We start from the raw sequence: 104,354 nt of genomic DNA on the forward strand, positions 1-104,354 counted from the left end.
GCCAGGAGGGCTACACCTCCAGCCTGGCGGCCGCCGCGCTCCAGGACCTCGGCATCCACCGCGCCACCGACGTCATCGGGGGGTATGCCGCGTGGCGGGCGTGGCACGCCTCCGCCGAGTAGGCCAGGACCGAGGACGGTCGAGGGCGCAGCAGTCGTTCAGTGGCCCGGGCCGCTGACCATCTTGGCTCGCTCCGACTCGTGTGCCGCACCCTTCGCCGCCAGCGTCGTGCAGGCCTCCTCGATGTCGCGGGCCAGGGTGTCGACGTGCTCGCGGCTCATCGTCTCCTTGACCAGCGCGCGCATGATGGTGACGTCCTGGGCGTCGGGTGGCAGCGTGTAGGCGGGCACCATCCAACCGCGCTCGGCAGACAGCTGCCAGGCGATGTCGAACTCGTCGTACCCGTGGTCACCGGACAGCATGAAGGCGACGAGCGGGAGCTGCTCCTCCTCCCGGCCGATCAGCTCGAAGCGGCCCATCGCCTCGAGCTTGTCGCCGAGCATCCGAGCATTCGCCTGCATGTTGCGCATGATGTAGGTGTAGCCCTCACGTCCGTAGCGCACGAGGTTGTAGTACTGCGCCAGGACCATCGCCGACCCCGTCGAGAAGTTCAGGGTGAAGGTCGAGTCGGTCTTGCCGAGGTAGTTCTCCTTGAAGACCAGGTCGGGCGCCAGGTCGGCGACCTCCCGGAAGATCAACCAGCCGATGCCCGGATAGACCAGGCCGAACTTGTGCCCCGAGACGTTGATCGAGCGCACCTGCTCGAGCCGGAAGTCCCAGGGCGAGTCCGGGTAGAGGAACGGCCACACGAAGCCACCACTGGCCCCGTCGATGTGTAACGGCACGTCGAGGTCACGCTCCTGCTTCATCTGCACGAGCAGGTCGTTGATGCCGACGATGTCGTCCTTGTGGCCGGTGAAGGTCGTGCCGAGGACGGCCGCGACTCCGATGGTGTTCTCGTCCACGTGCGGGGCGACGTCCTCCGGGCCGATGGTGTACTTCCCGCGCTGAAGCGGGACGATCCGCGCCTCGACGTCGAAATAGCGACAGAACTTCTCCCACACGACGTGCACGTCGCCGCCGAAGACCAGGTTCGGACGCTCCGTCGAGCTGCCCGCGGCCTGGCGACGGGTGCGCCAGTTCCACTTCAGCGACAGACCGCCGAGCATGATCGCCTCGGACGAGCCCTGCGTCCGCGCTCCCGTGGTCTCGCCCGGGGCGTGGAACAGGTCGGCGAGCATCCGGATGCAGCGCTGCTCGATCTCGGCCGTGCGCGGGTACTCCGCGTGGTCGATGAAGTTGCGGTGCAGGTTCTCCGCGATGATCTGCTGCGCCTCCGGCTCCATCCACGTGGTGACGAAGGTCGCGAGGTTGCGCCCCGGATCCCCTTCGAGGGCGAGGTCTTCGGCCACCAGGCGCCTGGCGTCGACCGCGCTCATCCCCGTGACCGGGAACTCGCGGCTGGGCACCTCCTCGGTGACGAAGCGGTTGCCGTAGAGCGCTGCTATGGCGTTGATCTCGGACGGTGTGGACATGCGCTTCTCCTTGAGTCGGACGGAGGGGTGGTGTCTAGGGACTCGCGGGCGTGGCGGTCGCGACGGCACGCCGCCAGGCCGGGAGCAGGAGTGCGGCGCCGACGAGGAAGCACACGGCGCCCCAGAAGGTCCCGGCCACGGCGATCCGCGTGCTCAGCACCTGGTCCGTGCTCGGAACGACGAAGCTGGCGATCGCGGAGGCCATGAAGAACACCGAGCCGAGCATGTTGAGCCATGCGATCCGCCACGGGAACGACCGGGGCTGGACGCTGAGGAAGCGGCTCGAGACCGCGAGCACGGCGCAGGCGCTCGCCACGAGGAAGAGCACCGACCCGTAGAGGTCCGGCCGCCACACGTAGCGATCGGACTCGGCGGCCGTCGCGTTGTGGGTCACGGCGGCGACGGTGCTGACGTTGAAGAACAGCGTGCCGGGGAGCTGCACGGCCGCGGCCAGCCAGTTGAGGTCGTGCGGCAGCCAGCACCACAGACGCGCCTGGACCGGCTGGTGCTGGGTGACCTCGTCGACGGCGGTCGTCGAGGGGTTCTGCGCCTGCACGAGCTGGCAGGACGAAGCGCTGGTGAAGAAGACCGAGCCGACGACGTAGGTGACGCCATCGACCCATCCCCCGACGGCATTCAGGTAGGCAGGCACCGAGCCCAGCACGAAGCACGCCGAGCCGGCCATGAAGAGCCAGGCGATCGCCGCGTTCAGGCGTTCTGGTCGTACCCTCATCCTCGGCTCGCTCCCGTCGACGGGTCGATCACTCCACTATCGAGCGGCCCTGGTCGCCGCGGCTCACCCCTTGCGGGTGACTGCCGCCATCCGGATGGATCCCGCCACGCGCCGACTCGCGTCGGACCGTGTCGCTCAGCCGGTCGAGGTGCGCCGAGGGCAGCCGCCACCGCTGCCAGTAGAGCTGGACGTCGACGTGGTCGCGCGACCCGAGTCGCACGAGCTCACCAGCGTCGAGCAACGGCCCGAGCTGCGTTGTCAGGAGCGCACCCCAGCCGAGCCCGGAGCGGACCGCCGTCACGAAGCCACCACCGTCGGGCACCTCGTGCGTCGGCGGCGCGACGTCCACGCCGCGCCGGTCGAGGATGCGCTGCTGGATGTCGTCCTTGTCGTTGAAACGCACGAGCGGCATTGCGGCCCAGTCGATCCCACGGCCGACCCGATGACGGTCCACGAGCTGTGGCGCTGCCGCTGGCAGGTAGCGCATCGTGACGAGAGGCTCGGTCGAGCAGCCCTGGACCGGCGTCGGGTCGGACGTCACGGCGCCGAGCACCTCACCCGACCGGAGCAGCCGAGCCGAGTGGTCCTGGTCCTCGACCCTCAGGCGCAGCACGACGTCGTCCCAGGCGGCAGCCTCGGTCAGCACCGCACCGAACCACGTCGACATCGAGTCCGCGTTGACGACGATCGGCAGGTCGACCCTGGACCGGCCGTCGGCGACAAGTCCCGCAAGCGCCTCCGACTCGAGCAGTCCCTGCTGCCGGGCGAGCCGGACGAGCGCCTCGCCCGCGCTCGTGGCGCGACACGGGGTGCTGCGCACGACCACGACCTGGCCGACCTCGGCCTCGAGCGCCTTGACCCGCTGGCTCACGGCCGACGGTGTCACGTGGAGCCGTCGGGCCGCCGCGTCGAAGGTGCCGGTGTCGATGATGGCGAGCAGGGTCGCGAGGTGCTCGGGCTGGAGCCGCATGAAGCCATGCTAATGATGCTGAAGAAACCTTCGCTTCACTGAAGGTCGCGATCCCTCTACGGTCGAGGGCGTGACCTCCCTCGTGCCCGGCTTCCTCACCATGGCCTCGCTCATCGTGGCCATCGGCGCGCAGAACGCCTACGTGCTCCGCACCGGCCTCGCGCGTCACCACGTCGGGCTCGTCGTCGCCGTCTGCGCTGTGAGCGACGCCGTCCTCGTCCTCGCCGGCGTGCTCGGCGTGGGCGGTCTGGTCACGGCCCACCCGGGACTGCTGACGGTCGTGCGGTGGGTCGGGGCGGCATACCTCGTCGGCTACGGCCTGCTGTGCCTGCGCAACGCGCGCCACCCCAAGGGCCTCGAGGCCGGCGGCACCCAGCGGTCGCGCAGCGGCGTGCTCGCGACGGTCCTCGCTCTCACCTGGCTCAACCCGCACGTCTACCTCGACACCGTGCTGCTCGTCGGGTCGCTCGCCAACCAGCACGGTCCGGACGGACGGTGGTGGTTCGCCGGTGGGGCCGCGCTCGCCAGCGTCGCGTGGTTCACCTCGCTCGGCTACGGCGCGCGCCTGCTCGCGCCGCTCTTCGCGCGGCCGGCCACGTGGCGCGTCCTCGACGTCGCGATCGCCGTCGTCATGTTCACCATCGCCGCCACCCTCCTCCTCGGCTGAACGCCCGATTCGCTCGTTGGCCTGCGCGACGGAAGGACTCGACCTAACCTCTGCTGCGTGAGCACGGGGGACGTCGCCGACGTCGGCGACGACAAACGCATGAGGCTTCGGTATGCCGGCACGTGCCGACGGTGCGCCGCCCCGCTCCCAGCAGGGACCCGTGCCGTCTACGAACGGTCGAGCCGGACCGTGCGCTGCCTCGAGTGCCCGGGTGAGTCGGCCAAGACGGTCACCCCGGAGTGCGACGACGTCGGCGTGGCCGTCGTCCCCGACGAACCACGGGCCCAGCCGTCCCTCCAGCCCGAGCCGGCCCGGGAAACCAGCGGCCAGGCCGGCGGGTCGGCGCGGCGCGAGTTCGAACGGCGGCGCGACGCCCGGGAGCGACGCGTCCGCGAGCGCCACCCACGCATCGGCGGATTCCTCCTCGCCATCACCGAGGAGCCGCAGAGCACCCGGGCGTGGGACACCGGCGCGGAGGGCGAGCAGTTCGTGGGCGGCCGTCTCGACGCCCTCGTGGGTGACGACCTCGCCGTGCTGCACGATCGGCGCATTCCGAGGACGCGGGCCAACATCGACCACGTCGTCGTCTCGCGCCACGGCATCTTCGTCGTCGACGCGAAGAAGTACAAGGGCAGGCCCGCCCTCCGCGTCGAGGGCGGCCTCTTTCGCCCCCGCACCGAGAAGCTCGTCGTCGGTGGACGGGACTGCACGAAGCTCGTCGACGGGGTGCTGGGGCAGGTCGACCTCGTCCGCACGGCCGTCGACGACCCGACCGTCCCCGTGACGGGCGTGCTGTGCTTCGTCGCCGCTGACTGGCCGCTCATCGGTGGTGCCTTCGTGACCTGCGGAGTTCACGTGCTGTGGTCCAAGCGCCTCGTGCAGCTCGTCACGGCGACGCCGCCCACCCGCGACACGGCGCCGCTCGCGACCGTGGACGTCGCAGCCGTGCGCGATCGGCTGACGGCTGCCTTCCCGCCCGCCTGAAGCGCCACCGGGCGACTACCTCAGACGGGTCCACCCGGCATACGCCATCGGATCTGAGGTAGTCGGCGGGCAGGGATAGGGCGGTCGTCCGATGTGGGGGTCTACCTCAGCAACCGAGTCTGGAGAAGTCCAGAACGGCACGAGCAGAGGAAAGACCATGACCACCCAGTACATCGACTTCCGCACCGTCCAGGTCGAGATCGAGTCCCGCTACCCGCAGCGTCGCCGCGTCCGCCGCGACTCGTCGCTCGAGATCATGCGCCGCACCATGGCGCGGGTCTCCCGAGAGGAGAACAACCCGGGCCGCGCGCGGTGACGACGGCGACGCGACCCGTGTCGCCGACCGTCCCGCTCCTGTCGGCGGAGTACGCGATGATTCCGCGTATGCCGCTCAGCACGGGCCCCCTCATCGGGCGGGACACCGACCTGTCCCGTCTCGCCGACGCCATCGGACTGCGCCCCACCCCGGGTGCCCGGCCCGGTGGCGTCGTCGTGCTGTCCGGCGACGCCGGCATCGGCAAGTCCCGCATCGTGGGGCACCTCGTCGCCGAGGCCACCGCGTCCGACTGGTTCACCGCCGTCGGTCACTGCGTCGGCCAGGCCGGCAGCAGCCTCGCCTACCTGCCCTTCGTCGAGCTCGTCGGCACCATCGACGCAGGCCATCCCGACGTCGTCGAGCGCGTGCTCGAGACCCACCCGAGCCTCGGCCACCTGCTGCCGGGGCGCACCGACGCACCCGACCGGGACCGTTCCGGACGCAGCACCGACCCCGGCCAGGTCGCCGAGGCCGTGCACGCGCTGCTGTCCGCGCTCGGCGATGCCCAGCCGTCCCTCCTCGTCGTCGAGGACGTCCACTGGGCCGACCACTCCTCGCGCGACCTCATCACCCTCCTGCTGACCCGTGGCTTCACGCACGCGGTCGGCCTCGTCGTGACCTACCGCTCCGACGACCTCTACCGCCGCCACCCCCTGCACGAGACGCTCGCCGTGTGGGCGCGCATCGCGGGGCTCGAGCACGTCGAGCTCGCCCCGCTCCCCGACGACGCCGTGCGAGAGCTCGTCTCCGGCATCGAGGGCGCCCCGACCGACGCCGCGACGAACGCCGAGATCGCCCGCCGCTCCGAGGGCAACCCGTTCTTCGCCGAGGAGCTCGTCGCGAGCGCCGCGGCCGGCCAGGGCCTGACCGGCGGCCTGAGCCGCGTGCTCCGCGCCCGCGTCGAGCAGCTCGACGACACCGCCCAGCGCGTGCTCCGGGCCATCGCCCTCAAGGGCGGGCAGTTCATCGGCCACGACCTCCTCTCCCGCGTCGTCGACCTCCCCGACGAGACGCTCGAGGCCGCGCTGGCCGCCGCGGTGGAGCACCACGTCCTCGAGGCCCGCTGGCCGCCGGCCTACACCTTCCGCCACGCCCTCCTCGGTGAGGCCGTGGCCGACAGCCTCCTGCCCGGCGAGCGCCTACGGCTCCACCGGGCGTATGCCGCCGTGCTGGCCGAGCGTCCCGAGCTCGCCCCCGCGTCCGAGCTGGCCCGCCACGCCGCCGCCGTGGGCGACCTGCCGACGGCGGTCCGCGCGAGTCGAGCCGCAGCCGAGGCCGCCATGGCCGTCGGTGGTCCGCAGGAGGCGCTGCTGCTCCTCGAGCGCGCGCTCTCGTGGCTCGACGAGGACGACCCCGAACGCGACGAGGTGACCCTCCGGGCCTCGCGCGCGGCGATGGTCGCCGGTGAGCCGATCCGAGCCATGGACCTGCTGCGCGACCGGCTGGACCATCCCGGCACCGCGCAGGACCCGGGCGCGCGCGCCGACCTGCTCTCGACGCTCGTCATCCGCTCGCGCATCCTCGACCTGCCGATCGACTCCATCGCCCTGACCGACGAGGCCCTGTCGCTCATCGGCGAGGAGGCCGACGAGCGCCGGGTCCGGGTGCTCGTCGCCCGAGTGCAGGCGCTCGTGGACAACGGCTCGTTCGTCGAGGCCGCCGTCGTCGGCAACGAGGTGTCCCTGCTCGCCGAGCGTCTCGGACTCGGCGGCGCGCTCGCCGAGGTGCGCACCATCATGGCCCGCATCCTCGAGGCGCAGGAGGACCTCGACTCGGTCGAGACGCACCTTCGCTCGATCGTCGCCGACATCGACCCAGACGACCCCCTCCTCCTTCGCGCCCTGCACCAGCTCGCGTCCCTCGCGCACCGCCGCGGTGACCTTCCCGGGTCGCTCGAGCTCTACGACCGCGGGGCCGCCGTCGCCCGGCGGATGCACCGAGAGTGGGCACCCTGGGGGCAGGAGTGCCGCCTGCTCGGCGGACTCACGGCCTACGAGCTCGGCGACTGGGACGGCGCGGCTCGACGCCTCGACCTCGCGGGGCGACCGGCCCCGCAGCCTGGGCGCACGATCTTCACCGGCGCCGCCCTGCTCGTGCACGCCGGTCGCGGAGACCCCGTCGACCCCGACCTCATCGGGGCGATGCGGGAGTGGTGGCCCGTCGACGGCCTGTGCGTCGTGCTGACGACCATGCCCGCCGTCGACGTGCTCGGCCAGACGGGCGACCTCGGAGGGATGCTCGACCTCACCGAGGAGGCCGTCCGCGTCCTCGACGCCACCTGGGGCGAGTACCACGCCGTCGTGCGGCTCGCCGCGCTCGTGGCCGGGCAGGCTGCAGCGCTCGTACCGCGGGCCGACCCGGCGCTCCGGGCCCGCGCCGTCGCCGTCGTCGAGGAGCTCGCCGATCGCGGCCGCCGCATCAGCGAGCTGCGGCCCGCCGTCGAGAAGGCGAGCCGTCCGAAGTTCGAGCGCGCGGCCGCCGAGTCGCTCGAGGACACGAGCCGCGAGACGTGGGCGTGGACCGCGCGGCTCGAGGCCGAGGTGCTGCGGCTTCAGCGGGTCGCCGGGGTCGAGGAGCCGCCGCCGGTGACCGAGCTCGTCGACGCGTGGCGCGAGAGCGTCGCGGCGTTCGAGCGCTACGGCCACGTCTTCGAGACCGCCCGCTCGCGGTCGCGGCTCGCCGAGGCCCTGCGGGCCGCGGGCGAGGACGTCGAGTCCCGCACGGTCGCCGAACTGGCCCGCGAGGAGGCCGTCAGGCTCGAGGCGAAGCCGCTCCTCGCCGAGCTCGACGCGGTGCGCCCCGGCGGCGTGACGGTCGACCTCACCCCGCGTGAGCTCGAGGTGCTCGCGCTGCTGGCGCAGGGCCTGACCAACGGTCAGATCGGCAAGCAGCTCTACATCAGCACCAAGACCGTGAGCGTCCACGTCTCCAACCTCCTGGCCAAGCTCGGCGCCTCCGGTCGCACCGAGGCGGCCGCCATCGCGCGGCGACGTGGGCTCGTGACCGGCTGAGGGCGATCAGGCCGCGGCGGCCTCGAGGACCTCGGTCGCCGGCCGCGACCGGCGCAGACCGGGGGTGAGGGCGACCGACACGACCACAGAGGCGACGGCCATGACGCCCATCGCCTGCGCGGCCGCGGCCGGCCCCATCCCCTGGGAGCTCGCGACGACGCCGCCGAGCAGCGCCCCGAGCGCCTGACCCACCATGAGGCCCGTGCCCTGCAGCCCGAAGACCTGGCCTCGCGCCTGCGCGTCCGTGTGCGTCACCAGCCGCTCCTGCAGGGGCAGGCTCGCCGAGTAGCCCACGGACGCCACGAAGGCCAGCGCGGCGGCATACGGAAGCGACGGGACGGCGAAGAAGGCGAGGTAGGGGATCGCGAGCAGGAGCCGCAGCGGGCCGATGAGCCGGTCGCGCACGGCCACGGCGAGGAAGCGCCCGACGACGACGTCGCCGAGCAGCATGCCGGCGGCGGTGACGGCGAAGAGGTAGCCCGCGCGCTCGCCCGCGAACGGCACGAAGAGTGCCTCGCACCCGACGATGAGCCCGTTGGGCACCCACAACGTCAGGTAGATCGGACGGATGACGCGCGACCCGAGCAGGGCTCGGTTGACCTCGCGGGTGCGGCGCACGAGGGAGGTGGCCGCGTGCCGCGGCGGGTGGTCCGAGAGGCCGAGGCGGAGCAGCACGACCGCGACGAGGAGGGCGACACCCGAACCGAGGAAGAGCTCGGTCGTCGTGAAGGTGATGAGGAGCAGGCCCGCGATGCCGTAGCCGACGATCTGCATGCCGCCGACCGCGATGTTCATCGTCGCCCGGCCGAGGATGAAGCCGTCGGGCGGGAGGATGTCGGAGACGAGCGCCATCATGCTGCCGCCGAGCGCCGAGGTGATGAGCGGGCCGACCGCGAGCAGGGCGAAACGCCAGCCCCAGGCCAGGCCCGGGATCGCCTGCAGCAGGTCGGTGACCATCGTCGTCGTGAAGACGAGCAGCAGCGCGGTGCGCGGGCGGACCAGGTCGGAGCCGGAGCCGAAGAGGGTCTGGCCGACGATGCGCATGAGCGGCGCGCCGAACATCGCGAGGGCCGTCAGGACCGGCGACCCCGTGGCGGCGAAGGTGATGGTGCCGAGCGCGAGGGACGCGACGGCATACGACCCGATGTTGATGCACTGGACGAGGAAGAGGACCCGGAACTCACGGATGGCGAACAGCTGGCGGTAGGTCTTCACTCGCTCCACCCTGACGAGTCGCGACCCGGGCCGCTAATCTTTCGGACGGAGGCGAAACATGGGGACGTGGCGGATCTCGGCCGACCTGCTGGCGCGGAGCCGCTTCGTGGTGTCACCGCGCATCGAGACGGTGGCCGCCCTCAACGACCTCGTGCGGCCCAGCGACGCCGCGGGGCGGGCCTTCGCCGCCGCGCACCGCGAGTCGTTCGAGGCGATGCTCGCCGAGCACCCCGTGCGGCGTGCCGTCCTCGACCACAGCTGGCGCACGGGATGGATCTCCGACTGGCTCGCACTCCCGCCAGACGGTCCGGGTCGCAGCTTCGCCGACGAGGTCGATGACGTGCGAGCCTTGGGGGACAAGCGAATTCGCGCCTACCTGCGCGAGAGCACCCCCGAGGCGTCGCTGCCGCGCATCCTCAGCCGACCGGGCACGGCCGAGCAGGCGGCCCAGCTGCTCGAGTGGGTGTGGACGCACGCCCTCGCCAGCGACTGGGGCCGCCGCGAGCGCATCCTGCGTGCCGACATCGTGTCGCGGACGGCGCGCCTCGCGACCCACGGCTGGGCCGCCGTGCTGCGCGACCTCGGCCGCGACCGCGAGTGGCTCGGCGACGGCCAGCTCCGGATCAACCGCTACGACCTGCCCTCGCGCGTCCTCGACGACGACGCCGACCTCTACTTCGTGCCCGCCCACGGGACCGCCACGTGGGTCGGCTGGGACCTCCCCCGTCGCTACGCCATCTACTACCCCGTGACCGGAGCCCTCGCCGAGGTCGACGGCCAGGCACACGACGGGCTCGAGCGCCTCGTCGGCAGCGCTCGGGCACGGCTGCTGCGCGCCCTCGACGGACCGTCGAGCACGAGCGCACTCGTCGCCCGCACGGGTATGCCGCTGGGCTCGGCCGGCGACCACCTCAAGGTGCTGCTCGCCTCGGGCACCGTGCTGCGCCGACGGTCGGGACGCGAGGTGCTCTACTGGCGCACCGCCCTGGGCGACGCCCTCGTGGCCTCTGGTCGGGGAGTTCTCCCCATGTACCGCAACGCCGCTCGCCCCTAGCGTCGGCGCTGCGGACGCGCCCGCGTCCAGCCACCGACACACGCTCAGGGGTAGTCATGTGTGAGCTCCACGAAACCACCAGTCCCGCCGTCGGGCGCCGCACACTGATCCGCGGCGCGGGCGGCCTCCTCATCGGCGGCGGACTCGTCGCCGCCACGGCCACCGCCGCCCAGGCCGCCACGTCGCAGAACGGCTGGCCGGCCGGCTCAACGTCGACCGTCCCGCTCGCCACCCTGGCCGTCGGCGCCGCGACCTTCCCGGCCGGCGTCCGCCGTGGTGACGTCCACATCGTCCTCGGCTACGTCGCCCGCCGCTTCAACAGCGAGGTCGAGGCGCTCGTCAAGGGCTGGTGCTGGGGCCACAGCTACCGTCCGATCTCGGGCAGCACCACCCTGTCGAACCACTCGAGCGGCACGGCCATCGACCTCAACGCCCCGCGCCACCCGCTCGGCACGTCGGGCACCTTCACGGCGACGCAGCGCTCGCACATCCGCTCGATCCTGAACTCCTGCAACGGAGTCGTGCGCTGGGGCGGGGACTACTCGGGCCGCAAGGACGAGATGCACTTCGAGATCAACGTCCGCCCCGGGGATGCTCGCCTCGCGGCCCTCGCCCAGCGGATCGGCGGCGGTGGCGGCACCCCGACGCCCGCCCCGATCGCCTGGACCACGGTCAAGCGCGGGGCGAGCGGCTTCCGCGTCACGGCCATCCAGCACCTGCTGCGCCAGCGCGGGTTCAGCCTCACCGTCGACGGCTCGTTCGGACCGACGACCCAGAGCCGCGTCATCTCGTTCCAGCGCTCCAAGGGCCTCGCGGTCGACGGTGTCGTCGGACCGAAGACCTGGTCGGCGCTCGTCGTCTCCGTCAAGCGCGGCTCGAGCGGCCAGGCCGTCGTCGCCGCGCAGAAGCTGCTGACCCACCGGGGCTACAGCCTCACGGCCGACGGCGTCTTCGGCGCGATGACCGCGACGAAGACGCAGGCCTTCCAGCAGTCCCGGGGGCTCGTGGCCGACGGCGTCGTGGGCGCCCGAACCTGGGCGATGCTCACCGTCTGACGAGCGAACGGTTCTCCCCGGAACTTCCCAGCGAGGACCCCTCTCCGGCGGGGGTTTCAGGTCTAGCGTCTGTGGTGTTCACGCCATTCAACGAAGTGGGGCACGGCACATGGCAGAAGACTGGGCAGCAGACGTCAAGAAGTACTCCCCCGACGCCGACGACGCCGCGATCAAGGGCGTCGTCCGGCACTGCGGCATCGCGCTGCAGAAGCGCGACTCGGCACTGGTGTCGTTCAGCGACAAGAGCGAGACCGACCGCGTGCGTGACGGATTCATGAAGAAGAAGCTCGGCCTCACCGACTCCGACGCCGATCTCGACGCCTCCCTGGCTGAGGTCGGGCAGATGCTCAAGGGCGACCGCACGAAGAACCGCGTCACCGTCTACTACCTGCTGGCCGAGAAGCACGGGAAGCTCGACCTCTTCCGCTGACCTCCGCTGCTGACCGCGTCCCTCCGGACGCGGACGACCGTATGCCGCCTGGCCGGGCCAGGCGGCACACGGTCTGTTTCCGGGGCGGTGGCCCGGGTGCAACGACACACCCGGGTCAAAGGTTCACCGGCCGCCCCTCGATTTCCGGTCGGCCGTCCGCTCACCATGGAGGATGGACAACCACAACGCCGTGCACCATGGCACTCCCTCGCGTCGCCTCGTCCTCGGCTCGGCTGCTGCCGTCGCCGTCACCGCCCTGACCGCTCCCGTCGCCTCCGCCGAGCAGGGCCTTCGCCGCGGCCACCTCCCCTCGCGCATCGACCTCCCGGTCGGGACCCGCCCCGAGGGCATCACGTCCGGGCCGGGGCCGACCTTCTACGTCGGCTCCGTCGCCGACGGCCGCATCGTGACGGGCGACCTCCGCACCGGAGCCGTCCGCACCCTTCTCGCCCCCGAGGCCGGACGGTCGCTGCGCGGCCTCTACTTCGACGCCCGCACCGGGCTCGTCTGGGCCGTGGGCTCGCTCGGCACCGTCGGACACGTCTGGGCCGTGGACGCCCGGTCGGGAGCCGTCGTCGGCGACACCGTGGTCCCCGGGGCGGGTTTCCTCAACGACCTCGTCGTCACCCGTCGCGCCGTGTGGGCCACCGACTCGAACGTCGACCGCCTCACGATCGTGCCACTCACCCGCCACGGCCGCCCGTCCCGGGCCCCGGCCGAGTTCGTGAACCTCATCGGCGACTGGCCGACGAGTCCCCCGAACACCTTCAACGCCAACGGGATCCGCACCCTCCCACACGGACCGATCGTCCTCAACCACAGCCGCGTGGGCGGTCTCTGGCAGGTCGACCCGGCATCCGGCGTCGCCCGCCGGATCGCCGTCACCGGTGGACCGCCGATCACGAGCGGCGACGGTCTGGAGCTCGTGGGCCGGACCCTCTACAACGTGCGCGGGAGCGGCCCCCAGGACGTCAGCGTCGTGCGGCTCCGGACTCACGCCGGCGAGCTGCGCGGCCGGTGGGTCGCCACGCTCACCGACGCCGGACTCGACGTGCCGTCGACCGCCACGGCCGCGCTCGGGTCGCTCTGGGTCGTCAACGCCCGCTTCGGGATCCCCTCACCAGACACGGCACCCTTCTGGGTCACCCGCCTCCCGGCCGGATGACGAGGACGTATGCCGTCGGGTCCCCCATGGACCCGGCGGCCGGACGGGCGCACACTGGACAGATGGACACGCGCCGCAGCAGGTTGACCCGTCGCAGCGCCCTGACCGCCGTCGCGGGCTCGGCACTCGTCGCCCTCACGGCCCTGGCCGGATCGTCGGCCGTCGCCGCACCCCGGACGGTGGCTCCGGTCGCCCCCGTCGTCACGACCTCGCTCGCCGACGTGCGCCTGCCGTCGGCGCCGACGCCGCACCACGTGCCCACACGGGCCGGGTCGTGCTCCGTCTCGATGATGAGCGACCTCTAGCGCCACCCGTCGAGCCTGCTCGCAGGGGTGGTCCGGCGCCCCGGGCCACGATTCGGTCACGGCCGGTGGGGACAACGGCCCGACTGGGTACGTCGCGTCAGTTCGGACCCGGGTGACGTCCCGGGTCCCCGTCCCACCCGCGAGGATCCCGCCATGCCGACGCCGCGCCGCACCACGCCCCGCGAGTGGATGGACCACCTCGAGCAGACGCTCGAGGCGTTCGACGAGACCGGCGGGCACCGCATCCTCACCCAGGTCTTCGACGGGCTCGGCGTCGAGGACGCCCTCTCGCTCGTCGTGCTCCCCTACCTCCACGGGCTCGGTGAACGGTGGTCGGCCGGGTCGATCGGCGTGGCCCAGGAGCACTTCGCGAGCAACGTCCTGCGCTCGCGGCTCTCGGTGCTCATGGGGGCCGACGAACGACCCGAGGGCCCCCTCGCCGTGCTCGCCTGCATGCCCGGCGAGCAGCACGAGTTCGGGCTCATGGCCACCTCGATCGTGCTCTCGCGCCTCGGCTGGCGCACCTGCTACCTCGGTGCCGACACGCCCGCCGCCGAGCTCGCCCTCACCTGCCGGACGCTCCAGCCCGCGGTCGTCGTCGTCGCGGCACGCCGGGCCACCGCCTTCGCCGCCCACGCGCCGGCGCTGCGCCGCGTCGCCAAGTCCACGCCGGTACACCTCGCCGCGGCTGGCGCCACCGACGAGGTCGCCCAGCTGTGCCACGCGACCCGCCTCGACGGCGATCCCGTCCGCGGCGCCCGCACCCTCCACGAGGCCCTCGGCGAGTCCGCCACGCAGATCGACGAGTCCACGGCTGTCTGACGACAGGCCGGCCTGCCCACCGCGCGCGTGACCTGTTCGGCGATAGGCTCGTTTGCCGTGCCCAGGCACCGTGACCCGCAGGACCCGACCGATGGAGCTCCCATGAACGCAGGACCGAACGGCCCGCAGCACCTCGTCGACCAGGTCGGGTCGGAGCCCGTGGAGGGACCCGGTCGCACGGGGCGCGACCAGCGGATCGGGCTCGTCTTCGCGGGCATCGCCGCCGCCGCCCTCCTCGTCGCCGGGCTGATCACCGTCGTGGTCAGGATGGCCGGCTGAGCGCGGCGAGCGCCACCGGCCGCCCCGACCGGCCCACGAACTCCTCGAAGGCGGCGATCGTCGGGTCGTGCGCGGGGTTGCGCACCATCGCGCCGATGGTCCGTTGCGCCTGCGGGTGGTCGAGCCGGACGGGCACCACGTCGCCCTCCGGGGCGAAGTCCGGGAGGATCGCGACGCCGAGGCCTGCACCGACGAGTCCCCTTGCGGTGTGGACGTCCTCGGCCTCGAAGGCCACGCGCAGCGGCACCCCGGCGTCGGCGTAGATCTCCTCGACGCGGCCACGCAGGCCGAAGCCGGTCTTGAGGACGATGAGCTCGTCGCCCCCGTCGGCGGCCAGACGCTCGACGGAGACCGAGCCCGCTCCGGCGGCCGGGTGCGACCGGTGCACGGCGACGACGAGGGGCTCGTCGTAGAGCACCGTGGTCGACGCACCGGGCAGTGACGGTGGCGACGCGACGAGCGCGACGGAGCAGCGGCCGGCCGCGAAGTCGTCGAGGGCCTTCTGCCGTGAGCCCTGGGCCAGCTCGAACCGCACGCCCGGGAAGCGGTCGCGGAATCGGCGGATCAGGGCCGGCACGACCGCCTCCCCGAGCAGGGTCTGGAACGACAGACCGACCGTGCCGTGCCCGACGACGCTCGACCCGGTCACGACGTCGACACCGCGCTCGAGCGCACCCACCCCCTCCTGCGCGAAGGGCAGCAGCGCCCGGCCGGCCGCGGTCAGGGCGATCCCGCGCCCGTCCCGCTCGACGACGGGGGTGCCGAGCAGCTCCCCGAGGCGGGCCAGGGCCCGACTGACGGTCGGCTGCGGCATGCCGAGGACGGCGGCCGCGGTCGTCACCTGGCCGACCTCCGCGACGACGACGAAGACGGGCAGCAACCGCACGACGGCCCGGAAATCGGCAGGTCTCATGCTCTGATCGTATGGGTCGGGCCTCTGGTATGCATTGGTGCGCACGACCTGACCGACCTAGCGTCGAGCGCATGACCTGGGCCGGACACCTCCCCGCGAGCCGCGAGTACCGCCGCATCCTCGTCGGGCTCGGTGCCGCCGGCATCGCGACGTTCGCGCAGCTCTACTCACCGCAGGGGCTGCTGCCCACCCTCGCGCGCGGCCTCGAGGTCAGCCCCGCCGACGCGGCCCTGTCGGTCTCGCTCGCGACCCTCGGCGTCGCCGTCGCGGTGCTGCCGTGGTCGTGGATCGCCGACCGCGTCGGTCGGCTGCGCGCCATGCAGGTGGCCATCGTCGCCTCGACCGTGCTCGGCGTCGCCGTCGCGCTCGCGCTCGGGATCGAGGCCCTGCTCGCCCTGCGCCTCGTCGAGGGGATGGCCCTCGGTGGGCTGCCCGCGCTCGCCGTCACCTACCTCCACGACGAGGTGCACGCCCGCCACACGGCAGCGGCTGCGGCTGCCTACATCTCCGGCACGACGATCGGTGGTGCAGCCGGGCGGCTCATCGCCGGACCGCTCGCGGGCGTCGTCGGCTGGCGCCCGGCCCTGCTCACGGTGGCCGCCGTGTGTGCCGTCGCGTCGGTCGTCTTCCTGCGGCTCATGCCGCGGGCGCGTGGCTACCGACCGACGACCGCAGCCACCGCGCGGACCGTCGTGGACGGCATACGCACGAGCCTGCGGGACCCGGCGCTGCTGGCGCTCTACGGTCAGGGGGCCCTCCTCATGGGCGGCTTCGTCGCGGTCTACAACTACCTCGCCTTCCGGCTCGAGGGCCCGGAGTTCGCGCTGCCCGCGACGGTCGGGTCGCTGATCTTCGCCGCGTATGCCGCCGGGACCGTCAGCTCGCGCCTCACCGGCCGCTGGGTGCCGCGTCTCGGGCGGCGGCGCGTGCTCGCCTCGGGCACCGTGACCATGGCCGTCGGCGCCCTGCTCACGCTGTCGGGCGCGCTGCCCGTCGTCGTCGTCGGCCTCCTCGTCCTCACGGCCGGCTTCTTCGCCGCCCACGCGACGGCCTCCGCCTGGGTCGGCGCCCGGGCGACGACCGGGCGCGCCCAGGCGACCGCGCTCTACAACGTCGCCTACTACAGCGGGTCCGCCCTCGTCGGCTGGCTGCTCGGCTACGCGTGGTCGGGACCCGGCTGGCGCGCCGTCGTGGGCGCCGTGGTCGTGCTCGCCGCGGTCGCCCTGGCGCTCGCCCTGACCGCGCTGCCCGGCCGCGATCGGATCGGCACCGGCGTTACGGTCTCCCCGGAGGCTCGCGCGGTGCATGCTGTCCCGCATGAGCGACGGTCCGGTGGGGGGACCGCGTAGGGCGGACATCCAGGGCCTCCGGGCCGTGGCCGTGACCGCCGTCATCGCCTTCCACCTCTTCGGCTGGCCGAGCGGCGGCTACCTCGGGGTCGACGCCTTCTTCGTCGTGTCAGGCTTCGTCATCACGGGGGTGCTCGTCCGCGAGCGCGACCGCAGGGGACGGATCTCGTTGCGCGCCTTCTGGATCCGTCGGGCCCGACGGATCCTGCCGCTCGCGCTGCTCGTCATCGCCGCCGTCGTCGCCATCGCGCCGTGGGCGTGGGCGGGCGCCAAGGTCGCCTCGATCCACACGGACGCCCTGTGGGCGATGCTCTTCGCCGCGAACTGGCACTACGCCGCCCGCGCCGACACGTACTTCGATACCGGCTCGGCGCCCTCGCCGCTCCTGCACTACTGGTCGCTGGGGGTCGAGGAGCAGTTCTACCTCGTGTGGCCGCTGCTCGTCGTGCTCGTCGTCGCCGTCGTGGGAGGTGTGCGCCGACACCGGGTGGCGATCGGCAGCCTCGCGGCGGCCGTCGGCGTCGCGTCCCTCGTCTGGGCAGCCGCCTCGACCTCCTCCGACCCGACGACCGCCTACTTCTCGACGCTGACCCGCGCGTGGGAGCTCGCGCTCGGCGCCGCGCTCGCCACCGTGCCCCGGTATGCCGTCCGGCTGGCTCCCGCAGCCCGCACCGCGCTGTCCTGGGCGGGCCTCGCGACGGTCGTGACGGCATACGTCCTCGTCACGCCGGGCACGGGCATCCCCTGGCCGGCGGCGCTCGGGGTCGCCGTCGGCACCGTGCTCGTGCTCGTCGCCGGGATCGGTGCGCCGGCACCGGGAGCGGTGCTGCTGACGAACCCGGTGAGCGGCTACGTCGGCAACATCTCCTACGGGCTCTACCTCTGGCACTTCCCGCTCGTCGTGCTCGCCCCGGTCGTGCTCACGACCACGGGCGCGACGAGCGCGGCGATCGTCCTCACGGCGACGCTCGCGCTGGCCGTCATCTCGCACCACCTCGTCGAGCGACCGGTTCTCGACGCGCCACGGGTGCGGCGTCGCAGCATGGTGGCCGCCGCCCTGGCGCTCGTGCTCCTCGTCGTCGGGGTCGGCGGGGCGGCGTCGGCCCGACCCGACCTCTTCGCGGGTGGCACCGTCGTCGCGGCCGACGACCCCGATGGCGCTGTTCCACCACCTCCGGAGGGCGAGGTGCCCGCGCCCACGGCGCAGACCCTCGAGCCGACGCCCACGGCGACGACGACCAGCCCACCGACCCGGACCACGCCCCCCGTGCCGCCCCCCACGCCGACCCCCACGCCGACGCCCACGTCCACGAGCTGGACGCCGATCCCACTGGGCGCCAGCGGAACCCGCATCCAGGACGGGCTCCGAGGCGCCCTCGCGTCGGGGTCGTGGCCGACCGACCTCAACCCCTCACCCGACCAGTGGCAGACGACCGCCGACCAGCGCGCCGCGATGAGCGCCTGCACGGCGACCGACGCCGAGGACCCCGAGTCGTGCACCTTCGGCAACCGCGCCGGGCCCGAGATCATCGTCTACGGCGACTCCATCGGCTTCCCGCTCCTCGCGACGGTCGAGAAGGCCTACGGCAGGACCTACAAGGTGCGCGGCATGACGAAGATCGCCTGTGCCGTCAACGGCGTCGACGCAAACTACGGCAAGGACGAGTGGGCGCTCCCCTGCGTCGACCACCGGAAGATGGTGCTCGACTACGTGCGGAAGGTGAAGCCGAAGGTCCTCATCATGACCGAGACGTACTCGTGGGCCGTCCGCCTCACGTCCCACGCGAAGGGCGCGGCCTCGGCGAAGGAGTGGCTGGCCGCCGACCAGGCGTTCGTCGACGCGGTGCGCGGGAGCGTCGGCACCGTCGTCATCGTCGCGCCGTCGATGCCGGGCGTCGCGTTCCTCGACTGCTACCGGCCGGGTGGGTCGCCGGGACGGTGCGTCACCGGCATCCCGACGTGGTGGGCGCGCACCCGCGACGTCGAGAAGAAGGTGCAGCACGCCGTCTTCGTCGACACGACCCACTGGTACTGCGTCGACGGACGGTGCCCCATCTTCACGACGACGACCGGGACGGTGCTCAAGGGCGACTACCTCCACACGTCGGTGCAGTACGCCCGCCAGCTCGCCCCCGACCTCGCCCATCTCCTCAGGGCCTCCGGCGTCAGGCTGTGAAGGCCGTCGACGGGAGGTCGCGCTCCTCGTCGGCGAGGGCCCGCACGACGCGCTCGGCGACGGCGTCGGGGTCGAGCCCCTGCGGCAGCCTCGGCGCCTCGCCGGCGACCGGTCGGGTCGCCAGACCCGTCTCGGTGTGCGGCGGACGGACGTCGAGGACCCGGATGCGTCGCCGCCGCAGCTCGGTCGCGAGAGCCGCGTCGAAGGCGGTGAGGCCCGCCTTCGCGGCACTGTAGGCCGCCATCCCGGGCATCGCCTTCTCAGCGACGACGGCGCTCACCTGCGCGAGGAAGCCACCCTCCGGGATGACCGCGAGGGCGGCACGGGCCAGGCGGATCGGCGCGACGAGGTCGAGCAGGAGCACCTCGTCGAGCGTGTCGTCGTCGAGGTCCTCGACCGTGCCGAACGCGACGACACCGGCCGCGTTGACGACCCCCGTGAGGGCTGCGTCCGCACTCGCGGCACGCACGACCGAGGCCGGTCCGTCGGGCATCGTCAGGTCGGCGGCGACGACTGTCACGACGGCGGTGCCGAGCTCGTCGGCGAGCGCCTCCAGACGGGCTCCGTCCCGACCGGACACGCTGACCCGGGCGCCGGACGCCACGAGACGCCTCGCGATCGCGCTGCCGAGGCCGCCGGTGGCGCCGAGGACGAGGACGTGCGCAGAGGCAAGGTCGGTCACCCGGCCATCATCACCCGGCGAACGGCCGGCCGGAAGGTGCGCCCCGGGTCGCTCGGTTCGCCGACGGACGGCTGCGAAGGTGGGTATGTTGTGGTCGATCGCGCGTCGGGGGACGTAGCGCACAGGGGACACGGGGGCAGCACCATGGCGACAGCACACTCATCCGGCCGCGGGCACGACGGCGATGACCGGGAGCTCATGGCTCCGCACGAGGTCGCCCGGATCTTCCGGGTCTCTCCGGCCACCATCACCCGCTGGGCCCGGGTCGGCCTGCTGACCTCGACCCGGACGCCCGGCGGCCACCGGCGGTTCGAGCGCGCCAGCGTCATGGCCCACCTGGAGCGGCTCGTGCGCGAGGGTGACGCGGACCGCAGCCGAAGCTCGACCGGCGACGCCTGACCGCAGGCGGCGACACGGCATACGTCACTCCGCCCACGGGTGTGGGGGGTGTCGGTCATGATGTGCGAGTCATGACGCGATGGACTTCCCAGCAGGTGGCCGGTCTGGCTCCCGACGCCTCGTCGCTGGCCGCTGCCCGGAGGCTCGCGCGCCCCGGGCCGTGGTCCGACACCGGCTCCACCGAGACGTTGCTCTGGGGCAAGTGCCAGGGCTCCGGCAAGACGCCCTACCAGGTGAGCATCGACCTCACCGGGCCCGCGTTCCGGTGCTCGTGCCCGAGCCGCAAGTTCCCGTGCAAGCACGGGCTCGCGCTCCTGCTCCTCTGGGTGGACGGGTCGGGGTCCGTCGCCGAGGCGACCGAGGTGGCCGGGTTCGCCCAGGAGTGGGCCGCCGAGCGCTCGGCCCGGGCCGAGGCGAAGGTCGCCGGGGACGCCGCCCGCCCGGCGAGGACCCCCGACCCCGCAGCCGCGGCAAAGCGCCTCGAGGAGCGGCTCGCCCTCATGGACGACGGCATGGACGACTTCGCGCGGTGGCTCACCGACCTCGCGCGCAGCGGCACGGCAGCCGCACGGCACCAGTCCTACGCGTGGTGGGACGGCACGGCCGCGCGCCTCGTCGACGCCCAGCTGCCCGGACTCGCCGACGACGTGCGCTCGGTCGGAGGCGCCGTGAGCGGTCGCCCCGACTGGGCCGAGCGCCTGCTCGTCGCGCTCGGTCGCTGGTGGACCGCCACTCGGGCCTGGTCCGGACGCGAGTCCCTCGACGAGGCCCGGCTCGGCGACCTGCGCGCCTACCTCGGCTGGTCGACGAGCACCGAGTCGGTGCGCGGGGCCGACGCCGTGACCGACCGCTGGCTCGTCCTCGGCGCGCACCGCAGCGACGACGGCCGCCTCCAGCAGCAGCGCACGTGGCTGCGCGGGAGCGCCACCGGCGAGACGGTGCAGGTGCTCGACTTCGCGGCCGGGGGCCAGGTGCTGCCGGTCGCGCGCGTCGTCGGATCCGGGCTCGACGCGACGCTGGCCCGCTACCCGGGTGCCGCCGTGCGGCGGGCCCTCTTCGTCGACGAGCCCACCGTCTCCGACGGCGACGTGCGTATGCCGTCCGGCGCGTCCCTCGAGGACGCGCGGTCGGCGGCGGCCGAGGCCTGGGGCCGCAACCCGTGGGCGCGCCGCATCCCCGTCGTCCTGTCCGACGTGCGCGTCGGAGTCGACCGGGTCGTCGACGCGGACGGTGCGAGCGTCTCCCTGACCGACGACGCCGACGTGTGGTCGCTGCTCGCCCTGACCGGCGGCGGACCGGCGCGCGTCTTCGGCGAGCTCGAGGAGACCCGCCTGCGGCCGCTCACCGTCGTGCTCGACGGCGAGGTGGTCGGGCTGTGAGCGATGTCGACACGTGGTGGCGCGACGTCGGTAACGCCGCGCTGCTGGGCACGGCGCGCCGGCCGGCGCCCCCGCTGCCCGACCTCGGGCGGGCCGGTGTCCTGGGACGTTCCGGCGAGTCCTCCCGCGAGGAGGCCCTCCTCGACGCCGCCGCGCTGGGCGGCGCGGCCCTGCGCGCGGGGCGCCGGCTCGACCACGCCGACCCACCGGAAGCCGCCCCCGACGACCGTCGTCCCGTGGCCCCGCGCCGGGCCGTCCAGCTGCTCGAGCTCGTCATGACCCAGCCCCCGGCCGGGGCCCAGCAGCGCAGCGCCCTGCTCGCGCACTGGCTGGGTGCCGCCGACGACGCCGGCTGCCGGGTGCCGCACGCCCTGCTGCCGACGCTGCTCGCGCTCGCCACCGGGGCGCGCGAGCTGCGGCGCCCGACGGCCGCGGTGCTCGACGAACGGGGCCGATGGCTCGCCGGGCTGCGCGACGAGTGGTCGTGGGTCGCCGACGCCTCCGCGGGCGCCGAGGCCCGCACCGCCTCGCGCCGGACCGGCGCCGCGCCGCGGGCCGACGACTGGGCCCGCCTGCCCTCGACCGACCGGGTCACCGTGCTCGCCGGTGTCCGGGCCCACGACCCGGCTGCGGCGCGCGAGCTCGTCCGCTCCACCTGGGCCACCGACGCGGCGCGCGACCGACGCGCACACCTCGACGCCCTGCGCATCGCCCTCGGCCCCGACGACGAGCCGCTCCTCGAGGACGCTCTCGACGACCGGGCCGCCAGTGTGCGTGAGCTGGCGGCCGAGCTGCTCGACGCCCTCCCGGACTCGGCACGCGCCGCTCGCATGGCCGCGCGCCTGCGACCGCTCGTCCAGCGCACCGGCCTGCTCGGTCGCGGCGTCGAGGTGCGGCTGCCCGACGAGCCGGACGACGCAGCCGTGCGCGACGGCCTCGGCAAGCCCCCGCTGCGCCGCTCCGCCCGCGGCTGGTGGCTCGAGCAGCTCTGCGCCGGCGCCCCGCTCGAGCTCTGGGCCGAGCTGACCGGCGCGGGTCCGGTGGCGACGGTCAAGCGCCTCACCGACGCGCAGGCGACGGACGCCCTGGCCGGCATACGCCGTGCCGTGCGAGTCCGACGCGACCCCGAGTGGGCGGCGGCGCTCCTCGACGGCGGCTGGGACCCGACGCTCGTGCCCGCGCTTCCGCGTGAGCTGCGTGAGCGAGCCGTGCTGAGGCGCGTCGACGCGACGAGCACCAAGCCGCACCACGCGGCCGCCGTCATCGCGGCCGTCGAGCCCCCGTGGTCGGCCGACTACAGCGTCGCCCTCGTGTCCCGGCTCCGCGCCGCACCCCAGGGCTCGGCGATCGTCGTCGCGACGATGCCCTACCTCGTCGCCGGGCTGCACCCCGCCGCGCTCGACGCCGTCGAGCGCTGGCTCGAGTCCAGCGGCGCCGACCAGACCCTGACGACCAACCTGCGCCACCTGCTCCAGTTCCACTCCGTCAAGCGATCGATCACCGAGGCCTTCAGATGAGCGAATCACCCTCTCCCACCACGGTCCTGCGCGCCCACGCCGAAGACGCGTATGCCGCCGAGCTGACCGCCCTCGCTGCCTCCGACGACCGCCCCCGCCCTCCGCGATGGAGGCTGTCGCCGTGGGCCGTCACGACCTACCTCCTCGGCGGCACGCTCGACGACGGCACCGAGATCACCCCGAAGTACCTCGGGTCACGGCGGCTCATGGAGGTCGCCGTCGCCTCGCTCGCCACCGACCGGGCCCTGCTGCTCCTCGGCGTACCGGGCACGGCCAAGACATGGGTCAGCGAGCACCTCGCGGCCGCCGTCAGCGGCTCGTCGACGCTCGTCGTCCAGGGCACGGCCGGCACGCCCGAGGAGTCGCTGCGCTACGGCTGGAACTACGCGCGCCTGCTCGCCGAGGGGCCGACGCGCGGCGCGCTCGTGCCGAGCCCGGTCATGCGGGCCATGGAGACCGGGACCCTCGTGCGCATCGAGGAGCTGACGCGCATCCCGGCTGACGTCCAGGACGCCCTCATCACGATCCTGTCCGAGAAGCACCTGCCGATCCCCGAGCTCGACTCCGAGGTGCAGGCGCAGCAGGGCTTCAACGTCATCGCCACCGCCAACAACCGCGACAAGGGTGTCAACGACCTCTCGTCGGCCCTCAAGCGCCGCTTCAACACCCTCGTGCTGCCCCTGCCCGACACCCTCGCGCAGGAGGTCGAGATCGTCCGCACCCGCGTCGACTCGCTGGGCCGCTCGCTCGAATTGCCGCCCGGGCTCGAGTCCCTCACCGAGATCGAGCGCGTCGTCACGATCTTCCGCGAGCTGCGCTCGGGGGTCACCGCCGACCAGCGGACCACCGTCAAGTCGCCGTCGGCGACGTTGTCGACCGCCGAGGCCATCTCGGTCATGACCAACGGGCTGTCGCTCGCCGCCCACTTCGGCGACGGCATCGTCCGGGCCGACGACGTCGCGGCCGGCCTCGTCGGCGCCGTCGTCAAGGACCCGGTCCAGGACCGCATCGTCTGGCAGGAGTACCTCGAGACCGTCGTCAAGGACCGCACCGAGTGGACCGACCTCTACCGCGCGTGCCGCGAGCTCGGCTGAGCCCGTGAGCGTTCCTGGGGTGGACGTTCGTGTCGAGGTGCTCGGCGTCCGGCACCACGGTCCGGGCTCCGCACGCTCCGTCGGGCGCGCCCTCGACGAGCTGCTGCCCGACGTCGTCGTCATCGAGGGGCCGCCCGAGCTCGACGCGCTGATCCCGCTCGCCGCCGACCCCGACCTCGTGCCGCCGGTGGCCGGGCTCGTCTACGCCGTCGACGAGCCGAGGCTTGCGGCGTTCTACCCGTTCGCCGTCTTCTCCCCCGAGTGGGTCGCGCTGCGGTGGGCCCTCGAGCACGGGGTCGACGTCCGCTTCGCCGACCTGCCCGCGACGCACCACCTCGCCGACAGCGACGCCGAGGACGCTCCGCGTCGTCCGGGCCGGCGCCTCGACCCCATCTCGGCCCTCGCGTCGGCTGCCGGCTACGACGACCCCGAGCGTTGGTGGGAGGACGCCGTCGAGCACCGCCGCACGTCGTCTCTCGCCCACTTCGCCCACCTGCGCGAGGCGATGGAGGGGGTCCGGGGCGACCTCGAGGTCGACGACGACGCGCGGCGAGAGGCGTTCATGCGCAAAGTGATCCGTGCCGAGATGCGGGGCGGTCGCGAGCGCATCGCCGTCGTCTGCGGCGCCTACCACGCCCCGGCTCTCGACCCGGCATCCTTCCCGCCGGCCAGCCGTGACAACGCGCTCATGAGCAAGCTGCCGAAGATCAAGGTCGCCGCCACGTGGGCGCCGTGGAGCTCCGAGCGCCTGTCGTATGCCAGTGGCTACGGCGCGGGGGTCCGCTCGCCCGGGTGGTACCACCACCTCTTCGTCACCCCCGACGACGAGGTCGTGCCGTCGTGGTTCGTCCGCGTCGCCCGGGCCCTGCGCGGCCAGGATCTCGACGCGTCGACCGCCTCGGTCGTCGAGGCGACCCGTCTCGCGGGCGCGCTCGCCGCCGTGCGGGGCAGGCCGTCGGTCGGGCTCGCCGAGCTGACCGATGCGGCCCGGGCGGTCCTCACGGAGGGCTCCGACCTGCCCCTGCGGCTCGTCGACCGCACCCTCGTCATCGGTGAGCTGCTCGGGAGGGTGCCCGAGTCGACGCCGATGGTGCCACTGGCCGGCGACCTCGCGAAGCAGCAGAGAAACCTGCGGCTCAAGGCGTCCGCGACCTCGACGGTCGTGCAGCTCGACCTCCGCCGCGAGTCCCAGCTCGCCCGGTCGGTGCTGCTGCACCGACTCGCCGTCCTCGACGTCCCGTGGGGCACACAGGTCGACGCCGGCCGCACGACGGGCACCTTCAAGGAGGCCTGGGAGCTCGAGTGGACACCCGAGCTCGCCGTCGCCGTCATCGAGGCGAGCCTCCACGGCACGACGGTCCGCAGCGCCGCCGAGTCCCGCATCGCCGAGGAGGCGGGGGCAGCGGCCGACCTCCGCGTCCTCGGGCGGCTCATCGAGGAGTGCCTGCTCGCCGACCTGCCGGAGGGACTGCGCGCCGTCGTGGCCGCGCTGGCCGAGCGCACGGCCCGACAGCACGACACCCAGGCCCTGCTCGAGACCGTCGAGCCGCTCGCGCGGACGTGCCGCTACGGCGACGTGCGCGGCGTCGACGTCGCCGACGTGGCGCACGTGCTCCAGACCGTCGTCGTGCGTGCGTCCGTCGGGCTCCGCGCCGCGTGCTCGAGCCTCGACGACGACAGCGCGGCCGCCATGCGCACCGCTGTCGAGGCGGCGCACCGCGGTGTGGCGCTCGTCGACCGCGACGACCTGCGCGACCCGTGGACCGACGCGCTCGTGACCGTCGGTCGCGACGAGGTCATCCACGGCGCCGTCGCCGGACGCGTCAACCGGCTGCTGCTCGACGGCTCGCACCTCACGCACGACGAGGCGGCCGCGCGCCTGAGCCGCCGGCTCTCCCCCGGCACCCCGGCCCCGGCCGCCGCGGCCTGGCTCGACGGTTTCCTCACCGGCGAGGCGCTGCTCCTCATCCACGGCGACGACCTGCTCTCGATCATCGACGAGTGGCTCGTGGGTGCGTCCGAGGAGGCCTTCGAGGACCTCCTGCCCCTCGTGCGTCGCACGTTCTCGCGCTACCAACCCGCCGAACGCCGCCTCATCGGGACGCACCTGCGCGACCTCGCGAGCGGCACGCGTACGACCCCGTCGTCGACGGACTCGCTCGACCTCGACCGGGCGGCACCGGCGATCGCCGCGGTCGCCCGCCTGCTCGGGATGGAGGTGGCGTCATGACCGACCGCGACCGGCTCACCCGTTGGCGCCTCGTCCTCGGCGGCGAGCAGTCCGACGGCATCGGCGAGGGCGCGAGCCTCGACCCCGACGACCTCAAGCGCGACGAGGCCCTGCGCGAGCTCTACGACGGCGAGCGCCGTAGCGGTCTGGGGGCGTCGGCGCCGCGCGTCGCGCGCTGGCTCGGCGACATCCGTGGATACTTCCCGTCGTCGGTCGTGCAGGTCATGCAGCACGACGCGATGGACCGCCTCGGCCTGACCCAGCTGCTCCTCGAGCCCGAGCTCATGGAGGCCGTGCAGCCCGACGTCAACCTCGTCACGACGCTCGTCGGGCTGGGCCGCGTCATCCCCGAGCGGTCGCGCGCCACGGCGCGGGCGGTCGTCCGCGTCGTCACCGACGAGCTCGAGGAGCGGCTCCGCTCCGAGACGGTCCAGGCCGTCTCCGGCGCGCTCAACCGGGCCTCACGCACCCGGCGCCCCAAGGCGTCCGACATCGACTGGAACCGCACCATCGCGGCCAACCTCAAGCACTACCAGCCCGAGCACGGCACCGTCGTGCCCGAACGGCTCGTCGGTCACGCCCGGCGGGCGCACCGGGTCGAGCGGCGGATCATCCTCTGCATCGACCAGTCCGGCTCGATGGCCGAGTCCGTCGTCTACTCCAGCGTCTTCGGGGCAGTCCTCGCCTCGCTCCGGTCGGTCGAGACGCGCCTCGTCGTCTTCGACACCGCCGTCGTCGACCTCACCGACGAGCTCGACGACCCCGTCGACGTGCTCTTCGGCGTGCAGCTCGGCGGAGGCACCGACATCAACCAGGCGCTCGCCTACTGCGAGGGCCTCATCGAGCAGCCGGGCGAGACGATCCTCGTGCTCATCAGCGACCTCTACGAAGGCGGCATCGCCGAGGAGATGGTCCGACGCGCATCCTCGATCGTCGCGTCCGGCGCGACGATGGTCGCCCTGCTCGCGCTCAGCGACTCGGGCCGGCCGAGCTTCGACGCCGACCACGCCTCGGCCCTCGCGGCCGTCGGGGTGCCGGCCTTCGCCTGCACGCCCGACCAGTTCCCCGACCTCATGGCGACGGCCATCGAGAAGCGCGACATCACGGCCTGGGCCGCGGCCAACGACATCGTCACGACCCACGAGGCCGAGCCGGCTACCTGAGCGCGGCGACGGCCTCGATCTCCACGAGCTGGTCCGGGTAGCCGAGGACGGTGACGCCGTGCAGGGTGCTCGGCACCTCGTGCTCGCCGAAGGCGTGGTGGACGACGGTCCACGCCGCCACGAGGTCCTCGCGGACGGCCGTCGCCACGAGGACGCGCGTGTAGGCGACGTCCCCCAGCGTCGCGCCGGCGGCCTCGAGAGCGGTCACGAGGTTGGCCACGCACTGCCGGGCCTGGGCTGCGACGTCGCCGGGCGCAAGGGTCGCACCGGACTCGTCGAGGGGGCAGGCTCCCGCTGCGAAGACGAGCCGGGCACCGGCATCGGTCGTCGCGGCATACGCGTAGGGCGCGGTGTCGGTGAGCGCGGCGGCCCTGATGAGGCGCACGGCGCTGGTGGGTCGGCTCATGGTCAGGACGTTAGTGCGCGAGCCGACCTGACCCTGAGGACGCGACCGGACGGCATACTCACGCCATGCGACTGCACCCCGAGGAGACCGAGGCGGGGCCGTGGCGTCCCGTCGACGATGCCGCGCTCGAGACGCTCCTCGGGACCCTGCTCCCGGACGGACGGGGCGTCCTGCTCGTCGACGGCCGGTCCGGGTCGGGCAAGACGACGTTCGCCGAGCGGGCGGCGACGCTGCTCGGCGGTGCTGTCGTCCACACCGACGACCTCGCCTGGCACCACGACGCGACCGCGTGGGACGACATCGCCCTCGAGCACGTCATCGGGCCCTGGCGGCGCGGCGAGCTCGTCGACCACCGACCGCCGGGCTGGGCCGCGCAGGGGCGCGACGGTTCCGTGACCGTCCCCGAGGGCGTACGCGTGCTCGTCCTCGAGGGCGTCGGCGCGGGCCGCGCGTCGCTGGCCCTCCACGCCGACGTGGTCGTCTGGGTGCAGGCCGACCGTGACGAGGCGCGCGAGCGCGGGCTGCGGCGCGACGTCGAGCTCGGTCGCACGCGTGCGGAGGCCGAGCGATTCTGGGACGAGTGGATGACGGCCGAGGAGCCCTTCCTCGCCGGTGACCGTCCTTGGCAGCGAGCCGACCTCGTGGTCAGCGGCGACGCTGGCGGCTGGGTGGTGGCGCCGGGCGGTCCTCGGTCATGACTGCAGCGCGCGCTCGAGCGTGCTCCTGATCGTCGCGGGCCAGTCGTCGGGCTTCGGCACGATCCGGAGCTCGGCCTGCGACGACAGCGCGAGCACCCGGCGCTGGTACTGCCTCCAGACACCGTCGATCTTGCTGCCGTCGACCGCCGCCGGCCACGGCTGCACCTGCGCCCCGACGAGGTCGTAGAGCGGCGTGGACGTCACGGGCAGCCGTTCGTAGGCCGTCCACGAGCTCGGGTCGAGGCTCTCCTTGTTCGTCGCGACCGCGTTGAAGCGGCCGAGGTCGGCCCACACGCCGCCCAGCTCAGGGTCGCTCGGGTCCTTCGGCGGCAGGAGCCTGAGCAGGGCGCCGGTGGGTCCGAAGTAGCCCGGGGGGACGGGGTCGAGCAGGACGACGGCCTTGGCGTCGGACTCGTGCCGGCTCATCCACGTCAGCACGATCGGAGCCCCCATGGCGAGTCCCAGGACGACGACGGGCCGTGTCAGCCCGAGCCCCGAGATGACTCCGTCGAGGTCGTCGGCGAGGCTGGCGAAGGTCTGGCGGTCGGGCACCGAGTCGCTCCGTCCGATCCCGAGTCGGTCATAGACACAGACCCGGCCGCGCGTCGCGAGGGTCTGCGGGATCGTGCCCCACGCGTCGTCCATGGCCAGTCCGTAGTCGGCCACGAGGACGACCGACGGGCCGCTGCCGGCGCACCGGGCCTTGAGGTGCCGGCCGGCAACGACGACGTCACGCTCGGGCTCGAGGGTCGGGGTCGCTCGCACGGTCGGGGTTGCTCGTACGGTGGGGGTTGCTCGTGCGGTCGGGGTCGTCACGGCGCCGGCACCGGCGGAGCCGGACGTGCAGGCCGCGAGGGCCGGTGCCAGCGCCATCACGAGCACGACGGTCAGCCACCTCAGGCCGTGCGTGGTTCCGGTCCGGTGCCTGCGTCCGGTCGTGGTTCCCATCTCGGTCTCCCTCTGCGAGAGCGAGGGCGTTGCGTCCTCGACCCGAGGATGACCGTTCAGGGGACGCGTGTCTGTGCGCGCGGCGACAGAGCCGGACAGGAGCCCGGGTGCCGCCGGCTCAGGACGACGCGGGCCGCACGAAGCAGGAGCGGCAGCGTGCCTCGTAGGTGAAGGTGCCGTCGTCCGGAAGGGCCTCGGAGCCGCCGAGGCTGTCGAGGAAGGGCTCGCCCGAGCGGAGGACCTGCGTGTGCGTGGCGCTGAAGTCGCGGCACTGGTCGCACACGGCGCGGCGGTAGGTCACGGTGTCGGGCCCGAGCTCGAGCAGCGCCCGGACGGGGGCGAAGAGCTCGCCGCGGTGGTCGAGGTCGATGCCGGCGACGACGACACGGGTGCCGCGACGCAGGAGCTGGTCGACGACCGCGACGTCGCCGAGGTCGAACATGTGCACCTCGTCGACGGCCACGACGTCGAGCTGCTCGTCGAGGGCCTCGTGCAGGCTGCGCACCTTCGTCGTCGCGAGCACCCCACCGCTGCGGGAGGTGACGCCGCTGTCGCGGACGTGCCGCTCCGACTGGTACACGCGGTGTCGCACCCGCGTGAACTGCAGCGGTGACAGCAGCGAGATGAGCGCGAGGCTCTTGCCCGACTTCATCGGCCCGAGGACGACGTCGAGCGACACCTCGGACGCGGTGCGGACGGCCTGCCTGACGTCGTCGATCGTGGTCACGGGCGAGAACGCTATCGGCCCCCGGTGTCAGTCGGTGGCATCGCCTCGCACCCGGGTCAGCGGCCGTAGCCGTTGGCGCCTCGGATCACGTTCTCGATGCACGCGTCGACGGTGCCCGACGTGGTCACCTGACCCACGAGCTCCTTGGCGTGACCGGCGGCCCGGGCCTGCGCTCCGAAGAGCCAGCACAGCGTCGGGTCGGTCTGGGTGGACGGCACGGACACGTCGACCGCCCCCACCTGCGACTGGAGCATCTGGAACTGCTCGTCCTGGTGGCCCACGAACCACAGCCAGCCGATGATGTTGGCGATGACGAGCAGGAGCACGAGGCCCACGCTCACGGGGCGACCCACTGAGCGCTCCACGCCGCTGAGAGGCGAGTCCGGACCGCGCTGCCCCGGCTGCCCGAGCCCGTCCGGCGCCTCCGCCCGCGTCGTGCTCGTCACCGTCTCGTCCATGCGACTGCCCCTGTCGTCCGTGGCGCTCCCCTGTGCCGGTGAGGCGAAGGTACTCCCAAGGTCGACGCCTCGCCCGGAAAGCAGTCGCCAGGGACGCTGCTCGCCGCCTAGCGTGCCGGGATGCCAATGCACGAGGACGAGGTCCGCGCGACTCCCGAGCTGGTCCGACGGTTGCTCGCCGACCAGTGCCCGCAGCTTGCGGAGCGGCCCGTGACGGCCCTCCCCGACGACGTCGAGGGCACCGACAACGTCCTCTTCCGGCTCGGCGACGCGCTCGTCGTGCGGATGCCCAAGGTCGAGTGGGCCGCGCAGCAGGCCGACTCCGACGCCCGGTGGCTCCCTCGTCTCGCACCGCACCTGCCCGTCGGCGTGCCGGTCCCCGTCCACCTCGGACGCCCGTCCGACGACTACCCGTGGGCGTGGTCGGTCGTCCCCTGGGTCGACGGCACGACCCCGCCGCGCCTCGGCTCCGACGACGTCCCTCTCGCCCGCGACGTCGCGGACTTCGCCCTGCGACTGCGCGAGGTCGACGCCACGGGCGGCCCCACCAAGCCACCGGGCTCGCGCGGCACCCCGCTCTCCCACGTCGACGCGGCGGCGCGCGCCGGCCTCGAGCGGCTGCGCGGCCACGACGACGCCCTCGACCTCGACGCCGCCGAGCGCGCCTGGGACATCTGCGTCTCCGCCCCGGACTGGGAGGGCGACCCCGTGTGGATCCACGGCGACCTCCAGCCCGGCAACCTCGTCGTCGACACCGGCCGCCTGGTCGCCGTCATCGACTGGGGCGCCCTCGGTGTCGGCGACCCGGCTCCCGACGTCGCCGCCGCCCTGTGGACCTTCACGGGAGACGCACGAGACCTCTACCGCGAGACCGTCTGCCCCGACGACGCCACGTGGCTCCGGGCGTGCGGGTGGGCTCTCGCGCCGTCGCTCACCGGCATCGACTACTACCGGCACACCTTCCCGCGAATGGCCGAGCACGGCCGTCAGATGGTGCGCGCCGTCGTCGCCGAGCTCGCCTGACCGACCGGCCGAACCACGCACCCGACGACTCCGCGCCTGTCTACTCGCCGGTCACCGGGCAGGCGTGGAAGGCTGCAGGGTGCGACACCACCCCCGTCTGAAGGAGCACCGATGATCTCGCGCATCGCCATCGTGAACCGCGGCGAGGCCGCCATGCGGCTCATCCACGCGGTGCGGGACCTCAACGCCGCCGCGGGTCGCGACGGCCACCGCATCGAGACGGTCGCCCTGCACACCGAGGGCGAGCGGCGGGCCATGTTCGTGCGCGAGAGCGATGATGCCTACGACCTCGGACCGGCCTCGGCCCGCCCCTACCTCGACCACGCCGTCCTCGAGCGCGCCCTGCGCGAGACGAAGGTCGACGCGGCGTGGGTCGGCTGGGGCTTCGTCGCCGAGGACCCCGCCTTCGCCGAGCTGTGCGAGCGCGTCGGCGTCACCTTCATCGGCCCGAGCCCCGATGCCATGCGCAAGCTCGGTGACAAGATCGGCAGCAAGCTCATCGCCGAGGAGGTCGGCGTCCCCGTCGCGCCGTGGAGCCGCGGCGGCGTCGACACCCTCGAGGACGCGAAGGCAGCAGCCGCACGCATCGGCTATCCCCTCATGCTCAAGGCGACCGCCGGCGGTGGTGGCCGCGGCATCCGCCGCGTCGACTCCGACGCCGACCTCACCGATGCCTACGAGCGCACCCGCGACGAGGCCCAGCGCGCGTTCGGCTCGGGCGTCGTCTTCCTCGAGAAGCTCGTCACCGGCGCCCGCCACATCGAGGTCCAGGTCATCGCCGACGGCCAGGGCTCCGCGTGGGCCGTGGGCGTGCGCGACTGCTCGGTGCAGCGCCGCAACCAGAAGGTCATCGAGGAGTCCGCCTCTCCCGTCCTGCGCCCCGAGCAGGAGGACGAGGTCCGCGCCAGCGCCGAGCGGCTCGCCATCGCAGTCGGCTACGCCGGCGCCGGGACCGTCGAGTTCCTCTACCACCCGGGCGAGCGCTTCTTCGCCTTCCTCGAGGTCAACACCCGCCTCCAGGTCGAGCACCCGATCACCGAGGTCGTCACCGACACCGACCTCGTCAAGCTCCAGATCCACGTCGCGAACGGCGGGCGTCTCGACGACCTGCCCGGCGGCCGCCCCACGCAGCGCGGCCACGCCGTCGAGGCCCGACTCAACGCCGAGGACCCCGACCGCGACTTCGCCCCGAGCCCCGGCCGCATCAGCCTGCTCCAGTTCCCGGCCGGTCCCGGCATCCGCGTCGACACCGGTGTGGGAGAGGGCGACTCGATCCCCGCCGACTTCGACTCGATGATCGCCAAGATCATCGCCCACGGCCGCGACCGCGACGAGGCCCTCGCCCGCCTGCGCCGCGCCATGGCCGAGACGACCGTCGTCATCGACGGCGGCTCGACGAACAAGAGCTTCATCCTCGACCTGCTCGACCAGCCCGAGATCATCGACGGCTCCGCCGACACCGGTTGGATCGACCGCGTCCGCGCCGAGGGCCGCCTCGTGTCGCACCGCCACTCCGGCGTCGCGCTCGTCGCCGCCGGCATCGAGGCCTACGAGGACGCGGAGGCCATCGAGCGGGCCCGCCTGCTCGAGTCGGCCCGCGGGGGCCGTCCGCAGGTGCAGCACACGGTCGGCCGCGCCATCGACCTCAAGCTGCGCGGCACGGCATACAAGGTCATGGTGCTGCGCACCGCGTCGCACCGCTACCGCGTCTCCATCGCCAACGGCGGCGACGAGCACGTCGTCGACGCGACGCTCGACCGCATCGACGAGTACGCCGGCCGCATCGTCGTCGAGGGACGCGCGCACCGCCTCGTGACCGCCACCCACGGCCCCGTCCACCTCGTCGAGGTCGACGGCGTGACCCACCGCGTGTCCCGCGACGAGGGCGGCGTCGTGCGCTCGCCCGCGCCCGCGCTCGTCGTCGCCACCCCCGCGGCCGTGGGCGACGAGGTCGCCGCCGGTGCCCCGGTGCTCGTCCTCGAGTCGATGAAGATGGAGACGGTCCTCCCGGCGCCCTTCGCCGCCCGCGTGCGCGAGCTGCTCGTCTCCGTCGGCAGCCAGGTCGAGACCGGCGCACCGCTCGTGCGGCTCGAGCCCACCGGCGACGAGGCCGAGGTCGCCGAGGCCGTGGCCACCGAGACCGTCGACCTCGACCTGCCCGACTCCAACGCCGGGCAGGCGAGCGTGCGCGAGCGCGTCGGCCGCGGCATCGAGGACCTCTCCGCGAGCGTCCTCGGCTTCGACGGCGACCCGATCGGCGACCGCAGGGTGCTCACCGGCTACCTCTCGGCGCGCGACGAGCTCGCGGCGGAGGGCACGATCCCGCTGGCCGAGGAGATCGACGTCCTCGAGCTGCTCACCGACTTCGCCGAGCTGAGCCGCAACCGCCCGGCCGCCGAGGAGCGCCACACCGAGCTGCTCGTCCACAGCCCGCGTGAGCACTTCCACTCCTACCTCCAGAGCCTCGACGTCGACCGCGCAGGTCTCTCGGCGGACTTCCGCGACAAGCTCGCCCGCGTCCTGCGCCACTACGGCGTCACCGACTTCGAGCGCACGCCCGACCTGGAGGAGGCGGTCTTCCGCGTCTTCCTCGCGCAGCAGCGTTCGGCGCCCGAGGTGCAGCTCGCGACATCGATCCTCCAGCGGTGGCTCGCCGAGCCGATCCCGGCGCCGCCGCTCGACGCGGCGGCCCGTGACGCGCTCGACCGGCTCGTCGTCGCGACCCAGCTGCGCTTCCCCGTCATCGGCGACCTCGCCCGCAGCGTCCGCTTCCGCTGGTTCGACCAGCCGCTCGTCGACGAGGAGCGCCAGAGCGTCCTCGCCGGGGTCCGCGACAAGCTCGCGGCGCTCGCGGCCGAGCCCGACGCACCCGACCACACGGCGCGCATCGACGAGCTCGCTGCGATCCCCGAGCAGATCGTCCGCTTCCTCACCGAGCGCCTCCACGAGGAGGCGCCGGAGCGGCTGCCCGAGCACGAGCCGATGCTCGAGGTGCTCATCAAGCGGCACTACCGCGAGCACGAGCTGCACGGCCTGCGCACCTTCTCCGAGGGCGACCGGCCCTTCGCCGTCGCCGACTACACGCTCGACGAGCGTCCGACGCACCTGACGTCGACGATCGGCGGGGTCGACGAGCTCGTGCCGGGCAGCCCGCTCGACGCGGCCGTCTCCAACGACGTGTGGTCGCGACCCACGGGGCTCCAGTCCGTCGTCGACCTCTACCTGCGCTGGGCGCAGGAGCCCGAGTCGCCGGACGCCGCGAGCGATCAGCTCGCCGCGCTGCTCCAGCAGCTGCCCTTCGCCCAGGACGTACGCCGGGTCGCCGTCGCCGTGAGCGCCGGCCAGGGGCGCCCGGTCGGCTACTTCACCTTCCGCCCCGTCGACGGCACCCTCGTCGAGGACCGCCTCGTCCGCGGCGTGCACCCCATGGTCGGGCGCCGCCTCAACCTGTGGCGCCTCACGTCCTTCGACGTGACGCGGCTCGAGGCCCCCGAGGACGTCCTGCTCTACGAGTGCGTCGCCAAGGACAACCCCGACGACCACCGCCTCGTCGCCCTCGCGCAGGTGCGTCAGGTCGTCGTCGTGCGCGACGAGTCCGGTCAGGTGTCGGGCCTGCCGCACGTCGAGCGCGCCATCGCCAACTGCCTCGAGGCGATCCGTCGGGTCCGGGCGAGCCGCGGCGCCAAGGGTTCCCGGCTCGACATGAACCACGTGTGGGTCCAGATCTGGCCGACCATCGAGGCCGACCTCGGCCAGCTGACGGCGCTCCAGAGCAAGATCGCCCCCGTCACCGCCGGCGCCGGCATCGAGGAGGTCCTCGTGCAGGCGCAGGTCGCCGGGGCACCCGGCGAGGCGCCCGCCCCGATCGCGGGCCGCTTCTTCTACCAGCCCGGCTCGGGCGTCACCGGCTCGCTGGGCGCCCCGCCCACCGAGCCGCTCAAGCCGCTCGACGACTACGCCTCCAAGGTCGTCCGGGCCCGACGCCGTGGTCTCGTCTACCCCTACGAGCTCCAGTCGATGATCGCCGGCGACGGCGGCACGGTGCTCGAGCACGACCTCGACGACTCGGGCACGCTCGTGCCCGTCGACCGTCCGCAGGGCCTCAACAAGGCCGGCATCATCGTCGCCGTCGTCAGCTCGCCGACGGTCCGCCACCCCGAGGGCGTGACGCGCGTCGTCCTCTCGGGCGACCCGCTCCGGTCGCTCGGCTCCGTGGCCGAGGCCGAGTGCGCCCGGGTCATCGCGGCCCTCGACCTCGCCGAGCGGATGCAGGTGCCGCTCGAGTGGTACTCCCTGTCCGCCGGTGCCCGCATCTCGATGGACTCCGGCACCGAGAACATGGACTGGGTCGCCCGTGCCCTCAAGCGGATCATCGAGTTCACCCAGGCGGGTGGCGAGATCAACATCGTCGTCGCCGGCATCAACGTCGGCGCCCAGCCCTACTGGAACGCCGAGGCGACGATGCTCATGCACACCAAGGGCATCCTCGTCATGACGCCGGACAGCGCCATGGTCCTCACCGGAAAGCAGTCGCTCGACTTCTCCGGCGGCGTCTCGGCCGAGGACAACTTCGGCATCGGTGGCTACGACCGCGTCATGGGCCCGAACGGGCAGGCGCAGTACTGGGCCAAGGACCTCGCGGGTGCCCGAGCCATCCTCATGGCGCACTACGAGCACGCCTACGTCAGCCCGGGCGAGTCCGGCCCGCGCCGCGTCACGACGAGCGACCCGTCGCACCGTGACGTGACGCTCTACCCGCACGAGCTGGCCGACTCCGGCTTCAAGACGGTCGGCGACATCTTCAGCTCGCTCACCAACCCGGACCGCAAGAAGCCGTTCGACATCCGCACTCTCATGCGGGCCGTCAGCGACCAGGACCGCGAGCCGCTCGAGCGCTGGGCCGGCATGGCCGACGCCGAGACCGCGGTCGTGCAGGACGCCCACCTCGGTGGCATCCCCGTGTGCCTCATCGGCATCGAGTCCAAGTCGGTGCCGCGCCGCGGCTTCCCGCCCACCGACGGCCCCGACACGTACACGGCCGGCACGCTCTTCCCGCGGTCGAGCAAGAAGGTGGCGCGCGCCATCAACGCGGCGAGCGGCAACCGCCCCGTCGTCGTCCTGGCGAACCTGTCGGGCTTCGACGGCTCACCCGAGTCGATGCGCAGCCTCCAGCTCGAGTACGGCGCCGAGATCGGCCGGGCCATCGTCAACTTCGACGGCCCGATCGTCTTCACCGTCGTCTCCCGCTACCACGGCGGCGCGTTCGTCGTCTTCTCCAAGACGCTCAACCCGCGCATGACGGTGCTGGCCATCGAAGGGTCGTTCGCGTCGGTGCTCGGCGGTGCGCCCGCGGCGGCCGTCGTCTTCTCGCGCGACGTCGACGCCCGCACGGCGTCCGACCCGCGCGTCACCGAGCTCGAGGGTCGGGTCGCGTCGGCCACCGGCGTCGAGCGCGCCCGGCTGGCCACGGAGCTCGCCGAGCTGCGCAGCTCGGTGCGCGCCGAGAAGCTCGGCCAGGTCGCGTCCGAGTTCGACACGGTGCACAGCATCCACCGCGCCGTCTCGGTCGGGTCCGTCGACGCCGTCATCGACGCCCACGACATGCGTCCGCGCATCATCGCCGCGATCGAGGCCGGCCTGCAGGGCTGACCGGGTGGGCGCGCGGATCCGGGCGCCCACCACCGACACACAGGGGAGCACATGAGCAGCAGCACGCAGGAGTTCGTCGACCGTGCCCGCGCGGCAGCCGAGGGCACGCCGTATGCCGTCGCGGAGCGCCCGTACGGCTTCGACCTGACGATCGACCTCGCCGACGCCCGGTGGCTCACCATCACGCGGGCGCACGGGCTCAAGCGCGTCTTCACCCACGAGGTGCACCTGAGGGACGATGGCCGCTACGGCATCACCGACGTCGACAACACCGTCAGCTACAGCGGCGGGACCGCGTCGCTCTCGGCCGAGAGGTCGTTCAAGCGTGGCCGGGTGATGAGCTACTCGCGGCGCGTCGAGTTCGGCGTCGACGCCGGGACGGGTCGGGTCGGCAAGGTCGTCGACTACTCGTTCCGGGCCGGCGAGGGACGCGACCTCATCCGGGGTGTGGCGAAGGAGCTCGGCTGGGCGGAGCGGATGAACGCCGAGCAGCGTGGTGCTCTCGTCGTCGGCATCGCCACGATCGTCCTCACCGTGGGCGCCTTCGCCGCCATCGGCATCCACGCCCTGCTCAGCTGACCAGGATCACCGGCAGCGGTGCGCGGTGGCGCGGGAGATGGTGACCGACGGCAGGAGTGCGCGTTGCAACGCGCACCTGTGGCACGACGCCGCACCGTTGAGCTGACCCGGCTAGCGCTTCGGGGCCGGCACCCGCAGTGACGTGACGCCGCCGAGGTCGAGCCACACCGCGTCGGGAGTGCGGACGACCCGGACGAGCACGTCGTCGCAGCCCGGGCACCGACCGACGAGGCCCGGCTCGGGCCCGTAGACGCGCAGCGTCGCGACCTCCGCGTCCGCGCCACAGCCGCGACAGTGGACGACGGCCACCGTGACGTCGAGCGCGAAGAGCTCCGAGAGCGGGCCGGCCATGAGGTTGCCGTCGTATGCCGCCGTGGGCCCTGGACCGTCGGGGATCGTCATGGGAGGTCCTCCTTCACGGGCCGCTCGGCCCGAATCGCTCTGTCCGGATGCGGTCGGCCGCGTGGCCGAGCGCGACGAGCAGGTCGGCAGCGCCCTCGACGAAGCCGGTCGGCCCGCACACGTAGCACGTGGGTGCGTCCTCCCCCGTCCAGCCGGGCGCGGCGAGGTCCGACTCGCGCAGCCGGCCGACCGGGCGCTCGTGACCGTCGGGGGCGCGGCGGGTGTGGACGAGCCGGACCTCGACGCCCTCTGTGGCGGCCAGCACCGCGAGCTCGTCGCGGTAGATGACGTCGTCGGGCCCGCGGACCGAGTAGACGAGACGGAAGGGCGGTGCGCCGGGGTCACGGGCCCGCAGGATCGCCATGAGGGGGACGACGCCGGAGCCGCCGGCCACGAGCAGCACGGGCCCGGGCTGCCCGGTGCGCCAGACGAACCAGCCACCGACGGGCCCACGCACGCGCACGGCGTCACCGACCGCGAGACCGTCGGCGAGGAAGGTCGAGACCTCCCCGTCCGGCACCCGCTGGACGGTCAGCTCCACCCGGTCACCGCGCTCGGGCGCCGAGACGGAGTAGCTCCGGGTCGCCGTGTAGCCGTCGGGCGCGGTGAGCCGCACGTCGACGTGCTGACCCGGCAGGTGACCGGGCCACCCGTCGACGTCGAGGACGAGCGTCACTGCGCTGTCGGTCTCGGGACGTCGCTCGACGAGCGTGGCCTCCCGCCACGCGCGCCGGGCACTCAGTCCCCCTGGTACCGCTGCTCGCGCCATGGGTCGCCGTAGTCGTGGTAGCCGAGCTGCTCCCAGAAGCCGGGTGAGTCCTCGAGCATCAGCTCGATGCCGCGCACCCACTTGGCCGACTTCCAGAAGTAGAGGTGCGGGACGAGCAGCCTTGCGGGACCGCCGTGCTCGGGTCGGAGGTCGTCGCCGTCGTAGCCGTACGCGACCCAGGCCTGTCCGTCGAGGAGGTCCTCGAGCGGCAGGTTCGTCGTGTAGCCGCCGTAGCTGTGCACCATCGCGAAGTCGGCGGCCGTCTCGACGTCGGCGAGGAGGGTGTCGAGCGAGACGCCGCGCCACTCGGTGTCGAGCTTGGACCAGCTCGTGACGCAGTGGATGTCGACGGTCACCGTCTCGGCCGGGAGGGCCACGAGCTCGGCCCACGACCACGTGTGGCGGGTGCCGTCCTCCGTCGCGACCCACAGCTCGAACTCGTCGTGGTCGACGTTCGAGGTGGGGCCCGCCGAGAGCACCGGGAAGTCACCGGTGAGGTACTGGCCCGGGGGCAGCCGGTCGTCGCGGCCGCGTGGCCGACCCTGGAACCCTCGTGTCACGAAGTCCATGCCCAGTCACTGTACGGGGCCGCCGACCACGCCGGACGGCATACGCGACCGGTCGTTCCGTGCGCCACCCCTCCCCAGGACGGCTCCGGCGGGGCAGGATGAGCCCGTGACGACGACGGTGCCGATGCTGTCGGTGTCGGACGGCGTGGCCACGATCCGGCTCGCGCGACCCGACGCCGGCAACGCCGTGGACCTGCCGACCGCCATCGCGCTGCGCGACGCGGTCGGCGCGGTCGCGAGCGCCTCCGGGCCGGTGCACGTCGTCGTCCTCCGGGCCGACGGCCGGCTCTTCTGCGCCGGCGGCGACGTGCGCGCCATGGCCGCGGCACCCGAGCGCCGGGCCTTCGTCGCCGAGCTGGCGGGGATCCTGCACGAGACGCTCACGGCCCTGCGCGCGCTGCCGGTCCCGGTCGTCGCGGTGGTCCAGGGCGCCGCCGCGGGCGCCGGTGTCGGCCTCGTCCTCGCCTCCGACGTGGTCCTCGCGGCCGACCACGCGACGTTCGTCGCGGCCTACCCCGGCGTCGGCCTGTCGCCCGACTGCGGCGTCAGCGCACTGCTGCCCGCCGCCGTCGGCGCGCGCCGGGCGGCCCTCTTCCTGCTGACCGGCACCCCCATCGACGCGGCGACCGCGCTCGACTGGGGACTCGTCACCGAGGTTTGCCCCGCCCCGGACCTCGACGCCCGCGCCGGCGAGGTCGTCGCCGCGATCGCCGCCCTCCCCCGCGAGGCCGTCGGCGAGGCAGCCCGCCTGCTGCGCCTCGCGGGTGAGCGCCCGTATGCCGTCCAGCTCGCCGACGAGGCCGCGACCATCGCGCGGCTCGCCGGGGGCGCCGAGGCGGGAGCCCTCCTCGAGTCCTTCGCCGCGCCCGCCCACCGACCCGACCGACCTCGCGAACGCCCCGACCCCGGAGACACCCCATGAGCGTCAGCACCGCGCAGATCACCTCGAGCACCGTCGACGACGTCGTCCGCCGCAGCGCCGCGCGCCATCCGGACCGGGTCGCGCTCGTCTTCGACGACCGCACGTGGACGTATGCCGCCCTCGACGCCGCCGTGTCCCGCGCGGCCGCGCACCTGCTCGGTCTCGGACTCGCCGGCGGCGACCGCGTCGCGACGGTCGGGGTCAACTCCGATGCCTACCTGCTCGCCTACCTCGGCTGTGCCCGCGCGGGCCTCGTCCACGTCCCCGTCAACTACGCGCTGACCGGCCCCGAGCTGACCTACCTGCTGCGCGACTCGGGCGCGCGCGTCGCGCTCGTCGACGTGGCGCTGCGCGACGGCGTCGAGGCCGTGCGCGCCGACACCGACCTCGAGCAGGTGCTGCTGCTCCACGGCGGGGACGACGCCGTGCTGCCGCGGTGGAGCGAGGGCGATGTGCCCACGCTCGACGTCGGGACGCGCGACACCGACCTCGTCCAGCTGCTCTACACCTCGGGCACGACGTCCCAGCCCAAGGGCGCGATGATGACGCACCGGGCCCTCGTCCACGAGTACGTCTCGTGCATCGTCGGCCTCGACCTGCGCGAGGACGACGCCCCACTCCACTCGATGCCGCTCTACCACTCGGCCCAGATGCACGTCTTCCTCCTGCCCTACCTCGCCGTGGGGGCGACGAACCACCTGCTGCCCCGCCCCGACGTCGCGACGATCCTCGAGCGGGTCGCCACGCACGGCATCGGCTCGCTCTTCCTCGCCCCCACCGTCTGGGTACCGCTCTCCAACCACCCGGCGCTCGAGACCGCCGACCTCGGCTCGCTCCGCAAGGCGTACTACGGCGCGTCGATCATGCCGGTCCCGGTGCGTGACCGGCTCCAGCAGCGCCTGCCCGGGCTCGGCTTCTGGAACTGCTTCGGGCAGTCCGAGATCGGCCCGCTCGCCACGGTGCTGCGGCCCGAGGAGCACGCCGAGCGACCCGAGGCGTGCGGCCGCACCGTGCTCTTCGTCGAGGCGCGCGTCGTCGACCCCGAAGGCACGGACGTCCCCGCCGGGGAGTCGGGCGAGCTGCTCTACCGATCGCCGCAGCTGTGCACCGGCTACTGGAACAAGCAGGACGCGACGGCCGAGGCCTTCCGTGACGGGTGGTTCCACTCCGGCGACCTCGTCACCCGCGACGACGCCGGCTACCTCACCGTCGTCGACCGCATCAAGGACGTCATCAACACCGGCGGCGTCATGGTCGCCTCCCGCGAGGTCGAGGACGCGCTCTACACCCACCCTGCCGTGGCCGAGGTCGCCGTCATCGCAACGCCGCACGAACGCTGGGTCGAGGCCGTCACCGCCGTCGTCGTCCTGCGCGACGGACAGACGGTGACCGAGACCGAGCTCGTCGACCATGCCCGCGCCAGCCTCGCGCCCTTCAAGCTGCCCAAGGCGCTCCACTTCGTCGACGAGCTGCCCCGCAACCAGAGCGGCAAGCTGCTCAAGCGAGTGCTGCGTGACGACCTGGCTCAGGGGCCAGCCACGTCGTGACCGCGCGCGGCGCCCTCAGACGGGCAGGACGGCATACGCGAGCCAGGCCGTCCAGGCCGCCCACACGCCGAGGCCCGCGAGGTTGGTGCGCGGGTGGAGCGTCAGCGCGGCGAGGAACTCGCGCACGAAGGCGCTCGGCACGAAGTACCAGGCTGTCGGGCCGCCGGTGACGTCGGCGTCGATGCCGAGGCGCCGGGCCAGCAGCGCCGCGCGGCCGACGTGGTAGTTGCTCGTCACGACGCGCAGGGGCCCGGCGTCGCCGATCCCGCGCGACCGCAGGATCTCGCGTGAGAGCAGCAGGTTCTCCTCGGTCGTCGTCGCGCGGTCCTCGGTCGCGACCGACGCCTGGGGTATGCCGTGGGCCATGAGGTACGCGGTCATGGCCATCCCCTCGGACATCGGCTCGTCGTCGCCCTGCCCGCCGCTCGGCACGAGGAGGCACTCGTGGCCGCGGTCGCGCTCTGCGCGCCACGCGTCGGCGGCCGCGTCGAGCCGGTGGGCGAGCAGCTGCGGCACCGTGCCGCCCACGAGTCCCGAGCCGAGGACGACGACCGCCGCCGGCTCGGCGCGGGCGCGGTGGCGCCGGTAGGTCAGGCAGTAGAGCGCGAAGCTGCCGAAGGCGAGCGCCGGGTAGCCGGGCAGGAGCAGGACGACGATCCCGAGGACCTCCGGCCCCGTCGGGACGGCGGCGATCGCGCCGGCGGCACCGGAGCCGACGATACCCGTCCCGACGGCCGTCGCGGTCAGGATCGCGATGCCGAGGAGCAGCGCGAGGACGTTGGTCGGACCCCGGCCCTGCGGGCGCAGCAGGCGCAGGCCGTTGCCGACGAAGAGGAGTCCCAGCACGACCGAGAGGACCTGCGGGAGCACGAGCACGTCCACCCCGACCGCCGACAGCACGGCCCAGAGGGCGCCGAGGAGCAGGACCCCGATCCGCCATCGGCGCGGGTCGGCACGCGCGAGGTGGACCGCGAGGCCCAGGAGCGCCACGACGAGGAGGAGGTCGAGGGCCGGGCGCATGCGACGAGCATGCCCTCCCGGAGGCCTCGTCGCGAAACCGGCTGGTGGCCGGGGCGTCCCGGCCGGTCAGTCTCCCGACTGCACGAGACAGCCGGGGGCCGGCGCCCCTGCGGCCGGGAAGGCCCGGGCCAGCGCGTCGGCGATGCGCTTGCCGCGCTCGGTGTAGCCCCGCGTCGTGAAGTGGATCCCGTCGTCGACGAACCACGACCGGTGCACCTCGGTGCGCCAGTCGTAGACGCGCATGGTCGGGTAGCGGCTGCACGCGTCGAGCAGCGCCGCGTTCCACTTCTCCATCTCGCGGTCGGCGTAGGGCCCCGAGGTGTCGGTGGTGCGCACCGTCAGCCACAGCACCGGGTGGTTGCCGATCGGCCGCATCAGCAGGTCGATCCGGTCGGCGAGCGGCACGACACCCCCGACGTACTGGTTCGCGACCTCGTTGGTGCCCATCGCGAGGACCCAGCACCCGGCGTACCCCTGCGTGGTCCGTGACGTCACGGCGCTCTCGGCGTTCGGCTGCCCCCGGAACGTCTCGACGATCGAGCGCGCGCCGAGGATGTCCGGCACGAAGCTCGTGACCCCGACGCGGGCGTACTGGGCGGGCAGCCGCGTCGACGCACGGGGTTGGTATGCCGGGTCGACGAGACCGACGGACGTCGAGTCCCCGATGTGGACGAGGGACGTGCACGACGTCCGCGCCGGAGGGTGCGAGGGCGGCGCGGTCGGTGACGTCGGTGACGTCGGGGACGGCGTTGAGGTCGGGGACGGCGGTGACGCGGGTGGGGACGTCGAGGTCGCGGCGGTCGTCGGCGGCGCGGGCGGGTCGCCCGGGTCGAGCGCCCGGTCGTCCGCCCGTCCCCCGCCGACGAGCGCGGCGGCGCTGAGCGAGGTGACGGAGACGAGGGCCAGGGCGATCGTGCCGGCGGCGACGGCCGGCATCGACGGCACGGCGCGCGGCAGGTCGCCGGGTCGCGGCCGTCGCGGGCGGAGGGCGCGCCGGAAGCCGCGCCGTCGGATCGGGTCCTCGACGAGGTTCCACGACAGCGTCGCGAGCAGCAGCGTCAGCCCGAGCTGGAGCGCGCCCCTGAGCCCGTGATGCCCCCGCAGCACGTCCGGGCCGGTCAGGGCGACGACGGGCAGGTGCCAGAGGTAGATCCCGTACGACCGCTCGCCGACCCAGCGCAGGGGCCGGACCCCGAGCAGGCGGCCGAGTCGTGACCGCGGGTGCGACACGACCGCGACGAGGCCGGCCGTGGCGAGGGACAGCAGCAGCAGTCCGCCGCGGTAGAGCGACAGCGAGTACTCGTCCGTGAGCGTCATGAGGGCGAGGACGACGACGAGACAGCCGACGCCGACGCCGTCGAGAGCCCGACGGTCCTTTCGGTCGGACAGTGGTGGCAGTGAGCCGCGGCGCCAGACGAGGGCCACGGCAGCGCCGACGAGGAGTCCTCCGGCCCGCGCGTCGGTGCCCTCGTAGGCCCGCGTGTTGTCGAAGCCCGGCACGGCGAGGAGCCAGAGGAGCACGAACGACGCGAGGGCGAGCACGGTCGTCAGCGTCGCCACGCCACGCAGCCGACCCCGCACGACGACGAGGAGTCCGAGCATGAGCACGGGCCAGACGACGTAGAACTGCTCCTCGACGGCGAGGGACCAGAGGTGGTCGAAGGGTCCCGGCCCGCTGAACCGCTGGAAGTAGGACTCGCCGTCCGAGATCGTCTTCCAGTTGCTCACGTAGAGCAGGGCGGCCACGGACTCGGCCAGGCGCTCACCCGCGGCGTCGGGGTGGGTGACGACGGACACGAACGACACGACGACGAGCAGCACGACGACGGCCGGAAGCAGCCGACGGGCCCGGTGCACGTAGAAGCGGCTGAGTCCGACGGTCCGCGTACGTTCCCACCCGGCGACGAGGACGCCCGTGATGAGGAAGCCGCTGAGCGTGAAGAAGACCCCGACCCCGAGCAGCCCTCCGCCAAGGGCCGGCACACCGAGGTGGTAGCCGACGACAGCCGCCACCGCGAGGGCACGCACTCCGTCGAGCCCCGGCACGTAGGCGGTCGGGCGTTCTGTCGGTCTGGGCATCGGGTCCGCCAGAGGTCGCCGGGATGCCGAGGACCCCGGATGCCAGCAGGCTAGGTCGCACCGCCTCGCGGGTGGTCGACGTGCGCGGCGAACGCGGTTCGGGCGATTCCGGGAGAACGGTGCACCGAGGATGTGACGCCTACGAGCCCGACGAAAGGCGCATTTCCGGTCGAATCGACAGGATTCACGGGGATCTTCACCCCCACAGGGCACCCCGCGTCCCGTAGCGTGTCCTACTGGAAGGGCCGGGATTGACTGCCACTCCACCCCTCCCTCACGGCTTGGCAGTCAGGTGGGGTCCGGCCCTTCCACCTCCCAGGCGTCAGCCGGAGTCAGCGCGCTCGCGAGCACCCGGCGAGGACCCGAGCGATCTGCGCCTTCTCCGCCGCGGTGACCCAGAGGCGGTAGCGCGACTTCACGGCGACCTGACGCGCGACGTAGGTGCAGCGGTAGGCCTTGTTCGGAGGCAGCCACGACGCGGCGTCCGCGTCACGCTTGGCGCTGTTCGTCGGGCCGTCGACGGCGAGCAGGTTGAGCGGGTCGTTGGCGAGCGTCCTGCGCTCGGTCGCCGTCAGCTGCTGCGCACCCGTGACCCAGGCATCGCCGAGGGCAACGACGTGGTCGATCTGCACCTTCGCCGACGTGGCGCGTCCCCGGACGAAGGTGATGCTGCGCCCGGTGTAGGGATCCGCGAGCGTGCCTGAGACGACGACACATCCGTGTGTGCCGGGCTTCAACCGTTCGGCGACGAGGTCGCGGCGCAGCACGTCGTTGCGGGTGTCGCAGCCGTTGTGTCCGAGGCTCACGTCGACGTCGTCGCTCCAGGCGGGGCCGTACGCGTCCCGGTCGTAGCCGGTCTTGGGGGCCCGGCCCTTGACCGGGAGGCCGTCGAGCGTCGAGAGCGCCGCGCGCGCTAGCGCGGGTGTCAGGGGCGGGACGGGGGACGGCCCGGAGCTCGCGGTGGCTCCGCCTGCCGCACTGCCGGGCACGACGCGGGTCGGGGCGTGCGGAAGGCCGGCGCCGGGCGACGGCAGCGGAAGGCCGCAGCCGGCCAGCGCCACGCCCGCCGCGACGAGAACAGCCAGGAGCGGGGGCAAGGAGCGAGCAGGCACGATCGGCAACCCTGCCACACAATGGAATTGGGAGGCATACGGCTCGCCGAGACGGCTGGCCCCCGGTGTCGGCGTCACCGCGCCGGCTGGCTAGAGTCTGCCGTCGTGCGATCGGTGACCCGCGGTGCTCGGTAGGACTCATGCCCTGTCCGGGGCGGTGGCCGTGCTCGCCCTGACGCCGTTGCTGCGTGACCACGGCGTCCCCGTCGAGGCCTGGGCGGTCCCGGTCGCAGCCGTGACCGCGGCGGGCGCCGCAGTGCTCCCGGACATCGACCACGCGCACGCGACACCGGCACGCTCCCTCGGGCCGCTGACGGCCGGAATCGCCTGGTGCGTGGGACTGGTCAGTGGCGGGCACCGCAACGGCACCCACTCGCTCGTCGGCCTGGCGGCCTTCACCGCACTGGGGGCCTACCTGACGAACGTCGGCGGCCTGCCCCTCGGTCTGTTCCTGTCGTTCCTCTTCGCCCTCGCGGCAGCGGCCCTGCGCGTCACGATGGTCCGGGCGACGGTGGGCCACACCCTGCTCTGCCTGCTGATGGGCGCGATGCTGACTCGTGGCGCCGTGCTCGACTCCTTCCCCGTCGACGTCGTGCCGTGGGCGGTCGCGGTCGGGGTGGTGGTCCACCTCCTCGGCGACATGGCCACGGTGCAGGGCTGCCCGCTCTTCTGGCCGGTGCACGGACACCGCTACAACTACCTGGCCCTGAGCACCGACCACACCGTCGAGCGCTACGTCGTCGGGCCGGCTCTCACCGTGGCGGCGGCCTGGCTCGTCGTGACGATGGCCGGCGGTGTGGACGTCATCGGTCCTGCACTCCGGACGACCTGGCGCACCGTCCAGCTCGCCGTCCCCGGCTGAGGCGCCCAGCTGACGCGCCGGTCTCGGGTGTGGCCGAGCGCGTCGGCCACACCCGACGCGTCACTGGCAGCAGGCGTTGTAGCCGCGGTCCATCCAGAACTGGGTGGGCACCGGATTCACGAGCGTCGTGTCGCTGCTGAAGGTCGCCGCGGTCTGGCGCCCGGGGCGCATCTCGACGTGGGTGTGCGTGGCAGGGGCGCCGCGAGCCGCCTCGTCGCCGATCTTCTGGCCCTTCGAGATCGACTGTCCCACCGCGAAGCCCAACGGGTTGAGGTGGAGGTAGACGACGGTCTTGTCGTAGGTGGCGTTGTAGACCGCGAGCGTGGACAGCGCATCCGTCGCGTCGCTGCCCTCGGTCACCCGGGTCACCGTACCGCCGAGGACGGCGAAGACGTCGGCGCCGGACTGGTAGGCGACGTCGATGCCCTCGTGTCGCCCCGGGGTGTTGAGGTAGCCGTCGAACCACGCCGTCACGCGAGCACCCGCCGAGTGGTAGACGCCGTACTCGAACGCGTCGTTGGTGGCGACGCCGACGATGTGGCCGGCATTCTCGTTCTTCAGCTCCGGACGCAGGTCCGCCATGACGCCCGGGTCGACCGAGTCGATGGCCCCGGAGTAGCCGCTCCGGTAGAAGACCGTCGCCACGGCGGCCCCCGGTTCCAGACCGACGCGGCGTTGTTCTTGACGCACTGCCCCTGGCCGTTGCCCGCCGAGACGAAGGTGACGCACCCGGACCCGGTGCCGTAGTCGGACTGGCTGTTCGCGAGGTCGACGAGCGACCCGCCGTTGCCGGAGTTGTAGTAGAGGCAGAACTCGCCCGTCTCGCAGACGCCGTTGCGCGCCGTGGCGGCCTGCGCGGTGGGTGCCGCAGCCACGACGGCCCCGGTGAGCGCGGCCGCGACGGCGGCCGACGCGATCGTCTTCTTCATGGTGTCCCCTGTCGTCGTGGGCCATGGCCCCCGGGCCGTCGGGCGGTCGCCCGACGTTCGTCCCGGATCCGACGCTAGGACAGCCTCTCCCGGCCGGCGCGCCGGAAAGCGGGGAGCACTCCCCATCGGCGTGCCGCCGGCAGACCGGGACCGGTCAGCGGCGCGCGATCGTCACCGTGCGGACGCCGTGCAGGTGCAGGTCGGTGCGGTGGAGCAGACCGTGGAGGCCGTCGTCGTCGAGCAGGGCCTCGAGCGTGCGGTGGTCCTCGGCGTCCAGCCGGTCGGTGAGGCCGTGCGCGAGCCGGTCGAACCAGGCTCGGGCGTAGCGGCCGGCGAGCGGATGGTCCGGCGAGCGCTCGTCGATGACGACGTCGTGCTCGTCGACCACCGTCCAGCCGGCCTCGCGGAGCACCTCGTCCCAGGACGCGCCGATGGAGGGCAGCACCTCGGCGTGCACGGCGGAGAGCACGCCGAGCGCCCGGCCCTCGAAACCGGGACGGCCGAGACCGAGGTCGTCGGGCAGGAAGCGCAGCGGCTCGTCGAACTCGGCCACGGCGACCAGACCCCCGTCGCGGGTGATCCGACGAAGGTCGGAGAGAGCGCGGTTCGGGTCCGCGAGGTGGTGCAGCGACATCGAGGCCCAGGTGAGGTCGATCGGGTCCAGGTCGGGCCATCCGGCGTCGAGGTCGGCCACCACGGTGCGGACGCGGTCGCCCACGCCGGCGGCCCGCGCCTTGGCGTCGACACGCGCGAGGGCGAGCTCTGAGACGTCCACGGCGACGACCTCGGCGTCGGGCAGCCGGCGCGCCAGTCCGAGCGTGCCGGTGCCGGTGCCAGCACCGAGGTCGACGACCCGGGCGGGCGCGCCCTGCTCGTCGGCCGGCGACGACACCAGGGCCGCGGTGACGCGGTCGAGCGCCGCGTCCCAGTAGGTCCGGAGCACGTCGCCGTCGAGGTCGAGCAGGTCGGCGCCCTCGGCCTCGGACGCCAGGTCGTCGTGGCTGTGGCCGTCGTGGTCACCGTGTCCGTGGTGGGCGGGGGCGTCTCCGTGCTGTGCGTGCGACATACGTGTCACGGTAGGACACCGTTGCGCACACGGCATACGATCTTGCCGATGACGCAAGAACTCGACCTCGACGCAGTGATCCGCGCCCGCATCCGCGGCCTCCGCGTCGCCCGCGGGTGGTCCCTCGACGCCCTCGCCGGCCGGTGCGGCCTCAGCCCGTCGACGCTGAGCCGGATCGAGACGGGCCACCGCCGGATCGCCATCGACCAGCTCGGTCCGATCGCCCGCGCGCTCGGCACGACCATCGACGAGCTCGTCGACCTCGCGAGCGACGACGACGTCGTCATCCACCCGCGCCGGGACACGACCCAGGGGCGCACGACGTGGTTGCTGACGCGTGAGGACGAGCCGCACGGTCTGGTCGTGGCCAAGATGCGGATCACGGCCACGCGCCACAGCGGCCGGCTCGGCGTGCACCCGGGTCACGAGTGGTTCACCGTGCTCTCGGGGACGGCTCGGCTGCACCTCGGCGAGCGCGTCGTGCTCGTCGAGGAGGGCCAGTCGGCGCAGTTCTCGACGATGGTCCCGCACGCCATCACCGCCGACGACGAGCCGGTCGAGGTCATCCTCGTGCTCGACCGGGACGGACGGCGCGCGCACCTCGACGTCGCTGCGGGCGAGGCGCCCGCGTAGCCCTCAGGACTGGGTGCGCAGGTACCGCCCGAAGTGGGGCACCGTGAAGGCGATGAGGCCGCGCTCGCCGGAGTAGATGAGGCCCTTCTTGATGAGGGCGTCGCGCGCCGGCGACAGCGACTGCGGCTTGCGCCCCAGCACCTCCGCCACGGCGGACGTCGGCACGGCCTCGCGCTCGGTCACCCCGTCGCGGACGTATGCCGTCTCGACCGCGATCGCTGCGTCGCTCCCCTCCGCGTCCCCCTCCCCTGCGGGCGGGTTGACGAGGGCCGCGTCGGCCATGGCCCGGAGGTACTCGCGCTCGGCCGGCGTCGCCCGCTCGAAGCGTGAGCCGAAGAAGCCGACGGCGAGCTCGGACTCGGCCTCGGGCACCGCGACCCGGATGTCCTGGGCGGTCACGGGTGAGGAGGGCGCGACATCCCACACGACCTTGCCGTAGGCCTGGATGAAGTACGGGTAGCCGGCCGTCACGGCATACATCTCGTCGAGCGCCTCGGGCGTGAACTCGCACCCCTCCTCGGTGGCCGGCCCGACGAGGGCGCGGTCGGCGGAGTCGCGAGGCAGCCGGTCGATGCGCGAGTAGCGGAAGAGCCTCTCGGAGTAGGACTTCGAGGCCGAGAGCACCGCGGGCAGGTGGGGCAGGCCGGCACCGACGACGATGACGGGCAGACCCGACTGCGAGATCTCGTGGCACGCCGCGCAGAGCGCCGACACGTCGTCCGGGTCGAGGTCCTGCATCTCGTCGATGAAGACGGCGACGCCCTTGCCGACGTCGGCGGCGAGGCCACCGATGTCGGTGAAGAGCTCGACGAGGTCGATCTCGATGTCGCCCGAGTCGGCGCGGCCGGTGACGGCCGGGACATCGATGCCCGGCTGCCACTTGTCACGCAGCTTCGCGCCCGTCGGGGCGTCACGCAGCGCGAAGGCCTTGATGATGCCGAGCACGTGGTCGACGTCCTCGCCGCGCGGGTGACCGAGCTCGCGCACGGCCTGGTGCGCGGCCGCGGCAAGCGGTCGCCGCAGCCGCTGGTCGGGGCGGGCCTCGAACTTGCCCGTGCCCCAGTCGGCCCGCACGGCCGAGCTGCGCAGGGCGTTGAGCAGGACGGTCTTGCCGACGCCGCGCAGGCCGGTGAGGACGATCGAGCGCTCGGAGCGTCCGCGGGCGATGCGCTCGAGCACGACGTCGAAGGTGCGCAGCTGCTCGTCACGGCCGGCGAGCTCGGGCGGGCGCTGGCCCGCCCCCGGGGCGTACGGGTTCGTGATCGGGTCCACGATCGGAGGCTATACGCATCTCTACCGAAAACCTGAGACATCCCGATCGACCCTGATCGGCGCGTCGTCCGAACGCCGGGGCGGAGCGCGAGGCCGACACCGACTCCATGGATACCGAAGTCATTTGATTCGGATTCCACTGAATTCAGGCATGAAAAAGCGCCGTTCCGCACGGTCAGGGGTGGTCATGCGGAACGGCGCGTTGCGACTATAACGCGCTCTGGGGCGAAACGGTCAACTGATCGAAGAGATTTCAAAAACTTCGTCGGGGTGCGCGATCGCGTCCTGCTCGGCGACGAGGAGCATCTCGTCCGAGCCGCTCGCGTGGGTGCGCTCGAGCACGGCATACATCGTCGCCGCGGTGCGGCGCAGGGCCACTTCCGGGCCGTCCGTCAGGTAGTGCGCGAGGAAGACCGCAGCGGTCACGTCACCACCGCCGCGCACCGTCATCGGCAGCATCGGGGTCGTCACGACCCAGGCGTCGTCGGCGGTGACGCACGCCATCTGGATCGAGCCCTCAGGCGTGTCGGAGGTCAGCGCGCTCGTCACGAGGACGACGCTCGGCCCCTGCGCGACGAGCTCGCGCGCCGCGGCGACGAGGTCGGCCTGCGTCGACACCGGGCGACCGACGAGGAACTCGAGCTCGAACAGGTTGGGCGTGACGATGTCGGCCTTCGGCACGACGTGGTCGCGCATGTACTCGGGGATGCCCTCGCGCACGAAGAAGCCGCGGCCGACGTCGCCCATGACCGGGTCGCAGCAGTAGACCGCGGCGGGGTTGGCCGCCTTGACCCGCGCGACGGCGTCGAGGACGACCTCGCCGACCGCCTCGGCGCCCTGGTAGCCGGAGAGCACCGCGTCGATGGCCGGGAAGGCCCCCCGCTCCTCGACGCCGTCGATGACGGCCGCGACGTCGGCGGGCGCGATGAGCGGGCCTCGCGTCGAGCCGTAGCCGGTGTGGTTGGAGAAGGTGACCGTGAGCACGGGATAGACCTCGTGCCCGAGCCGCTGGAGCGGGAAGACCGCGGCCGAGTTGCCGGCGTGACCGTAGGCGACGTGGGACTGGATCGACAGGATCTTCACGGCCTCCACCCTAGCCGCTTGTCTTGACGATCTATTTCTAGTGATACTAGAACTATGTTGTGGCAGGTAGACCCCACGTCGAGCACGGCGTTGCACGTGCAGGTGGCCGCCTGCGTCCGACGCGAGATGGCCTCCGGACGCCTCGCGAAGGGCGACCGCCTGCCCTCGGCCAAGGAGGTCGCCGGCGTGCTCGACGTCAACCTCCACACGGTGCTCCGCGCCTACCAGTCCCTCCGGGACGAGGGGCTCATCGACCTGCGCCGCGGCCGCGGGGCCGTCGTCAGCACCTCCGACCCCGGAGGTGACGCGCGGCTGCGCACCCTCGTCGCCGAGCTCGTCGCCGAGGCTCGGCTCGTCGGCGCCACCCCGGCCGACCTCACCCGACTCATCGAGAGCGAGTTCCAGCGATGACCACCGACCGTCGCCCGACCCACGCCCTGGTCGCGAGCGCCGTGCTGGCTCCCGTCGTGGCCGCGGTCGGCACCGGGCTGGCGTATGCCGTCCGCGACCTGGTGCCGGACCCCGTGGCCGTCCACTGGGGCTTGGACGGCGAGCCGGACCGCTGGCAGCCCTTCGGGGCGGCCGTCGTCACCGCGGCCGTCATCACGACGGTGATGCCACTGGCCCTCGTCGGCCTCGGCGCGCTCATGCACCGCTCCGCCCGGGGTCCGCTCGCCGCCGTCGCCGGTGGCCTCGCCGTGTTCCTCGGCGGCGTGCTCTTCGGTGGCCTCCTCGCGCAGCGGCCGGGACAGGTCCCGCAGGCGTTCCCGCCGCAGTGGGCCGTCCCGACACTCGTGCTGACCGCCCTCGTCGCCGTCGGGCTCTGGCGCTGGGGACGCACGACGCCACCCGAGGTCACCGGTGCCCGCGCGCCCCTGCCCGCCGACGCGCCTCGGCTCGACGTCACACCGACGACCCGGCTCGCGTGGACGGGGCGGGCGAGCCTGCGCGTGGGCCCGACGGCGGCGCTCGCGGTCGTCGTCGCGCTACCGCTCGTCTGGGTGGCGCTCGCCGGGTTCGCCTGGGTCTGGCTGCTGGCGCTCGCCCTCGGGGCTCTCCTCGCTCTCACCCTCTCGGCGCGCGTCACGGTCGACGCCTCCGGCCTGCGGGTCTCGAGCGCCGGGCTCTCGTGGTCCCGCGTGCCGCTCGAGCGGGTGGCGTCGGCCGGGACGACGACCGTCTCCCCGTTGCGCGAGTTCGGCGGCTGGGGCTGGCGGATCGGCGTCGACGGCCGGCGTGGCTACGTCACCCGCGCCGGCGAGGCCCTCGTCGTGCACCGCGTCGGCGAGCCCGACGTCGTCGTCACGGTCGACGACGCCGACGAGGCCGCCGCCGTGCTCAACACCCTCGCCGCACGCGTGGGATGACGAGGGCCCGTGTCAGGATGGACGGCATGAGCATCCCCACGACGACCGTGTCCGAGCTGCCCGACGACGCCGTCCTCGTCGACGTCCGCGAGGCCGACGAGTGGGCCGCCGGCCACGCCCCCAACGCCATCCACATCCCCCTCGCGGAGCTGCCGGCACGTATCGACGAGCTGCCCGAGACCGACGACACCGTCGCCATCGTCTGCCGGATGGGCGGCCGGTCGGCCCGCGCGGTCCAGTGGCTCGTGCACCAGGGCTACGACGTCGCCAACGTCGAGGGCGGGATGCTCGAGTGGGAGCGGGCCGGCAAGCAGCTCAGCGCGGACGGCGACCCCACCATCATCTGACTCGGGGCGATTCGTCCGGTTCACACCCGCACGCGCCTACTCCGTGTAACGCTGTCGCTCCTGACGGGTCTCACCAGTGACCGACCCGCCGAGCCAGGAGCACCCGGACCATGGACGACCGTCGACCCGATCCCACGCAGGACACCTGGTCGCAGTGGCTGCCCGACCTCGAGTCGCCGGACGCTACGGCCTCGAGCGCCCCGAGCGCGCCGAGCGCGCCGAGCGCGCCGATCTCACCGGTGATGCCGCCGCCCGTCCCGCTGCCGCCGCCCGCAGGCCGGGTCGACCCGCTGCCGTATGCCGCCACCCCCATCGCCGAGTGGGTGGGCCCCCGCAGCGGCCAGGCCCCGCCACCGCCGACCCGCCTCGGCTGGGCGATCCTGTGCACGATCTGCTGCTTCACGCCCTTCGGGATCGTCGCGATCATCAAGTCCACCCAGGTCAACGCGAAGTGGGCCCTCGGCGACTGGGACGGGGCGCGGGCCGCCTCACGGTCGGTCAAGACGTGGTGCCTGGCCGCCGCCGCGGCCTGGCCCGGATCCTTCATGCTCTTCAGCTGCCTGGGCATCGCGAACGGCGGCCACGTCTCGATCCACCTCTGACCCGTCAGGCGACCGGGATCGTCGACGGTGGGGTGCAGACGAGCTCGTCGCCCTGCGGCGCCGCGGAGGCCGCCTCGAGGACGCCGCCGCCGACCGCGGACGGTCGGGCCTGCCCGGCACGATCGGAGACCTGGACGCAGAACTGCCACTGCTTGACGGCCGGGTCGACCGGGGTCCGCGGGGCCTCGAAGGAGTCACCCGGCACGTCGAGCGTCGGCGGCGACACGGCATACGCCTTCCCGGTGATGCTGGCACCGGGCGCGATCGTGTGGCCGCCCATGACGGGCGCCGCCGCGAAGCGGACGTTCGGGCCGGGAGCGAAACCCTGCTTGCTGAGGCGGAGGACGCCGGACTCCTCGTAGACCCACGCGTGCTTGGCATCGACGTCCATGGGCAGCGTCGCGCTGCCGAGGTCGGCGGGCACGACGTCGTAGGCGAGGACGGGCTTCGTGCCCGTGTTGGTCAGCGTGTAGTCGACGACGAGGCCGGGACTCGCCGCGATGCCGGCACCTGTCACGCCCACCTCGGGCCCTCCCGGCGCCATCGTCGCCTCGAGGCGCACGCCGCCCGACGTCGCCGTCTCGGCGCCCGCGCCGGCGTCGACCGTCGAGCCGGCCGTGGCCGACGGACCGTCGCCACCGGCGGGCGTGGCGGCCCCGGGTGACGGCGTCGCCTGCCCGCAGGCACTCGTGACGAGCACGGATCCGAGGGCGAGCGCGACGAATGCTCGACCGGGACGAACCGGGTGGAGGGGACCGCGCAGGACGTGGTGGGTCAACGGCTTCATGACGATGAAGACAACCACGAGACCGGAAGCGTTGCATTCCGGACGAATCCGCGCCGGGCCATCATGCCTGACGGGACGTGCTCACTTGAGCAGCTTGGACATCCGTCGGTCGGCGAGCGGCTTGCCGCCGGTCTGGCAGGTGGCGCAGTACTGCAGCGACGTGTCGGCGAACGACACCTCGCGGACGACGTCGCCGCACTCCGGGCACAGCTGGCCGGTGCGCGCGTGGACCCGCATGCCCGCGCGCTTGGCGTCCTTGAGCTCCTTGGCCGGCTTGCCCGACGCCGTCGTGACCGCGCTCTTCAGCGTGTCGCGCAGGGCGGCATACAACCGGTCGACCACCTCGGGGGCGAGCGTGCCCGCGATGGCGAACGGGCTGATCTTGGCGACGTGGAGGATCTCGTCGGAGTAGGCGTTGCCGACGCCGGCGATGAACTCCTGGTCGCGCAGCAGGCCCTTGATCTGCGTGCGCCGGCCCTCGAGCATCGAGCGGAACTGCTCGAGCGTGAAGTCGTCGGCCATCGGGTCGGGACCGAGGCGCGCGATGCCGGGCACCTGGGCCGGGTCGGTGACGATGTAGGCCGCGAGCGACTTCTTCGTGCCGGCCTCGGTCAGGTCGAAACCGGAGCCGTCGGACAACCGCACCCGGAGCGCGATCGGTGACTTGCCCGGTCGCAGGACGGTCATCGGCAGCTGGTCGGACCAGCGCAGCCAGCCGGCCCGCGCGAGGTGGAAGACGAGGTGGGTGCCGTCGGCGTCGATGTCGAGGAACTTGCCGTGGCGGTGGACGCCGTCGATGGGTGCGCCCTCGAGCGCCTGCGGTGGCGGGTTGAACGTCTTGAGCACGCTGAACGAGGCGAGCTCGACCTTCGTGACGGCAAGGCCGTCCGTCCGCTCGGCGAGGAAGTCGACGAGCGCCTGCACCTCCGGCAGCTCAGGCATGGCCCCAGTCTGTCACCCGGAGCCGACGGAACGGCCCGGACGCGAGGGCTGCTCGTCGGCAGCGACGACCTCGCCGACCTTGCCGGCGCCCTCGAGGACGCGGAGCATCCCGTGCCCGTCCGCAGCCGAGAAGGTCGGCACGGACCGCGACGCCCAGGGACGGATGGGCGAGTCGATCTTCATCGGGTTGGAGAGCACCTGCTCGGTCGGCGACAGGTGCCGGATGCAGATGGCGTCGACGCGGTCGGGGCGCGCCTCGGCGAAGTCGGCGTAGATCTGGGGGTCGTGCTGGCCGTCGTCGCCGACGAGCAGCCACGTGATCTCGGGGAAGTCGCGGGCGAGGCGGTCGAGGCAGGTGCGCTTGTGCGCCTGTCCGCTGCGGAACCACCCGGTGTTGGTGGGCCCCCAGTCGGTGAGCATGAGCGGACCGAGCGGGAAGCCGTTCTCGACGAGGAAGCGGTTGAGGGTGGCGGCGGCGTTCCAGGCGCCGGTCGACACGTAGACGATGGGCGCGCCCGGGTGCGCCGAGAGGATGCGGCGGTACATCGGTGCCATGCCCGACACCGCGTGACGCGCCTTGCCCCTGCGGACGAAGGTGTTGAACGCCGCGATCATCGGGCGGGGCAGCATCGTCGTGATGACGGTGTCGTCGATGTCGCTGACGATGCCGTGCGTCACGCCGTCGGCGACGATGAAGACGTCGGCCGCGACGGGGTCGGTGCCCTGCACCTCGACGACCACCTGCTGCCAGCCCGGGGCGAGGCCGTGGTCGCGGGCGACGATGTCGACGTGTCCGCCGCGGTCGGACCGGCCGTAGACCTCACGGTCACCGGCGGTGACCTTGACCGGGACGCCCGTCGCGGGCGAGGTGATGAAGGCGCGCCAACCCCGGTCGTAGTGGGCCGGGCTGAGGGCACCGGTCGCGTCCTGCCTGGCCTCCGGACCCTCGACGTCCTCACGGCCCTTGCGCCCGAGGAGGATCCGCGCATAGACACGGACGAAGGAGGACGAGCCGTAGCCCACGTGGGTGATGACCCGGTTGCCCCAGCCGCGGCTGCGGAGCACGCGCTCGACCTGCTCGTGGACGGCGTCCTCCACGATGGCGGCCGCGTGCGGTCGGGACATGGCCACAACCTACCCGGCGGGGGTGTCGGGCGAGCAGAGGGAGCGCGGCGGGGGCGCGGCGGGCGCGCGGCGGGCGCGCGGCGGCCGGGTGCCAACAGGTGGACCCCGGCGGGCGCCGGGTCGACGCGGCGGGTTTGATGGACGCCGTGCACCCCATTGCCGAAGTCCTCAGCAAGGCCGCAGGCGGCGACTTCCCGACCGTCGACGGCGCGTGGCAGCGCGTCGAGCCGTGGCGGCCCGGCGTCGAGGGCGTCGTCGCCTTCACCGGGCACGCCTACCTCGCCGTCGACGACGACGTCTCGGACGGCACCCTGGACTCCCTGAGCCCGGACGGCTTCGGCGGCGCGAGCAACCCGCGCCTCGTCTCGCGCCTGGCCGGCACCGGCTGGATCGACGCCCTCGACCTCATCCTCGTGGCCCGCGGAGCCGGCGGCGAGCCCGCGCTCGTGCCGCGCAGCGACCTGCGCAACCACCCCCGCGCCCAGCACGCGACCTCCGTGCGCAGCGACGTCACGACCTTCGGGTATGCCGCCCCCGACGACCACACGCTCGTGACCCTCTCGACGGGGCTGGGCGGACTGCCCGAGGTGGGCCTCGAGACCGATCCGTCCAAGGACCACGTCGGGACCGACGTCGTCCGCGACGCCCTGACCCTCATCGACGAGGGCGACGTCGTCGTCGCGGCCTGCGCGCCCGGCAACGCCCGCGCCCTGCGCGCGTTCCTCGCGGCCGGCTTCGAGCCGGTGGCGTCCGTGCAGCTCTGGCGCCCCGAGCGCTGACCCCGACCGCTGACCTTTGTGGCGCTCGAGCACGCCGACGATTGGCGGATGTCGGTCAGTCATGATCGGATCTGCGCGTGGACACCGGCGTTGGCGTGGGCAGTGAGGCACACCGTCGGCCTGCGCGTGCCCACCTGTGGCCGGTCCTCCCTCTCGCGGCGGCGGCCTGGTGGGTCGGCGGCGCGCTGCCCTGGATCCTCGACGGGCTCGGCGCGCGCTCACCACGAAACTGGCCCTACGACGTCGCCACGGGCTCGGCGACCGACGGCTACATCAGCCTCCTGCCGTTCATCACGGCGCGCCTCGGGCTGCTCCTGACGATCACGCTCGTCGGCGGCGGCCTCGCGGCCCTCGCGACGCTCTGGGTGCGTCCCCGCGCCGGGCGACGGCTCCGGGTGGCCGTGCTCGCCACCCTGGGGGCCCTCACGTCCGGCGCCTACACGATCGCCCAGTCGGCGGGGGCCACCCGCCAGCTCGGCAGCGACTTCGACCGCGACGACCGCGTCATCGTCGGCGTCCTCGCCGTCGCGGTCCTCGGCACCGTCCTCGGTCTCGTGCTCGGGCTCCTCGTCGCCCTCGGCGGCCCGGTGCTGCGAGCCCTGGCCGCCGCCCCGCTCGCCGTGGCTCTCGGCAGCTGGGTCAGCGCCGTCGTCGTCGCCCTGCTCGGCCTCCAGCGGTCGCTGGGCCTGCTGCAGTGGAGCTCCGTCGTCGTGGGCGTGGCCGCGGGTCTCGCCCTGGCCGGCCTGGGTCTGCGCCCGGCCCGACGCCTCGTCGCGTGGCTCGCGGCGCTCGTCCTGCTCTCCGTCTGCGCCGCCGGCCAGACCGCCTTCTCCTACCTCGCGTCCTACCTGCGGCCGCGCTCGGGACTGCCCAACGGGCTGCGCGACCACGTCGAGGCGAGCCGCGACGTCTTCCTCGCCGCTCTGTCGCCCGCCAACCAGGCCTGGGGCGTTCACCTCGTCGCGCTCGTCGTCGGCCTGCTCGGGTCGCTCGTGCTGTGGCGCCGGCCGCGCACGCCGCCCCGCGGCGGCGCACGCCAGGCACCCGGCCAGGCCGCCCGGCACACGCCCGCTCCTGCAGACGATCGTCACGCCGGCGCCACGACCTCATGACACGGCGGCCGCGGCCCGGCACGTACCGTGGAGCCATGCTCAGGGGATCTCGTGCCAGGACTCTCGTCGCCGTCTCGCTCTCGGGGGTGCTCGTCGGCACGCTCGGCGCCGGCTGCTCCCTCTTCGACTCGCCGCCGAAGCCCGACGACACCGCTCGTGCCCTCGCCTCGGGGCTGGCGAGCGGTGACCTCGGCGCGGTCACCTTCAAGAACACGACGCCCGCCAAGGCGACCGCCTTCGTCAAGGCCGCCTACAAGGACCTCGGCACGCTGCGTCCGCAGGTGGCCCTCAGCGAGATGAGCCACACCGAGGGCTCCGACCACGCCACGGCCACGCTCTTCAGCCGCTGGGACGTCTCGACGTCCCCGACCGACTGGACCTACGAGACGCAGGTCGACCTGAGTCTCGTCGACGACCGGTGGCGGGTGTCCTGGACGCCCGGCGTCGTCGCTCCACAGCTCACCTCCGACGAGACCCTCGACCTCGCCCGCAAGTGGCCGCGGCGGGCCGACATCGTCGACTCCTCGGGCGGCAAGATCATGACCGAGCGCGAGGTCGCCGCCGTCGGCATCGACAAGACGAAGGTGTCGGGCGCCGAGGCGACGGCCGCGGCGAAGAAGCTCGCCGCACTCATCGAGATCGATCCCGCCCGCTTCGCGGCGAAGGTCGAGGCAGCCGGCTCCAAGGCCTTCGTCGAGGGCGTCACCCTGCGAGCCACCGACCCGATCATCGAGGAGCGGGGCGCTGCGATCGAGAAGGTCACGGGTGCGCTCACCGTCCCGGCCCTGCAGGTGCTCGGCCCGAGCCGCACGTGGGCCGCCCCGATCCTCGGCACGGTCGGCGAGGCCACGGCCGAGCAGATCAAGGCCTCGAAGGACGCCCTCGAGGCCGGCGACACCGTCGGCAAGAACGGCCTCGAGTACCGCTACGACGCCCGGCTACGAGGCACGCCCGGCCTGGCGGTCCACGCCGTCAAGCGCGGCGCCGACGGCAGCGCCCTCGACAAGCGCGAGCTCTTCGCCGAGCAGTCGACCGAGGGCGAGCCGTTGACGATCACCCTCGACCCCAAGGCCCAGTCCGCGGCCGAGTCGGCGCTCGCCAAGCAGACGAAGCACCCGACCGCGCTCGTCGCCGTCCGCGTGTCGACCGGTGAGGTGCTCGCCGCGGCCGTCGGGCCTGCCGCTGCCGGCACGACCCTCGCCCTGGCCGGCAAGGAGGCGCCGGGCTCGACGTTCAAGATCGTCAGCTCGCTCGCCAACGTGCGCAAGGGCGCCACGGCCGACGCGTTGCTGCCGTGCACCGAGACGCTCACCGTCAACGGCCGCCGGTTCAGCAACTACACGACCTACCCCAAGGACAAGCTCGGCGACATCCCGATGCGGACCGCCCTCGCCTACTCGTGCAACACGGCCTTCATCAGCCAGCACGAGAAGGTGAGCCAGGACGAGCTCGTGTCCGCCGCGCAGTCGCTCGGCATGGGCGAGAAGCTCGACCTGCCCTTCACCGGCTTCCTCGGCTCGGTGCCGACGACCGACGACGTCGTCGAGCACGCGGCGTCGTTCATCGGGCAGGGGCGCGTCGAGGCGTCACCGCTGACGATGGCGATCGTCGTCGCGTCGGTCATGAAGGGCCAGACGGTGCGCCCGCAGCTCGTGGCCGGCGCCCCCGCCCTGCCCAAGCCCGCGACGCCCCTCGACCCCACCGAGGCGGGTGTGCTGCGTCAGGAGATGCGTGACGTCGTCACCGAGGGGTCAGGCAAGGTCCTGGGTCCGCTCGGCGTCGAGTACGCCAAGACCGGCACCGCCGAGTTCGGCACGAAGAGCCCGCCCGACACCCACGTGTGGATGGTCGCCGGCCGCGGGGACATCGCCATCGCGGCCTACAACGAGGTCGGGGACAACGGCGTGACGGGCGCCGCGCCCTTCATCGTCAGCTTCCTCAAGGCGTACGACCTCCGCTGAGCCCCCGCCCCCTGACCGTCGAGAGGCCACTTCGTGCCGGTCACGGGCAGTCGAAAGGCCACTTCTCGTGACGAGAAGTGGCCTTTCGACGTCGATGAGGCGACAGATTCTGGCCCCTCGACGGTTGGGTGGTGCCGCTGGCTACTGGGCCGTGACGACGTCCACGTCGGCCGCGCGCACGTAGGCGAAGCGGTGGCCGAGGGAGATCTGGTAGTAGCGGTCCTGACCGACGACGTCGACGTGGTCGTTCGGGGTCCCCAGCGAGAACGTCGAGGCACGGTAGTAGTTCGTCGGCACCGTGAGGTCACCGACGGCGTACCGCTGGCCCGCCGCGAAGGAGTACTGCAGCGGCGCGAGCGCCTGGACCGGGATGCCCGCCGGGTAGGCCGACGCCTCGGGGTAGGCCCGCCCGTAGACGGGGGCCTTGGCCAGACCGGCCTTGGGCACGACGTAGGAGCCCTTGACCGGGACGGCCGTCGGGTCGGACGCCGGGTTGAGGAACCAGCCCTTGACGCCGTTGAACCAGATGGCCGTCCAGTCACCGCTGCGCTCGGCCACGGCGAAGGTCAGACCGGTCTGGGCCCGGGCCCCGATGTCGGACACGTTCGTCGTCGACGCCGCGCCGTTGGACTTGCGGCCGATGTCGTTGACGAGCGGCGCCGTCTCGGACGGCTGGGTGTGCAGGTAGACGAAGTTGGTGCCCTGCGCGCGGCAGGCGACGCCCGCCGTCGTGCAGCCGGTCACCGGCTGGATGTTGTCCTCGAAGCCGGGGAGGATCCGCACGAGGTCCTGGGCCGCACCGGACTGGTGGGCCGAGAGCGGCGCCCCGAGGAGCTGGAAGTAGTGCTCCCAGTTCCAGTAGGGGCCCGGGTCCCAGTGCATGCCGGCGACGCCGCCCGGGGTCGTGGCCGGTACTTGGTCGTGGCCGAAGACGTGCTGCATGTCGAGCGGGATGTCGTACGTCGTGGCGAGGTAGCGCACGAGCCGCGCGGACGAGCGGTACATCGGCTCGCTGAACCACTCGGCGCCCTGGGGCGCGAAGCCCTCGTGCTCGAGGCCGATCGAGTGGCTGTTGACGTACCAGTTGCCCGCGTGCCAACCGACGTCCTGCGGCGTGAGGTGCTGGGCGATGTGGCCGTCGGAGCTGCGCAGGCTGTACTGCCACGACACGTAGGTCGGGTCGCTCACGAGCTTGAGGGTCGTGTCGTAGGTCGCCTCGGTGTCGTGGATGACGATGTTGGTGATCTTCGGCGAGCGCGGACGCTGGGCGAGGTCGTGGTTGCCGTAGTCACCGGCGCCCGGGCCGTACTGCTCGTACGGTGCGGGGACCCACTCGCAGTCGAGCCCGGGCGGGCAGTCGACGGGGCCGCCGTTGGGCTTCTTGAGCAGCCCGAGGCGGTCGACCTGCGCCGTGTCGGCCCTGACGGCCGACGGCAGCAGCGAGACCTCCTTGCCGTCGACGGTGCGGCGCGAGGCGCCGGACGCGATGACGGAGTAGGTGTCGTCGGCGAAGGCCGCCGCGACGTCCTCCTGGGCCGAGCCCGAGGCGTCGGCGACGGCGGCGTACCACTGGCCCGCGTCGGTGGACTGTCCCATGGGCAGCCCGAGGCGCTTCTGCGTGGCGGCGAGCAGGGCCGCACCGCCGCGGATGTTGGCGACCTCGTCGGTGCGCAGTGCGTCCTCGGCGAGGCCGGTCAGCTCCGCGGCGCGGCCGAGCGTGTCGGCCACGGGTGCGGCCTCCGGAGCGGACGGCTCCCCGAGGCCCTTCGCGTCGGCGCGGGTGCCGAGGTCGGCGTCGACGAGGTGCATCGGGCCGTAGCCGCCGGACGTGCTGTGCCCGGGGTTGAAGTCCCAGCGGGTCTGGGCGTACGACACCGCCTCGAGGACCGTGCGCGGCACGCCGTACTCCGCCGAGGCCGCGGCGAAGGCCCGCTCCCGGCTGGCGGGGTCGCTGCCCGAGGCCGAGGCCGACGGGTCCGCAGCCTGCGCGGCCGGGCTCGTCAGAGCCAGGCCGGCGGCGACGGCCGCGACGGCGCCGAGCGCTGCGACGGACCGCCGCGCCCTGCGGCTTCCCGGAGTTCGGTGTGGTGTGGAGATGGGTATCACTCGATGTCCCTTTCATGTCCCTGGTGACCGCAGGACGCCGACCGCCGACGTGGGTCCGTCGGTGCCCGCCTCCGTGCGCATGGGTGCGTCCGGCCCCGAGCCCGACACACACCTCTGACACCGAGCATTCCCGCGCACCCCGAGGCCCGCCACTTGAAACCGTCACCCAAGCGTTGTCCCGATTCCACCGCGTCGGGCGTGCATCGTCCGCCGCGAGGGGCCACCATGGACGTCATGGGGCGCGCAGGCCTGTGCGTGGGGATGGCCGTCGCAGCACTCTTCGTCGGGGGCTGCGGGTCAGCCACGCCCGAGGACGGGTCGACGGGTGAGGTGACCTCGTCGGCCTCGGCGCCCACGTCGTCGACGACCTCGGAGCTGCGCTTCGGCGCCGCCGGTGAGGACGCGCTCGGGTCGTCGTACGGCCCCACGTTCCCGCTGACGTTGCGGCGCACCGGTGGCATCGCCGGCTTCGACGACCAGATCGTGCTCGAGGCCAACGGTCGGGTCCGCGTCGAGACGCGCTCGGTCCACGGTCGCGTGTGCACGCTCAGCGCCCCGCAGCAGCGCCAGCTCGTCACCCTCCTCGCGACGCTCCGCCTCGGCCCCTCGACGGCCCCGCCGCCGACCGACGGGTCCACCGTGCTCGACCCCGACGCCGTCCCCGAGAGCGACCCGATCACGATCTCGGTCACCGACCACCAGGCCCGCGCCATCGACCTCAGCGACCCGTCGCTCGGCGAGATCTCCGGCCTCGTCGGCATCCTCGTCAGCGACGTCACCCTCTCGGCGCCGTCGACGACCCGCTGCACGACGCCGACCACCGCTGCGCCGGGGACGCCGACCACCGCGCCCGCCTCCTGAGCGTCCGCGCGGGCAGGAGCCCCCGCCGCACGCAGGAGGTCGGTATGCCGCGGGGCTGACCCGGCGGCATACCGACCTCTGTGGTGCGTGTCCTTCAGGGCAGCTCACGCGGCCCGGAGTGCTCGGTCCGTCAGAAGTTCGTCGCGACGTCGTCGACGACGAAGCTCGTCTGGAGCGAGGAGTCCTCGGTGTCGGCGAACTTCAGCGTGACGTTCGTGCCCTTGTAGGCCGTGAGGTCAATCGTCTTCTGGACGTAGGAGGCCTTCGGCGTGGACAGGTTGGAGTAGCTCTGCTTCGTCACGCCGTTGATCTGGACGGTGGCCGTGTCGTAGGCGCTCGTCGTCGTGGTCTCGGCCGTGTCGATGCGGATCCAGTAGGTCAGCGCCGGAGCGGTGGCCGTGGCCGGGACGGCGAAGGTCTGCGACTCGTTCTCCGAGCCGGCCGTGCCGTTGCCGCCGAGCCACAGCTTGTACGAGCCACCGTGGGCCGGACGGCCCGTGTTGTTCGTGATCGGGCCCGTCGTGCCGGTCCATCCGGTCTGGCCGGACTCGAAGCCGCCGTTCGTCAGGGCAGCGCCGCCGCCACCGCCACCACCGGTGCCGCAGGTCTCGGTGCTGGCCGGAGCCGAGATGGCGCCCATGGCCTTGTCGACCGCGGTGCACTCGGCCGAGCCGACGCCGTAGAGGTCCTTGGCCGCCTTGATGACGCCGGTGCGGGCCGCCGCGTAGTTGCTGCTCGAGGTGAGGTACGTCGACAGCGTGCGGTACCAGATCTTCTCGACCTTGAGGTGGCCGATGCCGGTCACCGTCGAGGCGTTGCAGGTGGGGCTGTTGTAGCTGACACCGTTGATCGTCTTGGCACCCGAACCCTCGGAGGCCAGGTAGTACCAGTGGTTCAGCGGGCCGGACGAGTAGTGCGGGTCGAGGCCGCCGAGGGAGCTGCTCCAGCAGTCCTTCGAGCCGCCGTCCTTGCTCGGCTTGTCCATGTAGCGCAGCGGCGTGCCGTTGCCGTTGATGTTGATCTCTTCGCCGATGAGGTAGTCGGGGGTGTCGCTCGGGTTGTTGGTGTACCACTCGACACCCGTGCCGAAGATGTCCGACGTCGCCTCGTTGAGGCCGCCCGCGTCGCCGGTGTAGGCGAGGCCCGCGGTGTTCTCGGTGACGCCGTGGCTCATCTCGTGGCCGGCGACGTCGAGCTCGACGAGCGGGGCCGCGTTGCCCGCGCCGTCGCCGTAGGTCATCTGCGTGCCGTCCCAGAAGGCGTTGACGTAGTTCTGGCCGTAGTGGACGCGGCTGCGGGCGCCGGTGCCGTTGTTCCAGATGCCGGCGCGGCCGAGCTGGGTGTTGTAGTAGTCGTACGTCTTGCCGGCGCCGTAGTGCGCGTCTACGGCCGCCGACTGGCGGTTGCTCTGGGCGCCGTTGCCCCAGACGTCGTCGGCGTCGGTGAACGTCGTGCCGTTGCCGCTCGTGGCCTGGTTGAGGTCGGTCGTGTAGTTCCCGTGCGTGTCCTTCATCGTGTACGTCGTGCCGGCGGTCGTGGCCAGCGTGACGGAGCCGACAAAGATGCCGTTGCCGGTGCCCTGCTTGACGTCGTCCCAGCTCGTCAGGGTCTTGCCCGTCGTGGCGTCGACGATCGTGTGCAGTCGGGTCGGGGTCTGGTCGGCCTTGATGCCCTCGGTGATGACCTCGTAGGCGAGCTTGGGGCCGGTGGCCGACTGGAAGACGACGAGCTCACCGGGGGTGGCGGTCTCCTTGTTGGCCTTCGACGCGGCGAGACCAGCCTGGTGCGCCTCGCTCTTGGAGACGCTCGGGGTCATCGTCGCGGGGGTGACGTTCTTGCGGTAGTTCCACGTGACGCTCTTGACGGCACCCGAGGAGTCCTTGTGGCTGACGAAGTCGCCGCCGATGACGCGGAGGCCGTCGAGGGTCCGCTCGTAGCGGACGTGCGTTGCGCCGTTGGCGTCCTGGATGACGGACTTGACGGTGAGCTTCTCGCCCGAGGCGAGGCCGAGGGCGCTCGCGGACGATGCTGCTCGGGACTGCTCGGTCGCCTTGAGGCTCTGCGACTCGGGGGCGGGCGCCTTGTCGCGTCCTGCACCGGCCGCTGCGCCCGCCGGGATCGCCGGCGAGATGGCGAGGGCGAGGGCGAGCAGCCCTCCGGTCGCCAGCCCAGACTTCAGTCGATTCACTGGTTGCTCCTTGTCGAGATGCGGCTCGAGGGCCGCCTGGAGGGAGTTCCGCTCATCTCACGACATGAGATCGGGCCGGAACGAGCGTGACGTTGGCAGCCGCCCGGAACACGGGTCAACGGGGCTTACCAAGTCTTTGCCAAATGCCTCCGAAGTCCGGAGTAGCACTTGGCCGCAGGGGGATTCGCCGCAGGGTCCGACTTGGGCGATCTCCCAGAGTCGCCTGTCGAGGGCCTCAGCCGGCCTTCAGTCGACGCTCGGACGGTGCTCCGCACGGCCGCGCGCACGGTCGCGCGCACGCGTCAGGTCGGCCGGTGTGTCGACGTCCAGCGCGACCCCGGAGGGGTCGTCCACCGACTGCGTGCGTATGCCGTCGGCGAGGTCGCGCATGCTCCTGCCGTAGGGGTCCCCGAGCTCGTCGAGACGCCCGTGCAGGGCGGCGACGCGCCAGGCCGAGCAGAGCCAGTTGGTGCGTCCGTCACGGTCGACCGTCACGGCGAGGTCGGCCGACCCGAGCGCCTCGAGGAGCCGGTCGACGTGGGCGGAGGTGACGAAGGGCAGGTCCGCGGCCAGCAGCACGACGGCATACGGCAGCGGGGTGGCACTCGCGGCGGCATCGGCGACGAGGGCCTCGACGGCGGTGGACACGCCGGACACGGGACCGCCGCCGGGAACGCGCTCCCACACGACGCGTACGCCGTCGGGGACGCCCTGGCCCGGGCCGACGACGAGCGCCGGGCGGTCGCCGGCCGCGTCGAGCACGCGCGCGACGAGGGGGCGGCCGCCGACGTCGAGGACGGGTTTGTGCGAGCCCATCCGCCGGGAGGCCCCGCCCGTCAGGACGACGACGACCGGGGGCGCTTCAGGTGGGCGGGGCGGCACCCATCGGAGTCTGGCACGGAGTCTGGCAGGCTGAGGTCATGGGACGGGTCACGGTACGGCGCAAGGTCACGACGATCGACCTCGCGACCCCATCGTCGACGACGCGCCCCGACACCCTCACGGTCGAGGAGCCGCTCGAGCTGCGGGTCAACGGCTCGCCGCTCACGGTGACGATGCGCACGCCGGGGCACGACATCGAGCTCATCCACGGCTTCCTCATGTCGGAGGGGCTGATCAGGTCCGCCGACGACATCGCCCTGGCGCGCTACTGCGAGGGCGCGGTCGTCTCGGGTGAGAGCGGCTTCGACGAGAACACGTACAACGTCATCGACGTGACGCTGGCGCCGGGCGTGGCAGCGCCGGCCGCCTCGGCCACGCGCGCCTTCTTCACGAACTCGTCGTGCGGCGTCTGCGGCAAGGCCAGCATCGAGCAGCTGCGGGCGCAGTCGGCCTTCGACGTGCGCGCCGACACGACGGAGTTCGCGGCCAAGATCATCGCCGAGCTGCCCGACGCCCTGCGCGTCGAGCAGCGGTCGTTCGACAAGACGGGCGGGCTGCACGCCGCCGGCCTCTTCACCGCCGACGGCGAGCTGCTCGTCGTGCGCGAGGACGTGGGCCGGCACAACGCCGTCGACAAGGTCGTCGGATGGGCCCTGCAGAGCGGACGCGTGCCCGGCGTCGGGTGCGTGCTCGTCGTGTCGGGGCGCGCGTCGTTCGAGCTGACCCAGAAGGCGATCATGGCCGGGATCCCTTGCCTCGCAGCGGTCTCGGCGCCGTCGTCACTGGCGGTGGAGTGCGCCGAGGACGCCGGGATGAGCCTGCTCGGCTTCGTGCGCGGCACCCGCCTCAACGTGTATGCGGGCGCGCACCGGATCACGACCACCTGACCACCCTGACCACCCGAGCGACTGGAGGCCCACCCGTGGCGATCTTCGCGATCCACTACACCTACCCCGACGACGCGACCGAGATGCTGACGATCCGCCCCGAGCACCGCGAGTGGCTGAGCGGGCTCTCTGGGCTGCTCGTCGCCGGGATGTACCAGGACGGCATCGACGAGGTGAGCGAGGGCGAGCCGACCGATCAGGAGGCCGTCAACGCGGCGCTGATCGTGTGCTCGGGCGAGTCGCTCGAGGCGGTCACCGAGGCGTTCGACCAGGACCCCTACTGGCTCGGCGGCCACATTCTGCGCCGCGTCGTGCGCCGGTGGGACCCGCCGCTCGGCCCGTGGGTCGCCGACCCGACCAACTCACCCGGCTGACACCCCGCACCACTCCCCCGGCAACACACCGTGCAGGTCGCGACACACCGGGATCGGACCCGGGTGTGTTGTGACCTGCTCGGTGTGTTGCGGGGGTGGGGGAGGGGGGTCAGAGCTGTTGGGCCAGGCCGACGACGTGACCCTGCGGGTCGGCGATGAGGGCGAACGCGACGCCCGGGACTGTGACCGGATCCTGCACCACCCGGCCACCGAGGCGGGTCGCGTCGGCGATGGAGGCGGTCATGTCGTCGACGCCGACGAAGAACGTGACGAGGTCGGCATCGCCCTGCAGCGGGCTGATCGCCGTGTAGAGCGCGCCCGGGACGCCCGTCTCGACGAAGGTGTAGCCGGGGAAGGCGCCCTCGGTGGGATAGGTCCAGCCGAACAGGTCGCCGAAGAAGGCGCGGGTGGCGTCGGGGTCGCTGGAGCGGATCTCGGCGTGGACGATGGGGTGACTCATGATGACCTCCGTGGGCTCACGGTCACCGGCCGGTGACCGCTCACCTCGATGACGAACGAGCGGCCCGGAAATCGACACGCGCCCCGCTCGACCGGCCGGTCAGGTCGCCGTGACCTTGCCGGCCTCGACGTGCCAGCGCTCGTCGAGACGGACGTTCTCGAGCAGCCGGCGGTCGTGCGAGACGAGCAGGAGGGCCCCGTCGTAGGAGTCGAGCGCCTCCTCGAGCTGCTCGATGGCGGGCAGGTCGAGGTGGTTCGTCGGCTCGTCGAGGACGAGGAGGTTGACGCCGCGCGCCTGGAGGAGCGCCATCGCGGCCCGGGTGCGCTCGCCGGGTGAGAGCCGACCGACGGCGCTGCCGACCTGGTCGGCCTTGAGCCCGAACTTCGCGAGCAGGGTGCGGCGGTCAGCCGGGTTGAGATCCGGCACGGCCTCGCCGAACGCGTCCCCGAGCGGGAGGTCGTCGCGCAGACCCGTGCGCGACTGGTCGATCTCGCCGACGGCGACGCTGGCCCCGAGCGAGGCACTCCCCTCGTCGGGGTCGACCCGACCGAGCAGGAGCGAGAGCAGGGTCGTCTTGCCGGCGCCGTTGGGCCCGGTGATGCCGATGCGCCGCCGTGCCTCGACCTGCAGCGAGGCCGGACCGAAGGTCCAGTCACCCCGGCGCACGACGGCCTCGTTGAGCGTCGCGACCACGGAGCTCGACCGGGGCGCCGCCGCGATGCTGAACTGGAGCACCCACTCCTTGCGCGGCTCGGCGACCTCGTCCAGCCGGGCGATCCGCGACTCCATCTGGCGCACCTTGCGGGCCTGCTTCTCGGCCGAGTCCTGCTGCGCCGAGCGCCGGATCTTGTCGTTGTCGGGACTCTTCTTCATCGCGTTGCGCACGCCCTTGGACGACCACTCGCGCTGCGTGCGGGCCCGCGCCTCGAGGTCGGACTTCGTGCCGGCATACGCCTCGTACGCCTCGCGCGCGTGCCGACGGGCGACCTCGCGCTCCTCGAGGTAGGACTCGTAGCCGCCGTCGTGGACGGCGACGGAGTTCTGCGCGAGGTCGAGCTCGACGATGCGGGTGACGCAGCGGGCGAGGAACTCGCGGTCGTGCGAGACGAGCACGACTCCCCCGCGCTGGCCGTCGACGAAGGCCTCGAGCCGGTCCAGCCCGGCGAGGTCGAGGTCGTTGGTCGGCTCGTCGAGGAGCACGAGGTCGAAGCGGCTCAGCAGCAGCGCGGCGAGCGCCGCCCGGGCCGCCTGGCCTCCGGAGAGCGAGGTCATGAGCGCATCGGGTCCGACGTCGAGGCCCAGCTCGGCGAGCATCGGCGGGATCCGGTCGTCGAGGTCCGGCGCACCGCTGACGAGCCAGTGGTCGAGCGCGACGGCATACCTCTCGTCGGCGATGGGGTCGTCACCGCCGAGGGCGGCAGCCGCCTCCTCCATGGCGAGGGTCGCGGCGGTGGCGCCCGTGCGGCGACCGATGTGGTCGGCGACGGTCTCGCCGGGCACGCGCTCGTGCTCCTGCGGGAGCCAGCCGACGAAGGCGTCGGAGGGCGCCGTCGTCACGGTGCCGCCGAGCGGCTCGTCCTCACCGGCGAGCAGGCGCAGCAGCGTCGACTTGCCCGCGCCGTTGGCGCCGACGACCCCGACGACGTCACCGGGCGCGACCGTGAGGTCGAGGTGCTCGAAGAGGGTCCGGTGGGCGTGGCCCCCGGCGAGGTCCTTGGCCACGAGGGTCGCGCTCACGCCCACCAGCCTAGGGGCGCTCGGCCGGTGCCCCGTTCACACCGGGTGGACGGCGACGAGGTCGCCCTCGATGAGCTGGTCGACACCCTCGGGCACCTCGATGAGGCAGGTCGCCGCGGCGAGCGCCGTCAGGTGCCGGGCCTTGGGCGCGCTGACGGTGCCGTCGTCGTGGAGCACGCTCGTGACGAACTGGACGCGCCCCGTGCGGGTGCGACGGGTCCTGCCGACGTATGCCGCCCGGCCGGGTCGCGTGGGCGGCACCCCGTGGCGTCGGTCGAGCGCCGGACGGACGAGCACGTGGAAGGCGACGAACGCGCCGACCGGCGTCCCCGGCAGGCAGACGACCGGAGTGGACCCGTAGCGGCCGAGCCCCTGCGGGCCACCGGGCTGCATCGCGAGGTGGACGAAGTCGAACGTCGGGAGCGGCTCGCAGACCTGTCGCACGACCTCGTAGGCGCCGGCGCTGACGCCCCCGGTCGTGACGACGAGGTCGACGTCGGGGTCGGCGTCGAGCGCGTCGAGCCTGGCCCGCAGGTCGTCGGGCTCGTCGGAGCACACCTCGACACGGCGCACGTCGCAGCCCGCGGCCTCGGCGAGCGCGGCGACCATGTCGGAGTTCGACTCGTGGATGCCGCCGGCGCCGGGGTCGGCCTCGGGCGGCGCGAGCTCGGCGCCGGTCGCGATGACCGCCACCCTCGTCGGCACGTGGACCTCGACCTTCGTGCACCCGGCCGAACGGCCCAGCGCGATGAGCGCCGCCGTCACGGCCGTGCCGGCGGTCGCGATGACCGACCCAGCCGCCACGTCCTCGCCGCGGGGACGGATGTGCCGGCCCGGTGCGGGATCGAGGTCGACGGTCACGTGCTCGGGCGCGGGGCCGGTGGGGCTTGCGTCGGTGCGCTCGACGGGGACGACGGCCACCGTGCCCTGCGGCACCCGCGCGCCCGTCATGACCCGGGCCGCCTCACCGGGGGCCAGCACGAAGTCGGGTGCCGACCCGGCGGGCACGTCCCCGACGACGGGATAGGCGCGCTGGTCCGGCGAACCCGGGCACACGGCATACCCGTCCATGGCGGAGGCGTCGAAGCGCGGCAGGTCGTCGGCCGCGACGAGGTCGGCGGCGAGGCGGCGTCCGGCGGCGTGGCGGTCGAGCGTCACCTGCTCGGGGGACCCGTCGCCGAGCAGCCGCTCGACGGCGGACCGGTGATCTGCGACGGAGACGTGACCCACGCGCGCCAGTCTGACGCATCGGGCGCCGGTACGTTGAGCCGCATGGCGACCGCTGACGGCTTCAGGCTCGACGGGCTGCTGCTCGGCGTCGCGACCGCGGCCACGCAGATCGAGGGCGGGGACGTCGAGAGCAGCTGGACCGACTGGGCCGACCGCCCGGGCTCCATCGCCGACGGCTCGATGCCACGGCGCGCCACCGACCACTGGCGGCGCTGGCGCGAGGACACCCGGCTGATGGCCTCGCTCGGGGTGCAGGTCTACCGGATGAGCGTCGAGTGGGCGCGCCTCGAGCCGCTCCCGGGCGTGTGGGACGACGCGGCGTTCGCCCGCTACCGAGAGGAGCTGGATCTCCTGCGCGACAAGGGGATCCGCCCCCTCGTGACGCTGCACCACTTCAGCCACCCGCTGTGGTTCGAGCGCGATGGCGGGTGGCTCGCGCCCGGCGCCCTGTGGGTGTGGGAGCGCTTCGTCGCCGAGGTCGTGACGCGGCTGGGCGACCTCGTCGCGGAATGGGTGACGATCAACGAGCCGAACGTCTACGTCACCGGCGCGCACGTCTTCGGCGACTTCCCGCCGGGCCACCGGAGCCTGCGCGAGGGGATGCGGGTCTACGGCGTGCTCGCGGCCGCGCACATCCGGGCGTACGCCCTCATCCACGCGCTGCGGCCCGGCTCCGACACGATGGTCGGGGTCGCCCACCACCTGCGGCCCTTCCGGCCGGGCAACCCCCGCAACCCCTGGCACCGCGCGCTGACACCCGTCATGCGCCACCTCTTCCAGGACGCGATCGTGCGGGCGATGACGACCGGGGAGTTCGCGCCGCCGCTGCGCCGACCGGACGGGATCACGCCCGGGCGCTACGGCGACTTCTTCGGGCTCAACTACTACTCCCGCACCACGGTGACGCGCTTCGACGACGGCACGCCGCCGGGCGTCCCGGTCAACGACCTCGGCTGGGAGGTGTATGCCGCCGGGCTCGGCGAGACGGCCCGGTGGGCGTGGGAGACCTACCGCCTTCCCGTCTGGGTCACCGAGAACGGCACGTGTGACGCCGCCGACGCCTTCCGGTCGCGCTACCTCTGGGAGCACCTGTCGGTCCTGAGCGACGTTCGGGCCCAAGGGGTTCCGGTCGACCGCTACTACCACTGGTGCTTCGTCGACAACTGGGAGTGGAACGAGGGCGAGGGCCCGCGGTTCGGCCTCGTGGCCCTCGACTACGACACGCAGGAGCGCACGGTGCGCGACTCGGGGCGACTCTTCGCCGAGGTCGCCCGTGAGGGCGGAGCGACGGCCGACATGCACGCGAGATACGTTGCGGGACAGACTTATCCGGTCAGCAGCGCCGGGGCCCATCACCGTTGAGGTGATCTCGCACAGACGGCGGCGCGGGCGCGACGACGAGAGTACCGTCGAAGGGGTCGGACCTTCCCGAGGAGGCTGCCATGCGTCTCATCCCTCTCTGTGACGCGAGCTGGGTCTATGACCTCATCCACGAGGTCGAGCCCTCGGCCGGGCGTGACGGACGCGTCTACGGCCAGGGCACCGGCACCCTGACGGGCCGGCTGTCGGGCACGGCGTCGTGGTCGAACTTCCCGCGCATCCGGGAGGGCTGGGCCTCACCGGAGGCCAGGGGCGTCATCCACGTCGACGACGGGGTCGTGCTCTTCACCCTGACCGGCCTGTCGTCGCTGACGGACGGTCGCGGCGTCCACGTCCTCACCTTCCAGGCCGAGGCACCGTCGCACCGGTGGCTCGACGACGTCATCGCCGTGGGCGAGGGCACCATCGACGTCGAGCACTCCCGGCTCCAGATGCGCTACTACGAGTGCCAGGTCGAGCTGCCGCTGCGCGACGCGACGGAGCCCTGAGCAGCCCGAACACGGGAACGCCGCCACGCCCCTCGGCGGGACGCGGCGGCGCCCGGGCAGGCCTTTCCGCTCACCCCTCCGGAGCGGAGCAGGTGCCCTTGTCCCACGTGAAGCTCGAACCGGGTGACCAGTGGCTGACGATCTGCACCTTGACGTTCCCGCCGGAGGTGACGTCGTGCAGGACCCAGTGCTCGGTGTCGGTGAAGACGAGCGGCGCGCCCCCGGCAGACACCTTTCCGCCGAACCACGAGGCCCCCGAGACCGTGTAGCGGTCACCGTTCGACCCCTGCAGCGTGACGCCGCTCGTGTGGACGGTCCCGGTCTCGTGGAAGACCCCACGAGCGTCGACGTTCCAGTGGTCGACCATGTCGACGGTGCCGCTCGTCGCGGTGATGTCGCCCGTCGGGGCGCTGCACTCGAAGACGGCACCCGCCGCGGGGAACGACGAGTGCTCGGTCCCCCCGCTCGCCGGTGCCGCGAAGGCGGCTCCTGATGCCAGTCCGATCGTGCCCAGTGCGGTGATGCCGGCCACGACGGCACGGCTGCGCAGTGAACGCATGACTTCCCCTTTTCCCTGTTGAAGCCGGCGCAGGGCCCCCGAGGTCGCCGCGCGACGCCGTTTCGGCGCCACTCTCCACGGTGCTCCGAAGCACGTCTCCAGAGACGAAAAGGCCGCAACTGTCAGGAAACTCGGAGGATCACGTCCCAGCCTGAGACCGTCCTGCACGCATACCGGGACATTCCCGGTGCTGCGTGGCCGGGCCGCGTACGGCGGTCGTGAGCGCCCGTCCCGGGTGTCAGCACTCGATGACGTTGACGGCGAGACCGCCGCGCGCGGTCTCCTTGTACTTCACCTTCATGTCGCGACCGGTCTCACGCATCGTCTTGACGACCTTGTCGAGCGAGACGACGTGCGAGCCGTCGCCGCGCAACGCGGTGCGGGCCGCGGTGATGGCCTTGACCGAGGCGATGGCATTGCGCTCGATGCACGGGATCTGCACGAGGCCGCCGACGGGGTCGCAGGTCAGGCCGAGGTTGTGCTCCATACCGATCTCGGCGGCGTTCTCGACCTGCTCGGGCGTGCCGCCCATGACGGCGGCCATCGCGGCGGCCGCCATCGAGCAGGCCGAGCCGACCTCGCCCTGGCAGCCGACCTCGGCACCGGAGATCGAGGCGGTCTCCTTGTAGATGACGCCGATCGCGCCGGCGGTGAGCAGGAAGCGGACGATGCCGTCGCGGTCGGCGCCGTTGACGAAGTTCGCGTAGTAGTGGAGCACCGCGGGGATGATGCCGGCCGCGCCGTTGGTCGGGGCGGTGACGACGCGGCCACCCGACGCGTTCTCCTCGTTGACGGCGAGCGCGTAGAGGGTGATCCAGTCCATGCCGCGCAGCGGGTCGTCGCTGTTGGCCTCGAGCGAGAGGCGGCGGGCCAGCTCCGGAGCGCGGCGACGCACGCGCAGACCGCCGGGCAGCACGCCCTCGGTGGCGATGCCGTTGCGCACGCACTCCTTCATGACGCGCCAGATCTCGAGGAGGCCGTCGCGGACCTCCTGCTCCGTGCGCCACGACAGCTCGTTCTCGAGCATGATGCGGGCGATCGACTTGCCCGTCTCCTTGCAGTGGGCGAGCAGCTCGTCACCGGTGCGGAAGGGGTGCGCGACCGGCGTCGAGTCCTCGACGATCTTCGTCGACCCGTCGGCGTCCTCGCCGACGACGAAGCCGCCGCCGACCGAGTAGTACGTGTGCTCGGCGACGGTCGCGCCGTCGGCGTCGAGCGCCGTGAACGTCATGCCGTTGGGGTGCAGCGGGAGGGTCTTGCGGCGGTGCAGCGTGAGGTCCTCGAGCTCGATGAAGTCGATCTCGTGCTCGCCGAGCAGGCGGAGGCGCTTGGTCGCGCGGATCTCGGCGAGGCGGCCCTCGACGGCCCGCGGGTCGCACAGCTCGGGCCGCTCGCCCGTCAGGCCGAGGAGGACGGCCTTGTCGCTGCCGTGCCCGTGCCCGGTGGCCCCGAGCGAGCCGAAGAGCTGCGAGCGCACCCGGGCGACCCGGTCGATGACTCCTTCGTCGCGCAGCCGCTCCGCGAAGAGGGCGGCGGCCCGCATCGGACCGACGGTGTGCGAGCTCGACGGCCCGATGCCGACCGAGAAGAGATCGAAAACGCTGAGCGCCATGGAGTCCTGACTTCGTGTCGTCGTTGACGGCTGCCGCCCGGGGTGGTGGGCGATCCGCTCGAGCCTACGTCCCGGGGGCACCCCCACGCACATGCGTGGATCCGCTCCCCCGGCGCAGGGCGGACGGGCGGCTCCCAGCGCTGACACCTACAGTCGAGGAGTGCCCCAGGTCAGTGCCGATGTCCACGTCCCGCTCCCGCCGTCCGTCGCCCGGGCGCTGGCCGCGTCCGTGGGTGAGCCGGCCCTCCGACTGCCCCCGCACGTGACCCCCGAGCCCCTCACCTGGCGCTTCGACGCCGAGAGAGACGGCACGCTCGTCGTGCTGACGCTGGCGTATGCCGTCGACCCGGGTTGGGTGCGCTCGATCACCCACGAGGTCACCCAGTGGTCGCTCGCCAGGCAGCTGCGCACCCACCTCGCGACCCTCACGGACGCCGGTGGCGACCCGGTGCGGGTCGAGCGCGCCCGCTCGAGCGCGGGCGAGGGCTGAGGTGCAGCAGCCGCGTTGGGTCGACGCCGCCGCCGTGCGCCGGACCCTCTCTCCCGACCGCGCCCGCAGGCTCATCCGTCGCGAGCTCGCTGACGGCCTCGACCCGGCGTCGGACCCGGCCCGGCTCGTCGCCGACGTCGGTGACGGCCGAGGTCAGCTGCTCGTCATGCCGTCGACGAACGGCCGCGCGGCCGGGGTCAAGGTGCTCACCGTCGCACCGGGCAACCCGGCGCGCGGGCTCGACCGCATCCAGGCGGTCTACGTCCTCATGGACGCCGACACCCTGGCCCCGTCGGTGCTCGTCGACGGCACGGCCGTCACGTCGCTGCGCACCCCGGCGGTGTCCGCCGTCGCTATCGACGCGCTCGCCCCGGAGGAGGTCGAGTCGGCCGTCATCTTCGGCAGCGGGCCTCAGGCACTCGGTCACGCGGAGGCGCTGCTCGCCATCCGGCACACGACCTCGGTGACCGTCGTCGGTCGCCGGGAGGACGCGGCCCGTGCGACCGCGCAACGGATCTCGGGGCTGGCCTCGACGCACCCGCTCACGACGCGTGGGCTCACCGTCGACGACCCGCAGGTCGAGGCAGCCGTGCGCGAGGCGCAGGTCGTCGTGACGGCGACGTCGGCGGCGACCCCGGTGCTCGGCGACGACTGGGTCGCGGACGGCGCGTGCGTCGTGGCCATCGGGTCGCACGAGCCGCACCGGCGCGAGCTCGGGTCGGCGCTGCTCGGGCGCTCGCTCGTCGTCGTCGAGGACATCGGCACGGCGCACCGCGAGGCGGGCGACGTCATCCTCGCCGCCGCGCAGGGCGCCCTCGACTGGGCCGACGTGCACACGCTCGCCGACCTCGTGCACGGCCGGGTCGAGCGGGCGACCGACCGGCCCAACGTCTTCAAGAGCGTCGGCATGGCATGGCAGGACCTCGTCATCGCCGAGCACCTCGCCCGCGCCTGACACCAGTGAGCCGGCAGTCACAGTCGACTGAGCCCCCAGTCACAGTCGAGTGAGTAGGCAGTCACATGCGACGCGGACACGTGGGACGGGGCGCTCACTCGAGTGGGATGGGGCGCTCACTCGAGTGGGATGGGCGTGGGTCAGGCGTTGGCGACTATGTCGTCGATGGGCTGGAAGCCGTCGTTGAAGGGCAGGATGCGGCGGGCCGTCGTGTCGGGGTGCTCGACGACCGCGCGGATGACGTGGGCGACGTTGTCGCGCGAGACCTTGCCGGCCTCGACGCCCGCACCGGTCTCGATGTGGCCCGTGGCGGCGTCGGTCGTCAGGCCGCTCGGGCGCAGGATCGTCCACGCGAGGTCGGTGCCCTGGAGGTGCTCGTCGGCCGCGGCCTTGGCCTCGGCGTACGCGTAGAAGCCGTTGTCCTCGGGGACGCCATGGTCGGGGCCGGCACCGAAGTAGGACACCATGACGTAGCGCCCGACGCCGGCCTGCGCCGCGGCGTCCATCGAGCGGATCGCGGCGTCGCGGTCGACGGCATACGTCCGCTCGGGGCTGCCGCCACCGGCGCCCGCCGACCACACGACGACGTCGCTGCCGCGCACGAGGTCGGCGATCTGCTCGGTCGTGGCGTGCTCGACGTCGAGCAGGGCTGCCGAGGCGCCGGTCGCCTCGACGTCGGCCACGTGGTCGGGGTTGCGCACGACGGAGGTGACGTCGTGGCCGTCGGAGACGAGCAGCGGGGCGGCGAGCAGCGCGACCTTGCCGTGGCCGCCGATGAGGATGACGCGGGACATGACTCTCCTGGGGGTCGGGGACGGGGGTCTCGTCAGGTCCAACGCCACCGGACCCCTTAGGTATGCCGCAGGCCCGGTCGGGAGCGCGACCGGGCCTGCTGCACGTGCTGGGGTCAGTCGCCCCGGTGGCCGATGAGCCAACCGATGACGACCCCGATGGCGGCAGCCGCTGCGTAACCGGCATACCGCTGGACCAGCACGGGCATCACTGCCGAACCGAGGTCGAGGGGCGCGTCCTCCTCGACGGAGGCCGGGACCCGGCGCGGGGCCGGCGGACGGTGCGCCGCTGCGGGCGCCGTCGTGACCGGCGCGGCCGTCGTGGAGCCGACCCCGGCACCGACCCGGGCACCCGTGTCGGCCGCGAGTGCGTCCGACGCCGTCTCGACGAAGCTGCCGGAGGAGGGTGCGCCGGCAGCAGCAGGCGCCGCCTCCGGTGCCGCCTCGGGACCGGTCAGCTGCTTCTCGATGCACGCGACGAAAGCGTTGAGCAGCTTGTCGGACACGTCCTGCATGACGCCGCGGCCGAACTGCGCCGGCTTGCCCGTGACCGCGAGGTCGGTGACGACGTCGGCGCGGGTGCCGTCGCCGTCGGGGCTCAGGGTGATCGTCACGGTGGCGCCGGCCGTGCCGTTGCCCCGCTTGTCCTTGCCCTTGGCCTCGATGACGGCGTGGTGCGCCGCGTCGTCGCGCTCGACGAACGAGCCCGACCCGGAGTAGACGAGCGCGATCGGCCCGAGCTTGACCTTGACCGTGCCGGAGAAGCCGTCGTCGGTCACCTCCGTCACGGTCGCCCCGGGGAAACAGCTGCCGACGCGCTCGAGGTCCATGAAGAGGGCCCAGGCGTCGTCGACCGAGGTCGGCACGGTGAAGGAGTGCGTCAGGTCCATCCGGGCATCACGCTCCTGCCGCGGCGAGGACCGCACGCCGCGTCAGCACCGTGGCGAGGTGCTTGCGGTAGTCGGCGTCGCCGTTGAGGTCCGACGGCGGGTTGGTGCCGTCGGTGACGGAGGCGACGGCCGCGCGGACGGCCTCGTCGGTCGCCGGCTGCCCGACGAGGGCCTCCTCGACGGAGCGCGCCCGCAGCGGGGTCGAGCCCATGTTGGTCAGGCCGACGCGGGCCTCGGCGATCGAGCCGCCCTCGCTGCGCACCGTGGCCGCGACGCCGACGATCGACCACTGGTGGCTGACGCGGACGAACTTCTCGTAGTGCGCGCCCCAGCCCGTGTGCTTCGGGATGCGGATCTGCGTCAGCAGCTCGCCCTCACCGACCGCCGTGGCGAAGAGGTCCTCGAAGAAGTCCTCCGCCGCGACCGTGCGGGTCGAGCCGTCCGCGCCCGCGATGACGAGCTCGGCGCCCAGCGCGAGCGCCGGCGCACCGACGTCACCGGCCGGGTCGGCGTGCACGAGCGCGCCGCCGACGGTGCCGCGGTGGCGGATCTGCGGGTCGGCGACGGTCGCGATCGCCTTGGACAGCAGGGCCGCGTGGGTTGTGACGGCCTCGGAGGCGAGCACGGCGGCATACGTCGTCATGGCTCCGATGACGAGGTGGTCACCGTCCTCGGAGACGCCCTGGAGCTCGGGGATGCGGCCGAGGTCGATGACGACCCCGGGTGCGTTGAGCCGCATGCGCAGGATCGGCAGCAGGGACTGGCCGCCGGCCAGCACCTTGGCGTCGTCACCGTGCTCGGCGAGCGCTGCGACGGCGTCCGCCACCGACGTCGGTGCGAGGTAGTCGAACTGTGCGGGGATCATGCCTGGCTCCCTTCGGCCGCGGCGCCGGGATCCTGGTTGGGGACCCCCTCGTCGAAGTGCGGCTGCGCGTCGCGCTCGCCCTCGCCGGGCACCGAACGGCCCTTCTGGATCGCCTTCCACACCCGCTCGGGCGTGCACGGCATGAGGATGTCGTTGACACCGAACGAGCGCACGGCGTCGACGATGGCGTTGACGACGGCCGGGGTCGAGGCGATGCAGCCCGCCTCGCCGACACCCTTGGTGCCGAGCGAGTTGTACGTCGACGGCGAGTAGGTGTGGTCGGTGATGAAGCTGATCGTGTCGGCCGACGTCGGCAGGGTGTAGTCGACGAACGAGCCGGTGACGAGGGTGCCCTGGTCGTCGTACTCCGCCCCCTCCCAGAGGGCCTGGGCGATGCCCTGGACGAGGCCACCGTGGACCTGCCCCTCGACGATGAGCGGGTTGATGATGTTGCCGATGTCGTCGACGCAGACGTACTTGCGCATCGTCGAGGCCCCGGTCTCGGTGTCGACCTCCATCGCGCACAGGTGGGTGCCGTGCGGGAAGGAGAAGTTGTCGGGGTCGAAGGTGGCGTCGGCGTCGATCGACGGCTCCATCCCGTCGGGCAGGTTGTGGCCGGTCCACGTCGCGAGCGCCACCTCGGGCATCGAGATGCCCTTGTCGGTGCCCTTGACGCCGAACGTCCCGGCCGAGAACTCGATGTCGTCGACGCTCGCCTCGAGGAGGTGGGCCGCGACGACCTTGGCCTTCTCGATGACCTTGTCGGCGGCCCGGACGACGGCCTCGGCTCCGACGACGAGCGAGCGCGAGCCATAGGTGTCCATGCCCTTGGGTGCGATCTGCGTGTCGCCGTGGAGCACCTCGACGTTCTCGAACGGCACGCCGAGCTTGTCGGCGACGATCTGGCTCCACGCCGTCTCGTGGCCCTGGCCGTGCGGCGAGACGCCGGTGATGACCTCGACCGTGCCGGTGGCGAGCATCCGGATGCTGGCGCTCTCCCAGCCGCCGGCGCCGTAGTTGAGCGCGCCGAGGATGCGGGACGGCGCGAGGCCGCACATCTCGGTGAACGTCGAGATGCCGATGCCGAGCTGGACCGGGTCGTTGCTCTCGCGGCGCTGCTTCTGCTCCGCGCGCAGCTCGTCGTAGCCGAAGAGCTCCTTGGCCTTGGCCGTGGCCGCCTCGTAGTTGCCCGAGTCGTACGTCATGCCCGCCACCGTGGTGAACGGGAACTCGTCGTGGGTGATCCAGTTCTTCTCGCGGATCTCGAGCGGGTCGACCCCGACCTCGGCCGCGAGCTCGTCCATGAGCCGCTCGATGGCATACGTCGCCTCGGGCCGGCCGGCGCCGCGGTAGGCGTCGACCCACGTCTTGTTCGTGTAGTAGTTCGTCAGGTTGAACTGGTACGACGCGAACTTGTAGATCGAGTTGAACATCCACGCGCCGAGGACCGGCACGCCGCCACCGACGAGCGCGGCATACGCCCCGAGGTCGGCCATGAGCTCGACCTTGAGGCCGGTGACGCGGCCGTCCTTCTCGGCGGCGAGCGTCAGCTTCTGCCACTGGTCACGGCCGTGGTGGCCCGAGACCATCGTCTCGGAGCGGGTCTCGGTGTACTTGACGGCCTTGCTGAGCTTCCGCGCGACGGCGAGCGTCGCGAACTCCTCCGGGGTCGTCTGCAGCTTGCCGCCGAAACCGCCGCCGACGTCGGGGGCGATGACGCGGATCTTCGACTCGGGCAGGCCCGTCGTGGCGGCGATGCAGAAACGCAGCACGTGCGGCACCTGCGTGGACGACCACATCGTCACCTGCTCGCCGGTCGGGTCGACGACGGTCGAGCGCGGCTCCATGAAGGCGGGGATGAGCCGCTGCTGGCGGTACTCGCGCTCGATGAGGATGCCGCCCTCGCGGGCCGTGGCGATGGCCTCCTCGATGTCGCCGCCGGAGCCCTGTCCGGCCGAGTCGAGCTGCCACGTGGCGCTCGTGTTGGTGCCGAGGCTGGGGTGGGCGAGCACCTCGTCCTTCGCGGCCTCCTTGAGGTCGAGGACCGCGGGCAGCTCGTCGTAGTCGACGTCGACGAGCTCGGCGGCGTCGCGGGCCTCGGCCGCCGTGCGGGCGGCGACGACGGCGACGATCTCACCGGCGTGCGCGACGTGCGAGACGGCGACGGGCAGGTGGTCGGGGCTCTTCTGCTCGGCGGAGACGGGCCAGGCGGTGATGTTGACGCCCTGGATGTCCTTGAGGTCCTCGCCGGTGAAGACGGCGACGACGCCGGACGATCCCTTGGCCTCGGAGGTGTCGATCGCGCTGATCGTGGCGTGGGCGAAGGGGCTGCGCACCATGGCGAGGTGCAGCATGCCGGGGAGCTGGATGTTGTCGGTCCACCGGGTGCGTCCGGTGATGAGGCGCTGGTCCTCCTTGCGGGTGCGCGACTTGCCGATCTCGGGTGTCGGCGCGTCGGCCGGGCGGTCCTCGGTGATCGTCATGACGACACCGCCTGCGAGCTCGCCGGGCTTGCTGCGCTGGCCGAGCTGGCTGAGCTGGCTGAGTTCATCGTGCCGGCCGCCTGCTGCACGGCCTTGACGATGTTGTGGTAGCCGGTGCAGCGACAGAGGTTGCCCTCGAGACCCTCGCGGATCTCCTGCTCGCTGGGGTCGGGGTTGTTCTTGAGGACGTCACACGCCTGCATGATCATGCCGGGGGTGCAGTAGCCGCACTGGAGGGCGTGGCACTCGTGGAAGGCCTGCTGGACCGGGTGGAGCTCACCGTTCTGGGCGAGCCCCTCGATCGTCGTCACCTCGTGGCCGTCGGCCTGGACGGCGAGGACGTTGCACGACTTCACGCTGGTTCCGTCGAGGTGCACGGTGCAGGCACCGCAGTTGCTCGTGTCGCATCCGATGACGGTTCCGGTCTTCCCCAGGCTCTCGCGAAGGTACTGGACCAGAAGGGTCCTGGGCTCGACCTCATCGGAGTAGCTCACCCCGTCGACGGTCATGTTGATTCGGGTCATGCTGTCGGTCCTCCTGCCACGCTGCAGTTGACATCGTTGACTTCCCCACGCGCAGTCTGACTCGCGTTCAACTACTGCACAAGGGCAACGGGGAGAACCCTCCACATCCGCAGAGCATCCGCGGCGGATCCCCAGCCGGGCGATGCCACGCCGACGCCACGGCCACAGCGTGACCCGGCTTTTGGCGGCATACGCCAGGGGGACGAGACTGGGTCGCATGACTCTTCACGCCGACGACTACCAGGCCTCGCGCAGCCGCTACGACTCGATGACCTACCGCCGCACGGGCCGTTCGGGGCTCGACCTGCCGGCCGTCTCGCTCGGGATGTGGCACAACTTCGGCGACGACGTCCCGCTGGACCGCCAGCGCGCGACGCTGCGCCGCGCCTTCGACCTCGGCGTCACGCACTTCGACCTCGCCAACAACTACGGACCGCCCTACGGCAGCGCCGAGCGCAACTTCGGCACGATCTACGCGCAGGACTTCAAGCGCTACCGCGACGAGCTGATCCTCTCGACGAAGGCCGGCTACGACATGGCCGGGCCCGTACGGCCAGGGCGGTGGCAGCCGCAAGTACGTCCTGTCCTCCCTTGACCAGTCGCTCGCGCGGATGGGCGTCGACTACGTCGACATCTTCTACTCCCATCGCTTCGACGAGACGACGCCGCTCGAGGAGACGATGGGCGCGCTCGACACCGCCGTCCGCCAGGGCAAGGCGCTGTATGCCGGCATCTCCTCCTACTCGGGTCCGCGCACTCGCGAGGCCGTCGAGATCCTGCGGTCGATGGGCACGCCGCTGCTGATCCACCAGCCGAGCTACTCGATGCTCAACCGCTGGGTCGAGGAGGACCTGCTCGACGTGCTCGGCGACGAGGGTGTCGGCTGCATCGCCTTCAGCCCGCTCGCGCAGGGCATGCTCACGAGCAAGTACCTGAACGGGGTGCCGGAGGGCTCGCGCGCGTCGCAGGACAAGTCGCTCTCGACCGACCTGCTGACCGAGCAGAACCTCACGCACATCCGTGCCCTCAACGAGATGGCGCAGTCGCGCGGCCAGTCGCTCGCGCAGATGGCGCTCGCGTGGATCCTGCGCGACCAGCGCGTCACGTCGGTGCTCATCGGCGCCTCCTCGGTCGCCCAGCTCGAGGACAGCCTCGGCTCGCTCGACAACCTCGACTTCTCGCAGGAGGAGCTCGACACGATCGACCAGCACGCGGTCGAGGGCGGCATCAACCTCTGGAAGACCTCCAGCGCCCACTGATGGCGTATGCCGTGTGGCTGGGACTGCGCCTGCGCGCGGTCCCAGCCGCCGGCCCGAAGTCACGGACGTGGGTCGAGGTGTGGGCCGGTTGTCCTGACCCCGCCGTGCTGCTCGGAAGCTGCTCCCGAAAACGGAGCAGCTTCCGAGCGGGGCCGGCGACATGGCATACCCAGGTGGCGCCCGTGGCCGCGGGCCGCGTTGGGGCCGTCAGTCCGCGAGGTAGCCGTTGACGAACGCGAGGACGTCGGGCCGGTCGACCCGGAACACCCCGCCGGTGCCGGCGCACGTCGGGTTGATCCCGAAGGACGTGACGCCCGCGACGACGTTGCTCGTGCCGAGGAAGTTCGGGCCTCCGGAGTCACCGAAGCACGTACCGCCGGTGTTGGCGTTGTTGGACAGCAGCAGCGACTGGGGGCCGGTGAAGCCGGTGTTGATCTGCAGCAGGTGCGGGTGCGCGACCATGCGGATGCGCAGCGCCGACTCCTTCCACGCGGCGGCGTCGGGGAAGGCCTTCTGGAGGCCGTAGCCGACCGAGGTGAACGTCGTCGCGCGGCTCGGCTTGAGGGCGTCGAGCTGGTTGGTCGAGGGCAGGGCGCCGTAGGTCGACATGGGCATCGGCGTGTCGAGCACTACCACGCCGACGTCGTGGAGGAAGAACGCGTCCGTGTCGAACGAGGGGATCGTGTGCGGCGTGCCGCCGACGTCGCCGTTGCGCGGGTAGCCGTTGCCGGGGATGCCGTGCTCGACGTCAGCGGCGAACCAGATCTCGACGTGGGCAGCGGGAGCCTCGGTGCAGTGACCGGCGGTGAGGTAGACGGTGGGGCTGAGGAGCGTGCCGGAGCAGCGCCACAGGGGGTTGCCGGCGGCGTCCTGGGCGACCATGAGCCCGACGTAGGGGTGGCCGTTGCCGTCGAGCGTGCCGTTGGTGACGGCACCCGCGGGCGCGGACGCCCCGAGCAGCAGGGCGAGGGTCGCGACGAGCGCGAACCAGATCTTCTTCATGTGAGTTGACCTTTCGAGGGCGGGCGCGCCGAAGCGCGTGGCTCGTTCCCCCGAGGTCCCGCCACGGTAACCCGGCACACGGCCCGCAGGTGCCTCTTCGTCCAACCGATCCGAGGCATCGGGCCCGGTGCGGCACTCAGTGGCGGGGCAGCACCGTGAGGACGCGTTCGATGTGGTCGCGGAACTCCTGCATGAAGTCGGTGAGGAAGGTCTTCATCGACTCGTCGGTGACGTCGCCGTCGTCGGTGATCGTCCCGGGCGCGAGTCGGACGTAGGCCTCGGGCGAGGTCATCTGGCGGGCGTTGCAGAAGCTGAGGACGCCGCGCAGGCTCTGCTGGGCGAGCGCGGTGCCGATCTGTCCGGGCGAGGCGCCGATGACGGCGGCGGGCACGTGGTTGAAGGAGTTCTGGCCCCACGGGCGCGACGCCCAGTCGATGGCGTTTTTCAGGGCGCCGGGGATCGACCGGTTGTACTCCGGCGTGACGAAGAGGACGGCCGACGACGCGGCGAGGGCCTCCTTGAGCGCGCGCGGCTCGGCCGGGTAGTCGGCGTCGAAGTCGGGGCTGTAGAGCGGGAGGTTGCCGATGGGGATCTCGGCGAACTCGAGGTCCTTCGGTGCGAGGCGGATCAGGGCCTTGCTCAGCGTCCGGTTGATCGACGCCGATGACAGGCTGCCGACGAAGTAGCCGACCTTGTACGTGCTCACGATGGGTCCTCCTGGTCCGGGAGCGGGGGCCGCGCCCATCCCTCCATCGTGGCCCTCGGGGTGGGCCTCGGCCAGACGCGCCGTCTCAGGTGCGGGGCTGCCAGCCCGGGCCGCGGGCGACGAAGCCCCACCGGTCGCGCCACGAGCGGGCGCCACGGACGTCGGCCCAGATCGAGGAGTACTCGTGGGTGGCGACGACGAGCGGGTTGTAGGTGCGCAGCTGCTTCGTCAGGCCGTAGACGACGCGCTCACCCTCGGGCTCGAACGAGCGGAAGAGCCGGTCCCAGATGACGAGGATGCCGCCGTAGTTGCGGTCGAGGTAGGCGTTGTTCATGCCGTGGTGAACGCGGTGGTGCGAGGGCGTGTTCATGACGAACTCGACTGGGCGCCAGAGCTTCCCGACGCGCTCGGTGTGGAGGAAGAACTGGTAGAGCAGCGAGATCGACTGCTGGAGGAAGATCGCCCAGACCGGCACGCCGAGGAGCGCGAGCGGCGCCCAGAACGGGATGCCGCCGAAGGGGGTCCACGTCTGGCGCAGCGCCGTCGAGAAGTTGTAGCGCTGGCTCGAGTGGTGCACGACGTGGCTGGCCCAGAGGATGCGCACCTCGTGGTGGGCGCGGTGGTACCAGTAGTAGGCGATGTCCTCGGCGAAGAAGATGACGACCCAGACCCACCACAGCGAGGTGTCGAGGCGAAGGGGCGTCACGGCATACAACGCGGCGTAGACGACGAGCTGGGATGCCTTGTAGAGGATCCCGACGCCGACGCTCCCGATGCCCATCGTGAGACTCGTGACGGTGTCGCGGACCTCGTAGCCGACCTCGTCGTCGTCGGGCGCGAGCCACAGCGACAGCACCTCGATGACGATGAAGACGATGAAGAAGGGGATCGCCGTGACGATGATGTCGACCATCACGCCCCCTTGGTCATCGGGTCGAGCGTGCGACCGTCGTCGGTGAGCGAGGCCCACACGTCGATGGCCTGGGTGAGGATCGCGTCGGCGAGGCGCGCGGCCTCGGCGGCGTCACCGGTGGCGATGGCCTCGGCGAGCGGCGCGTGCGGGAGCAGGTCGGCGCGGTCGCCGGCGAGCAGCGCGTCCATGACGTCGGGGCTGCCGTCGATGGCGTGGACGAGCGAGTTGAGCGCGAGCCGGAAGGTGAGGTTGCCGCTCGCCTCGACGACGGCGAGCCAGAAGTCGCGGTCGGCGTCGTCGATGTCGGGGCAGCCGTATGCCGCCGCTGCCGCCACGACGCTCGCGCGTGCCGGATCGGTGGCCCGGGTCGCGGCGAGCCGGGAGGCCTCGACGCCGATGCAGCGGCGCATCTCGAGACCGTCGCGCAGGATCATCGGGTCGAGCCCGTCGCCCGACCGGGCGAGGTGGGCGAGCAGGTCGAGGCCGGCGGTGCTGCGCACGTCGAGGACCGTCGTGCCGCCGCCGTGGACGACGCGGACGAAACCGGCGAGCTGGAGGCGCTGGAGGGCCTCGCGAACGGCGTGCCGGTTGACGGCGAAGGAGGCGGCGAGCTCGCGCTCGGGCGGCAGCGAGTCGCCGGGGGCGAAGCGGCCGGTGAGCACGGCGTCGCGCAGCTCGGCGAAGACCTCGTCGGAGACCGACCGCCGCGGGACTGGGCTGAATCCACTCTGACTCATGTCGTCGAGGATGACACCAGGCGCGTCAACTCATCAAGAGGTTGGACCAATTCGTGACCGGACGCACGCTTGTAGGTTGGGCGCATGCCGGACACCGACGTCGACATCGCCCGCGCTGACGATGCGCTCAGCATCCAGGAGCGGCTCTACCCGAACCTCCCGTGCTTCGGCTGCGGGCAGGGCAATCCAAAGGGGCTCCAGCTCAAGAGCTATCCCCTCGGGGACGACCGTGACGGTGACAGAGGCGCGGGCGTGACGGCGGCGTTCACGCCGTGGCCCGAGCACGACAACGGCCTCGGCTACCTCAACGGCGGCATCATCGGCACGGTCCTCGACTGCCACAGCGCGGCCGCCGTCATGCTCGAGGCCGAGCGCCGGGGCTGGCCGCCGCTGCCGGGCGCCGACCTCTCCTACGTCACGGCCGGGCTCGACGTGCGCTACCTCCGACCGGCTCCCCTGCACGACGAGGTCGAGCTCTTCGCGACCGTCACCGAGTCGGACGAGCCGCAGATGACGGTCTCGGTCGAGCTGCACTTCGACGGCAAGGTGCGCGCGCAGGCGACCGCCGTCTGGAAGCGCTGGCGCCCTCGCACCTGAGCCTCTCAGGCCAGCGGGCCGCCGTCCGCGAGCGCTGCCGAGAGCATGGCCGCCGCGGACCAGCGCATCGTCCGGGCTGCGGCTTCGCGGGAGAGACCCGCGACGTCGGTGAGCCAGACGAGGGACTCGATGCCGATGGCGCTGCGGACGGCCAGCGTGAGGCGGTGGATGGCGTCCTCGCCGAGCTCGGCCCGGAGCGGCTCCAGGGCCGTCTCGATCCAGCCGATGGCCCGCCCCTGCCGGAGCGGGAGGTCGGCTCGACGCTGGGGATCGGGGTCGAGGGACAGGCGCAGCATCGTGCGCTGCTGCGCCTCGGTCGACAAGATGAGCTCGACGAAACGGACGACCACCGCGTCGAGCCGGACGGCCACGTCCTCGGGGGCGTCGGCGTCGAGCAGCGTGGGCGCTGCGACCTCCGGGTGTGCTGCTGCGAGCAGGGCTGCCTGGTTGGGGAAGTAGCGGTAGGCCGTCGTGCGCGAGACCCCTGCAACGGCGGCGGCCTCCTCGACCTTGGGCGCGCGGCCGTTGGCGACGATGTCCTGCGCGGCAGTCACGAGGGCCTGCCTCGTGCGGCGCTTGGGGTTGACGTAGCCGCCCTGCTCGTAGGGGGTTGACATGCTGAACATGGTACGTGAGTCTCAATTTGGTACGGCAGTACCAAATGCTGCCGCCGACGAGAGAAGGCGCGACATGAGCGCTACCGAGATGGTCCCGTCCCTGGTCCGCAACGCGGACGACGCCGAGCGGCGGTGGTTCTACGGCGGCGGGGTCCACACCTGGCTGGCGCGCGCTGCGGACACGGGCGGCACCTTCCTGCTGTGTGAGATGTCGATGGAGTCCGGCAAGGCCACGCCGCTCCACACCCATCCCGCCGACGAGACCCTCGTCGTCCTCGAGGGAGAGCTGCTCGTCCACCTCGACGGCACGGACCACCGCGTCACGGCAGGCGGGGTCGCGCTCGCACCGGCCGGAGTGCCGCACGCGTTCCTCGTCGGCTCGGAGGGCGCGCGGATGCTGTGCCTGCACACACCAGGGACGTGCGAGGCGTTCTACCTCGGGGCCAGCGAGCCCATCGACGCCACGACGAGCACGGGGGTGGTCGACTTCGACCGCATCGCGGCCTCGGCCCGCGAGCACGGCGGCATCGAGCTGCTCGGGCCGCCGCCGTTCTCGTCGCGGGTCGACGGGTAGGACCGGACCGCGAGGGCACGGCCTACGGTGGGCGTATGAGGCTGCTCATCCGACGTCACGTCCAGCGGAACCTGCGGTGACCGGCGCGAGCGACCGCGACCGCGACGGGGCCGGGCGACCCCGCCAGGAGCGACCCCGCGATGCTCTCGGTCGGCCGCTGCCGTATGGCGCCGAAGGTGTCGAGCCGGTCTCCGAGGAGCCACTCCCGCCGCACGAGAGCCTGGCTGCGGCCAAGGCCCTCGTCGAGGAGGGGCGGCCCTTCTCGGCGCACGAGGTCCTCGAGGCCCGCTGGAAGGCCGGGCCCGATGGCGAGCGTGACCTCTGGCAAGGCCTCGCCCAGCTCTGCGTCGCCCTGACGCACGCCGCTCGGGGCAACGAGGTCGGGGCTCACCGGCTGCTCGACCGTGGCGTCGACAGGCTCCAGCAGTATGCCGCGAGCGGGGGTCCCACCTACGGGCTCGACCTCACGGCCGTCGTCTCCTGCGCGCGTGACCGGGTCGCTTCGGAGTAGCCGACCGACGGCGTCCCCGCCGACAGCGGAGTGCTCAGTGGCCGAGCGGGTTGTCGTGCGCGGGATGGTGGTGGTGGATCGGGCCCTCGGTCGCGGCGAGCCGCTCGCCGGCGCCGCCCCACCGCAGCGCGATGATCTCGGCCGCGATCGAGACCGCGGTCTCCTCGGGGGTGCGGGCACCGAGGTCGAGGCCGATCGGTGAGCTCATCCGGGCCAGCTCGTCGTCGGTGAGGCCGGCCTCTCGCAGCCGCTCGAGCCGGTCCTCGTGGGTGCGCCGCGAGCCCATGGCGCCGATGTAGGCGACCTCGGGCAGACGCAGCGCGACCTCGAGCAAAGGCACGTCGAACTTCGGGTCGTGAGTGAGCACGGCGATGACGGTGCGGCTGTCGATGCGGCCCTCGTCGACCTCGTTCTGGAGGTAGTCGTGCGGCCACTTGACGACGACCTCGTCGGCGCCGGGGAAGCGCGTCTTCGTCGCGAAGACGGGCCGCGCGTCGCAGACGGTGACGTAGTAGCCGAGGAAGCCGCCGACCCGCGCGACGGCGGCGGCGAAGTCGATGGCGCCGAAGACGAGCATCCGCGGCTTCGGCGCGTGCGCGGCGACGAAGACCCGCATCCCCTCACCGCGACGCTCCCCGTCGGGGCCGTAGGTGAGGATCGCCGAGCGGCCCTGAGCCAGAAGGCCTCTGGCGTCGTCGCGTACGGCGTCGTCCGCGCGCCCGCTGCCGAGCGAGCCGAGCACCGAGGTGTCGTCGTCGCCTTCGTCCTCGGCGTGCACGACGACGCGGCGGCCGACCCACGTCGGCTCGGGGTGCTCGATGACGGTGACGACGGCGACGGGCCGTCCGGCCGCGATGTCGTCGGCGACGTCGCCGAGCTCGGGGAACGTCTCGCGGGAGACCTTCTCGACGAACACGTCGAGGATGCCCCCGCAGGTCAGCCCGACGGCATACGCGTCGTCGTCGCTGACGCCGTAGCGCTGGAGCACCGGCCTACCGGTCTCGACGACCTCCTGGCTCAGCTCGTAGACGGCGCCCTCGACGCAGCCGCCGGAGACCGAGCCGACGGCCTCGCCGCCCGGGCCGACGAGCATCGAGGCGCCGGCCTGGCGTGGCGCCGAGCGCCACGTGCCGACGACGGTGCCGACGCCGACGGTCTCGCCGGCCGACCACCACTGCATCAGCTCGTCCATCACCTCACGCACGGGCCACCACCTCGATCAGCTCCTCGAACGCCGCGAGCGAGTGCCCCGCGACGAAGTCGTCGATGTGCGGCAGGGCCGCGACGATCCCCTGCTGCACCGGCTCGTAGCCGACCTTCCCGCGGTGCGGGTTGGCCCACACGACCCGGTGCGAGAGGGCGTTGAGGCGACGCATCTGCTCACCGAGCACCTCCGGACCCTCGCGTTCCCAGCCGTCGGAGAAGACAACGACGACCGAGCCCCGGGCCATACCCCGCCGGCCCCACCGGTCGAGGAAGGCGCCGATGGCCTCGCCGAGGCGGGTGCCGCCCGACCAGTCGGGGACGACGCGTCCGGCGGCCGCAAGCGCCCGGTCGGCGTCGCGCTCGGTGAGCGCCCGGGTCACGTGGGTCAGGCGGGTGCCCATGGTGAAGACCTCGACGTGGGGGACCGTGCGCACGAAGACGTGGGCGAGGCGGAGGAGGCTGTCGGCATACGGGCTCATGGAGCCGGAGACGTCGATGAGCAGGACGATCCGGCGCGGGCGGGTGCCGCGGCGGCGGTGGTGGATGCGGCCGGGCTCGCCCATCCGACGCAGCTGCTCGCGGAGCGTGGCGGGGCCGTCGACGGTGCCGCTGCTCGCGCGGACGTGGCGGCGGGCGCGGCGCAGCGGCGAGCGGGGGTCGAGGCTCGCGAAGAGGCGCGCGGCGGCCGCGCGGTCGGCGGCGCTGAGGCTCGCGACGTCGCGGTGGCGCAGCACCTCCTGCGCGCTCGCCTTCGCCTGGATCGTGTCGGCGTCGGCGTCGCCGGCCTCCCCCTCGGTGTCGCCGAGGGGCGCCTGGCGCACGGGCGGGCGCTGGATGTCGACGCGGCGTCCCTGCGGGATGGACTCGCCGCCGAACCAGCGCTCGAAGAGCTCGTCGTATGCCGGGAAGTCCGCGGGCGTGGACGTGAGGGTCGAGCGGCCGGCCCAGTAGACCCCGGTGCGCTCGCCCATGCCGACGGTGGCCGCAGCGACGAGGAAGGTGCGCTCGCGGTCGGCGGTGACGTTGATGCCAGCGGCGCGCAGGGCACGGGCAAAGCCGAGGAGCAGCTCGTCGACGTCGGGCTCGGTCTGGGGCCGGGTGGTTGCGGCGGGGCGCGCGGCGGGCGTGAGGTCTCGGGTCATGCGGTGAGCAGCTTGTCGAGCGAGGCGCGGATCCTCTCGGAGTCCTCGCGGTACTTCAGGGCGGCGCCGAGGGTGGCGGCGGCGACCTCGGCGTCGAGGCGGGTGGCGCCGACGGTCTCGAGGGCGCGCGCCCAGTCAAGCGTCTCGGCGACGCCCGGGGGCTTGATGAGCTCGCCACCCGTGCGGAGGCGCTGGACGAGGGTGACGACCTGCTCGGCGAGCGCGGCGCTCACCTCGGGCAGGCGCGTGCGCACGATCTCGAGCTCGCGGGCCAGGCCGGGGTGGTCGATCCAGTGGTAGAGGCAGCGGCGCTTGAGCGCGTCGTGCAGCTCGCGGGTGCGGTTGGAGGTGAGGACGACGATCGGCGGGGTTTTGGCTGCGATGGTGCCGAGCTCGGGGATCGTCACCTGCCACGTGCTCAGGACCTCGAGGAGGAAGGCCTCGAACTCGTCGTCAGCGCGGTCGATCTCGTCGATGAGCAGCACGCAGGGGGCTTCGCGCAGGGCCTGGAGCACGGGGCGGGCGAGGAGGAAGCGCTCGTCGAAGAGCTCGGCCTCGAGCGCCTTGGCGTCGTGGTGCTCCTCGCGGCTGAGGGCCTCGACGGTGCGGAGGTGGAGGATCTGGCGCGGGAAGTCCCAGTCGTAGAGGGCCTGCGTCGCGTCGATGCCCTCGTAGCACTGGAGGCGGATCAGCTTGAGGTCGAGCGCCTGGGCGAGGCCCTCGGCGAGGGCGGTCTTGCCGGTGCCGGGCTCGCCCTCGAGCAGGATCGGCCGGTTCAGCCGGGTCGCGAGGAAGGTGATCGTCGCGAGCGCCTCGTCGGCGAGATAGCCCGTGCCGCCCAGGGCGCTCGTGACGTCGTCGGCACTGTTGAACAGGTGATCCATCCCCTGAGCATCACTCATGAACGGGGGTTGCGGAAGCGGAGGGCCTCTTCAGCGAGACGTGTCGAGCTCTTCGCGGGTGTCGACGTCGCGGCCCGTCGCGAGGTCGCCGCACTCGACGAGCTCGTGCGGGGTGGTGCGGAAGTAGTGGCGGGCTCCGTGGTCGCCGGTCGCCGAGGCGATGACCTGCTCCCAGTGGTCGCGCCCGATGAGCGCCGGGTGCCCGGGGACTCCGTCGTATGCCGCTCGGCGGAGTGTTGCTCGGAGCTCCTGGTTGGTGGGGGCGGTGGTTGTGTTGTGGAGCTCGACGGCGTGCTCGTCGGGGTGAGGCGAGTGGTCGTTGTCGACATGGCCGGGGGCGTCGAGGACTCTTGCGACGACCTCGGGTGTCAGGTCCGGGAGGTCGACGAGGGTGACGAGCACGGCGTCGACGCAGCCTTCGCCCTCGTGGGTGGAGCGAGTGAGCGCGGTCAGTCCGGCGCGGAGGGAGGCGCCCATGCCCTCGTCCCAGTCGGGGCAAGTCACGACGTCGACATCTCGGCCAAGGGCGGTGACGATGGCCGTCACTTCTTCGGCGGCGGCACCGACGACGACGGTGATTCCGGAGCAGCCGCCGGCGTGGAGCAGGGAGACAGCCCGCTCGACAAGAGTCGGCTCGTCAGGGTGTCGGCGAACCAGAGCCTTCGGCCCGCCCATCCGCCGCCCCGCCCCAGCCGCCAGGACAAGCCCGCGGACGTGGGCGGCTCGACCGTGGGTCGCAGCTGGGTGAGGTGCGGTGTCGCTCTCGGTCACACCCGGAACCTACCCGTCGAGGTGCACCTGATCGCTGCTGCGCAGTGGCTCAGATCGGCACGTGGCCCGTGTTGATCAGCAGCACCATCTCGTTGTGGAGCCGGCGCTTGTCGGTGAGCGGCGCCTGCGCGTACTGCTCGGCGAGCGTCAGGACCGTGTGCCCGACGTGTGCGATCGGGAACCTGACCGGCGCGGGTGGGATGGGCACGAGCGCGGCCGCCGGGTGCGGCACTGCCAGAGCCGCCACGGTGAGGAACAGTGCGATCGATGCACGGCGTCGGATTCGCCTCGGACGGTGCTGCTGCACCGCTGGGCTGCGGTTGGACGCGGTGAGGGCCTCTGCGCCACAAGGTGTTTGGGTTCGGTTCCTGGCAGCCATCGGAGTCCACCTCCAGTCCTACGAGAACTTCCGATCCCCCACTGTGGGCCGCCCACGGCGCGCGGTCTGTGCGCTCGGCGACACACCGACCAGAACGGGGTGAGAAGCAGAAAGAGCGGCGCTGACTGCCGCGGAGACATCGCGGTCGCACGGTGCAGCGGCGTCGCGTCGCGGTCACACGACGTGAAACTCGATCCGGTAGACCAAGGTGTCGTCGTGGATCGGCCCGGAGTGCGCGGCTCGATCGCGAAGCGCCTCGAGGTCGGTCTCGCCCGATGCGCGCACGTCCTCGTCCGTCACGCCAGAGAACGGCACGACCTCCATGACGTCGACCTTTATGACGACCCCCGCGGTCCGGTATCGGCCCCCGACCTTGACCTGCGGGCGGTCCCACCGGCGGATCGTGATGGTGATCTCTCCGCGGGCGACCGCATCTCGCAGTTCACGACTGAACATCACCTCGTCACGCTACGTCGCGCCGACCCGGCCCCGGGCTCAGCCGAGGGGCGGTAGTGAATGTCGCCCCAACAGAGCCTTGCCATCCGCGCGCGCCAGACGACGGCCTCACGCAGCTCTGATGACGGCGCAGACATGCCCCGAATAGGCGCTACCGGAACCTTGGAGCCTGAATCAACGTCGTCGCTGACGGGCCTGGACGCAATGCGCAACCCCCGGGCCGACTGTGAAGGGAGTCTGCCGGGGCGGCCCAGTCATTGCCTCAGAACTGGACGCCCCTTTCGCCCACTAAGGCGCCTGGTAGTACGCATCGCACACGCGGCGCATGACTTCGACGAACATTTGCTTCTTAGCCCCCCCGTTTGGCCCTGGTCTTGGCACCACGCATCCTCACGCTCGCTGCGCGGAAGACGAGGGAGACCTACCGCTTGCGACTGCGTCGGCAACTAATGGTGGCCGCACTGACCGCCGCACCGGCACCTCCGGAGGCACCAACACACTCGTAGCGGACGGCGCACGCGGCAGAACCGTGAGCGCATAGCGGGCGTGAGGCTGACCAGCGCCTTCCCGCCGGGTTCATCTGCAAGGATCAGGCGGGAATGTCGGGGCCGCCCCAGAGGCCGCCGGACACGGCGCGGGTCCATAAATAGGCGATGTGTCAAGCGCCCCTATCGGAGACCCCTAACCGATGCGAACGTCTGGCCTCGCCCATGCACGTCGACTCGAAGAAGTGGGGCACCCTTGGGCTTGCCGCACGCCTCGTTGCAACGCACAGAGGGAGGAGCGCAGGCGAATCCATTGACTATCATCTTCCGGCCGGATCGGATAGACGAGCCACCGAATGCTTAGGGTCTCGTCGAGAGCGGATCTTCATCTCCAGATCCTCCCTTAGCAGGCTCACCTTCCCCGAAGTCCATGCCTCCACCAAATCGCGTCGGGCACCAGAAAATTCCGAGAAAGGGGTCCCGACGTAGGTTGAAGCCGACGGTAGTCCGACGACTGATCGTCAACCTCGATCGAGTGGATCCCTTCGTTACTTATGCGCGCAGCCTAGTGACTGCCGCTGCTGCAGACTCTCACGAAGTCGAAGCGGATGCTTGGATCATCAGCCTGGCAGACCTACTTACGGCCACCCACCTGCTTCCAACTCCAACTGAACTATGGGCCTATCACGGCAAGCGGGCGGCGCAGACGGCGACGGGGTCGCCGGTGGTCTTCATGGAAACCGACGCCCTCGGAGCTTGGATCAAGACTAGGGAGGGTGCTTGGCCCACTCACGAGGGTCACGTGTTTCAACTCGCCTTTTCATCGCAGGAGATCAACGACTACTACAACAATCGCGACTTTGTCGCGCGCGGTGCCGAATTGGACGTGGCGTTGCAGCCCGCAAGTGGCATACCGGATGAGGTGCTGCGCACCATGACCGCGTTGATCGACTCCGACGGGTGGACCGAGGCAGCGGACGCCATCGCAAACGTGGCTCCACGGCAATGGAGGCGATTCCACCGGGATATGCGGCGACTCGCCGTAGAGCCGCGGAACCGAAATCAGCGTCGTTCACGCCAAGCCGTCGAGCGCGGCATCAAGTACGGCGTGGAACCCGTGGTGACAATCAAGCCTGGGACCGCACCTCGGCTCCAGGTCACGACAGCGGCGGACCCGTCTCCAAATGCAGCAACCGGTGTTCTCGGCAACAGCCGCTCGGCCACAGCGGTAACCCTTACCGTGCCGCAGCCCGGATCTGTGAGCTGAGTGTGGTCACTCCGCCTCCAGCCGGCAGCGAGAAGGCGCCATGGCGTGTCGGAAGTGTTCGCGCAAGGTGGGGTCTTGTTGTACGCGATTAGCGGTGCAACGTCATACCGCCGCCAGCTAGCCATCCCGTCGGCGACAGATGCAGATGTCTCAGAGCTCGTCGAGGGCTGCGAGGTACCGCTGCGTCATCCCGTCCTGCACGGCTCGACTGGTGGGTCCGCCCAGGCTCGCCAGCAGCGACGCTGGCCTGGAGACCCCCGTCACGGTGAACCGGATAGCGCCGTCGCGTTCGTGGTCCAGAACGAACTGCTCTTCGCCGGACTCCGGGTGCCCCGGAAGGGTGCCGTAGGCGAACCCCTTGCGCCGCGGCTCATCGAAGACCTGCACGACTCGGCACGGGAAGGGCAAAGAGAGCGGACCTGGACCGAGTCGCAACAGCACGACTGTGCCGGTCTGAGCCGTCGCGTTGGACGCTTGGACCCGCAGGCCAGCCTTCTCATGCATCAGCCAGCCCATCAGGTCTCGGGCGGCGCCGTCGAAGTCACGCCGCTTCAAGTGCGTCTCGACTTTGAAATGCCGGTAGCCCGGTGGCACCTCGTCGGCAGCGGTCCGCGCTCTCGAGCAGACAAGGGCGCAGCTCGCAGCGCAGCGGCGTCGTCTGGTCCGAGCAACTGGACTGGCATGCCTCCACGGTCCCCAACGAGGAGGAGACTCGGACGGCGGCCCGACCGGACGAGCGCGTGCGGCTACGAGCCGGAACCAGCGCGACAAATCGGGCTGGGACAGCTATGCGGTCGCGGGGTCCTCGATGAACCGCATGAATCGGCGCCCCAGCGGGCTGAGGCTAGGCTCATATATTCCGGCGCCTGTCATGGTCACACTGATGCCACCGCTCGACACGAGGCCAGCGTCGCTCAGGTCTCTGTAAACCAGCTCCACCAGTTCATCGTCCGTGAACCCGGGGAGCATCTGGAGCAGGTGCTTGCGGCTGCCCATCATTAGGTTCGGCGGCTCCACTCCTGCCCGCTCGAGGGTGCGCCTCGGGTCGCCGAAGAACGCCAGCATGCGGATGTGGATCTCCGAAAACTCGTCTACGAAGCGTATGAAGCGGGCCTGGGCATCCACCTCCGGCGCGGCAGGACCTGTCGAGTTCAGGATCGCATTCCTCAGCGCAGTCAGCTTGCTCTCACTATGGGTGGCGTCCGCAGCACGACTAGCTCGCACGACAGCGTCGAGGAACACCGGATGCTTCACGAGCTCTTCAAGCGGTGGCAGTTCGGAGCGCGCCCGCAAATCCTCGATTGCCTCAGCCACCGACTCGAACCACTCCTGCTGGCGACGCCCGAACGGAATCCCGACCGCGGCGACGAAGGCAGCGGCTAGCAGGCTCCCCGCAACGGGAATCATCCCAAGGGCGCCCTCGGCAGCGATTTCGGCGACCTCCCGCGACGTCGACTTCTTCGGGGGCTTCTCCACGCCGCCCACGTTATATCGGCACCCGCCCTGAGCTCATGAGGCTGCCAATCACGAGGTGCGGCCAACGCGCCTCATCGGCATCCGGTAGGCATCGAGCGTTCCGAACGCGGCTCTCTCGACAAGAGCGCGAGACCGCGTCTCTCCGCCGCATCATGGCGCCTGCACTGGGGCGTGTCCGGTACTGCCTGCTACCACCGCAAACAGTGGGTCTGCACCACCGATGTGGAGCCGGCTTGATCATACGAGAGCGACACGTGCAGTCGGCGGCACGTGCAATCGCCCGCGCGGCTCGACCCGAGGACGTTGGAGACAGTCGCCGCCAGCACCCGGTTCCGCGCGGACGACCCGCGATAGCCTAGCCGGCTATCGTTCGTCACTTGCGCGAACTCGGGGGACCCCTGCGCTGGAGAAGCTCCAGATTGGGGTACCACTCGGGGTGCTCGGCATAGAGCGCCGCGAGGGTCGGGGAGGTGTCGAAAAGACTTAGCAGCCATAGTTGCCAGGCGTGGCGGTCGACATCCTCCTGGATCTCGTCGCGACGCTGCCAGATGTACTCAGCGATGTCGAGGACCATGACGGCGCACGCGAGAATCTTGTCCTGGTCCGGGTCGGTTGGATCGAGCTGCTTCTTGCCATATAGATAGGGACGGAACTGCGGATAGTCGACGACCATTCTGTCGACCTCGAGAAGCATGCCGTTGGCGTTCGCATATGTCGTCGAGGTCAGGTCCCGCTGGTTGCTCACGTACCCGACCCATGTCGCCACGGCTCCGGCGATCAGGGAAACTATGAGAGCGATGACTGAGATGATGTCCGACGCCTGCATCCAGTCATCATCGCGGGCGATAACTTCTCGACCAAGTCCCTGGCCGATCGTCGAACGGCCGGCTATCCGACCGCCATGGCCTCGGAAACTGGCGAGACCTAGGCCCATCGTCCGCGGCGAGGAGCCACTGGCCGCTGCCAAGACGGTGCCGCTGCGGATGTTGGTCCGAGTCGCGTTCAGGCGCGTCTAGCCGCCGGCTGTCGCCCACTTGGCGTCGGCATTCCCGGCACGGCTGTGGCGGCGTCCGCTGGACGCGTGAACGCGTCCGGTGGACGGAGGCGCCGCGCGAGGACTCCGGGAAGGCTGGAGAAGTCATCCACCACCTTCCAGATTCAGGAGACATTGTGTTCATCGCCATTCTCGATTTCGAGACCGCAGCCGACGACCGCGCCCGCGCTCTGGCCCAGCTTGAGGGCGAGCGGGCGCGCGTCCGCTCGATGCCGGGCAACCTCGCTTTTCGCGTGTACGCCTCACGTGAGGACGAACGCACCGTGACGGTCGTGCACGAGTGGACCGATCAGAGCTCGTTCGTCACCTACCTCGCCTCCGATGCCTTCGCCCGGTCCAACGCCGTGCTGCGACCCATGGTGACCGGCGGGCCGGTGAGCCGCCGGTTCCGCGCGGAACTCGTCGAGGCTGTCGCCTGACCGGAGCGGCGTCCCTACGATCGGTGCGTGGGAGTCCACTCGTGACCCGCGAGGCCTTCGCGTTCACCCGGTCCTTCGGGCCGACCGGGCCGACCGAGTTGGTCGTCGACCGTCATTACCTGCTGTGCGCCTCGACGGGGGCGTTGCGGCTCGAGGCCGAGGGCCAGCGCTGGCTGCTTCCCCCGGCCCGGGCTGCGCTACTGCGCGCCGGGCGGCCGGCCACGATCGCGATTCCGCAGCCGGCTAAGACCGCGTCGGTGCTCTTCCACGTCGACTTTGTGCCGCCGCCGCAGCAGCACCTGACGGTCTTCGACCTCGACCCACTTGCTCGCGCGCTCGCCAGCGAGTGCGGCACGTGGCAGGAGGCGGAGGAGCCACTGCCCCCGTACGCCCGAGCCATCTTTGCTGCCCTGGCCGCGGTCACGTGGCGGCTAGCCGAGCGCCCCAGCCCCGTGGTCATGCCAGCGGGACGGTCCGCCGAGGTACGGACGGCGTTGCAGCTCACCGAGGAACGGCTCGGCGACGAGATGCGCTTCGAGGAGGTCGCCGCCGCGGTCGGACTGGTCCCGCGCTCGCTGGCCCGTCGGTTCGAGGCCGAGGTCGGGATGACCTGGCGCGCCACCCTGCGCCGGATGCGGGTGCTGCGGGCCGTGGAGCTGCTCGCAGCCGACGACGCGCCGATCACGACGATCGCCCACGAGGTGGGCTACGGCTCACTCTCGGCGTTCAACGCCGCCTTCCGCGAGCTAACCGCAGTGACGCCATCGGGCTATCGCGCCACCTTCACCCGCTGAACACCGCCCCGGCGCACACCACCCCAGGCACCTAGAGTCAGTTCCACACCCATGCCGAGGACACGTTCCGCAACCTCACCGTCGGCCGAGTCGGACCCTCCGGCGAGTCGCACGACGACACCCCATCCACGGACCATGCTGCGAGCCGCGGCGCGGCAGACCTGTGTCTAGCCGCCGCGAGCTGGGCGAATTCGACCAGAGACTGAACCGTCCGCTGGCTGAGGTCGATCGATCCATCTCCCTCACGCTCGGCTCAGTGCTTGTTTCGAGGCATGCATCGGCAAACTGGCGCTCGTCACCACCTGCGCGTACGCGACTCGTCCCGACGAACGTCCACGCGAGCGAGTGCGTCCGTGGGCGTGTCCCGGACGCGCCGCGGTTTGAAATGAGCCGCTCACGACCCGCGACGAACGAAGATGTTTCTGTGGGCGATCAGGTCGTGGTGTTGATTGGGACGCTGGCGGGTGCCGCGCTTGGATATTTGTTCCAGTCGCTGAGCACCGCTCGGCAACGTCGTTATGAAGTTGCCGATCGTGCTCGTCGCGAGCGTCTGGAAGCAGCCGCAGCCTTGCCGGCGGCCCTAGTCGCGTACCGACACGCCCAGATCGCTCGCCGTATGAATAGGTTGACGTCGGGCGAGCGCAGCGAGCCTCTGAGCAGAGAAGTTCGCGCGGCGCGCGCACAGGCTTGGTCGGCGCTCTATCAACTTGACCTGCTTGTCGACGACGATCAAGTCCAAGGCGCCGCCTACGCGCTGATGAACCAGATCAGGGCGCTGAAGGAAATCAGCGATCCGGCCCGCCTCGACGAAGCTGGCACGGAGGTTCACTGGGCGATCCAGGAATTCATCAAGCTCGCGCGAACACGTCTCGCGTTTGTTGAAGCCAGAACGGGAGGTTCAGGCCGCCGCGGCTAGCTGACCCGCATGACGAGGCCGGACCCTGAAGCCGCGTGGCCGCAGGCATCGATGTCCGTGCAGGGGATGGCCCAGGCCTCAAATCCCTACAGGGTCAGTTCCCGTCTCTGATGACGGCCACTCGAACATGCCCCACTCCGCCGCGAGAGCAGCAGTCAGCCACAGGAAGCAACTCCCTGGATCAGGGCAGTCCAGCGGTAGACCAGTCCAGAGCCTGCAGTCCCGTGTCCAGTCGAGCAGCGTCCAAAAGTTCGCGTCGGGCTTTCCAGTACAAGTGGCGCCACGTGGTGAATGCCCGCCAGCCGACGTCACGGCCGACCGGCGAGCCGTCCCGTCGCATCCGCTCCCAGAGATGAGCCGCCGCCGAGGCGACAGGCTCGCTGGCAACCAGACGCAGGCTTTCTAGTGCATCTTGAGCACGGGACGCGTCGACGGCTCGGAGGCGACAGCTGGCGGCTACTTCATCGAGGTGTCCGTCGCGGTGCTTGGCGTTGAAGTTCCCCAATTGTGACGAACATTTCGTGGGCGGCTGACAGATAGCTCAAATAGGCATCACGTCGCAGCCCAGCGAGGCGCTCGGTGGCTTCCCTGTTGTAAGACGCCCTCTGCGTCACGAAGGAAATGGCGCCACCTGAGACTGCACCAAGCAGAGTTCCGACGATCGCTACCCAAACGTCCATGGCCTGAGTGAACCTCAAACCGTCGTCGCTGAGGCTGCTTCGATGACAGCAATTCAAGGCGCAGCCGGCTTGGACCTCTGCGATCGCCAGCGCGAACGTCCCGCCTCCGGAACACAGACGGGAACTTGCGGTGGGTCACTGTCGGCAACGCTCGAAACTGAGGCCGATCCGACGGTCGAAAACGAGGCCACCGGGTCGTGTGTTTCTAGTCTGCCGGGTCTTGGGTTCTGATGCTGGGAAGGGTGTCGAGTCCGCGGTTGCGGAGCCGGTAGCCCTCTCGCTGGTGCCCTACCTACCCACCGGTCNTCGGCAACGCTCGAAACTGAGGCCGATCCGACGGTCGAAAACGAGGCCACCGGGTCGTGTGTTTCTAGTCTGCCGGGTCTTGGGTTCTGATGCTGGGAAGGGTGTCGAGTCCGCGGTTGCGGAGCCGGTAGCTGGCGCCTTTGAGGGTTAGGACATCGGCGTGGTGCACGACGCGGTCGATCATCGCGGCGGCGACGGCCTGGTCGCCGAAGACCCCGCCCCAGCCGCTGAAGGGCAGGTTGGAGGTGAGGATCAGCGAGGCGTGTTCGTAGCGGGAGGACACGAGCTGGAAGAACAGGTTGGCGGCGTCTTGCTCGAACGGTAGGTAGCCGACCTCGTCGACGATGATCAGCCCGTAGCGGCGCAACCGGGCGAGCTCGGTGGGCAGGCGTCCGGCGCGGTGGGCCTCGGTCAGCCGGGTGACCCACTCGGTCGCGGTCGCGAACAGGACGCGGTGGCCGTGGTGGGCGGCGGCGATCCCCAGGCCGGTCGCGAGGTGTGTCTTGCCGGTGCCGGGCGGCCCGAGCAGGACGACGTTGCGGGCTTCGGTGAGGAACCCACCAGAGGCGAGGGAGGCGATCTGTTGCCGGACGGCGGGTTGGGCGTCCCAGTCGAACTCATCGATCGTCTTGCGCGCGCCGAACCCGGCGGCTCGGATGCGGAGCTGGGCGCCGGAGGCGTTACGGGCGGCGACCTCCCGGTCCAGGACCGCGGCGAGGTACTCCTCGTGGGTCCAGCCGGCGTCACGGGCGTGGTCGGCCAGCCGCGGCGCGGCCTCGGTGATCCGGGGCGCCTTCAACGCGGCCGCGAGGTAGGTCAGCTGTTTGAGTGCCTCACTCGCCCCGCTCTTCGGCGTCGCGGTCGCCATCAGGCCACCTCGCCATCGGCGCCGCCATCAACGGCAACGTTGAGCGCACCGTCGAGTGCGTCGTCGATGAGGCCGAAGGCGCGGTCGTAGTCGGCCAGGTCGCGCCCCAGCCCGTCGTGCGGATCCGGGCCTGGACCGGTTGCGGGTCGCTGGAACTGATCACGCAGCACCTTCGCCGCTGTGACGTGGGCCGGGTCGGTGATCGTCTGTCCGCGCGCCCACACCCGGTCATGGGCAGCGACGAGCCTGCCGTCGTGACGCACTTCCACCGTGGCCAGGTCCGCGTGCACGTCGACGAAGCGGCCGATCAGCGCAGGGTCGACGGAGTAGTCACTGCTGTCGACCCGCACGTAGTAGTCGCGCCCCAACCGGACCCGGTTGACCCACCCGAGCGCTGGCGGCGCCGGCGGAAGAGGCAGCATCGCGGCCCGGTCGGCCTCGAGCCGGTCGCGCGGCCTGGCCTTGATCGTGCGGACCGTTCGGGCGTTCGCGATGGCCAGCCAGTCGGTGAGCTGGGCATCGAAGTCAGCCGGGGACTCAAAAGTCCGGCCCGGCATGAACGAGGTTTCGAAGAAGCCGTTGCGTCGCTCCACCACCCCTTTGGATTCAGGGTCGTAGGGCTTGAGCCGGACCAGGGTGGTGGCCAGCGTGCCGGTGAACGCACCGACCCCTTCGGCGTGCCGCTTGCCGCGGCCGATGCCGGTCTCGTTGTCCCAGATCAGCCGGCGCGGGACCCGCCCGAGCTGTTGCAGCAGCTCCCACATCCCCAGCAGCAGGTCGGCGGTGCTCCGCGTCGGAATCATCCGGCCGAGCATGAACCGCGAATGCGCGCAGGTGATCACCAGCACCGGCAGCAGCGTCCTCGTGCCGTCCTCGAGCGGGATCTTCCGCGGCGGGAACCACAGGTCACACTGCGCCGCGTCGCCCGGAAGCCAGACCAGCCGGTCCGCGGGATCGACCGGGCGATAGTCAGGCCGCAGCCGGCGGACGTTGTCGCGGAACCAGGTGATCGATGCGTCCCAGCCGACCCGTTCGGCGATGACCGTGGCCGGCATGTCCGGATGCTCGGTCAGCAGCTGGCGCACCAGCGGCTCGAAAGGCGTGAACGCCGTCGCCACCGCCGGCCGCTCGTACCTCGGTGGCCGGTCCGAGGCCAATGCGCGCTCGACTGTCGACCTTCCGATCCCTAGATCCCGTGCGACCTGACGCTGCGGAACACCGTCCGCGACCAGCCGCCGGATCAGAGCCCAATCCTCCACTGAGATCACCCATCCAATCTGTCTGGGTGGCCTCGTTTTCGACCGTCGTTATGGCCTCGTTTTCAAGCGTCGTCGACA

General features: G+C 72.1%; 102 protein-coding genes and 1 pseudogene (1 of these 103 only partly in view). 50 read left to right on the top strand and 53 right to left on the bottom strand.

Annotation, left to right across the window (positions count from 1 at the left end):
• A protein-coding gene (locus ASH01_RS10050; protein ID WP_056774935.1) for a rhodanese-like domain-containing protein crosses the window boundary here: on the top strand, nt 1–122 show its final stretch. The gene continues 259 nt to the left of window position 1, outside the view; 122 of the gene's 381 nt are visible here — the last part of the coding sequence; its start codon lies beyond the left edge, outside the window; the stop codon is at nt 120–122.
• Nucleotides 123–158: 36 nt separating this feature from the next.
• Here ASH01_RS10050 and ASH01_RS10055 read toward each other — a convergent pair whose 3' ends face one another.
• From ASH01_RS10055 to ASH01_RS10065, 3 genes are read right to left on the bottom strand one after another with little or no spacing between them, the layout of a single operon-like run.
• Nucleotides 159–1,535, bottom strand: a complete 1,377-nt coding sequence (locus ASH01_RS10055; protein WP_056774937.1) for a glutamate decarboxylase — start codon at nt 1,533–1,535, stop codon at nt 159–161.
• Between the two features lie 34 nt (nt 1,536–1,569).
• Nucleotides 1,570–2,268, bottom strand: a complete 699-nt coding sequence (locus ASH01_RS10060; protein WP_056774940.1) for a hypothetical protein — start codon at nt 2,266–2,268, stop codon at nt 1,570–1,572.
• A gap of 28 nt (nt 2,269–2,296) precedes the next feature.
• Complete coding sequence (locus ASH01_RS10065; protein WP_056774942.1) at nt 2,297–3,238, bottom strand: LysR family transcriptional regulator ArgP; 942 nt, start codon at nt 3,236–3,238, stop codon at nt 2,297–2,299.
• A gap of 70 nt (nt 3,239–3,308) precedes the next feature.
• Here ASH01_RS10065 and ASH01_RS10070 point away from each other — a divergent pair, with 70 nt between their 5' ends.
• The 4 genes from ASH01_RS10070 (at nt 3,309) to ASH01_RS23915 (ending at nt 8,216) form a co-directional block, all read left to right on the top strand.
• Nucleotides 3,309–3,905 carry a LysE/ArgO family amino acid transporter gene (locus ASH01_RS10070; RefSeq protein WP_235509589.1) on the top strand — a complete coding sequence of 199 codons (597 nt, stop codon included), beginning with the start codon at nt 3,309–3,311 and terminating at the stop codon, nt 3,903–3,905.
• Between the two features lie 57 nt (nt 3,906–3,962).
• Nucleotides 3,963–4,889 carry a nuclease-related domain-containing protein gene (locus ASH01_RS10075; RefSeq protein ID WP_082619643.1) on the top strand — a complete coding sequence of 309 codons (927 nt, stop codon included), beginning with the start codon at nt 3,963–3,965 and terminating at the stop codon, nt 4,887–4,889.
• A 157-nt stretch (nt 4,890–5,046) separates the two neighbouring features.
• The gene (locus tag ASH01_RS22955; RefSeq protein ID WP_020143554.1) at nt 5,047–5,205 is read left to right on the top strand and encodes a hypothetical protein; all 159 of its coding nucleotides are present in this window, start codon (nt 5,047–5,049) and stop codon (nt 5,203–5,205) included.
• A 68-nt stretch (nt 5,206–5,273) separates the two neighbouring features.
• Complete coding sequence (locus ASH01_RS23915; RefSeq protein ID WP_327191915.1) at nt 5,274–8,216, top strand: helix-turn-helix transcriptional regulator; 2,943 nt, start codon at nt 5,274–5,276, stop codon at nt 8,214–8,216.
• A 6-nt stretch (nt 8,217–8,222) separates the two neighbouring features.
• Here the strand turns inward: ASH01_RS23915 and ASH01_RS10085 are convergent, their stop codons facing one another.
• Complete coding sequence (locus ASH01_RS10085) at nt 8,223–9,431, bottom strand: hypothetical protein (protein ID WP_056774946.1); 1,209 nt, start codon at nt 9,429–9,431, stop codon at nt 8,223–8,225.
• 58 nt (nt 9,432–9,489) lie between these two features.
• Here ASH01_RS10085 and ASH01_RS10090 point away from each other — a divergent pair, with 58 nt between their 5' ends.
• From ASH01_RS10090 to ASH01_RS22960, 7 genes are all read left to right on the top strand, one after another.
• On the top strand, nt 9,490–10,485 hold the full coding sequence (locus tag ASH01_RS10090; RefSeq protein WP_056774948.1) for an ArsR/SmtB family transcription factor: 996 nt from the start codon (nt 9,490–9,492) through the stop codon (nt 10,483–10,485).
• Nucleotides 10,486–10,541: 56 nt separating this feature from the next.
• A complete protein-coding gene (locus ASH01_RS10095; protein ID WP_056774950.1) occupies nt 10,542–11,540 on the top strand; it encodes a peptidoglycan-binding protein in 999 nt (332 codons plus the stop codon).
• A gap of 109 nt (nt 11,541–11,649) precedes the next feature.
• On the top strand, nt 11,650–11,970 hold the full coding sequence (locus ASH01_RS10100; RefSeq protein WP_056774953.1) for a DUF2853 family protein: 321 nt from the start codon (nt 11,650–11,652) through the stop codon (nt 11,968–11,970).
• A gap of 172 nt (nt 11,971–12,142) precedes the next feature.
• The gene (locus tag ASH01_RS10105) at nt 12,143–13,135 is read left to right on the top strand and encodes a hypothetical protein (protein WP_056774955.1); all 993 of its coding nucleotides are present in this window, start codon (nt 12,143–12,145) and stop codon (nt 13,133–13,135) included.
• Between the two features lie 62 nt (nt 13,136–13,197).
• On the top strand, nt 13,198–13,440 hold the full coding sequence (locus ASH01_RS10110) for a hypothetical protein (protein WP_056774958.1): 243 nt from the start codon (nt 13,198–13,200) through the stop codon (nt 13,438–13,440).
• 153 nt (nt 13,441–13,593) lie between these two features.
• Nucleotides 13,594–14,262 (top strand): cobalamin B12-binding domain-containing protein, encoded by a 669-nt coding sequence (locus ASH01_RS10115; protein ID WP_056774961.1) that lies wholly within the window; start codon nt 13,594–13,596, stop codon nt 14,260–14,262.
• Nucleotides 14,263–14,364: 102 nt separating this feature from the next.
• A complete protein-coding gene (locus tag ASH01_RS22960) occupies nt 14,365–14,541 on the top strand; it encodes a hypothetical protein (RefSeq protein ID WP_156415520.1) in 177 nt (58 codons plus the stop codon).
• Here the strand turns inward: ASH01_RS22960 and ASH01_RS10120 are convergent.
• Complete coding sequence (locus ASH01_RS10120) at nt 14,525–15,454, bottom strand: LysR family transcriptional regulator (protein ID WP_082619644.1); 930 nt, start codon at nt 15,452–15,454, stop codon at nt 14,525–14,527. The two genes, ASH01_RS22960 and ASH01_RS10120, sit on opposite strands and share 17 nt — an antisense overlap.
• Before the next feature lie 71 nt (nt 15,455–15,525).
• Between ASH01_RS10120 and ASH01_RS10125 the strand changes: the two genes are divergently transcribed.
• A complete protein-coding gene (locus ASH01_RS10125) occupies nt 15,526–16,803 on the top strand; it encodes an MFS transporter (RefSeq protein ID WP_056774968.1) in 1,278 nt (425 codons plus the stop codon).
• Complete coding sequence (locus ASH01_RS22965; protein WP_056774971.1) at nt 16,772–18,979, top strand: acyltransferase family protein; 2,208 nt, start codon at nt 16,772–16,774, stop codon at nt 18,977–18,979. Before ASH01_RS10125 ends, ASH01_RS22965 begins: the two co-directional genes overlap by 32 nt.
• On the opposite strand, the gene ASH01_RS10135 is transcribed toward ASH01_RS22965, so the two are convergent.
• Complete coding sequence (locus tag ASH01_RS10135) at nt 18,969–19,661, bottom strand: SDR family NAD(P)-dependent oxidoreductase (protein ID WP_056774973.1); 693 nt, start codon at nt 19,659–19,661, stop codon at nt 18,969–18,971. The two genes, ASH01_RS22965 and ASH01_RS10135, sit on opposite strands and share 11 nt — an antisense overlap.
• Before the next feature lie 144 nt (nt 19,662–19,805).
• Between ASH01_RS10135 and ASH01_RS10140 the strand changes: the two genes are divergently transcribed.
• The 6 genes from ASH01_RS10140 (at nt 19,806) to ASH01_RS10165 (ending at nt 27,443) form a co-directional block, all read left to right on the top strand.
• The gene (locus ASH01_RS10140) at nt 19,806–20,060 is read left to right on the top strand and encodes a MerR family DNA-binding transcriptional regulator (RefSeq protein WP_056774975.1); all 255 of its coding nucleotides are present in this window, start codon (nt 19,806–19,808) and stop codon (nt 20,058–20,060) included.
• Nucleotides 20,061–20,131: 71 nt separating this feature from the next.
• Nucleotides 20,132–21,439, top strand: coding sequence for an SWIM zinc finger family protein (locus ASH01_RS10145; RefSeq protein WP_056774977.1), 1,308 nt, complete (start codon nt 20,132–20,134; stop codon nt 21,437–21,439).
• Nucleotides 21,436–22,956 (top strand): DUF5691 domain-containing protein, encoded by a 1,521-nt coding sequence (locus tag ASH01_RS10150; protein ID WP_056774979.1) that lies wholly within the window; start codon nt 21,436–21,438, stop codon nt 22,954–22,956. Before ASH01_RS10145 ends, ASH01_RS10150 begins: the two co-directional genes overlap by 4 nt.
• Complete coding sequence (locus tag ASH01_RS10155) at nt 22,953–24,050, top strand: ATP-binding protein (protein WP_056774982.1); 1,098 nt, start codon at nt 22,953–22,955, stop codon at nt 24,048–24,050. Before ASH01_RS10150 ends, ASH01_RS10155 begins: the two co-directional genes overlap by 4 nt.
• Nucleotides 24,051–24,069: 19 nt before the next feature.
• On the top strand, nt 24,070–26,280 hold the full coding sequence (locus ASH01_RS10160) for a DUF5682 family protein (RefSeq protein WP_056774985.1): 2,211 nt from the start codon (nt 24,070–24,072) through the stop codon (nt 26,278–26,280).
• Entirely contained in the window at nt 26,277–27,443 is a 1,167-nt protein-coding gene (locus ASH01_RS10165; RefSeq protein WP_056774989.1) for a VWA domain-containing protein, read from the top strand. Before ASH01_RS10160 ends, ASH01_RS10165 begins: the two co-directional genes overlap by 4 nt.
• On the opposite strand, the gene ASH01_RS10170 is transcribed toward ASH01_RS10165, so the two are convergent.
• Nucleotides 27,436–27,849, bottom strand: coding sequence for a RidA family protein (locus ASH01_RS10170; RefSeq protein ID WP_056774991.1), 414 nt, complete (start codon nt 27,847–27,849; stop codon nt 27,436–27,438). The genes ASH01_RS10165 and ASH01_RS10170 overlap by 8 nt on opposite strands.
• Before the next feature lie 65 nt (nt 27,850–27,914).
• Between ASH01_RS10170 and ASH01_RS10175 the strand changes: the two genes are divergently transcribed.
• A complete protein-coding gene (locus ASH01_RS10175; RefSeq protein ID WP_200961782.1) occupies nt 27,915–28,547 on the top strand; it encodes a uridine kinase family protein in 633 nt (210 codons plus the stop codon).
• On the opposite strand, the gene ASH01_RS10180 is transcribed toward ASH01_RS10175, so the two are convergent.
• From ASH01_RS10180 to ASH01_RS10190, 3 genes are all read right to left on the bottom strand, one after another.
• Nucleotides 28,542–29,495 (bottom strand): alpha/beta hydrolase, encoded by a 954-nt coding sequence (locus tag ASH01_RS10180; protein WP_056774993.1) that lies wholly within the window; start codon nt 29,493–29,495, stop codon nt 28,542–28,544. The two genes, ASH01_RS10175 and ASH01_RS10180, sit on opposite strands and share 6 nt — an antisense overlap.
• A gap of 118 nt (nt 29,496–29,613) precedes the next feature.
• Nucleotides 29,614–30,222 carry a thymidine kinase gene (locus tag ASH01_RS10185; RefSeq protein ID WP_082619646.1) on the bottom strand — a complete coding sequence of 203 codons (609 nt, stop codon included), beginning with the start codon at nt 30,220–30,222 and terminating at the stop codon, nt 29,614–29,616.
• Nucleotides 30,223–30,278: 56 nt separating this feature from the next.
• Nucleotides 30,279–30,680 carry a hypothetical protein gene (locus ASH01_RS10190; protein WP_056774997.1) on the bottom strand — a complete coding sequence of 134 codons (402 nt, stop codon included), beginning with the start codon at nt 30,678–30,680 and terminating at the stop codon, nt 30,279–30,281.
• Nucleotides 30,681–30,800: 120 nt separating this feature from the next.
• Between ASH01_RS10190 and ASH01_RS10195 the strand changes: the two genes are divergently transcribed.
• From ASH01_RS10195 to ASH01_RS10205, 3 genes are all read left to right on the top strand, one after another.
• The gene (locus tag ASH01_RS10195) at nt 30,801–31,703 is read left to right on the top strand and encodes an aminoglycoside phosphotransferase family protein (protein WP_056775000.1); all 903 of its coding nucleotides are present in this window, start codon (nt 30,801–30,803) and stop codon (nt 31,701–31,703) included.
• 111 nt (nt 31,704–31,814) lie between these two features.
• Complete coding sequence (locus ASH01_RS10200) at nt 31,815–37,352, top strand: ATP-binding protein (protein ID WP_056775002.1); 5,538 nt, start codon at nt 31,815–31,817, stop codon at nt 37,350–37,352.
• A 51-nt stretch (nt 37,353–37,403) separates the two neighbouring features.
• Nucleotides 37,404–37,931: a hypothetical protein gene (locus ASH01_RS10205; RefSeq protein ID WP_056775004.1), complete on the top strand. Its 528-nt coding sequence runs from the start codon at nt 37,404–37,406 to the stop codon at nt 37,929–37,931.
• A 111-nt stretch (nt 37,932–38,042) separates the two neighbouring features.
• On the opposite strand, the gene ASH01_RS10210 is transcribed toward ASH01_RS10205, so the two are convergent.
• Genes ASH01_RS10210 through ASH01_RS10220 form a run of 3 tightly spaced genes read right to left on the bottom strand, consistent with a single transcriptional unit; the run spans nt 38,043 to nt 39,671 of the window.
• A complete protein-coding gene (locus tag ASH01_RS10210; protein ID WP_056775007.1) occupies nt 38,043–38,333 on the bottom strand; it encodes a DUF6510 family protein in 291 nt (96 codons plus the stop codon).
• Between the two features lie 13 nt (nt 38,334–38,346).
• Nucleotides 38,347–39,102, bottom strand: coding sequence for a ferredoxin reductase (locus ASH01_RS10215; protein WP_056775010.1), 756 nt, complete (start codon nt 39,100–39,102; stop codon nt 38,347–38,349).
• On the bottom strand, nt 39,072–39,671 hold the full coding sequence (locus ASH01_RS10220) for a sulfite oxidase-like oxidoreductase (protein ID WP_056775013.1): 600 nt from the start codon (nt 39,669–39,671) through the stop codon (nt 39,072–39,074). The genes ASH01_RS10215 and ASH01_RS10220 overlap by 31 nt, the downstream gene beginning before the upstream one ends.
• Before the next feature lie 106 nt (nt 39,672–39,777).
• Here ASH01_RS10220 and ASH01_RS10225 point away from each other — a divergent pair, with 106 nt between their 5' ends.
• Both ASH01_RS10225 and ASH01_RS10230 read left to right on the top strand, forming a co-directional pair.
• The gene (locus tag ASH01_RS10225) at nt 39,778–40,593 is read left to right on the top strand and encodes an enoyl-CoA hydratase/isomerase family protein (protein ID WP_200961783.1); all 816 of its coding nucleotides are present in this window, start codon (nt 39,778–39,780) and stop codon (nt 40,591–40,593) included.
• A complete protein-coding gene (locus ASH01_RS10230; RefSeq protein WP_056775015.1) occupies nt 40,590–42,140 on the top strand; it encodes a fatty acyl-CoA synthetase in 1,551 nt (516 codons plus the stop codon). Before ASH01_RS10225 ends, ASH01_RS10230 begins: the two co-directional genes overlap by 4 nt.
• A 15-nt stretch (nt 42,141–42,155) precedes the next feature.
• Here ASH01_RS10230 and ASH01_RS10235 read toward each other — a convergent pair whose 3' ends face one another.
• The 3 genes from ASH01_RS10235 to ASH01_RS10245 all read right to left on the bottom strand — a co-directional run bounded on the left by ASH01_RS10235 (nt 42,156) and on the right by ASH01_RS10245 (nt 46,228).
• Nucleotides 42,156–43,160: a YdcF family protein gene (locus tag ASH01_RS10235; RefSeq protein WP_056775018.1), complete on the bottom strand. Its 1,005-nt coding sequence runs from the start codon at nt 43,158–43,160 to the stop codon at nt 42,156–42,158.
• A gap of 66 nt (nt 43,161–43,226) precedes the next feature.
• Entirely contained in the window at nt 43,227–45,239 is a 2,013-nt protein-coding gene (locus ASH01_RS10240; RefSeq protein WP_082619648.1) for an acyltransferase family protein, read from the bottom strand.
• A 332-nt stretch (nt 45,240–45,571) separates the two neighbouring features.
• Nucleotides 45,572–46,228 carry an HNH endonuclease family protein gene (locus tag ASH01_RS10245; RefSeq protein ID WP_056775377.1) on the bottom strand — a complete coding sequence of 219 codons (657 nt, stop codon included), beginning with the start codon at nt 46,226–46,228 and terminating at the stop codon, nt 45,572–45,574.
• 247 nt (nt 46,229–46,475) lie between these two features.
• On the opposite strand from ASH01_RS10245, the gene ASH01_RS10250 reads away from it, so the two are divergent.
• Nucleotides 46,476–47,213 (top strand): metal-dependent hydrolase, encoded by a 738-nt coding sequence (locus tag ASH01_RS10250; protein WP_082619649.1) that lies wholly within the window; start codon nt 46,476–46,478, stop codon nt 47,211–47,213.
• A 60-nt stretch (nt 47,214–47,273) separates the two neighbouring features.
• Here ASH01_RS10250 and ASH01_RS10255 read toward each other — a convergent pair whose 3' ends face one another.
• From ASH01_RS10255 to ASH01_RS10260, 3 genes are all read right to left on the bottom strand, one after another.
• Nucleotides 47,274–47,858, bottom strand: a complete 585-nt coding sequence (locus tag ASH01_RS10255) for a M23 family metallopeptidase (protein ID WP_200961784.1) — start codon at nt 47,856–47,858, stop codon at nt 47,274–47,276.
• Nucleotides 47,771–48,142: a peptidase inhibitor family I36 protein gene (locus ASH01_RS23400; RefSeq protein WP_200961785.1), complete on the bottom strand. Its 372-nt coding sequence runs from the start codon at nt 48,140–48,142 to the stop codon at nt 47,771–47,773. Before ASH01_RS23400 ends, ASH01_RS10255 begins: the two co-directional genes overlap by 88 nt.
• Before the next feature lie 154 nt (nt 48,143–48,296).
• Nucleotides 48,297–49,208 carry a class I SAM-dependent methyltransferase gene (locus tag ASH01_RS10260; protein WP_056775025.1) on the bottom strand — a complete coding sequence of 304 codons (912 nt, stop codon included), beginning with the start codon at nt 49,206–49,208 and terminating at the stop codon, nt 48,297–48,299.
• Nucleotides 49,209–49,256: 48 nt separating this feature from the next.
• Here ASH01_RS10260 and ASH01_RS10265 point away from each other — a divergent pair, with 48 nt between their 5' ends.
• The gene (locus tag ASH01_RS10265) at nt 49,257–49,841 is read left to right on the top strand and encodes a helix-turn-helix domain-containing protein (protein ID WP_056775029.1); all 585 of its coding nucleotides are present in this window, start codon (nt 49,257–49,259) and stop codon (nt 49,839–49,841) included.
• Nucleotides 49,842–49,844: 3 nt separating this feature from the next.
• On the opposite strand, the gene ASH01_RS10270 is transcribed toward ASH01_RS10265, so the two are convergent.
• Both ASH01_RS10270 and pdxY read right to left on the bottom strand, forming a co-directional pair.
• Entirely contained in the window at nt 49,845–51,113 is a 1,269-nt protein-coding gene (locus ASH01_RS10270) for an ATP-binding protein (protein WP_056775033.1), read from the bottom strand.
• A gap of 234 nt (nt 51,114–51,347) precedes the next feature.
• Complete coding sequence (pdxY, locus tag ASH01_RS10275) at nt 51,348–52,196, bottom strand: pyridoxal kinase PdxY (RefSeq protein ID WP_056775383.1); 849 nt, start codon at nt 52,194–52,196, stop codon at nt 51,348–51,350.
• Nucleotides 52,197–52,250: 54 nt separating this feature from the next.
• On the opposite strand from pdxY, the gene ASH01_RS10280 reads away from it, so the two are divergent.
• The 4 genes from ASH01_RS10280 (at nt 52,251) to ASH01_RS10295 (ending at nt 54,512) form a co-directional block, all read left to right on the top strand.
• On the top strand, nt 52,251–52,607 hold the full coding sequence (locus ASH01_RS10280; protein WP_056775036.1) for a GntR family transcriptional regulator: 357 nt from the start codon (nt 52,251–52,253) through the stop codon (nt 52,605–52,607).
• The gene (locus tag ASH01_RS10285; RefSeq protein ID WP_056775040.1) at nt 52,604–53,563 is read left to right on the top strand and encodes a DUF1648 domain-containing protein; all 960 of its coding nucleotides are present in this window, start codon (nt 52,604–52,606) and stop codon (nt 53,561–53,563) included. Before ASH01_RS10280 ends, ASH01_RS10285 begins: the two co-directional genes overlap by 4 nt.
• Before the next feature lie 17 nt (nt 53,564–53,580).
• Entirely contained in the window at nt 53,581–53,910 is a 330-nt protein-coding gene (locus tag ASH01_RS10290) for a rhodanese-like domain-containing protein (protein ID WP_056775043.1), read from the top strand.
• 110 nt (nt 53,911–54,020) lie between these two features.
• On the top strand, nt 54,021–54,512 hold the full coding sequence (locus ASH01_RS10295; RefSeq protein ID WP_056775045.1) for a CD225/dispanin family protein: 492 nt from the start codon (nt 54,021–54,023) through the stop codon (nt 54,510–54,512).
• Between the two features lie 4 nt (nt 54,513–54,516).
• Here the strand turns inward: ASH01_RS10295 and ASH01_RS10300 are convergent, their stop codons facing one another.
• The 3 genes from ASH01_RS10300 to ASH01_RS10310 form a co-directional block, all read right to left on the bottom strand.
• Nucleotides 54,517–55,317 (bottom strand): hypothetical protein, encoded by an 801-nt coding sequence (locus ASH01_RS10300; RefSeq protein ID WP_056775048.1) that lies wholly within the window; start codon nt 55,315–55,317, stop codon nt 54,517–54,519.
• A 63-nt stretch (nt 55,318–55,380) separates the two neighbouring features.
• The gene (locus tag ASH01_RS10305; protein WP_056775050.1) at nt 55,381–56,241 is read right to left on the bottom strand and encodes an Fpg/Nei family DNA glycosylase; all 861 of its coding nucleotides are present in this window, start codon (nt 56,239–56,241) and stop codon (nt 55,381–55,383) included.
• Between the two features lie 12 nt (nt 56,242–56,253).
• The gene (locus ASH01_RS10310) at nt 56,254–57,366 is read right to left on the bottom strand and encodes an App1 family protein (RefSeq protein ID WP_056775052.1); all 1,113 of its coding nucleotides are present in this window, start codon (nt 57,364–57,366) and stop codon (nt 56,254–56,256) included.
• Between the two features lie 146 nt (nt 57,367–57,512).
• On the opposite strand from ASH01_RS10310, the gene ASH01_RS10315 reads away from it, so the two are divergent.
• From ASH01_RS10315 to ASH01_RS10325, 3 genes are all read left to right on the top strand, one after another.
• Entirely contained in the window at nt 57,513–58,145 is a 633-nt protein-coding gene (locus ASH01_RS10315; RefSeq protein WP_156415522.1) for an N-acetyltransferase, read from the top strand.
• 77 nt (nt 58,146–58,222) lie between these two features.
• Nucleotides 58,223–59,257: a hypothetical protein gene (locus tag ASH01_RS10320; protein ID WP_156415523.1), complete on the top strand. Its 1,035-nt coding sequence runs from the start codon at nt 58,223–58,225 to the stop codon at nt 59,255–59,257.
• Nucleotides 59,258–59,292: 35 nt separating this feature from the next.
• On the top strand, nt 59,293–61,218 hold the full coding sequence (locus ASH01_RS10325) for a penicillin-binding transpeptidase domain-containing protein (RefSeq protein WP_056775058.1): 1,926 nt from the start codon (nt 59,293–59,295) through the stop codon (nt 61,216–61,218).
• Between the two features lie 141 nt (nt 61,219–61,359).
• On the opposite strand, the gene ASH01_RS10330 is transcribed toward ASH01_RS10325, so the two are convergent.
• Nucleotides 61,360–63,324 (bottom strand): N-acetylmuramoyl-L-alanine amidase, encoded by a 1,965-nt coding sequence (locus ASH01_RS10330; protein ID WP_082619650.1) that lies wholly within the window; start codon nt 63,322–63,324, stop codon nt 61,360–61,362.
• Between the two features lie 234 nt (nt 63,325–63,558).
• Here ASH01_RS10330 and ASH01_RS10335 point away from each other — a divergent pair, with 234 nt between their 5' ends.
• Entirely contained in the window at nt 63,559–64,185 is a 627-nt protein-coding gene (locus ASH01_RS10335; protein ID WP_156415524.1) for a hypothetical protein, read from the top strand.
• A gap of 130 nt (nt 64,186–64,315) precedes the next feature.
• Here ASH01_RS10335 and ASH01_RS10340 read toward each other — a convergent pair whose 3' ends face one another.
• Both ASH01_RS10340 and mobA read right to left on the bottom strand, forming a co-directional pair.
• Entirely contained in the window at nt 64,316–66,373 is a 2,058-nt protein-coding gene (locus tag ASH01_RS10340; protein WP_056775063.1) for a M4 family metallopeptidase, read from the bottom strand.
• 246 nt (nt 66,374–66,619) lie between these two features.
• Nucleotides 66,620–67,255, bottom strand: a complete 636-nt coding sequence (gene mobA, locus ASH01_RS10345) for a molybdenum cofactor guanylyltransferase (protein WP_156415525.1) — start codon at nt 67,253–67,255, stop codon at nt 66,620–66,622.
• 38 nt (nt 67,256–67,293) lie between these two features.
• On the opposite strand from mobA, the gene fdhD reads away from it, so the two are divergent.
• Both fdhD and ASH01_RS10355 read left to right on the top strand, forming a co-directional pair.
• The gene (gene fdhD / locus ASH01_RS10350; protein WP_056775390.1) at nt 67,294–68,142 is read left to right on the top strand and encodes a formate dehydrogenase accessory sulfurtransferase FdhD; all 849 of its coding nucleotides are present in this window, start codon (nt 67,294–67,296) and stop codon (nt 68,140–68,142) included.
• A 35-nt stretch (nt 68,143–68,177) separates the two neighbouring features.
• Nucleotides 68,178–68,516 (top strand): YciI family protein, encoded by a 339-nt coding sequence (locus tag ASH01_RS10355; RefSeq protein ID WP_056775067.1) that lies wholly within the window; start codon nt 68,178–68,180, stop codon nt 68,514–68,516.
• A 109-nt stretch (nt 68,517–68,625) separates the two neighbouring features.
• On the opposite strand, the gene ASH01_RS10360 is transcribed toward ASH01_RS10355, so the two are convergent.
• The 3 genes from ASH01_RS10360 to ASH01_RS10370 all read right to left on the bottom strand — a co-directional run bounded on the left by ASH01_RS10360 (nt 68,626) and on the right by ASH01_RS10370 (nt 71,943).
• Nucleotides 68,626–68,976, bottom strand: coding sequence for a VOC family protein (locus ASH01_RS10360; protein WP_056775070.1), 351 nt, complete (start codon nt 68,974–68,976; stop codon nt 68,626–68,628).
• A 99-nt stretch (nt 68,977–69,075) separates the two neighbouring features.
• Complete coding sequence (locus tag ASH01_RS10365; protein ID WP_056775392.1) at nt 69,076–70,713, bottom strand: ABC-F family ATP-binding cassette domain-containing protein; 1,638 nt, start codon at nt 70,711–70,713, stop codon at nt 69,076–69,078.
• A gap of 36 nt (nt 70,714–70,749) precedes the next feature.
• Nucleotides 70,750–71,943 carry a molybdopterin molybdotransferase MoeA gene (locus ASH01_RS10370; protein WP_056775074.1) on the bottom strand — a complete coding sequence of 398 codons (1,194 nt, stop codon included), beginning with the start codon at nt 71,941–71,943 and terminating at the stop codon, nt 70,750–70,752.
• A gap of 42 nt (nt 71,944–71,985) precedes the next feature.
• On the opposite strand from ASH01_RS10370, the gene ASH01_RS10375 reads away from it, so the two are divergent.
• Entirely contained in the window at nt 71,986–73,305 is a 1,320-nt protein-coding gene (locus ASH01_RS10375) for a glycoside hydrolase family 1 protein (protein ID WP_056775076.1), read from the top strand.
• Nucleotides 73,306–73,385: 80 nt separating this feature from the next.
• Nucleotides 73,386–73,811, top strand: coding sequence for a hypothetical protein (locus ASH01_RS10380; protein ID WP_056775079.1), 426 nt, complete (start codon nt 73,386–73,388; stop codon nt 73,809–73,811).
• Between the two features lie 70 nt (nt 73,812–73,881).
• On the opposite strand, the gene ASH01_RS10385 is transcribed toward ASH01_RS10380, so the two are convergent.
• Both ASH01_RS10385 and ASH01_RS10390 read right to left on the bottom strand, forming a co-directional pair.
• A complete protein-coding gene (locus tag ASH01_RS10385; RefSeq protein WP_056775082.1) occupies nt 73,882–74,370 on the bottom strand; it encodes a hypothetical protein in 489 nt (162 codons plus the stop codon).
• Nucleotides 74,371–74,608: 238 nt separating this feature from the next.
• Nucleotides 74,609–75,982 (bottom strand): L-serine ammonia-lyase, encoded by a 1,374-nt coding sequence (locus ASH01_RS10390; RefSeq protein ID WP_056775085.1) that lies wholly within the window; start codon nt 75,980–75,982, stop codon nt 74,609–74,611.
• Between the two features lie 160 nt (nt 75,983–76,142).
• Here ASH01_RS10390 and ASH01_RS10395 point away from each other — a divergent pair, with 160 nt between their 5' ends.
• Together ASH01_RS10395 and ASH01_RS10400 are read left to right on the top strand one after the other, a co-directional pair.
• Nucleotides 76,143–76,472 (top strand): hypothetical protein, encoded by a 330-nt coding sequence (locus tag ASH01_RS10395; RefSeq protein WP_056775087.1) that lies wholly within the window; start codon nt 76,143–76,145, stop codon nt 76,470–76,472.
• A gap of 1 nt (nt 76,473) precedes the next feature.
• Nucleotides 76,474–77,427 carry an ornithine cyclodeaminase family protein gene (locus ASH01_RS10400; RefSeq protein ID WP_056775090.1) on the top strand — a complete coding sequence of 318 codons (954 nt, stop codon included), beginning with the start codon at nt 76,474–76,476 and terminating at the stop codon, nt 77,425–77,427.
• A gap of 140 nt (nt 77,428–77,567) precedes the next feature.
• Here the strand turns inward: ASH01_RS10400 and ASH01_RS10405 are convergent, their stop codons facing one another.
• From ASH01_RS10405 to ASH01_RS10425, 5 genes are all read right to left on the bottom strand, one after another.
• The gene (locus ASH01_RS10405) at nt 77,568–78,221 is read right to left on the bottom strand and encodes an NAD(P)-binding oxidoreductase (protein WP_056775093.1); all 654 of its coding nucleotides are present in this window, start codon (nt 78,219–78,221) and stop codon (nt 77,568–77,570) included.
• Between the two features lie 113 nt (nt 78,222–78,334).
• Nucleotides 78,335–79,108: an SRPBCC family protein gene (locus ASH01_RS10410; RefSeq protein ID WP_056775096.1), complete on the bottom strand. Its 774-nt coding sequence runs from the start codon at nt 79,106–79,108 to the stop codon at nt 78,335–78,337.
• A gap of 7 nt (nt 79,109–79,115) precedes the next feature.
• Complete coding sequence (locus ASH01_RS10415; protein ID WP_056775100.1) at nt 79,116–79,973, bottom strand: FAD binding domain-containing protein; 858 nt, start codon at nt 79,971–79,973, stop codon at nt 79,116–79,118.
• Nucleotides 79,970–82,456, bottom strand: coding sequence for a xanthine dehydrogenase family protein molybdopterin-binding subunit (locus ASH01_RS10420; protein ID WP_056775103.1), 2,487 nt, complete (start codon nt 82,454–82,456; stop codon nt 79,970–79,972). The genes ASH01_RS10415 and ASH01_RS10420 overlap by 4 nt, the downstream gene beginning before the upstream one ends.
• A complete protein-coding gene (locus ASH01_RS10425; RefSeq protein WP_056775106.1) occupies nt 82,453–82,980 on the bottom strand; it encodes a (2Fe-2S)-binding protein in 528 nt (175 codons plus the stop codon). Before ASH01_RS10425 ends, ASH01_RS10420 begins: the two co-directional genes overlap by 4 nt.
• 217 nt (nt 82,981–83,197) lie before the next feature.
• Between ASH01_RS10425 and mgrA the strand changes: the two are divergent.
• Nucleotides 83,198–84,239: pseudogene (gene mgrA / locus ASH01_RS10430) on the top strand (L-glyceraldehyde 3-phosphate reductase).
• 207 nt (nt 84,240–84,446) lie between these two features.
• On the opposite strand, the gene ASH01_RS10435 reads toward mgrA, so the two are convergent.
• The 4 genes from ASH01_RS10435 to ASH01_RS10450 all read right to left on the bottom strand — a co-directional run bounded on the left by ASH01_RS10435 (nt 84,447) and on the right by ASH01_RS10450 (nt 87,597).
• Nucleotides 84,447–85,241 (bottom strand): trypsin-like serine protease, encoded by a 795-nt coding sequence (locus tag ASH01_RS10435; RefSeq protein WP_056775109.1) that lies wholly within the window; start codon nt 85,239–85,241, stop codon nt 84,447–84,449.
• Between the two features lie 136 nt (nt 85,242–85,377).
• Entirely contained in the window at nt 85,378–85,947 is a 570-nt protein-coding gene (locus ASH01_RS10440) for an NADPH-dependent FMN reductase (protein WP_056775113.1), read from the bottom strand.
• An 85-nt stretch (nt 85,948–86,032) separates the two neighbouring features.
• Nucleotides 86,033–86,860 carry a sterol desaturase family protein gene (locus ASH01_RS10445; RefSeq protein ID WP_056775115.1) on the bottom strand — a complete coding sequence of 276 codons (828 nt, stop codon included), beginning with the start codon at nt 86,858–86,860 and terminating at the stop codon, nt 86,033–86,035.
• Nucleotides 86,860–87,597: a FadR/GntR family transcriptional regulator gene (locus ASH01_RS10450; RefSeq protein ID WP_082619651.1), complete on the bottom strand. Its 738-nt coding sequence runs from the start codon at nt 87,595–87,597 to the stop codon at nt 86,860–86,862. The genes ASH01_RS10445 and ASH01_RS10450 overlap by 1 nt, the downstream gene beginning before the upstream one ends.
• A gap of 84 nt (nt 87,598–87,681) precedes the next feature.
• Between ASH01_RS10450 and ASH01_RS10455 the strand changes: the two genes are divergently transcribed.
• Entirely contained in the window at nt 87,682–88,194 is a 513-nt protein-coding gene (locus tag ASH01_RS10455; RefSeq protein WP_056775118.1) for a PaaI family thioesterase, read from the top strand.
• Between the two features lie 5 nt (nt 88,195–88,199).
• Here the strand turns inward: ASH01_RS10455 and ASH01_RS10460 are convergent, their stop codons facing one another.
• On the bottom strand, nt 88,200–88,811 hold the full coding sequence (locus ASH01_RS10460; protein ID WP_056775394.1) for a TetR/AcrR family transcriptional regulator: 612 nt from the start codon (nt 88,809–88,811) through the stop codon (nt 88,200–88,202).
• 73 nt (nt 88,812–88,884) lie between these two features.
• Here ASH01_RS10460 and ASH01_RS10465 point away from each other — a divergent pair, with 73 nt between their 5' ends.
• On the top strand, nt 88,885–89,385 hold the full coding sequence (locus ASH01_RS10465) for a cupin domain-containing protein (protein WP_056775120.1): 501 nt from the start codon (nt 88,885–88,887) through the stop codon (nt 89,383–89,385).
• 76 nt (nt 89,386–89,461) lie between these two features.
• The gene (locus tag ASH01_RS10470; RefSeq protein WP_056775124.1) at nt 89,462–89,896 is read left to right on the top strand and encodes a DUF309 domain-containing protein; all 435 of its coding nucleotides are present in this window, start codon (nt 89,462–89,464) and stop codon (nt 89,894–89,896) included.
• Nucleotides 89,897–89,930: 34 nt separating this feature from the next.
• Here the strand turns inward: ASH01_RS10470 and ASH01_RS10475 are convergent, their stop codons facing one another.
• From ASH01_RS10475 to ASH01_RS10500, 6 genes are all read right to left on the bottom strand, one after another.
• Nucleotides 89,931–91,100 carry an XdhC family protein gene (locus ASH01_RS10475; RefSeq protein ID WP_056775126.1) on the bottom strand — a complete coding sequence of 390 codons (1,170 nt, stop codon included), beginning with the start codon at nt 91,098–91,100 and terminating at the stop codon, nt 89,931–89,933.
• The gene (locus tag ASH01_RS10480; RefSeq protein WP_082619652.1) at nt 91,093–92,244 is read right to left on the bottom strand and encodes a vWA domain-containing protein; all 1,152 of its coding nucleotides are present in this window, start codon (nt 92,242–92,244) and stop codon (nt 91,093–91,095) included. The genes ASH01_RS10475 and ASH01_RS10480 overlap by 8 nt, the downstream gene beginning before the upstream one ends.
• Nucleotides 92,241–93,128, bottom strand: a complete 888-nt coding sequence (locus ASH01_RS10485; RefSeq protein WP_056775129.1) for an AAA family ATPase — start codon at nt 93,126–93,128, stop codon at nt 92,241–92,243. The genes ASH01_RS10480 and ASH01_RS10485 overlap by 4 nt, the downstream gene beginning before the upstream one ends.
• Before the next feature lie 48 nt (nt 93,129–93,176).
• Entirely contained in the window at nt 93,177–93,845 is a 669-nt protein-coding gene (locus ASH01_RS10490; RefSeq protein WP_443081119.1) for a nucleotidyltransferase family protein, read from the bottom strand.
• Between the two features lie 121 nt (nt 93,846–93,966).
• Nucleotides 93,967–94,164, bottom strand: a complete 198-nt coding sequence (locus tag ASH01_RS10495; RefSeq protein ID WP_156415526.1) for a hypothetical protein — start codon at nt 94,162–94,164, stop codon at nt 93,967–93,969.
• A 306-nt stretch (nt 94,165–94,470) separates the two neighbouring features.
• Entirely contained in the window at nt 94,471–94,752 is a 282-nt protein-coding gene (locus tag ASH01_RS10500) for an ASCH domain-containing protein (protein WP_056775136.1), read from the bottom strand.
• 1,287 nt (nt 94,753–96,039) lie between these two features.
• On the opposite strand from ASH01_RS10500, the gene ASH01_RS23640 reads away from it, so the two are divergent.
• On the top strand, nt 96,040–96,504 hold the full coding sequence (locus ASH01_RS23640) for a hypothetical protein (RefSeq protein ID WP_156415527.1): 465 nt from the start codon (nt 96,040–96,042) through the stop codon (nt 96,502–96,504).
• Between the two features lie 150 nt (nt 96,505–96,654).
• Here ASH01_RS23640 and ASH01_RS10505 read toward each other — a convergent pair whose 3' ends face one another.
• The 3 genes from ASH01_RS10505 to ASH01_RS10515 form a co-directional block, all read right to left on the bottom strand.
• Nucleotides 96,655–97,059: a DUF1990 family protein gene (locus ASH01_RS10505; protein ID WP_235509591.1), complete on the bottom strand. Its 405-nt coding sequence runs from the start codon at nt 97,057–97,059 to the stop codon at nt 96,655–96,657.
• Between the two features lie 231 nt (nt 97,060–97,290).
• Nucleotides 97,291–97,980, bottom strand: a complete 690-nt coding sequence (locus tag ASH01_RS10510; protein WP_156415528.1) for a hypothetical protein — start codon at nt 97,978–97,980, stop codon at nt 97,291–97,293.
• 373 nt (nt 97,981–98,353) lie between these two features.
• Complete coding sequence (locus ASH01_RS10515) at nt 98,354–98,806, bottom strand: hypothetical protein (protein ID WP_056775141.1); 453 nt, start codon at nt 98,804–98,806, stop codon at nt 98,354–98,356.
• A 344-nt stretch (nt 98,807–99,150) separates the two neighbouring features.
• Between ASH01_RS10515 and ASH01_RS10520 the strand changes: the two genes are divergently transcribed.
• From ASH01_RS10520 to ASH01_RS22975, 3 genes are all read left to right on the top strand, one after another.
• On the top strand, nt 99,151–99,453 hold the full coding sequence (locus tag ASH01_RS10520; RefSeq protein ID WP_056775143.1) for a putative quinol monooxygenase: 303 nt from the start codon (nt 99,151–99,153) through the stop codon (nt 99,451–99,453).
• A gap of 41 nt (nt 99,454–99,494) precedes the next feature.
• Nucleotides 99,495–100,247, top strand: a complete 753-nt coding sequence (locus tag ASH01_RS10525; protein WP_056775145.1) for a helix-turn-helix domain-containing protein — start codon at nt 99,495–99,497, stop codon at nt 100,245–100,247.
• A gap of 424 nt (nt 100,248–100,671) precedes the next feature.
• Nucleotides 100,672–101,163 (top strand): hypothetical protein, encoded by a 492-nt coding sequence (locus tag ASH01_RS22975; protein ID WP_156415529.1) that lies wholly within the window; start codon nt 100,672–100,674, stop codon nt 101,161–101,163.
• 1,050 nt (nt 101,164–102,213) lie between these two features.
• On the opposite strand, the gene istB is transcribed toward ASH01_RS22975, so the two are convergent.
• Both istB and istA read right to left on the bottom strand, forming a co-directional pair.
• Nucleotides 102,214–103,017, bottom strand: a complete 804-nt coding sequence (gene istB / locus ASH01_RS10535) for an IS21-like element helper ATPase IstB (RefSeq protein WP_056775150.1) — start codon at nt 103,015–103,017, stop codon at nt 102,214–102,216.
• Nucleotides 103,017–104,285 carry an IS21 family transposase gene (istA, locus tag ASH01_RS10540; protein WP_156415530.1) on the bottom strand — a complete coding sequence of 423 codons (1,269 nt, stop codon included), beginning with the start codon at nt 104,283–104,285 and terminating at the stop codon, nt 103,017–103,019. Before istA ends, istB begins: the two co-directional genes overlap by 1 nt.
• Nucleotides 104,286–104,354 lie beyond the last annotated feature (69 nt).

This window comes from Terrabacter sp. Soil811, from assembly GCF_001429655.1.
Taxonomy (GTDB): Bacteria; Actinomycetota; Actinomycetes; order Actinomycetales; family Dermatophilaceae; genus Terrabacter.

What these genes read in the sequence shown, in the direction of transcription:
- ASH01_RS10385 (WP_056775082.1), bottom strand. Translation starts at nt 74,370, where the DNA reads ATGCGTTCACTGCGCAGCCGTGCCGTCGTGGCCGGCATCACCGCACTG.
- ASH01_RS10180 (WP_056774993.1), bottom strand. Translation starts at nt 29,495, where the DNA reads ATGGGAACCACGACCGGACGCAGGCACCGGACCGGAACCACGCACGGC.
- ASH01_RS10095 (WP_056774950.1), top strand. Translation starts at nt 10,542, where the DNA reads ATGTGTGAGCTCCACGAAACCACCAGTCCCGCCGTCGGGCGCCGCACA.
- ASH01_RS10200 (WP_056775002.1), top strand. Translation starts at nt 31,815, where the DNA reads ATGATCTCGCGCATCGCCATCGTGAACCGCGGCGAGGCCGCCATGCGG.
- ASH01_RS10435 (WP_056775109.1), bottom strand. Translation starts at nt 85,241, where the DNA reads ATGAAGAAGATCTGGTTCGCGCTCGTCGCGACCCTCGCCCTGCTGCTC.
- ASH01_RS10500 (WP_056775136.1), bottom strand. Translation starts at nt 94,752, where the DNA reads ATGTTCAGTCGTGAACTGCGAGATGCGGTCGCCCGCGGAGAGATCACC.
- ASH01_RS10310 (WP_056775052.1), bottom strand. Translation starts at nt 57,366, where the DNA reads ATGTCCCGACCGCACGCGGCCGCCATCGTGGAGGACGCCGTCCACGAG.
- ASH01_RS10325 (WP_056775058.1), top strand. Translation starts at nt 59,293, where the DNA reads ATGCTCAGGGGATCTCGTGCCAGGACTCTCGTCGCCGTCTCGCTCTCG.
- ASH01_RS10215 (WP_056775010.1), bottom strand. Translation starts at nt 39,102, where the DNA reads ATGGCGCGAGCAGCGGTACCAGGGGGACTGAGTGCCCGGCGCGCGTGG.
- ASH01_RS10090 (WP_056774948.1), top strand. Translation starts at nt 9,490, where the DNA reads ATGGGGACGTGGCGGATCTCGGCCGACCTGCTGGCGCGGAGCCGCTTC.
- ASH01_RS10450 (WP_082619651.1), bottom strand. Translation starts at nt 87,597, where the DNA reads ATGAGTCAGAGTGGATTCAGCCCAGTCCCGCGGCGGTCGGTCTCCGAC.
- ASH01_RS10465 (WP_056775120.1), top strand. Translation starts at nt 88,885, where the DNA reads ATGAGCGCTACCGAGATGGTCCCGTCCCTGGTCCGCAACGCGGACGAC.
- ASH01_RS10295 (WP_056775045.1), top strand. Translation starts at nt 54,021, where the DNA reads ATGGACGACCGTCGACCCGATCCCACGCAGGACACCTGGTCGCAGTGG.
- ASH01_RS10210 (WP_056775007.1), bottom strand. Translation starts at nt 38,333, where the DNA reads ATGACGATCCCCGACGGTCCAGGGCCCACGGCGGCATACGACGGCAAC.
- ASH01_RS10380 (WP_056775079.1), top strand. Translation starts at nt 73,386, where the DNA reads ATGCGTCTCATCCCTCTCTGTGACGCGAGCTGGGTCTATGACCTCATC.
- ASH01_RS10280 (WP_056775036.1), top strand. Translation starts at nt 52,251, where the DNA reads ATGTTGTGGCAGGTAGACCCCACGTCGAGCACGGCGTTGCACGTGCAG.
- ASH01_RS10515 (WP_056775141.1), bottom strand. Translation starts at nt 98,806, where the DNA reads ATGCAGGCGTCGGACATCATCTCAGTCATCGCTCTCATAGTTTCCCTG.
- ASH01_RS10445 (WP_056775115.1), bottom strand. Translation starts at nt 86,860, where the DNA reads ATGGTCGACATCATCGTCACGGCGATCCCCTTCTTCATCGTCTTCATC.
- ASH01_RS10230 (WP_056775015.1), top strand. Translation starts at nt 40,590, where the DNA reads ATGAGCGTCAGCACCGCGCAGATCACCTCGAGCACCGTCGACGACGTC.
- ASH01_RS10265 (WP_056775029.1), top strand. Translation starts at nt 49,257, where the DNA reads ATGACGCAAGAACTCGACCTCGACGCAGTGATCCGCGCCCGCATCCGC.
- ASH01_RS10125 (WP_056774968.1), top strand. Translation starts at nt 15,526, where the DNA reads ATGACCTGGGCCGGACACCTCCCCGCGAGCCGCGAGTACCGCCGCATC.
- ASH01_RS10140 (WP_056774975.1), top strand. Translation starts at nt 19,806, where the DNA reads ATGGCGACAGCACACTCATCCGGCCGCGGGCACGACGGCGATGACCGG.
- ASH01_RS10220 (WP_056775013.1), bottom strand. Translation starts at nt 39,671, where the DNA reads ATGGACTTCGTGACACGAGGGTTCCAGGGTCGGCCACGCGGCCGCGAC.
- ASH01_RS10165 (WP_056774989.1), top strand. Translation starts at nt 26,277, where the DNA reads ATGACCGACCGCGACCGGCTCACCCGTTGGCGCCTCGTCCTCGGCGGC.
- ASH01_RS10290 (WP_056775043.1), top strand. Translation starts at nt 53,581, where the DNA reads ATGGACGGCATGAGCATCCCCACGACGACCGTGTCCGAGCTGCCCGAC.
- ASH01_RS10305 (WP_056775050.1), bottom strand. Translation starts at nt 56,241, where the DNA reads ATGCCTGAGCTGCCGGAGGTGCAGGCGCTCGTCGACTTCCTCGCCGAG.
- ASH01_RS10175 (WP_200961782.1), top strand. Translation starts at nt 27,915, where the DNA reads ATGCGACTGCACCCCGAGGAGACCGAGGCGGGGCCGTGGCGTCCCGTC.
- ASH01_RS10060 (WP_056774940.1), bottom strand. Translation starts at nt 2,268, where the DNA reads ATGAGGGTACGACCAGAACGCCTGAACGCGGCGATCGCCTGGCTCTTC.
- ASH01_RS10335 (WP_156415524.1), top strand. Translation starts at nt 63,559, where the DNA reads ATGGGGCGCGCAGGCCTGTGCGTGGGGATGGCCGTCGCAGCACTCTTC.
- ASH01_RS10155 (WP_056774982.1), top strand. Translation starts at nt 22,953, where the DNA reads ATGAGCGAATCACCCTCTCCCACCACGGTCCTGCGCGCCCACGCCGAA.
- ASH01_RS10190 (WP_056774997.1), bottom strand. Translation starts at nt 30,680, where the DNA reads ATGGACGAGACGGTGACGAGCACGACGCGGGCGGAGGCGCCGGACGGG.
- ASH01_RS23400 (WP_200961785.1), bottom strand. Translation starts at nt 48,142, where the DNA reads ATGAAGAAGACGATCGCGTCGGCCGCCGTCGCGGCCGCGCTCACCGGG.
- istB (WP_056775150.1), bottom strand. Translation starts at nt 103,017, where the DNA reads ATGGCGACCGCGACGCCGAAGAGCGGGGCGAGTGAGGCACTCAAACAG.
- ASH01_RS10460 (WP_056775394.1), bottom strand. Translation starts at nt 88,811, where the DNA reads ATGTCAACCCCCTACGAGCAGGGCGGCTACGTCAACCCCAAGCGCCGC.
- ASH01_RS10100 (WP_056774953.1), top strand. Translation starts at nt 11,650, where the DNA reads ATGGCAGAAGACTGGGCAGCAGACGTCAAGAAGTACTCCCCCGACGCC.
- ASH01_RS10480 (WP_082619652.1), bottom strand. Translation starts at nt 92,244, where the DNA reads ATGACCCGAGACCTCACGCCCGCCGCGCGCCCCGCCGCAACCACCCGG.
- ASH01_RS10420 (WP_056775103.1), bottom strand. Translation starts at nt 82,456, where the DNA reads ATGACGATCACCGAGGACCGCCCGGCCGACGCGCCGACACCCGAGATC.
- ASH01_RS10260 (WP_056775025.1), bottom strand. Translation starts at nt 49,208, where the DNA reads ATGTCGCACGCACAGCACGGAGACGCCCCCGCCCACCACGGACACGGT.
- ASH01_RS10205 (WP_056775004.1), top strand. Translation starts at nt 37,404, where the DNA reads ATGAGCAGCAGCACGCAGGAGTTCGTCGACCGTGCCCGCGCGGCAGCC.
- ASH01_RS23915 (WP_327191915.1), top strand. Translation starts at nt 5,274, where the DNA reads ATGCCGCTCAGCACGGGCCCCCTCATCGGGCGGGACACCGACCTGTCC.
- ASH01_RS10170 (WP_056774991.1), bottom strand. Translation starts at nt 27,849, where the DNA reads ATGAGCCGACCCACCAGCGCCGTGCGCCTCATCAGGGCCGCCGCGCTC.
- ASH01_RS10105 (WP_056774955.1), top strand. Translation starts at nt 12,143, where the DNA reads ATGGACAACCACAACGCCGTGCACCATGGCACTCCCTCGCGTCGCCTC.
- ASH01_RS10235 (WP_056775018.1), bottom strand. Translation starts at nt 43,160, where the DNA reads ATGCGCCCGGCCCTCGACCTCCTCCTCGTCGTGGCGCTCCTGGGCCTC.
- ASH01_RS10390 (WP_056775085.1), bottom strand. Translation starts at nt 75,982, where the DNA reads ATGGCGCTCAGCGTTTTCGATCTCTTCTCGGTCGGCATCGGGCCGTCG.
- ASH01_RS10120 (WP_082619644.1), bottom strand. Translation starts at nt 15,454, where the DNA reads ATGAGACCTGCCGATTTCCGGGCCGTCGTGCGGTTGCTGCCCGTCTTC.
- ASH01_RS22960 (WP_156415520.1), top strand. Translation starts at nt 14,365, where the DNA reads ATGAACGCAGGACCGAACGGCCCGCAGCACCTCGTCGACCAGGTCGGG.
- ASH01_RS22965 (WP_056774971.1), top strand. Translation starts at nt 16,772, where the DNA reads ATGAGCGACGGTCCGGTGGGGGGACCGCGTAGGGCGGACATCCAGGGC.
- ASH01_RS10360 (WP_056775070.1), bottom strand. Translation starts at nt 68,976, where the DNA reads ATGAGTCACCCCATCGTCCACGCCGAGATCCGCTCCAGCGACCCCGAC.
- ASH01_RS10375 (WP_056775076.1), top strand. Translation starts at nt 71,986, where the DNA reads ATGGCGACCGCTGACGGCTTCAGGCTCGACGGGCTGCTGCTCGGCGTC.
- ASH01_RS10405 (WP_056775093.1), bottom strand. Translation starts at nt 78,221, where the DNA reads ATGTCCCGCGTCATCCTCATCGGCGGCCACGGCAAGGTCGCGCTGCTC.
- ASH01_RS10195 (WP_056775000.1), top strand. Translation starts at nt 30,801, where the DNA reads ATGCCAATGCACGAGGACGAGGTCCGCGCGACTCCCGAGCTGGTCCGA.
- ASH01_RS10240 (WP_082619648.1), bottom strand. Translation starts at nt 45,239, where the DNA reads ATGCCCAGACCGACAGAACGCCCGACCGCCTACGTGCCGGGGCTCGAC.
- ASH01_RS10055 (WP_056774937.1), bottom strand. Translation starts at nt 1,535, where the DNA reads ATGTCCACACCGTCCGAGATCAACGCCATAGCAGCGCTCTACGGCAAC.
- ASH01_RS10425 (WP_056775106.1), bottom strand. Translation starts at nt 82,980, where the DNA reads ATGACCCGAATCAACATGACCGTCGACGGGGTGAGCTACTCCGATGAG.
- ASH01_RS10110 (WP_056774958.1), top strand. Translation starts at nt 13,198, where the DNA reads ATGGACACGCGCCGCAGCAGGTTGACCCGTCGCAGCGCCCTGACCGCC.
- ASH01_RS22955 (WP_020143554.1), top strand. Translation starts at nt 5,047, where the DNA reads ATGACCACCCAGTACATCGACTTCCGCACCGTCCAGGTCGAGATCGAG.
- ASH01_RS10285 (WP_056775040.1), top strand. Translation starts at nt 52,604, where the DNA reads ATGACCACCGACCGTCGCCCGACCCACGCCCTGGTCGCGAGCGCCGTG.
- ASH01_RS10410 (WP_056775096.1), bottom strand. Translation starts at nt 79,108, where the DNA reads ATGGACCTGACGCACTCCTTCACCGTGCCGACCTCGGTCGACGACGCC.
- fdhD (WP_056775390.1), top strand. Translation starts at nt 67,294, where the DNA reads ATGGGACGGGTCACGGTACGGCGCAAGGTCACGACGATCGACCTCGCG.
- ASH01_RS10145 (WP_056774977.1), top strand. Translation starts at nt 20,132, where the DNA reads ATGACGCGATGGACTTCCCAGCAGGTGGCCGGTCTGGCTCCCGACGCC.
- ASH01_RS10115 (WP_056774961.1), top strand. Translation starts at nt 13,594, where the DNA reads ATGCCGACGCCGCGCCGCACCACGCCCCGCGAGTGGATGGACCACCTC.
- ASH01_RS10415 (WP_056775100.1), bottom strand. Translation starts at nt 79,973, where the DNA reads ATGATCCCCGCACAGTTCGACTACCTCGCACCGACGTCGGTGGCGGAC.
- ASH01_RS10065 (WP_056774942.1), bottom strand. Translation starts at nt 3,238, where the DNA reads ATGCGGCTCCAGCCCGAGCACCTCGCGACCCTGCTCGCCATCATCGAC.
- ASH01_RS10485 (WP_056775129.1), bottom strand. Translation starts at nt 93,128, where the DNA reads ATGGATCACCTGTTCAACAGTGCCGACGACGTCACGAGCGCCCTGGGC.
- ASH01_RS10455 (WP_056775118.1), top strand. Translation starts at nt 87,682, where the DNA reads ATGCCGGACACCGACGTCGACATCGCCCGCGCTGACGATGCGCTCAGC.